This is a genomic window from Desulfovibrio sp. X2 (assembly GCF_000422205.1).
Taxonomy (GTDB): Bacteria; Desulfobacterota; Desulfovibrionia; order Desulfovibrionales; family Desulfovibrionaceae; genus Alkalidesulfovibrio.
The window spans coordinates 55,724-167,887 of record NZ_ATHV01000022.1 but is presented as its reverse complement, the minus strand read 5'-3'; the positions used below and the strand labels follow the sequence as shown (position 1 = coordinate 167,887).

Annotated in this window: 108 protein-coding genes, 3 tRNA genes and 1 other RNA gene (1 of these 112 running past the window's edge); 49 read left to right on the top strand and 63 right to left on the bottom strand. The window is 65.9% G+C overall.

The window, feature by feature from the left end:
* The first annotated feature begins 82 nt into the window (after positions 1–82).
* The 9 genes from mfd (at position 83) to DSX2_RS09210 (ending at position 11,754) form a co-directional block, all read left to right on the top strand.
* On the top strand, positions 83–3,538 hold the full coding sequence (gene mfd / locus DSX2_RS09250; RefSeq protein ID WP_020879912.1) for a transcription-repair coupling factor: 3,456 nt from the start codon (positions 83–85) through the stop codon (positions 3,536–3,538).
* Position 3,539: 1 nt separating this feature from the next.
* Complete coding sequence (locus tag DSX2_RS09245) at positions 3,540–4,880, top strand: SurA N-terminal domain-containing protein (protein WP_020879911.1); 1,341 nt, start codon at positions 3,540–3,542, stop codon at positions 4,878–4,880.
* 51 nt (positions 4,881–4,931) lie between these two features.
* Positions 4,932–5,900, top strand: a complete 969-nt coding sequence (locus DSX2_RS09240; RefSeq protein WP_236615096.1) for a SurA N-terminal domain-containing protein — start codon at positions 4,932–4,934, stop codon at positions 5,898–5,900.
* 14 nt (positions 5,901–5,914) lie between these two features.
* Positions 5,915–6,919, top strand: a complete 1,005-nt coding sequence (locus DSX2_RS09235) for a helix-turn-helix domain-containing protein (RefSeq protein ID WP_020879909.1) — start codon at positions 5,915–5,917, stop codon at positions 6,917–6,919.
* A gap of 40 nt (positions 6,920–6,959) precedes the next feature.
* On the top strand, positions 6,960–7,706 hold the full coding sequence (gene recO, locus DSX2_RS09230) for a DNA repair protein RecO (protein ID WP_020879908.1): 747 nt from the start codon (positions 6,960–6,962) through the stop codon (positions 7,704–7,706).
* Between the two features lie 31 nt (positions 7,707–7,737).
* The gene (gene glyQ / locus DSX2_RS09225; protein WP_020879907.1) at positions 7,738–8,613 is read left to right on the top strand and encodes a glycine--tRNA ligase subunit alpha; all 876 of its coding nucleotides are present in this window, start codon (positions 7,738–7,740) and stop codon (positions 8,611–8,613) included.
* 7 nt (positions 8,614–8,620) lie between these two features.
* A complete protein-coding gene (gene glyS / locus DSX2_RS09220; protein ID WP_020879906.1) occupies positions 8,621–10,711 on the top strand; it encodes a glycine--tRNA ligase subunit beta in 2,091 nt (696 codons plus the stop codon).
* A gap of 148 nt (positions 10,712–10,859) precedes the next feature.
* Positions 10,860–11,123 carry a 30S ribosomal protein S20 gene (gene rpsT / locus DSX2_RS09215; protein WP_020879905.1) on the top strand — a complete coding sequence of 88 codons (264 nt, stop codon included), beginning with the start codon at positions 10,860–10,862 and terminating at the stop codon, positions 11,121–11,123.
* Between the two features lie 301 nt (positions 11,124–11,424).
* A complete protein-coding gene (locus tag DSX2_RS09210; protein WP_020879904.1) occupies positions 11,425–11,754 on the top strand; it encodes a hypothetical protein in 330 nt (109 codons plus the stop codon).
* 111 nt (positions 11,755–11,865) lie between these two features.
* Here the strand turns inward: DSX2_RS09210 and DSX2_RS09205 are convergent, their stop codons facing one another.
* The 6 genes from DSX2_RS09205 to DSX2_RS09180 all read right to left on the bottom strand — a co-directional run bounded on the left by DSX2_RS09205 (position 11,866) and on the right by DSX2_RS09180 (position 16,953).
* Entirely contained in the window at positions 11,866–12,537 is a 672-nt protein-coding gene (locus DSX2_RS09205) for an adenylate kinase (RefSeq protein WP_020879903.1), read from the bottom strand.
* Positions 12,538–12,657: 120 nt separating this feature from the next.
* The gene (tilS, locus tag DSX2_RS09200; RefSeq protein ID WP_020879902.1) at positions 12,658–13,722 is read right to left on the bottom strand and encodes a tRNA lysidine(34) synthetase TilS; all 1,065 of its coding nucleotides are present in this window, start codon (positions 13,720–13,722) and stop codon (positions 12,658–12,660) included.
* 25 nt (positions 13,723–13,747) lie between these two features.
* Positions 13,748–14,083, bottom strand: a complete 336-nt coding sequence (locus DSX2_RS09195; protein ID WP_020879901.1) for a hypothetical protein — start codon at positions 14,081–14,083, stop codon at positions 13,748–13,750.
* Positions 14,084–14,092: 9 nt separating this feature from the next.
* Complete coding sequence (gene hemA, locus DSX2_RS09190; protein WP_020879900.1) at positions 14,093–15,451, bottom strand: glutamyl-tRNA reductase; 1,359 nt, start codon at positions 15,449–15,451, stop codon at positions 14,093–14,095.
* Between the two features lie 4 nt (positions 15,452–15,455).
* Positions 15,456–16,289: an inner membrane protein YpjD gene (locus DSX2_RS09185; protein WP_020879899.1), complete on the bottom strand. Its 834-nt coding sequence runs from the start codon at positions 16,287–16,289 to the stop codon at positions 15,456–15,458.
* Positions 16,276–16,953, bottom strand: a complete 678-nt coding sequence (locus DSX2_RS09180) for a bifunctional precorrin-2 dehydrogenase/sirohydrochlorin ferrochelatase (RefSeq protein WP_020879898.1) — start codon at positions 16,951–16,953, stop codon at positions 16,276–16,278. The genes DSX2_RS09185 and DSX2_RS09180 overlap by 14 nt, the downstream gene beginning before the upstream one ends.
* Before the next feature lie 108 nt (positions 16,954–17,061).
* Between DSX2_RS09180 and DSX2_RS09175 the strand changes: the two genes are divergently transcribed.
* Together DSX2_RS09175 and DSX2_RS09170 are read left to right on the top strand one after the other, a co-directional pair.
* Positions 17,062–18,327: a glycosyltransferase family 9 protein gene (locus DSX2_RS09175; RefSeq protein WP_020879897.1), complete on the top strand. Its 1,266-nt coding sequence runs from the start codon at positions 17,062–17,064 to the stop codon at positions 18,325–18,327.
* The gene (locus tag DSX2_RS09170; RefSeq protein WP_020879896.1) at positions 18,324–19,643 is read left to right on the top strand and encodes a glycosyltransferase; all 1,320 of its coding nucleotides are present in this window, start codon (positions 18,324–18,326) and stop codon (positions 19,641–19,643) included. The genes DSX2_RS09175 and DSX2_RS09170 overlap by 4 nt, the downstream gene beginning before the upstream one ends.
* 55 nt (positions 19,644–19,698) lie before the next feature.
* On the opposite strand, the gene DSX2_RS09165 is transcribed toward DSX2_RS09170, so the two are convergent.
* The 4 genes from DSX2_RS09165 to DSX2_RS09150 all read right to left on the bottom strand — a co-directional run bounded on the left by DSX2_RS09165 (position 19,699) and on the right by DSX2_RS09150 (position 24,650).
* A complete protein-coding gene (locus tag DSX2_RS09165; protein ID WP_020879895.1) occupies positions 19,699–20,940 on the bottom strand; it encodes a replication-associated recombination protein A in 1,242 nt (413 codons plus the stop codon).
* 45 nt (positions 20,941–20,985) lie between these two features.
* Entirely contained in the window at positions 20,986–21,723 is a 738-nt protein-coding gene (locus DSX2_RS09160; protein WP_020879894.1) for a 16S rRNA (uracil(1498)-N(3))-methyltransferase, read from the bottom strand.
* 9 nt (positions 21,724–21,732) lie between these two features.
* A complete protein-coding gene (gene gcvT / locus DSX2_RS09155; protein WP_020879893.1) occupies positions 21,733–22,818 on the bottom strand; it encodes a glycine cleavage system aminomethyltransferase GcvT in 1,086 nt (361 codons plus the stop codon).
* Between the two features lie 83 nt (positions 22,819–22,901).
* Complete coding sequence (locus DSX2_RS09150) at positions 22,902–24,650, bottom strand: hypothetical protein (RefSeq protein ID WP_020879892.1); 1,749 nt, start codon at positions 24,648–24,650, stop codon at positions 22,902–22,904.
* A gap of 216 nt (positions 24,651–24,866) precedes the next feature.
* Here DSX2_RS09150 and DSX2_RS18805 point away from each other — a divergent pair, with 216 nt between their 5' ends.
* From DSX2_RS18805 to DSX2_RS09135, 4 genes are all read left to right on the top strand, one after another.
* Positions 24,867–25,085, top strand: a complete 219-nt coding sequence (locus DSX2_RS18805; protein ID WP_084486532.1) for a DUF6485 family protein — start codon at positions 24,867–24,869, stop codon at positions 25,083–25,085.
* A 3-nt stretch (positions 25,086–25,088) separates the two neighbouring features.
* On the top strand, positions 25,089–26,057 hold the full coding sequence (locus DSX2_RS09145) for a GAF domain-containing protein (RefSeq protein ID WP_020879891.1): 969 nt from the start codon (positions 25,089–25,091) through the stop codon (positions 26,055–26,057).
* 70 nt (positions 26,058–26,127) lie between these two features.
* Positions 26,128–27,153 carry a rod shape-determining protein gene (locus DSX2_RS09140; RefSeq protein WP_020879890.1) on the top strand — a complete coding sequence of 342 codons (1,026 nt, stop codon included), beginning with the start codon at positions 26,128–26,130 and terminating at the stop codon, positions 27,151–27,153.
* 90 nt (positions 27,154–27,243) lie between these two features.
* On the top strand, positions 27,244–28,047 hold the full coding sequence (locus DSX2_RS09135; protein ID WP_020879889.1) for an inositol monophosphatase family protein: 804 nt from the start codon (positions 27,244–27,246) through the stop codon (positions 28,045–28,047).
* A gap of 8 nt (positions 28,048–28,055) precedes the next feature.
* Here the strand turns inward: DSX2_RS09135 and DSX2_RS09130 are convergent, their stop codons facing one another.
* The gene (locus DSX2_RS09130; RefSeq protein ID WP_020879888.1) at positions 28,056–28,643 is read right to left on the bottom strand and encodes an NUDIX domain-containing protein; all 588 of its coding nucleotides are present in this window, start codon (positions 28,641–28,643) and stop codon (positions 28,056–28,058) included.
* Positions 28,644–28,669: 26 nt separating this feature from the next.
* Here DSX2_RS09130 and rimI point away from each other — a divergent pair, with 26 nt between their 5' ends.
* The 7 genes from rimI to DSX2_RS09095 all read left to right on the top strand — a co-directional run bounded on the left by rimI (position 28,670) and on the right by DSX2_RS09095 (position 32,480).
* Positions 28,670–29,170: a ribosomal protein S18-alanine N-acetyltransferase gene (gene rimI / locus DSX2_RS09125; RefSeq protein WP_020879887.1), complete on the top strand. Its 501-nt coding sequence runs from the start codon at positions 28,670–28,672 to the stop codon at positions 29,168–29,170.
* On the top strand, positions 29,167–30,354 hold the full coding sequence (pgk, locus tag DSX2_RS09120) for a phosphoglycerate kinase (protein WP_020879886.1): 1,188 nt from the start codon (positions 29,167–29,169) through the stop codon (positions 30,352–30,354). The genes rimI and pgk overlap by 4 nt, the downstream gene beginning before the upstream one ends.
* The gene (gene tpiA, locus DSX2_RS09115; RefSeq protein ID WP_020879885.1) at positions 30,351–31,103 is read left to right on the top strand and encodes a triose-phosphate isomerase; all 753 of its coding nucleotides are present in this window, start codon (positions 30,351–30,353) and stop codon (positions 31,101–31,103) included. Before pgk ends, tpiA begins: the two co-directional genes overlap by 4 nt.
* A gap of 31 nt (positions 31,104–31,134) precedes the next feature.
* A complete protein-coding gene (gene secG, locus DSX2_RS09110; protein WP_020879884.1) occupies positions 31,135–31,551 on the top strand; it encodes a preprotein translocase subunit SecG in 417 nt (138 codons plus the stop codon).
* A gap of 11 nt (positions 31,552–31,562) precedes the next feature.
* A tRNA-Leu gene (locus DSX2_RS09105) sits at positions 31,563–31,648 on the top strand.
* A gap of 190 nt (positions 31,649–31,838) precedes the next feature.
* Positions 31,839–31,924, top strand: a tRNA-Leu gene (locus tag DSX2_RS09100).
* Between the two features lie 355 nt (positions 31,925–32,279).
* Positions 32,280–32,480 (top strand): flagellar biosynthesis anti-sigma factor FlgM, encoded by a 201-nt coding sequence (locus DSX2_RS09095; protein ID WP_020879883.1) that lies wholly within the window; start codon positions 32,280–32,282, stop codon positions 32,478–32,480.
* A 102-nt stretch (positions 32,481–32,582) separates the two neighbouring features.
* On the opposite strand, the gene lysA is transcribed toward DSX2_RS09095, so the two are convergent.
* The 9 genes from lysA to xerD all read right to left on the bottom strand — a co-directional run bounded on the left by lysA (position 32,583) and on the right by xerD (position 43,315).
* On the bottom strand, positions 32,583–33,827 hold the full coding sequence (lysA, locus tag DSX2_RS09090) for a diaminopimelate decarboxylase (RefSeq protein ID WP_020879882.1): 1,245 nt from the start codon (positions 33,825–33,827) through the stop codon (positions 32,583–32,585).
* Positions 33,824–34,330, bottom strand: coding sequence for a hypothetical protein (locus DSX2_RS09085; RefSeq protein ID WP_020879881.1), 507 nt, complete (start codon positions 34,328–34,330; stop codon positions 33,824–33,826). The genes lysA and DSX2_RS09085 overlap by 4 nt, the downstream gene beginning before the upstream one ends.
* On the bottom strand, positions 34,327–36,987 hold the full coding sequence (gene mutS, locus DSX2_RS09080; protein WP_020879880.1) for a DNA mismatch repair protein MutS: 2,661 nt from the start codon (positions 36,985–36,987) through the stop codon (positions 34,327–34,329). The genes DSX2_RS09085 and mutS overlap by 4 nt, the downstream gene beginning before the upstream one ends.
* Positions 36,988–37,000: 13 nt before the next feature.
* Positions 37,001–38,122 (bottom strand): tetratricopeptide repeat protein, encoded by a 1,122-nt coding sequence (locus DSX2_RS09075; protein WP_020879879.1) that lies wholly within the window; start codon positions 38,120–38,122, stop codon positions 37,001–37,003.
* A 24-nt stretch (positions 38,123–38,146) separates the two neighbouring features.
* Complete coding sequence (locus DSX2_RS09070; protein ID WP_020879878.1) at positions 38,147–38,548, bottom strand: lipopolysaccharide assembly LapA domain-containing protein; 402 nt, start codon at positions 38,546–38,548, stop codon at positions 38,147–38,149.
* 17 nt (positions 38,549–38,565) lie between these two features.
* Positions 38,566–39,051, bottom strand: a complete 486-nt coding sequence (locus DSX2_RS09065) for an HIT domain-containing protein (RefSeq protein ID WP_020879877.1) — start codon at positions 39,049–39,051, stop codon at positions 38,566–38,568.
* Between the two features lie 7 nt (positions 39,052–39,058).
* The gene (locus DSX2_RS09060) at positions 39,059–39,517 is read right to left on the bottom strand and encodes an LOG family protein (RefSeq protein ID WP_020879876.1); all 459 of its coding nucleotides are present in this window, start codon (positions 39,515–39,517) and stop codon (positions 39,059–39,061) included.
* A 60-nt stretch (positions 39,518–39,577) separates the two neighbouring features.
* Positions 39,578–42,310 (bottom strand): CBS domain-containing protein, encoded by a 2,733-nt coding sequence (locus tag DSX2_RS09055; RefSeq protein WP_020879875.1) that lies wholly within the window; start codon positions 42,308–42,310, stop codon positions 39,578–39,580.
* Between the two features lie 81 nt (positions 42,311–42,391).
* Positions 42,392–43,315, bottom strand: coding sequence for a site-specific tyrosine recombinase XerD (gene xerD, locus DSX2_RS09050; RefSeq protein WP_020879874.1), 924 nt, complete (start codon positions 43,313–43,315; stop codon positions 42,392–42,394).
* Between the two features lie 150 nt (positions 43,316–43,465).
* Here xerD and DSX2_RS09045 point away from each other — a divergent pair, with 150 nt between their 5' ends.
* The 5 genes from DSX2_RS09045 to DSX2_RS09025 all read left to right on the top strand — a co-directional run bounded on the left by DSX2_RS09045 (position 43,466) and on the right by DSX2_RS09025 (position 49,236).
* Positions 43,466–44,632: an LL-diaminopimelate aminotransferase gene (locus DSX2_RS09045; RefSeq protein ID WP_020879873.1), complete on the top strand. Its 1,167-nt coding sequence runs from the start codon at positions 43,466–43,468 to the stop codon at positions 44,630–44,632.
* On the top strand, positions 44,611–45,123 hold the full coding sequence (gene folK, locus DSX2_RS09040) for a 2-amino-4-hydroxy-6-hydroxymethyldihydropteridine diphosphokinase (protein WP_268870075.1): 513 nt from the start codon (positions 44,611–44,613) through the stop codon (positions 45,121–45,123). The genes DSX2_RS09045 and folK overlap by 22 nt, the downstream gene beginning before the upstream one ends.
* Before the next feature lie 54 nt (positions 45,124–45,177).
* Positions 45,178–45,468: a hypothetical protein gene (locus DSX2_RS09035; RefSeq protein WP_020879871.1), complete on the top strand. Its 291-nt coding sequence runs from the start codon at positions 45,178–45,180 to the stop codon at positions 45,466–45,468.
* A 9-nt stretch (positions 45,469–45,477) separates the two neighbouring features.
* Positions 45,478–46,125 (top strand): fructose-6-phosphate aldolase, encoded by a 648-nt coding sequence (gene fsa / locus DSX2_RS09030; RefSeq protein WP_020879870.1) that lies wholly within the window; start codon positions 45,478–45,480, stop codon positions 46,123–46,125.
* Between the two features lie 1,005 nt (positions 46,126–47,130).
* The gene (locus tag DSX2_RS09025) at positions 47,131–49,236 is read left to right on the top strand and encodes a tetratricopeptide repeat protein (RefSeq protein ID WP_020879869.1); all 2,106 of its coding nucleotides are present in this window, start codon (positions 47,131–47,133) and stop codon (positions 49,234–49,236) included.
* Positions 49,237–49,280: 44 nt separating this feature from the next.
* Here DSX2_RS09025 and DSX2_RS09020 read toward each other — a convergent pair whose 3' ends face one another.
* Genes DSX2_RS09020 through DSX2_RS09005 form a run of 4 tightly spaced genes read right to left on the bottom strand, consistent with a single transcriptional unit; the run spans position 49,281 to position 53,574 of the window.
* Positions 49,281–50,174, bottom strand: a complete 894-nt coding sequence (locus DSX2_RS09020; protein ID WP_020879868.1) for a lysophospholipid acyltransferase family protein — start codon at positions 50,172–50,174, stop codon at positions 49,281–49,283.
* An 18-nt stretch (positions 50,175–50,192) separates the two neighbouring features.
* The gene (locus tag DSX2_RS09015) at positions 50,193–51,134 is read right to left on the bottom strand and encodes a polysaccharide deacetylase family protein (RefSeq protein ID WP_020879867.1); all 942 of its coding nucleotides are present in this window, start codon (positions 51,132–51,134) and stop codon (positions 50,193–50,195) included.
* The gene (locus DSX2_RS09010; protein WP_020879866.1) at positions 51,118–51,756 is read right to left on the bottom strand and encodes a lysophospholipid acyltransferase family protein; all 639 of its coding nucleotides are present in this window, start codon (positions 51,754–51,756) and stop codon (positions 51,118–51,120) included. The genes DSX2_RS09015 and DSX2_RS09010 overlap by 17 nt, the downstream gene beginning before the upstream one ends.
* 15 nt (positions 51,757–51,771) lie before the next feature.
* Positions 51,772–53,574 (bottom strand): ABC transporter ATP-binding protein, encoded by a 1,803-nt coding sequence (locus DSX2_RS09005; RefSeq protein WP_020879865.1) that lies wholly within the window; start codon positions 53,572–53,574, stop codon positions 51,772–51,774.
* A gap of 231 nt (positions 53,575–53,805) precedes the next feature.
* On the opposite strand from DSX2_RS09005, the gene yedF reads away from it, so the two are divergent.
* Positions 53,806–54,420: a sulfurtransferase-like selenium metabolism protein YedF gene (yedF, locus tag DSX2_RS09000; RefSeq protein WP_020879864.1), complete on the top strand. Its 615-nt coding sequence runs from the start codon at positions 53,806–53,808 to the stop codon at positions 54,418–54,420.
* 150 nt (positions 54,421–54,570) lie between these two features.
* Complete coding sequence (locus DSX2_RS08995) at positions 54,571–55,305, top strand: pseudouridine synthase (RefSeq protein WP_035041553.1); 735 nt, start codon at positions 54,571–54,573, stop codon at positions 55,303–55,305.
* On the opposite strand, the gene lolA is transcribed toward DSX2_RS08995, so the two are convergent.
* Entirely contained in the window at positions 55,295–55,939 is a 645-nt protein-coding gene (gene lolA, locus DSX2_RS08990) for an outer membrane lipoprotein chaperone LolA (RefSeq protein ID WP_152512888.1), read from the bottom strand. The two genes, DSX2_RS08995 and lolA, sit on opposite strands and share 11 nt — an antisense overlap.
* Before the next feature lie 93 nt (positions 55,940–56,032).
* Between lolA and DSX2_RS08985 the strand changes: the two genes are divergently transcribed.
* Positions 56,033–56,506, top strand: a complete 474-nt coding sequence (locus DSX2_RS08985; RefSeq protein WP_020879861.1) for an L-2-amino-thiazoline-4-carboxylic acid hydrolase — start codon at positions 56,033–56,035, stop codon at positions 56,504–56,506.
* A 31-nt stretch (positions 56,507–56,537) separates the two neighbouring features.
* Here the strand turns inward: DSX2_RS08985 and DSX2_RS08980 are convergent, their stop codons facing one another.
* The 3 genes from DSX2_RS08980 to DSX2_RS08970 all read right to left on the bottom strand — a co-directional run bounded on the left by DSX2_RS08980 (position 56,538) and on the right by DSX2_RS08970 (position 60,329).
* Positions 56,538–59,075 carry a DNA translocase FtsK gene (locus tag DSX2_RS08980; RefSeq protein WP_035041508.1) on the bottom strand — a complete coding sequence of 846 codons (2,538 nt, stop codon included), beginning with the start codon at positions 59,073–59,075 and terminating at the stop codon, positions 56,538–56,540.
* A gap of 220 nt (positions 59,076–59,295) precedes the next feature.
* A complete protein-coding gene (gene efp / locus DSX2_RS08975) occupies positions 59,296–59,853 on the bottom strand; it encodes an elongation factor P (protein ID WP_020879859.1) in 558 nt (185 codons plus the stop codon).
* A 14-nt stretch (positions 59,854–59,867) separates the two neighbouring features.
* Positions 59,868–60,329: a type II 3-dehydroquinate dehydratase gene (locus tag DSX2_RS08970; RefSeq protein ID WP_020879858.1), complete on the bottom strand. Its 462-nt coding sequence runs from the start codon at positions 60,327–60,329 to the stop codon at positions 59,868–59,870.
* 105 nt (positions 60,330–60,434) lie between these two features.
* Here DSX2_RS08970 and yihA point away from each other — a divergent pair, with 105 nt between their 5' ends.
* Positions 60,435–61,067, top strand: coding sequence for a ribosome biogenesis GTP-binding protein YihA/YsxC (gene yihA / locus DSX2_RS08965; protein ID WP_020879857.1), 633 nt, complete (start codon positions 60,435–60,437; stop codon positions 61,065–61,067).
* 46 nt (positions 61,068–61,113) lie between these two features.
* On the opposite strand, the gene DSX2_RS08960 is transcribed toward yihA, so the two are convergent.
* Genes DSX2_RS08960 through DSX2_RS08950 form a run of 3 tightly spaced genes read right to left on the bottom strand, consistent with a single transcriptional unit; the run spans position 61,114 to position 63,574 of the window.
* Positions 61,114–62,190 carry an LptF/LptG family permease gene (locus DSX2_RS08960; protein WP_020879856.1) on the bottom strand — a complete coding sequence of 359 codons (1,077 nt, stop codon included), beginning with the start codon at positions 62,188–62,190 and terminating at the stop codon, positions 61,114–61,116.
* Positions 62,187–63,371: an LPS export ABC transporter permease LptF gene (gene lptF / locus DSX2_RS08955; RefSeq protein WP_020879855.1), complete on the bottom strand. Its 1,185-nt coding sequence runs from the start codon at positions 63,369–63,371 to the stop codon at positions 62,187–62,189. The genes DSX2_RS08960 and lptF overlap by 4 nt, the downstream gene beginning before the upstream one ends.
* 5 nt (positions 63,372–63,376) lie before the next feature.
* Complete coding sequence (locus DSX2_RS08950; RefSeq protein WP_020879854.1) at positions 63,377–63,574, bottom strand: hypothetical protein; 198 nt, start codon at positions 63,572–63,574, stop codon at positions 63,377–63,379.
* Between the two features lie 122 nt (positions 63,575–63,696).
* Here DSX2_RS08950 and DSX2_RS08945 point away from each other — a divergent pair, with 122 nt between their 5' ends.
* The 4 genes from DSX2_RS08945 to DSX2_RS08935 all read left to right on the top strand — a co-directional run bounded on the left by DSX2_RS08945 (position 63,697) and on the right by DSX2_RS08935 (position 67,149).
* Positions 63,697–64,494 carry an undecaprenyl-diphosphate phosphatase gene (locus DSX2_RS08945; protein ID WP_020879853.1) on the top strand — a complete coding sequence of 266 codons (798 nt, stop codon included), beginning with the start codon at positions 63,697–63,699 and terminating at the stop codon, positions 64,492–64,494.
* 105 nt (positions 64,495–64,599) lie between these two features.
* Positions 64,600–64,676 (top strand) — tRNA-Met (locus DSX2_RS08940).
* A gap of 143 nt (positions 64,677–64,819) precedes the next feature.
* Positions 64,820–65,176: a transfer-messenger RNA gene (gene ssrA / locus DSX2_RS18040) on the top strand.
* A 458-nt stretch (positions 65,177–65,634) separates the two neighbouring features.
* Complete coding sequence (locus DSX2_RS08935) at positions 65,635–67,149, top strand: L-lactate permease (RefSeq protein WP_020879852.1); 1,515 nt, start codon at positions 65,635–65,637, stop codon at positions 67,147–67,149.
* A 111-nt stretch (positions 67,150–67,260) separates the two neighbouring features.
* Here the strand turns inward: DSX2_RS08935 and DSX2_RS08930 are convergent, their stop codons facing one another.
* Together DSX2_RS08930 and DSX2_RS08925 are read right to left on the bottom strand one after the other, a co-directional pair.
* Entirely contained in the window at positions 67,261–67,785 is a 525-nt protein-coding gene (locus DSX2_RS08930) for a hypothetical protein (RefSeq protein ID WP_020879851.1), read from the bottom strand.
* A gap of 325 nt (positions 67,786–68,110) precedes the next feature.
* On the bottom strand, positions 68,111–68,389 hold the full coding sequence (locus DSX2_RS08925) for an RNA-binding protein (protein WP_020879850.1): 279 nt from the start codon (positions 68,387–68,389) through the stop codon (positions 68,111–68,113).
* Between the two features lie 380 nt (positions 68,390–68,769).
* Here DSX2_RS08925 and DSX2_RS08920 point away from each other — a divergent pair, with 380 nt between their 5' ends.
* The 3 genes from DSX2_RS08920 to DSX2_RS08910 all read left to right on the top strand — a co-directional run bounded on the left by DSX2_RS08920 (position 68,770) and on the right by DSX2_RS08910 (position 70,774).
* Positions 68,770–69,465, top strand: a complete 696-nt coding sequence (locus DSX2_RS08920) for an HD domain-containing protein (RefSeq protein WP_035041547.1) — start codon at positions 68,770–68,772, stop codon at positions 69,463–69,465.
* Between the two features lie 113 nt (positions 69,466–69,578).
* A complete protein-coding gene (locus tag DSX2_RS08915) occupies positions 69,579–70,349 on the top strand; it encodes a sulfite exporter TauE/SafE family protein (protein ID WP_020879848.1) in 771 nt (256 codons plus the stop codon).
* 8 nt (positions 70,350–70,357) lie between these two features.
* Positions 70,358–70,774 (top strand): MarR family winged helix-turn-helix transcriptional regulator, encoded by a 417-nt coding sequence (locus tag DSX2_RS08910; protein WP_035041545.1) that lies wholly within the window; start codon positions 70,358–70,360, stop codon positions 70,772–70,774.
* A gap of 114 nt (positions 70,775–70,888) precedes the next feature.
* On the opposite strand, the gene fliM is transcribed toward DSX2_RS08910, so the two are convergent.
* The gene (fliM, locus tag DSX2_RS08905; protein WP_020879846.1) at positions 70,889–71,866 is read right to left on the bottom strand and encodes a flagellar motor switch protein FliM; all 978 of its coding nucleotides are present in this window, start codon (positions 71,864–71,866) and stop codon (positions 70,889–70,891) included.
* Positions 71,867–72,245: 379 nt separating this feature from the next.
* Here fliM and ileS point away from each other — a divergent pair, with 379 nt between their 5' ends.
* From ileS to DSX2_RS08870, 7 genes are all read left to right on the top strand, one after another.
* A complete protein-coding gene (ileS, locus tag DSX2_RS08900; protein WP_020879845.1) occupies positions 72,246–75,053 on the top strand; it encodes an isoleucine--tRNA ligase in 2,808 nt (935 codons plus the stop codon).
* Positions 75,054–75,078: 25 nt separating this feature from the next.
* Positions 75,079–75,555, top strand: coding sequence for a signal peptidase II (gene lspA, locus DSX2_RS08895; RefSeq protein ID WP_020879844.1), 477 nt, complete (start codon positions 75,079–75,081; stop codon positions 75,553–75,555).
* Between the two features lie 228 nt (positions 75,556–75,783).
* Positions 75,784–76,011, top strand: a complete 228-nt coding sequence (locus tag DSX2_RS08890) for a PLDc N-terminal domain-containing protein (protein WP_020879843.1) — start codon at positions 75,784–75,786, stop codon at positions 76,009–76,011.
* Positions 76,008–76,880, top strand: a complete 873-nt coding sequence (ybgF, locus tag DSX2_RS08885; protein WP_020879842.1) for a tol-pal system protein YbgF — start codon at positions 76,008–76,010, stop codon at positions 76,878–76,880. The genes DSX2_RS08890 and ybgF overlap by 4 nt, the downstream gene beginning before the upstream one ends.
* A gap of 46 nt (positions 76,881–76,926) precedes the next feature.
* The gene (locus DSX2_RS08880; protein WP_020879841.1) at positions 76,927–77,361 is read left to right on the top strand and encodes an NIL domain-containing protein; all 435 of its coding nucleotides are present in this window, start codon (positions 76,927–76,929) and stop codon (positions 77,359–77,361) included.
* A 21-nt stretch (positions 77,362–77,382) separates the two neighbouring features.
* Positions 77,383–77,916 (top strand): PilZ domain-containing protein, encoded by a 534-nt coding sequence (locus DSX2_RS08875; RefSeq protein ID WP_020879840.1) that lies wholly within the window; start codon positions 77,383–77,385, stop codon positions 77,914–77,916.
* A 22-nt stretch (positions 77,917–77,938) separates the two neighbouring features.
* Entirely contained in the window at positions 77,939–78,688 is a 750-nt protein-coding gene (locus DSX2_RS08870; protein ID WP_020879839.1) for a protein phosphatase CheZ, read from the top strand.
* A gap of 105 nt (positions 78,689–78,793) precedes the next feature.
* Here the strand turns inward: DSX2_RS08870 and mgtE are convergent, their stop codons facing one another.
* Complete coding sequence (gene mgtE, locus DSX2_RS08865; protein ID WP_020879838.1) at positions 78,794–80,170, bottom strand: magnesium transporter; 1,377 nt, start codon at positions 80,168–80,170, stop codon at positions 78,794–78,796.
* 144 nt (positions 80,171–80,314) lie between these two features.
* Between mgtE and nadC the strand changes: the two genes are divergently transcribed.
* The 4 genes from nadC to DSX2_RS08845 are packed head-to-tail and all read left to right on the top strand — an operon-like array spanning position 80,315 to position 84,515.
* Positions 80,315–81,220 carry a carboxylating nicotinate-nucleotide diphosphorylase gene (nadC, locus tag DSX2_RS08860; RefSeq protein ID WP_020879837.1) on the top strand — a complete coding sequence of 302 codons (906 nt, stop codon included), beginning with the start codon at positions 80,315–80,317 and terminating at the stop codon, positions 81,218–81,220.
* Positions 81,217–82,272, top strand: coding sequence for a quinolinate synthase NadA (gene nadA, locus DSX2_RS08855; RefSeq protein WP_020879836.1), 1,056 nt, complete (start codon positions 81,217–81,219; stop codon positions 82,270–82,272). The genes nadC and nadA overlap by 4 nt, the downstream gene beginning before the upstream one ends.
* The gene (gene nadB, locus DSX2_RS08850; RefSeq protein WP_020879835.1) at positions 82,269–83,849 is read left to right on the top strand and encodes an L-aspartate oxidase; all 1,581 of its coding nucleotides are present in this window, start codon (positions 82,269–82,271) and stop codon (positions 83,847–83,849) included. Before nadA ends, nadB begins: the two co-directional genes overlap by 4 nt.
* 12 nt (positions 83,850–83,861) lie before the next feature.
* Positions 83,862–84,515 (top strand): hypothetical protein, encoded by a 654-nt coding sequence (locus DSX2_RS08845; RefSeq protein WP_020879834.1) that lies wholly within the window; start codon positions 83,862–83,864, stop codon positions 84,513–84,515.
* Between the two features lie 52 nt (positions 84,516–84,567).
* Here the strand turns inward: DSX2_RS08845 and DSX2_RS08840 are convergent, their stop codons facing one another.
* From DSX2_RS08840 to DSX2_RS08705, 28 genes are all read right to left on the bottom strand, one after another.
* Entirely contained in the window at positions 84,568–85,125 is a 558-nt protein-coding gene (locus DSX2_RS08840; RefSeq protein WP_020879833.1) for an NADPH-dependent FMN reductase, read from the bottom strand.
* A gap of 245 nt (positions 85,126–85,370) precedes the next feature.
* Positions 85,371–86,480 (bottom strand): protein translocase subunit SecF, encoded by a 1,110-nt coding sequence (gene secF / locus DSX2_RS08835; RefSeq protein ID WP_020879832.1) that lies wholly within the window; start codon positions 86,478–86,480, stop codon positions 85,371–85,373.
* A gap of 12 nt (positions 86,481–86,492) precedes the next feature.
* Complete coding sequence (gene secD / locus DSX2_RS08830) at positions 86,493–88,094, bottom strand: protein translocase subunit SecD (protein ID WP_020879831.1); 1,602 nt, start codon at positions 88,092–88,094, stop codon at positions 86,493–86,495.
* Between the two features lie 112 nt (positions 88,095–88,206).
* On the bottom strand, positions 88,207–88,548 hold the full coding sequence (yajC, locus tag DSX2_RS08825; protein WP_020879830.1) for a preprotein translocase subunit YajC: 342 nt from the start codon (positions 88,546–88,548) through the stop codon (positions 88,207–88,209).
* A 22-nt stretch (positions 88,549–88,570) separates the two neighbouring features.
* The gene (locus tag DSX2_RS08820) at positions 88,571–89,326 is read right to left on the bottom strand and encodes a glutamate synthase (protein WP_020879829.1); all 756 of its coding nucleotides are present in this window, start codon (positions 89,324–89,326) and stop codon (positions 88,571–88,573) included.
* A 1-nt stretch (position 89,327) separates the two neighbouring features.
* The gene (locus DSX2_RS08815; protein ID WP_020879828.1) at positions 89,328–90,446 is read right to left on the bottom strand and encodes a glutamine amidotransferase family protein; all 1,119 of its coding nucleotides are present in this window, start codon (positions 90,444–90,446) and stop codon (positions 89,328–89,330) included.
* A 40-nt stretch (positions 90,447–90,486) separates the two neighbouring features.
* Positions 90,487–90,930: a 4Fe-4S dicluster domain-containing protein gene (locus DSX2_RS08810; protein ID WP_020879827.1), complete on the bottom strand. Its 444-nt coding sequence runs from the start codon at positions 90,928–90,930 to the stop codon at positions 90,487–90,489.
* Between the two features lie 6 nt (positions 90,931–90,936).
* Positions 90,937–92,460: a glutamate synthase-related protein gene (locus DSX2_RS08805; protein WP_020879826.1), complete on the bottom strand. Its 1,524-nt coding sequence runs from the start codon at positions 92,458–92,460 to the stop codon at positions 90,937–90,939.
* 277 nt (positions 92,461–92,737) lie between these two features.
* Positions 92,738–93,313 (bottom strand): thermonuclease family protein, encoded by a 576-nt coding sequence (locus DSX2_RS08800; protein ID WP_236615095.1) that lies wholly within the window; start codon positions 93,311–93,313, stop codon positions 92,738–92,740.
* Between the two features lie 140 nt (positions 93,314–93,453).
* Positions 93,454–95,235, bottom strand: coding sequence for an RNA polymerase sigma factor RpoD (gene rpoD, locus DSX2_RS08795; protein WP_020879824.1), 1,782 nt, complete (start codon positions 95,233–95,235; stop codon positions 93,454–93,456).
* A complete protein-coding gene (dnaG, locus tag DSX2_RS08790; protein WP_020879823.1) occupies positions 95,222–96,976 on the bottom strand; it encodes a DNA primase in 1,755 nt (584 codons plus the stop codon). Before dnaG ends, rpoD begins: the two co-directional genes overlap by 14 nt.
* A 62-nt stretch (positions 96,977–97,038) precedes the next feature.
* Positions 97,039–99,339 carry an endonuclease MutS2 gene (locus DSX2_RS08785; protein WP_020879822.1) on the bottom strand — a complete coding sequence of 767 codons (2,301 nt, stop codon included), beginning with the start codon at positions 99,337–99,339 and terminating at the stop codon, positions 97,039–97,041.
* Between the two features lie 29 nt (positions 99,340–99,368).
* Positions 99,369–99,812 (bottom strand): GatB/YqeY domain-containing protein, encoded by a 444-nt coding sequence (locus DSX2_RS08780; protein WP_020879821.1) that lies wholly within the window; start codon positions 99,810–99,812, stop codon positions 99,369–99,371.
* A 4-nt stretch (positions 99,813–99,816) separates the two neighbouring features.
* Complete coding sequence (rpsU, locus tag DSX2_RS08775; protein ID WP_035041503.1) at positions 99,817–100,017, bottom strand: 30S ribosomal protein S21; 201 nt, start codon at positions 100,015–100,017, stop codon at positions 99,817–99,819.
* A gap of 156 nt (positions 100,018–100,173) precedes the next feature.
* Complete coding sequence (locus DSX2_RS08770) at positions 100,174–100,362, bottom strand: hypothetical protein (protein ID WP_020879819.1); 189 nt, start codon at positions 100,360–100,362, stop codon at positions 100,174–100,176.
* A gap of 28 nt (positions 100,363–100,390) precedes the next feature.
* Positions 100,391–100,663: an HU family DNA-binding protein gene (locus DSX2_RS08765; protein WP_020879818.1), complete on the bottom strand. Its 273-nt coding sequence runs from the start codon at positions 100,661–100,663 to the stop codon at positions 100,391–100,393.
* A gap of 249 nt (positions 100,664–100,912) precedes the next feature.
* On the bottom strand, positions 100,913–101,752 hold the full coding sequence (gene rsmA / locus DSX2_RS08760) for a 16S rRNA (adenine(1518)-N(6)/adenine(1519)-N(6))-dimethyltransferase RsmA (RefSeq protein ID WP_020879817.1): 840 nt from the start codon (positions 101,750–101,752) through the stop codon (positions 100,913–100,915).
* A 3-nt stretch (positions 101,753–101,755) separates the two neighbouring features.
* Complete coding sequence (locus DSX2_RS08755) at positions 101,756–103,237, bottom strand: trehalose-6-phosphate synthase (protein WP_035041535.1); 1,482 nt, start codon at positions 103,235–103,237, stop codon at positions 101,756–101,758.
* A 108-nt stretch (positions 103,238–103,345) separates the two neighbouring features.
* Entirely contained in the window at positions 103,346–103,876 is a 531-nt protein-coding gene (locus DSX2_RS08750) for a DUF2062 domain-containing protein (protein ID WP_020879815.1), read from the bottom strand.
* Between the two features lies 1 nt (position 103,877).
* Positions 103,878–105,917, bottom strand: coding sequence for an elongation factor G (gene fusA, locus DSX2_RS08745; protein WP_020879814.1), 2,040 nt, complete (start codon positions 105,915–105,917; stop codon positions 103,878–103,880).
* A 4-nt stretch (positions 105,918–105,921) separates the two neighbouring features.
* Positions 105,922–106,773 (bottom strand): histidinol dehydrogenase, encoded by an 852-nt coding sequence (locus DSX2_RS17555; protein ID WP_020879813.1) that lies wholly within the window; start codon positions 106,771–106,773, stop codon positions 105,922–105,924.
* Positions 106,774–106,830: 57 nt separating this feature from the next.
* The gene (locus DSX2_RS08735; RefSeq protein ID WP_020879812.1) at positions 106,831–107,565 is read right to left on the bottom strand and encodes an outer membrane protein assembly factor BamD; all 735 of its coding nucleotides are present in this window, start codon (positions 107,563–107,565) and stop codon (positions 106,831–106,833) included.
* Complete coding sequence (locus DSX2_RS08730; protein ID WP_020879811.1) at positions 107,555–108,490, bottom strand: NAD(P)/FAD-dependent oxidoreductase; 936 nt, start codon at positions 108,488–108,490, stop codon at positions 107,555–107,557. Before DSX2_RS08730 ends, DSX2_RS08735 begins: the two co-directional genes overlap by 11 nt.
* 3 nt (positions 108,491–108,493) lie before the next feature.
* The gene (trxA, locus tag DSX2_RS08725; protein ID WP_020879810.1) at positions 108,494–108,814 is read right to left on the bottom strand and encodes a thioredoxin; all 321 of its coding nucleotides are present in this window, start codon (positions 108,812–108,814) and stop codon (positions 108,494–108,496) included.
* A gap of 155 nt (positions 108,815–108,969) precedes the next feature.
* On the bottom strand, positions 108,970–110,061 hold the full coding sequence (gene tsaD / locus DSX2_RS08720) for a tRNA (adenosine(37)-N6)-threonylcarbamoyltransferase complex transferase subunit TsaD (protein WP_020879809.1): 1,092 nt from the start codon (positions 110,059–110,061) through the stop codon (positions 108,970–108,972).
* Positions 110,061–111,074 (bottom strand): class 1 fructose-bisphosphatase, encoded by a 1,014-nt coding sequence (gene fbp, locus DSX2_RS08715; RefSeq protein WP_020879808.1) that lies wholly within the window; start codon positions 111,072–111,074, stop codon positions 110,061–110,063. Before fbp ends, tsaD begins: the two co-directional genes overlap by 1 nt.
* 47 nt (positions 111,075–111,121) lie before the next feature.
* Positions 111,122–111,880: a hypothetical protein gene (locus DSX2_RS08710; protein WP_020879807.1), complete on the bottom strand. Its 759-nt coding sequence runs from the start codon at positions 111,878–111,880 to the stop codon at positions 111,122–111,124.
* 108 nt (positions 111,881–111,988) lie between these two features.
* Positions 111,989–112,164 carry the 3' end of a M48 family metallopeptidase gene (locus DSX2_RS08705; protein WP_020879806.1) on the bottom strand. 712 nt of this gene lie beyond the right edge of the window, so 176 of the gene's 888 nt are visible here — the last part of the coding sequence; the start codon falls outside the window, past its right edge; its stop codon occupies positions 111,989–111,991.

Sequence of the window (112,164 nt, the reverse complement as noted above, 5' to 3'; positions counted from 1 at the left end):
CCGGGCCGGCCAGCCCGTGGACGGCTGTTCGCGTTTGACTGATCGTCCGCCGCCCTTGCGCGTCTCGAAGGAGTCCAGTTCCTTGCAGTTTCCCGACAAGCTTCGCGATTTTCTGGCCGGACGCAGCGACAGCCTGCGCATCTTCAAGAGCGGCCACGCCACCCAGGCCCTGACCGCGGCCGCCCTGCTGCGCCAAGGTACGAGCGTGGTCTGGGTGCTGCCCGGCGAACGCGAGGCCCGGGCCGCGCGTGCCCTGCTGGGCCTGTTTCTGGGCGAAGGGGAGCGCGGCGCATCCAAGGTCGTCTTCCTTCCGGAATACCGGCCGGGCGTGCCCGAGCCCCGCGAATGGGCGGCACGCTGGGCCGCGCTCTCCCGGCTGACCTCGCGCAGCGGCGCCCTGGCCGCGGTCCTCTCCGCGGACAACCTCCTGCCCATGTGGCCGCCTCCGGAGCTTGCGGCCCAGGCCGAGCTGATCCTCACCCGCCACGAAGAGATCCTCTCCGAGCTTGTGCTCGAACAGCTCGTGCTCTGGGGCTACCGCCGCGTAGGCATGGTCACGGCGCCGGGCGAGATGTCCATGCGCGGCGACATCCTGGACGTCTTCGTACCCGGTTTCGAGCATCCCGCGCGCCTGGAATTCTTCGGCGACACCCTGGACGAGATCAGGCTCTTCAACGCCCAGACGCAGCGCTCCGTGACCGACCTGCCCGCACTGACCCTCGTCCCCGCGGCGCCTGCGCTGCTCGTGCCGGAGATCAAGGAGCAGGGCGAGGCCAAGCTCGGCAGGCTCAAGACCACGGGGCAGATCAACGCCGAGGCCCTGGACCGCTTCACCCGCTCGCTCGAGGAGGCCGACGGCTTCCTCTGGCCCGGACTCTATTACCAGAATCCGGCACGCCTCTCGGACTATCTCCCCCCCGACGCCGTGTACCTGCTCTCCGGCGGGGCCACGCTGCGCGAGAAGATGGAGGAGACGGTCTGGGGCTGGCAGGAGTTCTGCCAGAAGCAGCGCGAGGACAAGGGCATCCTCGTGCGCGACGATCTCCTGCTCTGGCCCGAGGAGGACGCGCGCAGAACCTGGACGAGCAAGCGGCACCTGGTCTTCGAGGAGCTTGTGCTCGGGGTGTCCAAGGAGGGGCTCGAGCTTCCCGAGCGCCAGATCGAGGCCTTCTCCGACCTCTTCTGGAAGCCGGACGACCAGAAGCGCCCCTGGACCGCCCTGGTGGCGAACCTCCGCGAGTGGGAATCCCAGGAAGGGCAGACGCTGCTCAGCTTCCAGAGTCCGCGTTCGCGCAGCCGCTTCCTCAAGCTGGCCGAGCAGGAAGGCATTTCCCCGCGCCAGGACTACGCGCCGGACAGGCGCGGCGTGTACGCCCTCGTCTCTCCGCTTTCCAAGGGCATGGAGCTTTCCTGGGCCGGAGTGCGCATCCTTTCCGAGGACGTGCTGCAGCCGGGCGAGGCCCCGACCCGCGTGGCGCGCAGCAAGGACTGGAAGGGGCTCGCCTCCTACGACGAAATATCCCAGGGCGACCTGCTGGTGCACCGCGACTACGGCCTCTCCCGCTTCGCCGGGCTGACCAGGCTTGCGCACGGCGAGGTGGCCAACGACTATATGCTTCTGCTCTTCGACGGCGAGGACAAGCTCTATCTGCCCGTGGACCGCATGGGCATGGTCCAGCGCTACAAGGGGCCGGAAGGTGCCGCGCCGTCGCTCGACTCCCTGCGCGGGGCACGCTGGCGCGCGGCCAAGGAGCGGGCCCGCAAGGCGGTGGAGAAGATCGCCCAGGAGCTCGTGGAGATGTACGCCTACCGGCGTATCGCCAAGGGCTACGCCTATTCTCCGACTTCCGAGCTCTACCGCGAGTTCGAGGCGGGCTTCAGCTTCGAGGAGACGCCCGACCAGGCCAGGGCCATCCAGGAGGTGCTGGCGGACATGGAGCGCTCCGAGCCCATGGACCGCCTGGTCTGCGGCGACGTGGGATTCGGCAAGACCGAGGTCGCGTTGCGCGCTGCCTTCCGCGCCGTGGCCGACGGCAAGCAGGTGGCGCTCCTGTGCCCGACCACGGTCCTGGCGGAGCAGCACTACCATACCTTCAAGACGCGCATGGCCAACTTCCCGGTCAGCGTGGCCATGCTCTCGCGCTTCGTGCCCAAGGCGGAGCAGAAGACGATCATCGCCGCGGCCGCGCGCGGGGCCGTGGACGTGCTCGTGGGCACCCACCGCATGCTTTCCCAGGACGTGCACCTGCCGCGCCTGGGCCTCCTGGTGCTCGACGAGGAGCAGCGATTCGGCGTGCGGCACAAGGAGCGGCTGAAGGAACTCAAGCGCACCATCGACTGCCTGACGCTCACGGCCACGCCCATCCCGCGCACGCTGCAGCTCTCGCTGTCCGGCATCCGCTCGCTCTCGGTCATCGAGACGCCGCCCGCGGACCGGAAACCCGTGGAGACGGCCCTGGTGGAGCGCGACGACGGCATGCTGCGCCGCATCCTCGAACGCGAGCTCGCGCGCGGCGGGCAGGTCTTCTGGGTGCACAACCGGGTGCGCACGCTCGACGGCGTGACGGCCTACGTGAGGAGCCTGGTGCCCGAGGCCAAGGTGGGCATGGCCCACGGCCAGATGACGGCCCAGGAGCTCGAGAACGCCATGCACGCCTTCTGGCACGGCGAGACGGACGTGCTGGTCTGCACGGCCATCGTCGAGTCGGGCCTCGATTTCCCCAACGCCAACACCCTGATCGTGGACCAGGCGCACATGTTCGGCCTGGGCCAGCTCTACCAGCTGCGGGGCAGGGTGGGGCGCTCGGAGCGCCAGGCCTACGCCTATTTCGTGGTCCCGAGCATGGAGGCCGTGCCCGAGGACGCGCGCAAGAGGCTGCGCGTGATCCTGGACATGGACTACCTGGGCGCGGGCTTCCGCGTGGCCATGGAGGACCTGAGGCTGCGCGGCGCGGGCAACATCCTGGGCGAGGCCCAGTCCGGGCAGATCGCCAAGGTGGGGCTGGACCTGTTCCTCGAGATGCTCGAGGAGGAGGTGCGCCGTCTGCGTGGCGAAGGCACGTCATCGCGCCCCGAGACCGAGATGAACTTCGTCATCGCGGCCCACATCCCGGAGAGCTACATCCCGGACGCTCAGGAGCGCCTCAACTGGTACAAGGCCTTTGCCGCGGCACGGAGCGAGACCGAAGCGCAGGACCTCGCGCTCGAGATCAAGGACCGCTTCGGCAAGTGGCCCGTGCCCCTGGCCAACTTCCTCTCGGCCCTGGAACTCAAGCGCGAGCTGGTCCGGCTGGGCGCGAGCCGCGCGGATCTCTATCCGGGCCGCGTGGTGGTGCAGTGGAAGGGCGAGGATGCGGCCCCGGAAACCGGGGATATCGTGGCCTGGTTGCAAAGCCGACGCGAATGGGCCAAACTTCTTCCTCCCGGAAAGCTCGAGGCGCGCCTGCCCGAGGATCGGGACACGGCCCAGGGTCTCGCCTGGCTCAGGGACGAACTCAAACTGCTTGCACCTTCCGGCGCGGAGCGTCCGGCCCCCTGATATGCGAAAAACGCGAACCAAGCTTCTCATTCTGCTGTCCTGCCTGATTTTCGGAGCGCTCCCCGGCTGCTCCCGCGACCTCGAGGAACCCGGCGTGGTGGCCCGCGTGAACGGCGCGCCCATCACCCTGTCCCAGCTCGAGTTCGTGACCGACCTGATGCACATCGACGAGCAGCCGGACGCCAACCCGACCCTCGAGCAACTCAAGAAGGAGCACGGCAAGGCCCTGGCGGACCTCATCGTGCAGCAGCTTATCTACCAGGATCTCGAAAAGCGGGGACTCGAGGTCACCAAGCAGGAGATGCAGAAGGCCGAGGACCAGGTCCGGGCCGACTACCCGGACGGCGCCTTCGAGGAGATGCTGGTCGAGGAGTACATCGACCTCGCCGCGTGGCGCGAGCAGCTTCATGCCCGCCTGGCAATGGAGAAGTTCAACGAGCAGGTGCTCAGGCCGAAGATCTCGATCGACTATCAGGAAGCCGAGCAATATTATAAAGATAACGTCAACGATTTCTATCTGCCGCCGCGCATCTCCATGGTCTTGATCGCGGGTCCCGGCCGCGAGCTCGTGGAGAAGGCCACCGAGGCCTACCAGCACGGTGAGGAGCCCGAGGCCATCGTCGCCCGGCTGAGCACCGTGACCGTGCGGCGCATCAAGTTGCGCGAGGACCGCATGCCGTCCGCCTGGCGCGAGGCCCTTAAGGGGCTCGGCAAGGACGGGGTCAGCCCCGCATGGACGGACAAGATGGGCGTCTCGCGCATCATCTTGCTGGAGCGGATTCCGAGCAAGCTTCTGGATGCCTCCCAGGCCTACCCGCTGGTGGAGAAGATCCTCGTGGAAAAGAAGATGAGCAAGGCCTTCGACCACTGGCTCTCCGAGCGCCTGGCCAAGGCCGACATCCGCGTCAATGCGCAGCTTCTGCGCGACGAGGAGGAGAAGGCCAACCAGGAGCAGCAGGACAAGGTGGCTGAAACCGAGAAGATCCTCCTGGAATCGCCGCAGGCCCCCGGGGCAGGCGCGGCAGAAGGAACGAGCGCAGGATCGGGTGACGAAGCGGCCGGGGAGCAGAACGTCCCCGGCGCCCAGGACTCGGCCGATCAGGCCAAGGCCGCGGCCCCGTCAAAGGGAGCCAGGCATGCCGCCAAGGATTCGGGGGCGGCCGCGGAACAGAAGCTGACGCCCGAACTCTCGCCCCAGGACATCGCGCCTCCGGAGGTCATGGAGCAGGAACGGCACAGGTCGGCCCCTTCGGGCGAGGAGGAAGTCCCGGCCCCGGCGCCCTCCAAGCGGAGCAAGCGGGGCAAGGCGAAACAGGGACATCCTGCGGATTCGGGGGAATGATTGCATATGTGTGGGAAAGCGACTACATACCGCTTCGTAACCATGCGGAACTTGGTACGGAACATCCCTCATCAACGGCGTTGCGGACGTCTTGCGGCCTGCCTGCTCTGCCTGCTGCTCGCCGGCCTCCTTCTCGCTTCCGCCGCGGCCGCCCAGGTCACGGACAGGATCGTCGCAGTGGTCAACGGGGAGATCATCACCCTCTACGACCTGAACAAGCGATTCGCTCCGCTCATGCGCCAGGACAAGGACAAGGCTCCCGACCTGACGGACACCGAGCGGTTGCAGACCATGAAGCGCCAGATGCTCGACCGCATGGTGGATGACATCCTTCTCTACCAGGAAGCCAAGCGGCTGCACGCCGAGGCCAGCGACGCCGACGTCGAGTCCAGGCTCAAGGCCATTCTGCAGAACAACAAGATGACCCCGGAGAAATTCCAGGAGGAGCTTGCCAAGCAGGGGCTGACGCGCACCGACTACGTCAAGCTGCTCAAGCAGGAAATCTCCATCAACAACCTCCTCGGCTACATGGTCCGGGACAAGGTCGTGGTCAGCGACGACGAGATCGAGGCCTACTACCGGGCGCACGCCCAGGATTACGGAAGCGACCGTCGCGTTGCGCTGCACCTGATCATTCTCCCGGCGAACATGGATCCCCAGAAGCTGCGCTCGAAGATCGAGGACAAGGACCTGACCTTCGAGGAGGCGGCCCAGAAGTATTCCCAGGGGCCCGGCGCGGACAGCGGAGGGGACATGGGGACGCTCGGCTGGGACCAGCTCGCCCCTGCGTGGCGCAAGGTGCTGGCGTCGCTCAAGCCCGGTGACGTCAGCCAGCCCTTCGAGATTTCCGGTCAGCAGGCCCTGCTCAAGCTGGTCGCCGACACGGCAGGCAGCAGCAAGCCGCTGCCCGAGGTGGCGAGCAAGATCAGGGAGTTCCTGGCCAAGCCCAAGTACGAGCAGATTTACAACGACTATGTTGCCAAGCTGAGAAGCAAGGCGCTCATCGAGATGAAGTATTAGCGGTGGGAGCGGGAATGGAACTACAGGAACTTGGCGAGATGTTGCGGCAGCGACGGGAGGCCCTCGGCCTTTCGCTCGACGAAGTCGTCGAACGGACCAAGATCAGTCGCCGCAATCTCCAATCCATCGAAGAAGGGCGGCAGGACGAAATGCCGCACCCTGTCTACAGCAAGGGATTCATCCGCAACTATGCGCGGGTGCTCGAGGTAGACCTGGACGAGGTCAACGCGGCCCTGATCGAGATCTTCCCCGAGGAAGAGGACGAGAACGAGGCCACGGCCCAGGAGGTGCAGCGCGACCTGCGCCTGCATTCCGGCGGCTCCGGCAAGGGCGGGGGGCTTCTCAAGGCCTTTCTGCTTCTCCTCCTGCTCGCGGCCGTGGCGGCTGCCGTGGTCTGGTTCCTGCCGGGCCGAAAGGCCAAGACCACGACGCCCGAGGCGCCCAAGCCCGGCGTGACCGCGCCCGCGCCTTCTTCGAGCTCTGCCCAGCCGCCCGTGCAGGCCGTACCTGCCCCGGCTGCGCCCGCGCAGAGCCCGGAGAACGCCCCGGAAGCAGCGCCCAAGGCCGAACCAGCTCCGGGAGGACAGGCCAAGCCCGAGGCGTCTGCACCGGCCGGTCAGACCTCGTCCGCGGCGCCTGCGGCAACGGCCGTCCCCTCTGCCGAAACCGCGCAGACCGTCCCAGTCAAGCAGGCTCCTGCGGTCGAGACGGCCGAGAAGCCGGAGCCCCAGAAGAAGGAGGTCGCGCAGGCCGCGACCTCCGAAAAGAAGCCCGAGGCCAAGGGCAAGCCCGGCACGGTCCAGGTCACGGCGCGCGAGGCCTGCTGGCTCGAGGCCGTGGCCGAGAACGGCGAGGCGCAGGAATTCTTCCTGCGCCCCGGCGAGAAGCTGACCGTCGACTACACCTCTTCGCTCATCCTGCGCATCGGCAACGCCGGCGGCATCTCGGTGACGAACAACGGCAAGCCCGTGCGTTTCGAAGCCAAGTCCGGCGAAGTCAAGACCCTCACCTTTCCCTAGACCACAATGAATTCCGGCTCCGAGCCGGAAGGAGCCCCGCATGGAGTTCACCGAAAAGGCCCTGGTGATGAAGACCGGGCGTTTTCGGGAGGCGGACCTGTGGGTCCGGCTGCTCGGGCCGAATCGCGGCCTTTTTCAGGCCTTCGCCTTCGGGGGGAGCCGCAGCAGGCGCCGTTTCGGGGGCTGTCTCGATGCCTTCAACCTGGTCCTCGTGCACGCGGGCACGGATCGCGCCGGACGCTACCTCCAGCTCAAAGAGGCCAGTCTCGTGCACGGCTATCCGCGACTGCGCACGGACCTCGCCCGCCTCGGGCTGGCCGCCAACTGCCTCAAGTTCGCCGAGGCCGTGCAGGACGGCGCGCAGAGCACCCCGGTGGTCTTCGAGACCCTTCAAGGTGTGCTTGAACTTCTGGAGGGGGAAGACCGCATTCCAGAGGCCCTGCCGCTCTTCTTCAGGGCGCGGGTGCTGTTCGCACTGGGCTTCTGGCCGGAACTCGCTTCTTGCCATGTCTGCGGCAAGAGATTAAACGACATTGCCTTGGCGCATTTCGGCGTCGAGAGCGGCCGCCTGGCCTGCGCGGAGTGCGGGCGTGACCTGCGGCAGCGTGTCGTGCTCGGCCGCGAAGCCGCGCAGACCTTGCAGCTTCTTTCCCGGAGCGATCCGGACGTCTGGCCCGCTTTCGACGTTTCGCCCGCCGTCAGGCGCGAATGCTCCGTCGCCGTTGACCGTTTCATCGAGTACCATCTCGGTCTGGTCTGGGATTCAGGCCGCTACCGGCGGATCTGAAGCCCGGCCGCACCGGGGACAAGGGGACAGCATGACCTTTCAGAACGTCATATTGACCTTGCAGCGCTTCTGGGCCGAGCAGGGCTGCCTCATCGGCCAGCCCTGCGACATCGAGGTCGGCGCGGGCACCTTCAACCCGCACACCTTCCTGCGCGTCATCGGCCCCGAGCCGTGGAGCGTGGCCTACGTCGAGCCTTCGCGTCGTCCCACCGACGGCCGCTACGGCGAGAACCCGAACCGGCTGCAGCACTACTACCAGTTCCAGGTCATCCTGAAGCCTTCGCCCGACAACGTCCAGGAGCTCTACCTGAAGAGCCTGGCCGCGCTGGGCGTGAAGGCCGAGGAGCACGACATACGCTTCGTCGAGGACGACTGGGAGTCGCCGACGCTGGGCGCCTGGGGACTCGGCTGGGAGGTGTGGCTGAACGGCATGGAGGTCACGCAGTTCACCTACTTCCAGCAGGTGGGCGGCATCGACCTCACTCCCGTGAGCGTGGAGCTGACCTACGGGCTCGAGCGCATCTGCATGTACCTGCAGGAGAAGGAGTCGGTCTACGACCTGGCCTGGAACGACCGCGTGACCTACGGCCAGGTCCACCACCAGAACGAGGTCGAGCAGTCCAAGTACAATTTCGAGCTTGCCGACACGGAACTGCTCTTCGCCAATTTCGCCGCCTTCGAGAAGGAGTGCCTGCGGCTTTCCGAGGAAGGCCTGCCCTGGCCCGCCTACGACTACTGCCTGAAGTGCTCGCACACCTTCAACCTGCTCGACGCGCGCGGCGCCATCTCCATCACCGAGCGCACCGGATACATCCACCGCGTGCGCAACCTGGCGGGCCGCGTGGCCCGGCTGTACGCAGCCCAGCGCAAGGACATGGACTATCCCCTTTTGAAGACCGCGAGGTAGGCAGACGATGCCCTCTTTTGTTCTCGAGATCGGCACAGAGGAAATGCCGGCCCGCTTCTTCCCCGGGCTGGCCGAGGAGCTGCAGCGGCTGGTGGCCGGCGAGCTGATCGCCGCCAAGATCGACTACGGCCGCATCTTCGCCTTCGGCACGCCGCGCCGCGTTGTCGTCGAGGCCCTGGACGTGGCCGAGGTGCAGCGCAGCGAGGAGGAGGTCGTCACCGGTCCTCCGGCCAAGGTGGCCTTCGACGCGGACGACAACCCCACCAAGGCCGGGCAGGGCTTTGCCCGCGGCCAGGGCGTGGAGCCGTCGGCGCTCTTCACCGTGACCACGGACAAGGGGGAGTACGTGGCCTGCCGCAAGACCACCGGCGGCGGCAAGAGCCTGGACATCCTGCCCGAGATCTGCCGCAAGGCGGTCCTCTCCCTGTCCTTCCCCAAGAAGATGCGCTGGGGCTCGCGCGAGATCGGCTTCGGCCGTCCGGTGCGCTGGCTCCTGGCGCTCCTGGGTAGCGAGGTCGTGCCCTTCGCCCTGGAGGACATCACCTCCGGCCGCCGGACCTTCGGCCATCGCGTCATGGGCCCCGGGCCTTTCGAGGTGCCGAACGCCGAGGCCTACGAGGGCATCGTGCGCGAGCAGTGCCGCGTGGTCCTCGACCCCAAGGAGCGCAAGGCCTTCATCCGTTCCGAGGGCGACCGCCTGGCCGCCGAGGCGGGCGGCAGCATCGTCTGGAACGAGTCGCTCCTGGACGAGGTCTCGGGGCTGGTCGAATGGCCGCGCCCCATCCTGGCGAGCTTCGCGCCGCTCTATCTGGAACTGCCGCGCGAGGTCCTGCTGACGAGCATGCAGAGCCATCAGAAGAGCTTCGGCGTGCAGGGGGCGGACGGCAAGCTGCTGAACCGCTTCCTGACCGTGCTGAACCTCGATCCCGTGGACGTGTCCCTGGTGCGCAAGGGCTGGGAGCGCGTGCTCAAGGCCAGGCTCGAGGATGCGCGCTTCTTCTGGGAGGCGGACACCTCGACCGATTTCGACGTCTGGCTGCGCAAGCTCGACAACGTGACCTTCCTGGCCCCGCTCGGCAGCATGGGCGACAAGTCCCGGCGCATCGAGGCGCTGTGCGGCCGCCTCGCCGAGCGCGTGCAGCCCGAGCTGCTGCTCGACCTTTCCCAGGCGGGCCGCCTGGCCAAGGCCGACCTCGTCTCCGAGATGGTCTACGAGTTCGACAGCCTGCAGGGCATCATGGGCGGCATCTACGCCCGCCGCAAGGGCATGTCCGAGGCCGTGGCGAGCGCGGTCTACGAGCAGTACCTGCCCGCGGGGCCCGACTCGCCGGTGCCCCCGAGCCTGTCCGGCGCGCTCCTGTCCGTGGCCGACAAGCTGGACACGCTCTGCGGCTGCTTCGGCCTGAACATGATCCCCACGGGCGGAGCCGACCAGTACGCCCTGCGCAGACAGGCGCTGGGCATCTGCCGCATCGTGCTCGACCACGCCCTGCGCCTGGATCTCGACGATCTGATCGGCCTCGGCTTCGCCGGGTACGAGAACGTGCAGTGGAAGCTGCCCCTGCCCGAGGCCAAGGCCAAGCTCAAGGACTTCTTCGGCCAGCGCCTGAAGGCCTGGTTCACGGGCAAGGGGCACGAGACCCTGGTGGTCGAGGCCGCGCTCGGCGCGGGCTTCGCGGACATCTGGAGCTTGGGCGCGCGGCTCGAGGCCCTGGCGGTCTTCAGCCGCTCCGAGGGCTTCTCCGAGGCCGTGCTGACCTTCAAGCGGGCGTCCAACATCATCCGCAAGCAGGGCTCCGAGGCAGGCCAGGAGCTGACCGGAGCGTACTCGGCCGACCTCTTCGAGGGCGACGCCGAGCGCGGTCTTGCCGCGGCCCTGGAAGCGGCCGCTCCGCGTTTCGAAGCCATGCGGCAGGCGGACGACTTCACCGCGCTCTTCGGCCTGCTCGGCGAGCTCAGGCCCGCTGTGGACGCATTCTTCGACAACGTCATGGTCATGTGCGATGATCAGGCGCTGCGGCTGAACCGGCTGAACCTGCTCCAGGCCCTGACCGTCATGCTCGGCAGGCTGGCCGACTTCGCCGCGCTCCAGGTGTAGGATGGGCGCACGGCAGGCCCGTTTTTATCGGGCACAGGAGAGGAGAGGAGTTGACAACGCCAGGAGCAGGGTGTAACGGCACCTTTTCCGCACGCAGTGCGCACCAAGGAAACGAACCACTTCAAGAGAACATAAGGGAGAAGCAAAGTTGGCCAATCACAAGTCCGCGCTCAAGAGGCACAAGCAGAGCCTGATCCGCAATGCCCGCAATCGGGCCATGAAGACCCGTGTGAAGAACGCCGTGAAGGCCGTGCGCGAGGCGCTGGCCGCCGGAGACAAGGAGAAGGCCCAGGCCGCTCTGGTCGACGCCACCTCCGTCCTGGACAAGGCCGCGGGCAAGAAGGTCCTGCATTGGCGTGCCGCGGGCCGCAAGGTTTCCCGCCTGAGCGTCGCGGTCAACAAGCTGGCCTAAGCCTCACTCCCGAGTGATATATCCATGGCCGGCCGCGCACTGCGCGGCCGGCTTTTCGTTTTTGCCGTGCGATGGTTCTCCGGAAGCCGCGCCAGCCGAGACAATGCTTTCCCGTCTTCGGGGAGTGATTTTCTCCAACCATCCGCAATATTTTGATTGCAGGGACTTGTGAAGTTCATCCCCTGCTGATATCGCTTGGGCGAAACGTTCGGACTTGCCGCAATCGAGCCGCCGATGCCGGCGCGACACGAACCGGGAAGGGCAACGGCAGAGGCAGGCGGACTCGGGAGGAGGGGACGCTATGAGCTTTCTGGACAAGGAACAGGAATACGACGGAATCCTGTACCGTCGCATGCTGGTCTCCAGGATCCGCTTCTGCTGCCATCTTCTGGTCTGGGGCATCATCTGGGGCACTTTCTCCCTCTGGAAGGTCTGGCACATCAGCCAGGGCAGCTCCCGCATGCACGTCTTTCCCCAGGTGGACTGGCTGCTGAACGGCGGCTGGAAGTCCTTCATCATCTTCAACGCCCTGGGCGTCCTCTACCTCTACGTCACCATCTTCGAGCTCAAGCCCATCGAACGCCGCATCGCCAGCCGCAAGCCGGGAAGGCGCGGCGTCCGGAAGGCCTGACGGCGAGCAGCGACATCGGGTCCACATCGGGCTCGGGCCGCACAATGAAAAAGGGGCGCACCGTCACGGTGCGCCCCTTTTTCATTGCTGCCCTGGCAGGCTGCGCGGGCTCTAGTCGAGCTGCGCGATCAGGGTTTCCTTGATGGAGTCGATGGAGCCCTCGCCGTTGAGCTCGATGTACTTGAAGCCAGCCTTGGGAGCCAGGTCCTTGTAGAAGTAGCTGGCGGCCAGGGTGCCGGTCTTGGTGTCGTAGTAGATGTCGTGACGCTTGTCGATGGCGCCCTCGTCCTGGTCGTCGGAGCGGGCGGTGAGCTCGCCGCCGCAGACGCGGCACTTGTCGCCGTCGGGCTTGATGGCGTCGATGAAGATGTTGTTCGGATGGTTGGGGTCGTTCTTGCAAAGGCGACGGCCCATGATGCGGTTCTTGGCCACCTGGCGGGGCAGCAGGATCTCGATGACGTAGTCGAGCTTCACGCCGTCCTTCTGCAGGGCCTCCCAGAGCTTCTGGGCCTGGACGATGGAACGCGGGAAGCCGTCGAGCAGCCAGCCGTTGGCGCTGGACTTCTTGAGCACGTCGAGGACCATGGGAATGGTGATGTCGTCGGGAACCAGCTCGCCGCGGTCGATGTATTCCTTCGCCTTCTTGCCGAGCTCGGTGCCGCCGCCGATGTGCTGGCGGAAGATGGCACCGGATTCGATGTGGTCGAGGTTGTACTTCTTCTTGACCAGGGAGCCCTGCGTGCCCTTGCCGCTACCGTTGGGGCCGAAGATCAGGATATTCATCGCGTCCTCCTGTGGAAATTTTCACAAAGTGGTCTTGTCTACTCTTTCACAACTGCGCTGTCAACGCACCTGCGCTGGCCGGGGCCTCCGGAAGCTCTGTGGGATGAAGAGAATCGAGCGTCAGGAAACGAACCGGCGCACGCGGCCGAAGACGATGCCTTCCGGAGCCACACGCGCCTCCTTGTCCCCGGGAAAGCGGACAGCCGCGCCGATGCGCCGCGCGGTCCAGGCATGCTCGAGGTCCATGAGCCCGTCCATGAGCGGCTGCCCCGGACCGAGCCGCGTGAGCGCCTGCTTGCACAGCCGCAGGCGCACGGCCGGATGGGCCGCGTCGAGCACTTCCGCACGCAGGACGAGGGTGTCCGGCTCCTCGCCGAGCCCAAGCCCAGGCTCCGGTTCGGAGAGGCTTGCCGCCGCAAGCTCGCGGTCCAGGCGCGCCAGGTTCCAGAGCCGGGCGGCGGCCGTGAGGTAGTTCGGGTTCTCGCGCACGAACAGGGGCAGCACGTCGTGGCGCACTCGGTTGCGCAGGAATGCCGGGTCCTGGTTGCTGGCGTCTTCGCGCCAGGGGACTCCCGCGGCCTGCAGGAATTCCCGCAGACGGGCGCGCGGCGTGAGCAGGAAGGGCCGCAGCAGGCTGCGGTCCACGTCCACTCCGGCCATGCCGCCGAGTTCTGGCCAGCCCGTGCCGCGCATGAGGCGCATGAGCTGGTCTTCGGCCAGGTCGTTCAGGTGATGGCCGAACAGCACCCAGTCCGCTCCGGTCTCGAGAATGACCCTCTGCAGGAAATCGCGGCGGGCGATGCGCCCGGCCTCTTCGAGCCCCATGCCCTTGCGCCGCGAAAGCTCGGCCACGTCCTCGCGCTCCCCGAAGTACGGGATGCCGAGCGCGGCGCAGAAGGCGCGGCAGTGCGCGGCGTCATCCGCCGACTCGGGCCTGAGCCCGTGGTCCAGGTGCGCGGCCGCGATGCGCGCGGAGAGGCGCGGAGCGAGGTAGTGGAAGGCCAGGAGCAGGGCGGTGGAGTCGGCGCCGCCCGAGAAGGCCACGAGCAGACTGCGCCCGGCGAGTTCGACGCCGAGCTCCCGGGAGACGAAGCGCTGCACGTCCAGGCAGAGGTGGGCCTGGGCCGGGGGCAGGTCCTGCAGGGTGTGGGGCAGGGTATCGGGCAGGATACGGGGCGATGCCATGCGTTCTCCCGCGGCCGGACGGGGGCTAGACCGGGATGTCCAACTCCCGGATGAAGGCGTCCAGGAAGTCGATGGCCCAGGAGCGCGCCTCGGGGCTCGCGTAGTGCACGCAGGAGCAGCGCATCCTGCCCCGGGCGCGCACGAGAAGCTCGAGACGCAGGAATTCGTCCTCGGTCTCGAGCGCCATGACGTGCGGGCCGCATTCGGCCGCGTGCGCCCGCTGCTCCTCGGACAGAAGCTCCTCGGGCACGGTCAGGTAGTAGAGGCCTTCGATGGGGCTTTGCAGACCGCGCGTCTCCAGGGCCTCGACGATGCGTTTGACGTCCGCGGCAGCGAGCTCGTCTACGACGTACCAGCGCATGGGACTCCTTTATTCGGTGCCGTCCGGCTCGTCGAGCCCGCAGTCGCAGGCGTCGTCGTCCGTCAGGGAGGGTTTGCGGTCGGCGTGGGCGTCCGGGGGGATGCTCTCGCGGTCCAGGTTGAACATGCGGCGGGAGAGGTCGATGAAGCGCTCGGCTCCGCCTTCCTCCTGGGCGCGCCGCTTCAGGAAGCAGACGGGCTCGTGGTAGAGCTTCTGGGCGATGGACAGGACCAGGGTCTCCAGGCTCTCCCGGGTCCTGTCGTCCACGTCCGGCCCGAGGCGGCGCAGGGTCTTGGCCAGCTCGCGCCGCGCCAGGTCCTCGCCGTGGGCCATGAGGTCGCGGATGGTCGGGTGCAGGCTCAGCGAACTCAGCCACTTGGCGAAGGATTCGGTCTCCGCGGCCACGATGGTCGCCGCGCGCTCGGCCTCGCCGCGCCGCTGCGCCAGGTTCTCCTCCACGACCTCGCGCAGGTCGTCGATGTCGTAGAGATAGACGTTGTCCAGCAGGTTCACATCGGGGTCGATGTCGCGGGGCACGGCGATGTCGATGAAGAACATGGGCCGGTTGCGGCGCCTGCGCAGCACGTCGCGCACGTGCTGGGCGCGGATCACGGCCGTGGGCGAGCCCGTGGAGCTGATGACGATGTCCGTCTCGTGCAGGTGCTCGTACATGTCCTCGATGGCGATGGGCGTGCCGCGGAAGCGCGCGGCCAGCTCCTCGGCCCGGGACAGGGTGCGGTTGGCGACCACGATGTGCTCGATGCCGCCGGAAAGCAGGTTCTGGGCGGCCAGCTCGGCCATCTCGCCCGCGCCCACGAGCATGGCCCGCTTGCCCGCGAGCTCGCCGAAGATCTTCTTGGCCAGTTCCACGGCCGCGTAGCTGATGCTCACGGCGCTCGAGGCCACCTCGGTCTCCGTGCGCACCCGCTTGGCCACGAAGAAGGCCTTGTGCAGCAGCCGGTTGACGATGACCCTGGCCGTCCCCAGATCGACCGCCGCGCGGTAGGCGTCTTTCAGCTGCCCCAGGATCTGCGGCTCGCCCACGACCATGGAGTCCAGGCTCGAAGCCACGCTGAAGACGTGGCGCACGGCGTCCAGCTCGCGGTGCACGTAGGCCGCCTCCTCGAGCAGACGGGGCGGCTGCCCGCAGGCCCCGGCCCAGACCTGGGCCACATGGCCGATCACGTCGCCCGAGCCCACCGCCAGCACTTCCACGCGGTTGCAGGTGGACAGGGCCATGGCCTCGCGCACCGGGCCGGAGACGAGACGGCGGGCCGTATCTGGCTTGTCCGAGAGGGCGAACCGCTCGCGGACCTCGACGTCTGCGGTCTTGTGGTTCAGACCGATGAGAAAGATATCGTTTTTCACTGGGTTACGAGGGCTGTTGAAGGACGACGCTGTGGTGCATGGGGGACAGCAGGTTCACTGCCAGCATGGCGCAGACGAGAAAGATGAAGAGCCATATGGCCAGCCGCGCGGGCTTGCGGCCCTGCCAGCCCATGGCCAGCCTCTGATGGAAGAGGAAGGCGTAGATGAGCCAGCCGATGATGGACAGGATCTCGCGCGGATGGCCCGTGTAGGCCATCTTGCGCATGAGGCCGGACCAGACGAAGCCCGAGCCGATGCCCAGGGTGAAGAGCGGGAAGCCCACCAGGGCGGCCAGGCGGTTGACCTTGTCGAAGGCCTGCAGCGACGGCATCTCGCGCTGAAAGCCCGAGAGCTTTGCCTTGGTCTTGATCTTGCGTTCCATGTACATGAAGGCCATGCCCGCGCCGAAGGCCATGGCGAGCAGGCCCATGGAGACGTAGATGGAGCCGATGTGCACGACCCAGAAGAGTGCGGCGTATTCCTGGGGAACGACCACGCGAAGTCCCGAGAAGGCGAAGGAGACCGTGTACATGAGAAAGGCGAGCGGGGCCGCGGCCATGCCCAGGAAGGCGAGGTCGCGCGTGCGCCAGAGGATGACGAAGACGACCAGCAGGACCCAGGAGAGGAGGCTTATGTAGGACTCCTCCGGGCCGTGGGAGAGCCCGCCGACGAGCCACAGGACGAGGTCGGCGGTGTGCGCGGCGAAGCCGAGCCCGGTGATCCACGCGCCCAGCCGCAAGAGTCCCTTGCGGCTGGTGACGAGGCCGAGGAAGACGCCTGTGGCGCCCGCGAAGTAGCAGCCGAAGACTATCCAGCGCAGCAGATCAGAAAAGGCCATCCAGCACCTCGTCGATGCGCCCGGAAATCTCGGCGGGCAGGTGCGCGGCAAGGATCTCCCGCGCGCGGCCCGCGTCGTTCCTCTCGAAGGCGCTCAGAAGGTCCGAGGCCACGAGATCGCGGAACAGGACGGTGTTGTGCTCCGTGCCGCGCTCGAGGCCCAGGACGTGCGGCCTGAGCCTGGCCATGAGGATCAGGAAGTCGCCGTAGTTGGAGCCGAAATACTCCTCGAGGTCGCGGCGGATCTTCTTGGCGAGGGCAGGGCTCGCCCCGCCCGTGGACACGGCCAGCGTCAGGTCGCCCTTGCTGACCACGGCCGGGACGATGAAGCTGCACTTCTCCGGCTGGTCCACGATGTTGCACAGGATGCCGCGATCCTTGCAGAGGTTGGATATGCGCCAGTTGAGCTCCTCGTTGTCCGTGGAGGCGATGACGATGAACTTCCCGTCCACGTCCTCGTCCCGGAAGGTCCGCGTCTCGTAGCAGAGGCGGGGATTGTCCAGCAGGGCGGCCATGTCGTCGGCCGGAGGCCGCGTGTCCACCACCAGCACGGAGCGCGGCCCGCGGTCCAGCAGGGCGCCGATCTTGCGGCGGCCCACGGCCCCGGCGCCGACCACGAGGCAGTCCTTGTCCGTCAGATTCACGAAGATGGGATAGTAGCGCATAAGGGTCGTTACCCTAGCAGAAGCCCGACCGCGAGTAAATCGGGCGGCTTTCTTGCCCCGCCCCTGCGAATGGGGTAGATCGGCCGGAAAAGGCCTGAAAGACCGACCGTGAACGAACGCTTTCTCGTTATCCAGCTCGCCCGTTTCGGCGACCTCGTGCAGACCAAGCGTCTCATCCTCACCCTGGCCCGGCGGGGCGAGGTGCACCTCTGCCTGGACCGCTCCCTGACCAGTCTCGCGGGCCTGCTCTTTCCCCACGCCGTGCTCCACCCCCTGCGCGCGCATGCCGCAGGGCTCGCTCCCGGGCAGGGGCTTTCCGCGATTGCCGCGGACAACCTGCCGGTCTTCGCGGAGCTCGCCGCCTGCGATTTCTCAGAGGTCTACAACCTCAACTTTTCCGGCCTCAACTTCTCCCTGGCCCGGCTCTTCGACCCCGACCGCGTGCGCGGCTACGTGAACCGCGACGGCCAGGAGACGCGCGACACCTGGGCAGACATGGCCTTCCGCTGGACCCGGCAGCGCGGTCCCTACGGCCTGAACCTCGTGGATTTCTGGGCCTTCCACGCCGCGGCTCCCCTGGCCCCGGGCGAGGTCAATCCTGCCGCCGTGCCGAAGGGCGGCGGCGTGGGCGTGGTGCTTGCGGGACGCAACCAGCGCCGTTCGCTGCCGCCGGAAGTGCTCGGCCCGGCCGCCTCGGCGCTGTGGAGCCGCAAGGGGCAGGGGCCGCTCTATCTTCTCGGCGCGGCCGGGGAGCGCGAGGCCGGGGAGGCCGTGGCCGCGCACCTGCCCAGGGCAGCACGCGGCGCGGTGAAGAACCTTGCCGGACGCACGGACTGGGAGGGGCTCTTCGATGTCGTCGCCTCGCTCGATGCGCTGCTGACTCCGGACACCGGGACCATGCACCTGGCCGCGCACCTCGGCACGCCCGTGCACGCCGTGTTCCTCTCCTCGGCTTGGTGCTTCGAGACCGGGCCCTACGGCGAGGGGCACACGGTCTGGCAGGCCACGGCCGAATGCGCGCCCTGCGTGGAGTCGCGCCCCTGCGATTTCGGAGTCAGATGCCTCGAACCGTTCGCGGGCAAGGATTTCCTGCGCCTGCTCACGGGACGGGGAGGGGAGGCCCCGCACGGCATGGCCTGCCTCGCGTCCCGCCTCGACGCCTTGGGCGTGGACTATGCGCCGGAGAGGGGCAGCGCGCCCTTCGCAGCCGAGCGCGCGGCCTTCCGCGCCTTTCTCGCGCGCCATCTCGGGCTCGCGGATGCCGTTTCGGCAGGCGCGAACGCCCTGACTGACGAATTTCTCCTGGAACGGGACTGGCTCGGCGGGCCGGACCCGAGGCGGTTGCAACAGACAGCAAACGGATGCCTCCCATGACCCCTTCCGCACCCTCTTCGGCCGACGGCTTCGCGCGTCCGCTGCGCATCCTCCTGGTCCTGCCGCTCTACGGCGGCTCGCTGCCCGTGGGCCGCTTCGCGGCCGCGGCACTCACGCGGCTCGGCCACGTGGTGGAGGTCGTTGAATCGCCAGATTTCCACCCCACCTACCTGGCCCTGCGCGCGCTGAAAGTCGCGGCGGACAAGCTCGAGCACCTGCAGAACTCGTATCTGCAGGTCGTCTCCCAGGCCGTGGTGGCCAAGGCCGAGACGTTCGCCCCGGACCTGGTACTGGCCATGGCACAGGCCCCGCTCTCCCGCCAGGCGCTGAAGCGGCTGAGAAGCCTCCAAATCCCCACTGCCATGTGGTTCGTGGAGGACTTCCGCCTCTTCACCTACTGGCAGGCCTTCGCCCCGCTCTACGACGTCTTCGCCGTGATCCAGAAGGAGCCGTTCTTCGCGGAGCTTTCCGCCATCGGCCAGGAGAACGCGCTCTATCTCCCGCTGGCCGCGGATCCGGACTTCCATCGACCGCTCGAGCTTTCGCCCGCGGAGCGGCACCGTTTCGGCTCGGACCTGTCCTTCATGGGCGCGGGCTACGCCAACCGCCGCGTGGCCTTCCGCCAGCTCCTCGGCTTCGACTTCAAGATCTGGGGCAGCGACTGGGACGGCGATCCGGTGCTCGAGCCCTACGTGCAGGAGGGCGGCCGCCGCGTCTCCTCCGAGGAGTGCGTGAAGATCTTCAACGCCTCGCGCGTGAACCTGAATCTGCATTCGAGCGTCGATCCCGCGCGACTCGTTACAAACGGCGATTTCGTGAACCCGCGCACCTTCGAGTTGGCCGCCTGCGGGGCGTTCCAGCTCGTGGACAGGCGTTCGCTCCTCGACGAATGCTTCGCCGCAAACGAAGTGGTCCGCTTCTCCTCGCTGGACGAGTTGAAGGAGATGGTGGGGCACTACCTCTCGCGCGGCGAGGAGCGCCGCGCCGTGGCGGAGAAGGCGCGGGCGCGCGTCCTGACGGAGCACACCTACGAGCACCGCATGGGGCGTCTGCTGGAATTCTGCGCCGAACGTCTGCCGCGGCGCCTGCCCGAATGGCCCCGCGCCGCGGCGTCGGCCGCCTCGCTCGAGGACGGCCTGCCCGAGGAACTGCGTGCGAAGCTCGCGGCCTTGCGCGAGCGGCTCGGGCTTTCCGGGGACGTCAGCTTCGACGACCTGGTCTGGGCAGTGCGCAGCCAGAAGGGCAAGCTCGACCCCCTGGACACGGCAGTTCTCTTCCTGGACGAATGGCGCAAGCAGTACGGCGGAAACGCCTGATCCGGCGCCTTCGCCCCTGGCTTCCTCATCCGCCCCGAAACGAGGAGTGCTGGGGCTAGCCCTTGCGGCGCCCGCCCTTCATCTTCTGGATCTTCTGGTACCAAAGGGTGAGCTTGGCCTCGAGGCCGTGCTCCTTGGGCTGGTAGAACCGCCTTCCCACGATCTCTTGGGGCAGGTAGTCCTGGTCGGCCCATCCCTCGGGATAGGCGTGGGGATACTTGTAGCCCCGACCGTAGCCCCAGTCCTTCTGCAGCTTGGTGGCGGCGTTTCGCAGATGCAGCGGCACGGGGCGAGGGCCCTCGCGCCGGATCTCCTGCTGGGCCATGAGGTAGGCGGCGTAGGTGGAATTGCTCTTGGGCGCGAGCGCCAGGTAGACGGCGCATTCGGCCAGCGGGATGAAACCCTCGGGCATGCCCACGAATTCCACGGCGTGCTGCGCGCTGACGGCCATGGCCAGGGCGTACGGATCGGCCAGCCCCACGTCCTCGGAGGCCGAGAGGACCAGGCGGCGGCAGATGAAACGGGGGTCCTCGCCGCCTTCCAGCATGCAGGCCAGGTAGTAGAGGGCTGCGTCCGGGTCCGAGCCGCGGATGGACTTGATCATTGCCGAGGCCAGCTCGTAGTGCGTGTCGCCGCCCCTGTCCCCGCGGATCATCATCTCGGGCAGGGTCTTGGCCAGCTCGGCCGGGGCCAGCTTCTCCGGCGGCAGCTTGGCCGCGTACTCCATGAGGTTCAGCAGCGTGCGCGCGTCGCCCGCGGACATGGAGGCCAGCAGGGCCAGGCTTTCGTCCTCCAGGGCCATGCCCAGGGCCTCGGCTCCCCGCCGGGCCACCTCCTGCAGCTCCTCGGGGTCCAGGGGGCGCAGCTTCAGCACGTGCAGCCTGGAGAGGAGCTGGCGCGTGACCGAAAAGGAGGGGTTCTCCGTGGTCGTGGCCAGAAGCGTCAGCTCGCCGGACTCGAGGATGGGCAGGAAGAAGTCCTGCTGCGCCTTGGAGTAGCGGTGCAGTTCGTCCAGGATGAGGATCTTGAAGCCCTGGATCTCCTTGCGCAGGGCGGCGAGGCCGGTCTCGGGCGCGGAGAGGCGGCGGAAGGGCTGGCCGGTGGCCTTGGCCAGGAGGAGGGCGATGGTGGACTTGCCGCAGCCCGGGGGGCCGAAGAGCAGCATGCTCGGCAGGCGTCCGCCCGCGGCCATGGTCGTGAGCTTGCCGCGCAGGTGGCGCTGGCCGATGAATTCATCGATGCTCTTGGGCCTCAGGCGTTCGGCCAGTGGAGTATTGAGCGCCAGATCTATCTTCATGGACTGTGGTCGTTCCTTGCCGGTGCGCGGGGCTGCGGACGGAATCTATTCCCGGCCGCGCTGCAACTCCAGCGTGCGGTGATGGTAGGCGAGGCCCAGCGTGAGCAGCGCGGCCGTCTCCAGGCGCAGGACCGAATGCCCGAGATGACGCGCGGCAAAGCCCGCCGCGCACAGTGCCTCGGCCTCAGCGTCGGTCAGGCCCCCCTCCGGGCCGACGACGGCCAGGCAGGAGCCTTTGAGTTCCGCGGGGTCGAAGGCCGCGCGTGTCTCATTTTCCCAGAGCAGCACGCGATCGTCAAAGGATTTGCCGAGTTCGGAAAGCTCCCTGACGCCTCCGGGCAGCACGGAGAGCGTGGGCAGCCAGGCAGAGCCGCACTGCTTGGCGGCCGAGACGAGCTTGTCGCGCCAGCTGTCCTTGGGCGCGTCCGGCACGCGGCCCTGGCTGTGCTGGGCCTGCCAGAAGACGAGACCCGCAGCGCCGAGCTCCACTGCCTTTTCCAGGAGCCAGTCGCGGCGGGCGGACTTGGAGAAGCCCACGGCGAGCGTCAGGCCGTCCCCGGGGGGCGGCACGTCGCGCAGCTCTTCGGGCTCCAGGCGGGCACGGTCCTTCTTTGCCTCCACGAGGCGGAAGACACCCTCGTGTCCCTGGCCGTCGAAGAGGCGCACACGCGTGCCGGGCGCGGCCCGCAGCACCAGCAGCAGGTGGCGCGCCTCTCCGCCCGTGAGGATGAAAGGCGCGCCCCACTGCTCAGGGGGGAGGTAGAAGCCGTCCAGTCGGCCCAAGACTGCCCCTTAGGCGGTCTTCATGCGCGCCGTGCCTTCCTTGAAGAAAGGCAGTTCGCTGCGCTTGGCAGGGAGATCGACGCGCTGACCCTTGATGGTGAACGTGGCGCGCTCGGCCTGGGCCGCGTCCACGTAGGCCAGGGCCAGGCAGTGGCCGAGGGTGGGCGAGAAGGCGCCGCTGGTGACCACGCCGCAGGGCTTGCCGCCGGGCCCGAGGACCGCGTCGCCGTGGCGCGCGCTGCGGCGCCCCTCGATCTCCAGGGGCACGAGCTTTCCGCGCACCTCGCCGAGCGCCTCCTTGCCGACGAAGGGACCTTCCTTGCCCATGAGGAAGCCGTATCCGGCCTCCACGGGCGTGTGCTCGGTGTCCAGATCCTGGCCGTAGAGGGGGTAGCCCATCTCCAGCCGCAGGGTGTCGCGTGCGCCCAGGCCCGCGGGCTTCACGTAGTCCACGCCGAGCAGCAGCTCCCACATGGCCAGGGCCTTGTTCCAGGGCAGGTAGAGCTCGTAGCCGAGCTCGCCCGTGTAGCCGGTGCGGGAGACGATGAGCGGGGCGCCGTCGAAGGTGCTGCGCTCGAAGTTGAAATACTTGAGGTGGCCCCACGAGGAGCCGAGGGCCTTTTCCAGGGCGTCCAGAGAGCGCGGTCCTTGCAGGTCGATCTTGGCCGTCTCGGCCGAGACGTTGGTGAAGGTCAGGCCGTGGGGCAGGTGACCGGCGCACCAGGAGAAGTCGGACTCCTCGCAGGCGCCGTTGACCACGAGCATGTAGTCGTCCTCGCCCAGGCAGTAGACGATGAGGTCGTCCAGCACGCCGCCGCGCTCGTTGAGCATGAAGCCGTAGCGGCACTTGCCCGCGCCCAGGGTAAGCAGGTTGTGGGTCACGATGCGGTCCAGCGCGTCGCGCGCGCCCGGGCCCTTGAGCAGGAACTCGCCCATGTGGCAGATATCGAAGACCGCCGCAGCAGTGCGCGTCTGCTCGTGCTCCTTGATGATGCCCTCGTACTGCACGGGCATCTTCCATCCGGCGAAATCGACCATTTTCGCGCCGTGCTCGGCATGCCAGCCGGACAGCGGAGTTTCCTTCAGCGCAGACATTCCATCCTCCAGGGTTCTTCGACCTGCTCGGCGAGCAGTGGGGGATTATTATGCGGGAAAACGGGCGGAAGAGCAACGAGACATCAGAGCACGGCCTGCATGACGAACGTCTCGCTGCGATCCTGGCGTGCCTTGCGAATGGCCGAGAACTCGTCGATCTGCGAGACCAGTCGGCGGTACTGGCGGCGGATGTCCTTGCCGTATTTGCTGAGCGAGTCCTCGGGCACCTCTACGTAGGTGCGCTGCAGGTAGCGGTCGTTCAGCACGCGCTCGCCGATGGCCAGCACGCCCTGCACCAGTTCGTCGAAATAGTTGACGATCTCGAACTTGAGATCGGCCAGGATGTCGTTGATGGAGGTCAGCTGCTCCAGATAGTTCAGGGACTGTCCGCCCTTGGAGCGGCGGTCGGCCAGATCCTCCAGTATCTTCACCTTGCGCGCCTGCTGGATGTAGCTGAACCGGCTCCAGACCTCCTGGTAGAGGTCGTGCATGGTGTTGAAGGTCTCGAAGTTGTCCGGGGTCAGGAGGTAGCTGTCCAGGACCTTGATGACCTTGGTGTAGAACTCCTCCGAGTAGCCGATGATGCGGCGCTGGTGCTTGGTCAGCCAGGTGGAGAGGAACTTGAGGCGCTTCTCGTGCGTCTCGGTGTTGAAGACCACCTCCTGGCGCTTGTAGGTCACGGCGCCCACGTACTCGCCGCGCACGATGTCGTTCAGCCTCAAGATCATGTTGTAGCTGTCCTTGAGGATGTTGATATCGGTGCGGATCTCGCCGGTCAGGGGATGGATGACCTCCTGTCGGGTGATGGACAGGGCGCGGTCCTGGCGCACGTTCTTCGGGTTGAATCTGTGCTGGCGGTAGACCGCGCGCAGGATCACGGCGCGGCGCTTGCGGTCCACGAAGAAGCCGCCCTTCTCGAGCTCGGCGATGGCCTCCTTCTGGTCTTCCTCGATGCGTACCAGGGCGACCTTCTCCACGCGCGGATAGCTCTTGGCCTGCGGGTGCGAGTAGAGCGTCGTGATCGTGCGGTCCGACTGGCCCTGCACGCGCACCATGAAGCGCTCGCCCATGCGGAAGAGGCGGCGCGAGAAGAGGGCCGCGGCCGTGCGCCGCTCGGAGACGATGGAGAAACCGTAAAGTTCCATCAGGAACTGGTAGACGAAAAGCCGGTTGCGCTCGTAGCGCTCGTTGTCGCCGGTGGCGAACTTGCCGATGCGTAGGCCGAAGCGCTTGATCTCCGTATCCAGGTCGGCGGGCAGGGAGCCGTAGACGCCCGAGAGATGGTATTCGCCGTAGGGGTCGCGCGAGATGACATGGGCGCGGTCCATCTCCAGCAGGAACTCGAGCAGGGGAGGGTAGTTCTCCAGGTAGCAGATGTCCTTGCCGGAGAAGCGCGAAAGAAAGCCCTCCTGCACCTTCTTGGGCAGGCGGGAGCGAAGGATCTGGAGATTCTGGTCGATGACCGTGTTCTCGAGGGGGCAGGACTCGCTCGTCTCGGCGCCCGGCGCCATGATGTTGTACAGCCGGTCGTACTGGAATATCTCGTCGAAGGGGTTCAGCTGGCGGTCGAAGGCCACCATGAGGTAGCCCGGCAGCTCCTTGTACTCGAACAGTTCCGGTTCAAAGGAGGGAAGCAGGCTGCGGGGATCCACGAGGGGATAGTCCTCGACCTCGAAAAAAGGCTTGAGCAGGCAGAGCTTGATATGCACCCAGTCGAGATAGTCCTTGAGCTTCTCGAGCGAGTCGATGCGCCTCAGTCCCTCGACCTCGGTGGGGGAGGTCCAGCGCAGGTGAGGGAGCTTGCTGAATGCGTTCTGCCAAGTAAACGACATGTGGTTGTGCCTGCGCGGAGTTTTCCTTTTTGTCCGTTCTAGGGCATGCCGGACACCGTTGTCAAAGGTCTTCGCATTATTAAAGACGGGGCGATATCTCCGGCATATCCGCAAGGTCTCTTCACGTTGACACTCCCCGCCGGGATTACCTAATGAAAGTCGATCGAGTGACGACTACCGCCGCCGCGACCGACGACAACCCGGAGATTACCGAGCATGCCCTCTGCTTCGAGACTCGCCCAGTGCCCCCGCTCCAAGGCCAACACGGCCCAGTGCACCTGCACTTACACCTCCTGCCCGCGGCATGGACTGTGTTGCGAATGCCTGCACCACCATCGCGTGAGGGGCGAACTTCCGGGCTGCTATTTTTCCGAGACGGATGAGAAGACATATAACCGCAGCGTTGATTTCTTCGTCCAACGCTTTAATAAATAGCGCATGTCCTGCAAGGCCATCAACCAACAGCTCCTCGGCATCATCTGCAGCGTCTTCGACGCGCACTCCGCCGTGCTCTTCCTGCCCGAGGAGGCCGGCTCCTATTCCATGGCCGCTAGCTTCAGCCTGAGCGACAAGATCAAGAAGGGTGCCGTCATCGCCCCTGGACAGGGGCTCGCGGGCTGGATCATCCGCAACCGCGAGCCGCTCCTGATCAACAATTTCGACCAGAAGCGCGGCGTGCTCGGCTACTACGAGGGCGGAGAGGAGTCGCGCGTGCGGGCCTTCATGGGCTGCCCGCTGGATCGCGACATGGGCGTGCTTTGCCTGGACAGCATGCGCACCTACTCCTTCAGCGCCAAGGACCAGAAGATACTGCACCAGTTCGCCCAGTTCATCGTCGGCCTGGCCGAGGACCGCGACCAGCGCGCCGCGGACGGCTCCCTGTCCGGCTACTACCGGGCGCTGCAGGCCATCTCCATGCTGCGCACCAAGACGCCGCGCTGGACCACCTTCATCGACGGATTTCTGCAGATCGTTGCCGAGGCCGCGGGCATGTCCACGGTCTTCCTCACCGTGCGCGACGAGAACGGCCGCCACTATTTCGTGGAGGGAGCCACCCGCCTGCCCGTGCGCGGAGCCTCGCCGGACCAGGCCTACCCCATCGGCAACGGGATCATCGGCTGGGTCTACAAGAACGGCGCCCCCGTCTTTTCGGGCGACCGCGAATCCGCTTCGTCCATGCCGCTCTTCGGCAAGGACGTGGTCACCGCGCCGTACGCGACCCTGGCCTGCCTGCCGCTGCTCGTGCACAGGCGCACCCGAGGGGTGCTCGTGGCAGCGGACGAGCGGGGCGTCCCCCTCAGCGACGACCTCAAGGCATTCCTGGCGATGGCTACGGGCAACCTGGCGTTATTTCTCGAGAATCTCTATCTGAAAAATCGTTTGACCTCAGCTGCGGGAAAGGAATAATACGGCATCCGGTTATGGACTCCATAGCACACTCCTTCCGTTCCCCCGAAGTGGCATAAGAGAGCACCCTATGTTCTTCAGCAAACTGTTCGGCTTCCTTGGCACAAACCTGGCCATGGACCTCGGCACGGCCAACTCGCTTCTCTATACGGCCAAGGACGGCATCGTGCTCAACGAGCCTTCCGTGGTGGCCATCGACAACCGCGAGGGCCGGATCATCGCCGTGGGCAAGGAGGCCAAGGAATACATGGGCCGCACCCCGGAGAAGATCCGGGCGATCCGGCCGCTGAAGGACGGCGTCATCGCCGACTTCGAGGTCACGCGGGAGATGATCGCCTTTTTCGTGCGCAAGGTCATAAGCGGCATGCGCATCGTCAAGCCCAAGATCGTCATCTGCGTGCCCACCGGCATCACCCAGGTTGAAAAGCGCGCGGTCATCGAGTCCGCGCAGCAGGCCGGAGCGCGCGAAGTCAGGCTGGTCGAGGAGCCGATGGCCGCGGCCATCGGCGCGGGCCTGCCCATCGACCAGCCCGTGGGCAACATGGTCGTGGACATCGGCGGCGGCACCACCGAGGTCGCGGTCATCTCGCTCTCGGCCGTGGCCTACGCCGAATCCGTGCGCGTGGCGGGCGACGAGCTGAACGAGGCCATCCAGCGCTATTTCCAGGACCAGTTCCAGATGCTCATAGGCGAGAACATGGCCGAGCGCATCAAGATCGCCATCGGTTCGGCCTACCCGCTGCCCGAGCAGATGACCATGGACGTCTCGGGCAAGAACCTGATCACCGGCACCCCGTCCTCGGTCACGGTCACGGACGGCCACATCCGCGAGGCCATCCAGGAGCCCGTGAGCGTCATCGTGCGCGCCACGCGCACCGCCCTCGAGAAGACCCCGCCCGAACTGGTCGGCGACATAGCCCGCAACGGCCTGCTGCTCGCGGGCGGCGGCGCGCTGCTCAAGGGGCTGGACAGGCTCATCTCCCGCGAGACGCAGCTGCACGTGATCATCGACGAGGATCCCCTGACCACGGTGGTGCGCGGCACCGGCAAGACCATGGCCAACGAGGAGACCTTCAAGTCCGTCTTCATCAACTAGCCTGGGACGGTCCCGGTTTTCGCCAGGCGTCGGCCAGGCTTTTGAAAGAGGCGGTCCCCGGACCGCCTCTTTCGTTTTTGGGAGGTACGCATGGAATACGAGGGACTGCTGGACGGTCTGCTGGCCGTCTCGAGGAGCGCGGGCGAGGTCGTCCGCCAGGACTGGAGCGGCGCGCGGGAGATCACCAAGAAGGGACGCATCGATCTCGTGACGCAGACGGACATGCGCGTGGAGGAACTGCTGCGGGAAAAGCTCGGCGCCCTCCTGCCGGAGGCGGCCTTCTACGGCGAGGAATCGTCCGACGGCAAGGGACCGGGCGAGCTGGCCTGGATCGTGGATCCGGTGGACGGAACCACGAACTTCGCCCACTCCATCCCCTTCGTGGCCGTGTCCGTGGCGCTCTGGGCCGACGGGCGCCCCGTGCTCGCCGCGGTCAACGCGCCCATGCTCGACGAACTCTACCACGCAGCGCGGGGCAGGGGAGCCTTCTGCAACGGCGCTCCCATGCGCGTTTCGGACTGCGCGAAGCTCGTGGACGGCATCGTGGCCACGGGCTTCCCCTATGCCATCGAGCGCTATGTGGACCGCATCCTGGCGCACATGCGGCGCATGCTCCTTGCCACCCAGGGCGTGCGCAGGCCCGGCGCGGCGGCCATCGACATGGCCTTCGTGGCCGCGGGGCGCTACGACGGTTTCTACGAATACGGCCTCAAGCCCTGGGACACGGCAGCCGGCTGGCTGCTCGTGGAAGAGGCGGGCGGCCGCGTGAGTTCCATGGATGCGGCAAAGCCCTACCTGCTCGGCGCGGAGAACATCCTGGCGAGCAACGGCCTGCTTCATGAGGCGCTTTCGGAAATTCTGCGCAAGGATCTGGAGCCGGGCCGGCCCGGCTGAGCCGTGGCTCAGGAATCGGCCGGGGGAAGGGCAGGGGAGGCTGAAGGAAAGATCAGGCCGTGCTCCCAGAAATGGACCAGGGCCGGGGTCAGGAGCTCGCGGAACTGGGCCACGAGGCAGTCGAGCTCCGCGCGGTCCACGAAGTAGCCGCCGTCCACCTCCTCGGGGTTGGGCACCGGTTCTTCGCGGAACGTCCCGGCCGTGAAGATGGAGACGAACTCCCAGCCCGTGGAGGCGCTGGCCGAGACCTCGGCAAGCAGGTGCATGCGCGTGGCCGAAAGCCCGAGCTCCTCGTGCAGCTCGCGGATGGCGCCGTCCTCCATGGCCTCGCCCGCCTTGACGTGGCCGGTGGCCGAGAGGTCCCATCGCCCGGGGAAGCGGCTCTTGGACATGCTGCGCTTTTGCAGGTAGACCCTGCCGTCGTCGTCGTAGACCAGCACGACCACGGCGCGGTGCATGAGCGCCTGGGCGTGCACGTCGTCGATGGGCATGACCGCTATGGGGCGATTGCCTTCGTCCACGACCTCGATATATTCGACCTCCGGGGTCGCCGACTGGCGCGGCTGGAGGCGCGGCTTTCTGAATCTGCGCGGCATGGCGGCTCCTTTACACGAGCGTTGCGATGGAAACAACACCGAAGCCCCCCATTTCCTGGGCCATTCCGCCCGTCGTCCGGCTCGTGCCGAATGACGCGGCAGAGCTGGCCTCGCTCGAGCGCGCCTGCTTCAGCCATCCCTGGAGCGAGGAGCAGCTGGCCTACGGCCTGCGCGAGAAGGCCCTGCACATCCTCGGCATGCGCGCGGAGGACGGAACGCTCGGCGCCTACTGCTCCTTCTATTGCGTGGCCGACGAGGGGGAGATCGTGAACATCGCCGTGGCCGAGGGGAACCGACGCCGAGGCTGGGGCCGGGTCCTGCTCGGGGCCGTGTTGCAAAGCGCCGCCGAAATGGGCATACATCGAATGTTTCTGGAGGTGCGCCAGTCCAATGCCGCTGCCATCGGCCTCTATGCCGCGCACGGCTTCGTGAGGACCGGCGTGAGAAAACGGTACTACCCCGACACCAACGAAGACGCGCTGGTCATGACCCTGACCATGGCCGAGGCGCGCCAGGAGCCGTCATGAAATACCTCGACTCGGTCGATCTCAAGGGCAAGCGGGTGCTCATCCGCGTGGACTTCAACGTCCCGCTCAAGAACGGCGTGATCCAGGACGACAACCGTATCGTCCAGAGCCTGCCCACCATCCGCCTGGCCCTGGAAAAGGGCGCGGCCGTGGTCCTCTGCTCGCACCTGGGCAAGCCCAAGGGCAAGGTCGTCCCCGAGCTGAGCCTGGCCCCGGTCGCCGCGCACCTCTCCGACCTCTTGAACCGCGACGTGACCATGGCTCCGGACTGCGTGGGCGACGAGGCGGCGAAATTCGTTGCCGATCTCGCGCCCGGCCACGTGCTGATGCTCGAGAACCTGCGTTTCCACGCCGGCGAGGAGGCCAACGACGAGGCCTTCGCCAAGGCCCTGGCCGCGGGCGTGGACGTCTACGTGGACGACGCCTTCGGCACGGCGCACCGCGCCCACGCCTCCAACGTCGGCGTGACCGAGTTCGTGCCCGAGTGCTGCTGCGGCCTGCTCCTGAAGAAGGAGTGGGAGTTCCTGGGCGAGGCCCTGGCCGAGCCTGTCCGTCCCTACGTGGCCATCTCCGGGGGTGCCAAGGTCTCCACCAAGCTGGCCGTGCTGCGCCGCCTCCTGGACAAGGTGGACGTGCTCATCATCGGCGGGGCCATGGCCAACACCTTCCTCCTGGCCCAGGGCCACGAGGTCGGCAGCTCCCTGGTCGAGCGCGACCTGACGGACGAGGCGTTGAATATCGTCAAGGAGGCCGGGGCCAAGGGCGTCACGCTGCTGCTGCCCGTGGACGTGGTCGTTGGCGGCTCGCTCGACGACGCCGTGACCGGCGGCATCTTCGACGCTGCCGCCATCCCGGCGGGCAAGATGGTCCTCGACGTCGGCCCGAAGACGGTCGACCTGTACACCTCGGCCCTGGCCACGGCCAAGACCGTGATGTGGAACGGCCCCATGGGCGCCTTCGAGAACCAGGCTTTCGCCCAGGGATCCCTGGCCATTGCCCGCTGCCTGGCCAAGCTCGCCGGGGTCACGACCATCGTCGGCGGCGGCGACACGGACGCCGTGGTGCACAAGGCCAAGCTGGCCGACAAGTTCACCTTCATCTCCACCGGCGGCGGCTCGTTCATGGAATTCATGGAAGGCAAGGAACTGCCTGCCTTCAAGGCTCTGGAGGGATGCGGCAAGTGAAGAAGCTGATGGCCGCGAACTGGAAGATGTACAAGACGCGGGCCGAGGCAGAGGCCACGGCGCGCGAGATGGTCCGTCTCATCGCCCCGGGCCTGCCCGAGGACCGGGAGCTGCTGGTCTTTCCGCCGTTCACGGCCCTGGCCGCCGTGGCCGGAGCCTTTGCGGGGCAGAAATCCTTCGCCGTGGGCGGGCAGAACTTCTGGCCGCACGGCGAAGGCGCCTTCACCGGCGAGATCGCGCCCGGCATGCTGCTCGACGCGGGCTGCACGTGGGCTCTGGCAGGCCATTCCGAGCGCCGCTGGGTCCTGGGCGAAAACGACGACCTGGTGGGCGAGAAGGTGGCCTACGGCCTCCAGAAGGGGCTCTCCATGGTCCTGTGCATCGGCGAGAAGCTCGAGGAGCGCCGCGCGAAAAAGGTGGAGGAGGTCCTCGACCGCCAGCTCGAGCGCGGACTCGTGCCCGCTGCGCGTGAATTCGCGAACAGGCTGGCCGTGGCCTACGAGCCGGTCTGGGCCATCGGCACGGGCGAGGTCGCGGGCCGGGAGGAGATCCGCCAGGCCCACGCCCACACACGTGATCGTCTGGTGCAGATGATGGGTGAAAAGGCCCTGGAAATCCCCCTGCTGTACGGCGGCAGTGTCAAGCCGGACAACGCTTCCGAAATTTTGGCGCTTGACAATGTGGACGGTGTATTGGTAGGTGGCGCAAGCCTGACGGCTGAAAGCTTTTCGCGCATTGCGCTGGCTTGATGGCGCAGGTTTTTTTACCGGAGAAAGTACGTTGAGCGGAATTGTTCTCACATTGCACATCATCGCCTGTCTGGTGCTCATCGTCCTCGTCTTGCTGCAGTCCGGCAAGGAGGGCATGGGCGTCATCTTCGGCGGCGGCAGCTCGTCCGTGTTCGGCAGCTCCGGCGCCGGCGGCCTGCTGGTCAAGGCCACGGCGGTTCTCGCCGTGATCTTCCTGCTGACCTCCCTGACCTACAACAGGCTCACCGGGGTCAAGGCCGTTGCCACTGACTCGATCATGATGACCGCGCCCGAGCCGAAGGCCGAAGCGGCCAAGCCCAAGCCCGAAGTGACCTTCGAGGAGCCCGCCAAGCCGCAGGCCCCCACTGCCGCTCAGGACCAGGCCGCGAGCCCGGCGCCCGAGCAGAAGGCTCCCCAGGCCCCGGCGGAGGGACAGAAAGCCCAGTAATTCGACGGTTCGCGGAAGTGGTGGAACTGGTAGACACGCTATCTTGAGGGGGTAGTGGCCAAAAGCCGTGGGGGTTCGAGTCCCCCCTTCCGCACCATATATCTCGGCCCGGGGTTGCCCCGGGCTTTTTTGCCCCCGGGCGCCATAATGCCACCGCACGACGCCGGGAACATGAACGACAGATGAAATGACGGTGGCGATGCAGAGACGGCGGCGTGCTTCCGGAAAGGGAAGGCGCCCTGGCCGCAGACAAAGGATGACCTGGCAGAAGACAACGACGACGGTCCGCGGAAGTGGTGGAACTGGTAGACACGCTATCTTGAGGGGGTAGTGGCCAAAAGCCGTGGGGGTTCGAGTCCCCCCTTCCGCACCATATATCTCGGCCCGGGGCAACCCGGGCCTTTTTTTGTTTTTCCGATGGCCCGCAGCGAACGAAAGGGTTTGTGGATTCACCATGGCGCAGACGCGCCGACCTGTTACGAGGCTGGACAGGGACTTCCCGGAAAACGCCTCTTTCCGGGACAGGAGAGGTCCGTTGCGCAGGTCCTTGCTGGTCACACTCCAAAGCCGAGCGTTCCGGTCATTTCCGCAGTCTCATGCCGCTTTTTCGGGCGAGATTTTTTCGTCTATGATCTTCAATGATTGTAAATAAGTGGTCAACTTTCTTCCCCGCTTGTCTAAAGATGCCCCACACTTTTGGCCGATAAGGCGAGAGAGGAGAGGCAACCATGGAAGGCGGCTCGCTCGACGAACGGCCCGAGGAGCAGGAAGGGCTCCCTCGTGGCCGCGAGCATCCACATCAACGCGCGCAGCGGATCGCGGAGATCAAGCGCCAGATCCGGGAAGGCACCTACCGCCCCCCGCTTCTGGCCGTGGCCGACGAACTGCTGAACGGCGGACATCTGAGCTTCGATCACGACGACGAGTGAGATCGAGGCCCAGGCCCTTGTCGTGCGGCCGCCTGACGACGAAAAAGGCCCCGGGGAACATTCCCCCGGGGCCTTTCGTCTTCTTGAAGGAACAGGCCGGAGCTAGAGGTCGAGCTCGGCCTCGATGAGATCCTCGTAGGTCTCGCGACGCCGGATCAGCTTCTCTTCCCGGCCGTCCACCAGCACCTCGGCCGCGCGGCGGCGGGAGTTGTACTGCGAGGACATGGTCATTCCGTAGGCACCGGCCGAGAAGGCCGCGAGGCACTCGCCGGGTTCCACGGCAGGCATTTCGCGGTCGCGGGCCAGGAAGTCCGTGGACTCGCAGATGCCGCCGACCACGTCCACCGTCTCGACGGGACGGCTCTTCTTGTCCACCTCCTCGATGCGGTGGTACGAGCCGTAGAGCGAGGGGCGCACCAGGTCGTTCATGGCCGCGTCCACGATGACGAACTTCTTCACCGGCGTCTGCTTGGTGTAGACGGTGTTGAAGACCAGGATGCCCGCGTTGCCGCAGATCACGCGGCCGGGCTCCAGGACCAGGGTCAGGGGCAGGTCCTTCAGCCGCTCCGTGAGGGCCGCGCCGAAGGCCGAGGGCTGCGGGGGCTCCTCCTCGTCGTAGGTGATGCCGAGGCCGCCGCCCAGGTCGAGGTAGTTCACGTAGATGCCCAGGTCCTTCAGCTTGCCGTAGAAGCCGAGAACCTTGTCCAGGGCCTCGAGGAACGGCTCGAGCGTGGTGAGCTGCGAGCCGATGTGGCAGTCGATGCCAACGGGATCGAGGTTCTTCATGTCCCGGGCCATGATGTAGCCCTGAAGGGCCGTGTCCATGTCCAGGCCGAACTTGTTCTTCTTCATCCCCGTGGAGATGTAAGGGTGGGTCTTGGGGTCCACGTCGGGGTTGATGCGCAGCGAGATGCGCGCCCTGACCCCGAGGCGGCCTGCCGCGGCGTCGATGGCCGCGATCTCGCCCAGGGACTCGGCGTTGAACATCAGGATGCCCGCGCGCAGGGCGTCCTCGATCTCTTCGTCGGTCTTGGCGACCCCGGAGTAGACGATCTTCTCGCCCGGAATTCCGGCCTTGAGCGCGCGGAAGAGCTCGCCGCCCGAGACGATGTCCACGCCCGCGCCCATCTCGCCGAGGAGCTTCAGGATGTGGATGTTGGAGTTGGCCTTGACCGAGTAGCAGACCAGATGGGGCAGGCCGGCAAAGGCCGAATCGAAGGCCTGGAAGTGGCGGCGGAACGTGGCCGCACTGTAGACATAGGTCGGTGTGCCGTGGTGGCGGACGATGTCGGCCACTGGCACCTCTTCGGCAAAGAGGTGGCCATCACGGTACTCGAAATGGTTCATTGCTGCTGCTCCTGCTGGGTGCGGGGGTTGTTGGGCTGTGGGAGAACCGGGCACATCACCGGAGGCATGGCCAGAATACGGTTGTGGCCCACGAGGCGGAAGCGATAGGCCTTTCCTCCGGAAATATCACAATAATTGACCTGGACCTTGTCGCCCGTGATGCGCACGCGCGGGTCGTCCAGTCGGTAGTCCACGCGGAACTGCGGATTGAAGGGACAGGTGTCGCATTCCACGGTCATGTCCTCGATCTCGAGGCTGAGCGAGCCGAGCATGTCCGCGTTGCCGCGTATGATCGCGCTGGCCACGATGCAGTTGCCCAAGACGCCTCCGTCCGCATTCGTGAGGGAGAAGGAGTCCTCTCCGAACTGCGGCTTTGGGGGGCCCTTCTTGCCGCAGCCGCAGAGCGCCAGGGCGAACACGACCGCGAGGCAGAACGCCCGAAGGAGGGCCCGGGAGGAGAGAATGCGGGCGGGCAGGGGGGGACGGTGTCGGGCGATTCTCACTCTTCCTTCTCCAGCGTGGCTTTCCAGTCGTAGATCATCTGCAGCGCCTGCATGGGCGAAAGCGCGTCGGGTCTTATGGCCCTCAGGGCATCCAGCACGGGATGCGGCAAGGGTTCCGCAGGTCCTTGCGGCTCGGCCGGGGCCTGAGGCCGGGGCAGGCCGGGCAGAAGGCTCTGTCCGATGATCGCGCGGTGCTGCTCGCCCACGCCTTCGCGCTTGCGCTCCAGTTCGGACAGGAGTTCCCTGGCGCGCTGCACGACGTTTTGCGGCACTCCGGCAAGTTTTGCAACCTCGACACCGTAGCTTTTGTCCGAGGGACCGGGGACCAGGCGCCGCAGAAAGACGATCTCGCCCTTGTACTCCCGCACCGCGATGGTGAAGTTGCGCAGGCCCTCCACGCGGCCTTCGAGGCTCGTCAGCTCGTGGTAGTGCGTGGCGAAGAGGGTGCGGATGCCGCCCGAGGCGCGTCGCGCCAGTTCCTCGACCACGGCCCAGGCCAGGGCCATGCCGTCGAAGGTACCGGTGCCGCGGCCGATCTCGTCCAGGATGACGAGGCTTCGCCGCGTGGCCTGACGCAGGATGCGCGCGGTTTCCATCATCTCGACCATGAACGTGCTCTGGCCCTGGGCCAGGTTGTCCGAGGCGCCCACGCGCGAGAAGACCCGGTCCACGAGTCCGATCTCGGCCTCGGCCGCGGGCACGAAGGAGCCGATCTGGGCCAGGATGGCGATGATGGCCGCCTGCCTGAGCACCGTGGACTTGCCCGCCATGTTCGGGCCGGTGATGAGCAGCAGGCGCGACTCCTCGTCCATGGACAGGTCGTTGGGCACGAACCCGGCGCTACCCTGCACGGCCTCGACCACCGGGTGGCGGCCGGAGCGGATGCGCAGCCTGAGATCCCTGTGCAGGCTCGGCTGGCGCCATTCGCAGAGCACGGCCGTCTCGGCCAGGGACTGCCAGTAGTCGATGCGCGCGAGGCGTCTGGCCATGTCCATGAAGCGCGGCCGGGCCTGGGCCATGGCCTCGCGCAGCTCGAGAAAGAGCCGGTACTCCAGTTCGCGGCGCTTGCCCGCGGCCTGCAGGATCCTGTCTTCCAGCTCGCCGAGCTCCTGGGTGACGAAACGCTCGGCGTTGGCCAGGGTCTGTCGGCGCACGAAATGGGCGGGCGGCTCCTGGCCCGAGGCGCGCGAAAGCTCGAAATAGTAGCCGAAGACCTTGTTGAAGCCGAGCTTGAGCTTGGGCAGCCCCGAGGACTGCCGCTCCTGCTCCAGCATCTCCTGCAGTTTGGCCTCGCCGTGCTCTGCGAGTTCCAGGAGCTCGTCCAGTTCGGCGTGCCACCCGGACTTGAACAGCCCTCCCTCGGTGATGGTCGGGGGAGGGGAGTCGGCCAGGGTGGTCCTGAGCCGCTCGCACAGGTCCTCCATGGCGTCCCAGTCTTCGGCCGCATGGGCCAGGGCCTCCGGCGGCGTATCGGTCGAGGCGATGAGCTCGTTCAGGACCGTGCCGATCCCGGGCAGCATGGCCAGGGAATTGCGCAGCGCGGCGAAATCCTTCGGCGTGGCCCGGCCGAGCACGATGCGCGTGGAGAGTCGCTCGAGGTCGTAGACCTTGTCCAGCGCGCCGCGCAGGCCCTCGCGCAGTTCCTGGCGCTGCGCGAGCAGGGCCACGGCTGCCTGCGTGCGCTCGATGGGCTTTTGCTCGCGCCAGGGCTGGCGCAGCCGGACCTCCAGGTAGCGGCCGCCCATGGGGGTCATGGTCCGATCGACCACGGAGCGTAGGGTGCCCCGGCCCGTGCGGCCGTCCAGGGTGCGGAAGATCTCGAGGTTGCGCTCGGTGATCTCGTCCAGGATCAGGTAACGGCCCAGGTTCAGGGGCTGGAACTGCCCCAGGTGGCCCATCTCCTGGCGCTGGGTCTGGGCCAGGTAGGCCAGGAGCGCCCCGCAGGCGCGGACCAGATCGGGCTTGTCGCCGAGGTCGAGCGTAGCGAGGTCCACCACGCCCTGGGCCTTGAGCAGCCTGTCGCCCGCGGCGCGCACGTCGAAGAAGAGCTCGGGCACGTAGGTCACCCTCTCGCGCAGTTCGCCGTACTGGTGCGGGACCTTGAAGCCCGGGGGCAGAAGGAGCTCGCGCGGGCCGAGCTTCAGGAGCCACTGCCAGAGCCCCGGCTCGCTCCTGGCCGAAAAGCCGCTCCATTCGCCGGTGGAGACGTCGATGAAGGCCAGGGCCCCCTCGCCGCGCGAGGCGTCGAAGACCAGGGCGGCGAGGTAGTTGTGGATCTTTGCGGAAAGTCCGTTGTCCTCGACCAGGGTGCCGGGCGTGAGCACCCGCGTGACCTCGCGCTTGACCAGTCCCTTGGCCTGCTTGGGATCCTCGACCTGGTCGCAGATGGCCACCTTGTAGCCCTTGTCCAGAAGCAGCGGCAGGTAGTTGTCCACCGCGTGGTGCGGCACGCCGCACATGGGCACGGGGTTCTCCTGGCTCGGGTTGCGGCAGGTGAGCGCGATCTGCAGCTCCCGCGCCGCCACCTCGGCGTCGTCGAAGAACAGCTCGTAGAAGTCGCCCATGCGGAAGAAGAGCAGGGCGCCGGGATGTTCCTCCTTGATGCGGAGGTACTGTTCGAACATGGGCGTGATGCGGCCCGGAGCGGATGCGGCCATTCTTCCGGTCACCTCACTCCGTAAGCCGCATGCGGTAGCCGATGGAATGCCAGCTCTGGCAGCGGGGGCACAGGTAGAAGACGCGCTCGCGCTTGAGCCCGCAGGCGCGGCACATGAACCGCTTCACCTCGCGGGCGCGGGCGACGAAATATTGCAGCTGCTCGGAGAGCATGGGTGAAACCGGCTCCTCGGCCAGGGCGCGCGCCAGCATCTCCAGGCGGGCAGGCCAGAAGTCGGGATTGAGCAGAAGGCTTCGTTCGAACCATATCGCGGCGCCCTCGTGGTCGCCCAGGGCCTGGCGCAAAAGTCCGCCGTAGAATTGCAGGAGCACGTCCGGCGCGTGGGCCTCGAGCGGGGAGAGCAGGCGCCCGGCGAGCGTCGCCCGGGCCTCGGGCGACTCGTGTCCCGGCGTGCCCCGGGAAAGGTAGCCGAGCATCAGTTCCAGGACCAGGAAGCGCAGCTCCGGAGCGACCTCGTGCAGCGCCCGGGCGATGTGCTGCTCCGAGCCTTCCGGAAAGCCCGCCTGCAGGTCCAGGATGACGGTCTCCACCCAGGCCTCGGGCGAGCCAGGATGGACCTCGAGAGCCCTGTCGATGAGGCGCAGCCCCTCCGTCGCCTGCTCCTTGCCGAGCAGCTCGACCGCCTGGCGCACGAGATAGTGAGCCTGGGCAGGGGCGTGGCCGATCTTGCCGTAGAGGTCGGCCGCGGCCTCGAACTCCCCGGCCTCGGCCGCGAGCCGGGCAAGCTCCACCAGGATGGGCGGCTCGTTGCCCGCCAGTTCACGCGCCTTTTCCAGGGCGTTCAGGGCACGGTCGAGAAAACCGGCCCGCTTGTAGTCGCGGCCGAGCTCGTAGAGCACCTTGGCGGTGATGTCGCGCGGGATGTCGTGGCGCTCGATGAGATTGGTGCGGATCTGCACCGCGCGCTCGAGCTCGCCCTGGGCCCGGTAGAGGTTGCCCAGGGCGAGGTAGAGCTCGATGGCGTCGGGATTGTTCTTGACCGCCCGGCTCAGTTCGCCGATGGCCGCCAGGGTGTCGCGGGAGGGCGGGGCGTATCCTTCCATGTCGGAAGGCAGGCCCGCACCCTCGTCATTCGTCTCGCCGAAGAGTTCCTTCAGCCATGACCAGGAGGTCATTCAGCTCCCGTACGCGCGTCCTGTCTAGGAGGCGGAGTCCTCGTCCGTCGTCGTGCCGTAGGTCGAGGAGACCGAATCGGACGAGGCGGAGGAGGTGTTGGAATAGGACGAATAGGAGGGCGTCTCCTGCGCCGCGCGCAGGGAGGCGACCTCGTCCTCGAGCTTCTTGACCTTGGCCGTGGCGGAGCGGAGCATGCCGCTCAGGCGGACCTTCTCGATGAAGAAGTAGAGGATGGCCAGCACCGCGCCCAGCAGGAAGGAGAGCAGCACCACGAGGTAGATGGGCATGGCCACGGAGGTCCAGCGGTAGCCGAGAATCTCGAGCTGCAGCTGGATGGTCTCGGAGAAGATCGGCGTGTTCTGGATGAAGAAGATCATCGAGGCGACGAAGATAAGCGCCAGGATGAGCACCTTGAGGTAGCGCATGGTGACTCCTTTGCCGTTCAGCCGACGAAGAGCGGCCTCAGCCGGGTGTAGGTTGAGCGGAGATGTTCGGGAATGACGCTCGTCTCTCCGAACACGGCCATGAATGAGTTGTCCCCGTTCCAGCGGGGGACGATCTGAAAATGGAGGTGGGCGGCGATGCCCGCCCCGGCTGCCTCGCCGAGGTTGAAACCGGCGTTGATGCCGTGCGGATTGAAGGCCTTCCTGAGGACGCCCACGCAGCGCCGTACGAGCGACATGACCTCGAAGCTTTCGTCCTCGGTCAGGTCCGTGAGGCAGCTCACATGGCGGTAGGGCGCGACCATGAGGTGTCCGTTGTTGTAGGGAAACTTGTTCATGATCACGTAGGCGGATTCTCCGCGATGAAGTACCAGGCGTTCCTCGTCCTCCTCCGTGGTCTCGGGGAGGCAGAAGACGCATGTATCCGGTTTGGGGCCCAGGATGTAATCCAGGCGCCAGGGAGCCCACAGGACCTGCCTGCTCACGTCGTCCTCACTTGAAGTATCTCTTGGCAAGGTCGACCGCCTCGTCCGGGGACGCCGCGGGCACCACTCCCTCGAGGGTGCTGTAGCGGCCGAGCGCGATGACCGTCTTGCCCGTTTTTCTGGCCAGGGCCAACTCCGAAAGCGTTCCCCATCCGCCGTCCACGGCGATGACGACGTCGGCGTTGGCCACCACGAGGAAGTTGCGCATCTGACCGAGCCCCGTGACCAGGGGAAATTCAACGAATTCATTGGCCTGGTCCCGCACGAGACCGGGCAGCAGCCCGAGGGTATGGCCACCGGCCGAACGCGCGCCTTCGCAGGCCGCACGCATGGTCCCTCCGAGCCCGCCGGTGACGAGGCAGAAGCCCTCGATCGCCAGGAGCCTTCCGATCTCCCTGGCGGCAGTCTCGGCCTGCGAAGTCGCCTCGCCGGCCCCGATGACTGCCACGTACCGCTTTCTGGTCATGTTTCCTCCCATCGGCGGCGAGCTTCTTTCATTACACGGCGCAGGCCGCCAGGGCAAGCCTCAGCCCCCTTCGCGTGGTGCAGGCAGCGCATCCGCGGGCCTGTTCGCGGTCAGGATCTCCTCCACCATGCGGCGGGCAAGGGCAAGCTGCTCCTCGCGGCGTTCCGCGCGGCCGTCTATCCTGGCCGCGCGCACGAGGCGCAGGATCCGGCCGTACTCAGGCCCCGGCGGCAGGCCGAGGCGCTGCAGGTCCGCACCGCCGATCTCGATGGACACGTCGCGAAGCCGCGCGAGATAGGCCGAGATGCCCTTGCGCACTTCGTCGCGCGTGCTGCGGGCCATGAGGTAGAGCACTCCCTCGAGCGGCAGGGGCTCCAGGGCGAAGCAGAGCTCGGAGACCGGACCGGAATGCGCGACCCAGAGAGAGATGGCGTGGAAGGCCTGGGCCACCGAGGTGCGCAGGGAAAGGAACTCCCGCTGCTCCCGTTTGGAGAAGCCGAGGCGCTCCGTGAGCGCGTGCGCGGCCCCATCCTCCATCTCCGCGCACAGGCAGAGCAGGTAGATCATCCACGGCTCGGGCGAGGCATCCTCGCGGTAGAGCAGCCGATACCAGTCGAGGACTTCCTCGATCTTCTCGAGCAGGGCGGACTTTTTCGGCGTGAGCTCGAGCCCGGGCTGGAGCTGGCCCAGGAGCTTGAACTCCTCCATGCGCGCAAGGCAGAGCCGGGCGTTCTTCTCGTCGCACAGCAGCTTGAATTCATGGAAGATGCGGCTCCCCGTGAGCTTCTGGAAGAACTGCATCTGGATGGCGCTTCTGATCAACCGCTCCGTCTGGCCGCCGATGCGGAAGCCGAAGCGCTGCTCGAAGCGGATGGCGCGCAGGATGCGCGTCGGGTCCTCGACAAAGGACAGGGAGTGCAGGACGCGCAGGACCTTGTCCTTCAGATCCCGTTGCGCGTCGAAGAAGTCCACGAGGCGGCCGAAGGATTCGGGGTTGAGGCGCACGGCCAAGGCGTTGACAGTGAAGTCGCGGCGGTAGAGGTCCATCTTGATGGACGAGAGCTGCACCGTGGGCAGGGCGGCGGGGTATTCGTAATATTCGAGACGGGCCGTGGCCACGTCGATGCGGCGGCCGTCCTCGAGGATGACCACCGCGGTCTGGAACTTGTCGTGCTGCTTGACCCGGCCGCCGTATTCCTCGGCCAGCCGCCCGGCAAAGGCGATGCCGTCGCCCTCCACCACGAAGTCCACGTCCAGGTTGGGCCGCGTCAGGAGGAGGTCGCGCACGAAGCCGCCGACCACATACACGTCGAAGCCCATTTCTTCCGCGATTTCACCGGCCCTGTGCAGAATCTCAAGTACTTCTTTAGGAAGTCGCTCGTTGAGCAGCGTCTTCACGCTGCGCTCACGCTTGCGGTCCGGCTGCAGGCTCTCGGGAATGCGCGCGGGCTCCTCGATGAGGATGTGGATGAGGTCCGTGCGCGTGAGCACGCCGACGACCTGCGTGCCCTCGACCACGGGCACGAGGCGCTGCCGCTGGCCGAGAATGATCTCCATGGCCCGGTAGAGGTCTGTCTCCGGCGTCACGGAGGCGATCTCGCGGCCCATGTATTCCTTGACCTGCACCTTGCCAAGGCCGTGGCTCACGGCCTTGTCCGCCAGCTCGTGCTCGATGAGGCCGACCAGGGCGCCGGTCTCGTCCACCACGGGCACGGCCTTCAGCCCATAGCGCGCCATGACGTCCGCGGCCTTGGCGAGCAGGGTGTCGCGGCGCACGACCACGGGCGGCTTGGACATGAACTTGCTGACCCGAAGCTCGGGGTTGATCTCGGAATAGAGCAGGGCGAAGAGCTCGTCGCGCACCTGGGTCATGGTGCGGTCCTTGATGGAGGCCGAGGCGGCATAGGCATGCCCCCCGCCGCCCAGAGACTCGCAGATGCGGCCCACGTCCACCTCGGCGGTGCGCGAACGCGCCACCAAGGTGATGCGGTCGTGCATCCTGCCCAGGGCGAAGAGCACGCGGATGCTCTCCATCTCCATCATCTTGTGCACGAGCACGGCGAAATCGCCGACGTACTGCTCCATGGAGGCCTGGGTGATGACCACCTTGATGCCGTTGATGTCCAGGATCTCGGCCGAGCTGAGGAGCATGTTCAGCACGGCCACCTGGTCGGCCGTGAGGTCGCGCGAGAGCAAATCCGAGACGACGTTCAGCTCGAGTCCCTGCTCGAGGAGCCAGGCCACGGCGCGCATGTCGTGGGGCGTGGTCGAGGGGAAGGTGAAGTTGCCCGTGTCCTCGTAAGTGCCGAGCGCGATGACCGTGGCCTCCTCGGGGCCGAGCGCGATGCCGCGCTCCATGATCTCGTGCGTCAGGATGGCCGCGCACGAGCCCCATTCCTTGTAGACCTCGAGCGACGCGGCGAGATCGTCAGGCGCGTCCGGATGGTGGTCGTAGAGGTGTACCTCGAGGCCCGGCAGATCCAGGAACTGGGCCACATGCGGCAGGCGCGAGCGCTGGCGCGTGTCCACGACCACCAGGCGCCTGACGGCGGACGGGTCCAGATCCTTGGCGGCCACGAAATTGAAGAGGTACATGGCGCTCTGGATGTAGAAATTGCGCAGGTTCTTCTCCTGCGAGCCGGGAAAGACCAGGGCGGCGCCGGGATAGAGCTTGGCCGCGGCGATCATCGACGCCAGGCAGTCGAAATCAGCGCCGGTGTGGCCCGTGATGATGGTCTCGGCCTGGATGCGGGAGGAGCGGGGCGCAGGGGAGGGGTGTCTCGTGTCGGCCATGATCCGAAGTCTAGGGGATTTTTCCGGCCTTTTCAAAAGGATTCGCGGATTCAGGGGCAAGGCCGCGTCCTTCCGCCGGGGTCATCCCCGGGGGTGGAAGCGCTCGTGCACGGCCCTGAGCCTGCCGGACTGGATGTGAGTGTAGATCTCCGTGGCGCTAATGTCCGCGTGGCCCAGGAGCATCTGCACGGTGCGCAGGTCCGCGCCGCCCTCCAGGAGGTGCGTGGCGAAGCTGTGGCGCAGGGTGTGAGGCGAAATCTCGCGCCGGATTCCGGCCTCGGCCGCGTAGCGCTTGATGATCTTCCAGACGCCCTGGCGGGTGAGCTTCTTTCCGGAGCGGTTGAGGAAGACCTCGGCGTCCTTGGGGCCGAAGAGGCCGCGCCAGGAGGCGATGTAGCCGCCCAGGAACTCCTGGGCCGTGGCGTGGATGGGGACCAGACGCTCCTTGCCGCCCTTGCCCCAGATGCGCAGGAGGCCGGTCTGGGCGTCGTAGTCCAGGGGCTTGAGCCCGATAAGCTCCGAGACGCGGAGCCCGGCGGCGTAGAGAAGTTCCAGCATGGTTCTGTCGCGAAAACCGAGCTTGTCCGTCAACGAGGGCAGGGCGAGCATGCGCTCCACCTCCTCGCGCGTCAGGAACTCGGGAAGCTGGCGGGGAAGCTTGGGGTTCTCCAGGAGCTCGGCGGGGTTTTCGGGCAGGAGCCCGTCGTCCGTGGCCCAGGCGAAGAAGCCGCGCAGGGCCGAAAGATGCCGGGAGATGGTGCGGCTCTTGAGGTCGCGCGCCCGAAGGGACACGAGATAGAGGAAAAGGGTCTCGCGCGTGACCTTGTCCAGGTCCACGCCGCCTGCGGCGAGGAAGACCAGGAAGTCCGTCATGTCGGCCGAATAGGCGGAGAGGCTGTTCTCGGCCAGACCCTTTTCCACGGTCAGGCGCTGCAGATAGGCATCGACCCATGGGTGATGGGGCAGGGCGGAAGGGGCGTGTCCGTTTCGTCTTTCGTCGTTCATGCCGGGCGCTCAGCGGGGACCTTTAGCGCCGAGCTTCCCGGCGCGCAAGCAAAATGCTTCCCGCGCGCGCAAATCCGGTGTTTGACAGAGCGCGGCTCGGCAATTTACATCGGCCATTCCATCACGCGCACGCTAAAGGAGATTTTTTCTATGTCCGACTTCCCGTTCGCCGACAGGCTTTCCACCCTGCCGCCCTACCTTTTCGCCGCCATCGACAAGGCCAAGGCCGCGGTCAAGGCGCGGGGCGTGGATATCATCAGCCTGGGCATCGGCGACCCTGACCTGCCCACCCCGGACTTCATCATCGAGGCGCTGCACGAAGCCGCCAAGAAGCCGGTCAACCACCAGTATCCGTCCTACATCGGCATGCTCGAGTTCCGCCAGGCCGTTGCCGACTGGTACAAGGAACGTTTCACGGTGGGCCTCGACCCCGAGAGCGAGATCGTGACGCTCATCGGCTCCAAGGAAGGCATCGCGCACTTCCCCCTGGCCTTCATCAACCCGGGCGACATGGCCCTGGTCTGCACGCCGAACTACCCGGTCTACAACGTGGCCACCAACTTCGCCGGCGGCGAGGTCGAGTACGTTCCGCTCGTGGACGGGAACGACTTCCTGCCCGACCTGGACGCCATCTCCGAGGAATCTTGGAAACGGGCCAAGATGATCTTCATCAACTATCCCAACAACCCGACCGCGGCCACGGCGGGCCCCGAGTTCTACGCGAAGCTCATCGCCAAGGCCCGCGAGTCCGACACCATCGTCCTGCACGACGCGGCCTACACCGAGATCTACTACGACGCGGCTGACAAGCCCGCCTCGATCCTCGAGTTCGAGGGCGGCAAGGACGTGGCCATCGAGTTCCACTCTCTGTCCAAGACCTACAACATGACCGGATGGCGCATCGGCATGGCCGTGGGCAACCCCTCGCTGGTCAAGGGGCTGGGCAAGATCAAGGAGAACTGCGACTCCGGCGCCTTCCAGGCCGTGCAGGAGGCGGGCGTGGCCGCGCTGAAGAAGGGCGAGCCCTTCGCCGAGCAGTTCCGCGCCATCTACAAGGACCGCCGCGACACGGTCATCGCCGCCCTGCAGAAGATCGGCATCGAGTGCCGCGTGCCCAAGGCCTCCTTCTACATCTGGGCCAAGGTGCCGCACGGATTCAGCTCCACGGACTTCTGCACCAACGTGCTGGAGAAGACCGGCGTGGTCATCACGCCGGGCAACGGTTTCGGAAAGCCGGGCGAGGGCTATTTCCGCATCTCGCTGACCGTGCCCAGCGATCGGCTCGAGGAGGCGGTATCGCGCATCTCCAAGCTGTAGACGTCTTCCTAGGCCTGGGCTCCAACCTGGGCGGCAGCGAGGCCGTGCTCAAGCGCGCGATCGGCAGGATCGGAGAGATCCCCGGCGTGCGCGCGAGCGCGGTTTCGCACATCTACCTGACCGAGCCGCAGGACCTGAAAGAGCAGCCCTGGTTCGCCAACTGCGTCATGCGGCTCGCCTGCAGGGCCGAGGTCTCGCCGTACGGCCTGCTGGACGAGCTCGAGTCCATCGAGACGGAGTTCGGGCGCACCCGCGAGGTCCGCTTCGGGCCGCGCAGCCTGGACATCGACATCCTTCTCTTCGGTGACAGGACAAGCGGGGAGGGGAGGCTTATCCTTCCGCATCCCCGCATGCGAGAGAGGGCCTTCGTCCTCCTGCCGCTGGCGGAACTGGCGCCCGCCTTGCGCCTGCCCTGGGGCGAAACGCCCGCAGAGGCCCTCTCCCGGCTCGACTATCGTTGTGAAGGGTTGCGCATCTGGCAAACAGACTAATTGTCTTTCTCCTCGGATATCTGTAATGATGGAAAAGTAAGCGGAGGTATCACGGTGATCAAGCTTCTTCTCTTCGTTGCGTGCGGCTATGTCCTCTACCGCCTGTTCATGGGGGACAAGAAAAAGAAGGAAATGACGCAGAAGAAGAACGTCGAGAAAATGGTTGCCACCGGCCAGATGGTCAAGGACCCGGTCTGTGGCACCTACGTTCCTCAGGATAGCGACATCCGCGTGCGTGACGGCGAGAAAATCCATAATTTCTGCAGCTATGAATGTCGTGATACCTTCCTCAAGCAGCTGGAGGCATCCCGCCCCAAGGAGAACCAGAAAAACATCGAGGAGTAGGGAGGCGACATGAAATTTTTCATCGACACCGCCAACCTGGACGAGATTCGCCAGGCCAAGGACTTCGGCCTGATCGACGGCGTGACCACCAACCCCACGCTGCTCTCGCGCGAGCAGAAGGACTGGCGCAAGCAGATGCAGCTGGTCTGCCAGGAGGTGGACGGCCCGGTTTCGCTCGAGGTCATCGGCACCACGGCCGACGAAATGCTCAAGGAGGCCAAGGAGCTCGTCAAGTACGGGCCCAACGTGGTGGTCAAGATCCCCATGCTCATGGAAGGCATGAAGGCCGTGCGCAAGCTTTCCGAGATGGGCATCAAGACCAACGTCACGGTCTGCTTCTCCCCGGTCCAGGCCCTGCTGGCGGCCAAGGCGGGAGCGGCCTACATCAGCCCCTTCATCGGCCGTCTGGACCACCTCGCGCAGCGCGGCATGGATCTGGTCGAGGAGATCGTGACCATCTACCGCAACTACGATTTCCAGACCGAAGTCCTCGTCGCCTCCATCCGCCATCCGCTGCACGTGGCCGAGGCGGCCCTGATCGGTGCGGACGTGGCCACCATTCCCTACAAGGTGCTCTTCGAGCTCGCCAAGCACCCCATGACCGACCTCGGGATCGAAAGCTTCCTGAGCGACTGGAAGAAAAGCTTCGGCGAATAGTCTTCTTCGCCTCACAGGACAGCCCGGAGACGGGCGCCGAAAAAAGCCGGGATTTCCCCGGCTTTTTTTGTGCCTGCAAACAGGCTGCTGAAGTCCCAGGGAAGAAATCGTCGATGAGGGGACGAGGGGACCTCCGGATCATGTCGAGCCAGGCTTGAGAGTCTTTGGAGATGATCAGGGCGGATAGGAAGAGGGATTTCCTCAATCCCGGGCACGTTCGACGCTGAGAAGCGTTGAAGGGACCTGTGGGAGGCTTGTGGACCCAGGAGGCGGGGCCGGGCTTCCAAGCTGCGTCGGGGCATGCATTTCCGGGCAGCTTCGACATGAAGACCGAAGTCTGTTTCCGTGCCACGTGAACGAAATCGCGCCTTGATTTTCCCAGTGCCGTCCGGCTGACGTTCGGCTGCTGACCTTCGGCTTCGGATCAAAACCAGGTTCCCGATCCGAGGCAGCAGTCGAGGCTTCAATATGACATCATAGCATCATCATTTCGTATTACATGACATGTCTTTTCCGTTCTTCTAATGTTTACGTCCGTCATTTCGGTATCCTGTACGATGCCCCTTTATTGTCCCATAATGTAAATTATGTTAACTTTATAAAATATGGGGCTCACCCACCCAGGAAAACCTTCACCGAAATCTTTCGAGAAACTCCATGCCGGCCGATCCAAACCATGGGACGAGGCACCAGAAACGAGCCTCACGAATGCCCTCCGGTCATGGTCCTTGGATGAGACAATGAAGTCTTTCCCGGCGCGCGGATCGGAACCGGTCTCGCTGGTCCCGGAAGTCGGTCCGCACGAGACATGGCCCATACCCATTCCACTTCCGAACTCATCCCAACTCGGCCAGCGAGATTCTCTCTCAAGCGTCACCCGGTGGATTCCCCATGAAGGCCCCCAGGAAAAGGGCGCAACAGGCAGCTTCACGCGTCTTGCCACAAAGGGGGCTCACTGCTAGAAAATCGCAGTTTTCCCGTCATCACCCAGGGAGTTCCGCATCCATGGCCAATCTGTCGCGTCGAATAGTCCCTCTCGTCCTTGCCGCCGCTCTCGCATGTCCCTCGCTCTCGTCCGCAGCCACGCCAACTGCCAAGGGCGGGGATTTCGCCACCTGGCTCGAGCAGCACGGCGCCTATGACGCCCTCGACATCGAGCTCTCCGAGAAGCCCCAGACGCCTGAGGTCATTCTCGAGCGCGCCCGGCTGCTGCTCAAGCTTTCCCGCTCGGAAGCGGCGCTCGGCCTTCTCAAGGGCGCAGCAGGCTTCTCCTCTCCGTCTCTCGAGCACGAGCGCCTCTGGCTTCTCGGCCAGGCCGCCCGCCAGTCCGGCAGACTCCCGGAAGCCCTTGCGGCATGGCTCACGGCCATCGGTCCGGCCCCCACCCGGGACGACACCGCCCGCCTGCGCGAACAGCCCGGGTTTCCCGAGGCGTACGAGGACGTCTGCCGCATCTGGCTGTGGGAAAAGGAGCAGACGGCCGATCCCGACATCGCCGCGGCATCGTCCGCGCGGATCAAGGCTGCCCTCGATGTCGGACGAGCCACCTGGCCCGCAGATCTCTTCTGGCTCGAGGCGGACCAGGTCACGCGGCTGAAGTCCGGGAGCGCCCTGACGGATGCCCAGGCAAGCCACGGCCTGCGGGTCACCGACCAGGACCGCGAAACCCTCGTGCGCACACTGGCCCACGCAGCTCTTGGCGACTGGCGCGGCGCGCGGCTCGAACTTGACGGACTCTCCCAATCGTTATTCAAGGATTACTGGAACATTTTCCTCGGCAGCCTGCAGTCCGGCGTCGGAGTTCCCGACCTCTCGGCCTTCCGCAGCGCCGGGATGCTCAAGGCGGCTGCATTCTGGGACGGCATCGCCACGGCATCAGGATCTCTCGACGCAGCTTTCTGGAAGATTCACGCCCCAAGCCTGCGCGACTGGAACAGTGTGCGTACGCGCCTCGACCTGGCGACCCCGGCGCAGGCGAAGGAGATTCTGGACAAGGAGCTCGGCTCGAGCCAGGTGGACCCGCTCACTGCCGAACGGCTGCAGCAGTTCGGCCTCGCCTTCGCCCTGCTCGGCCAGGAGACCGCGCGTGTCTCCGCGCTCGCCAAGGAGCTCGCCCCTTCGCGCCTGCCCCTGTCCCTCAAGCTTGCCTTGAGCATTTCCCGGCGCGAATCTCCGCGCGGCTTTTTCAAGGACGACGACACGGCGGGCTTCGGACTGCTGCGCCATCTGACGGAAGCGGCCGGTTTCGCGGCCTATGGCGACACGGGCATCCCCTTCTGGACCGAACTGACGCCCGCCGGATGTCTGGACGCCTCGGCGCGGCATCCATTCGACCAATGCCTGCTTCTGGCCGCGCTCACGGACTCCTGGGACGGCTCCCCCTCCCCTGCCCTGGCCCGCCGCCTCGGACTGCTCTTTCCCGGCAGCCGGGCAGGAGCCGCCGCCCTGGTGAGCCTGGCCGCGGACGCGGGCAAGGCCGGGGAGATATCAACCTCGGCCGCCTACCTCGGCCGCGTGAACCCGGCCCTTCTCTCGGGCAAGGCCCGCGTGGACTGGCTGCAGGCCAAGGGAGCGCTCGAGATAGAGCTCGGCCGGGACGATCAGGCCCTGGCGACCTACACGGAGCTCTACACCACGGACCGCTCGCGCCTGAGCGCGCCGCAGCGCATCAAGCTCGCCCTGCTGGCCGAAGCCAGAAACAAGCTCGATTTCTCGCGCGTCGTGCTCGAGGATCTGTGGAAGGACAAGAATTCGCTGACCACCGCGGAGCAGGCCGAGACGCTCTTCTGGCTTGCCGAGGTCGCGGATGGTCAGGGCCGCACGGACGAGGCCCTGCACGACTATCTGCAGGTCGCCTGGAGCTATCCGCAGGAGAACATCTGGGAGCTGACCGCGCTCTACCGGGCGGCCCAGATCTACGAACGCACGGATCGCCTGGACTTGGCCAGGGAGCTGCTCGGGATGGTGATCAAGAACTCCGACCGCAAGAGCCAGCGCGACCAGGCCGAACAGCTCCTGCAGCAGATAGACGCCAGGAGCAAGGCGGAGAAGGCACGGCCCGCGCCCGGGAGCACGGGAGCCGCGGGAACCGGCTGGACCTATCCTTTCTAGGGAATACGTCACCTCGCCGCGCGCAGGCGGCGGGCAAGGCGCGCTTAGGCCCGGGGCTGGCCGTCCTCTTCCGGGGGGCGGGTCTTCCAGCGCTTGTGCATCCAGAACCACTGCTCGGGATAACGGCGCACGTAGGTCTCCACGGCGCGGGTGTAGAACTCGGCCGTGGCCTGGACCTTCTCGTCGCGCTCGCCCTCGAGTGACGCCGTGTCCAGCGGCTCGTCGAAATGCTGGACGTAGCGCCCGTCTTCCGCCCTGACCAGGAAGCCCGGCACCACCAGGGCCCGGGCGCGCACGGCCAGGAGCGCCGGCCCGAGGTTCACGGCGGCCGTCTGCCCGAGGAACGGCAGGAAGACGGCCTCGTCTCGGGTGCAGTTGTGGTCCACGAGGAAGGCGGCCATGCCGCCCTTGCGCAGAATGCGCAGGACGGGCATCACGGCCTGGCGGTGCGGCACCACGTCCACCATGGGCCTGGTGCGCAGGCGCATCATGACCTCGTGCAGGGCCTGATCCTTGGGCCGCCTGACCACGACGATCTTGCGCTTGCCCTCGAAGGCGCCGAGCGAGCCGGTCTGCAGTTCCCAGGCGCCGAGGTGTCCGGTGGCGAAGATGACCGGGCGCTTCGTCTCGGCCAGGAAACGTACCCGCTCCGGATCGGCGAAGGTCACCCCCTCGGCCAGGAACCGCGGGTCCATGCGCTGCGTGACCATGATCTCCACGAAGGACCGGGCATTGTGCCGGAAGCTCTCCTTGGCGAGCCGCCCGGCTTCGGGTTTCGAGATGCCCAAATGGCGGACCATGGCTTCCACGGCCAGCTTGCGCCTGCCCGGCAGCGCCTGCCAGAGCAGCCCACCGAGCGCGTTGCCGAGCCGTGCGGTCTGTTCAAAGTTCATCCTCCGTCCGGCGGAGGTCAGGATTTCGTAGAGCAGTTCGCGCATGGAGAAAGATGTCCTCGCCTAGAAGCGGGTGGCCGAATAGAGACGCGCGAGCACGGCGCGACTGTAGATGTGGACCCGTGAGGCGAACCAGCCGAGCCCCTTGCGCCTGCGGACCTCGAGGCGCGGCAGGCGCGATGCGTCCGTGCCGGAACAAAGCGGCCCGCGCTCCAGGGTGAAGAGCAGGTCGAAACCAGCTGCCCGGGCCGCATCCACGCCGTCGGCCGACCATCTGCCCCAGGGCCAGGCAAGGGAGGCCACCTCTCTATCAAGCTTCGATTCCAGGATTCGTTTGCTTGTTGCGAGATTTTCTTCAAGTCTCGCTTTAAATTCTTCCGCGGTCTCGGCCCTGCCCTGCTCCGCGAGCCAGAGCGGACCGGCAGTGTCCGGAGCGAGCCGAGGAGCTTCTGCCTTGCCTCTCCAGGGGGCGTAGGCCCAGTGGTCGGGCACCGGCCCTGGACTGGGCGCGGAAACGGGAAACATCAGATGGTGCAGGGAGTGGGACCCCGCCTCCAGCACCCCTTCGTCCACAAGCCCGCGCAGTTCGCTCCAGGAGAGCCAGGCGCGGCGCTCCCCGCGCTGCACAAAGGCCTCGTGCGCCCTGTCCGCGATGATGGGGGCGTCCTCGCCCTCCTCGTCCTCCGGCCGCACCCTGTCGGGCACCACGAAGGAGACCGCGCTGAAGCCGTGGCGGCGCAGCACCGGGGCGATGCGGGTCAAGAGATCCCTGAAGCCGTCGTCGAAGGTCAGCAGCACGCGGGGACCGTCGAGCGCCGTCGCGCCTTTCCCACCATCCACAACCGACCGCAACTCCTCGAGGCGCAGAGTCCTGACCCCGCGATCGGCCAGCCAGGCCATCTGGGCCGCGAACATCTCTTCGGAGACGCCGTTGCCGCCGATGTTGTGGTAGCAGAGGACAGGCACCGAGGAGCGGCCGGGTGCGGGCCTAGCCGAGGGACTCAATGCTCTGCTCCACGCGCGCGAGTTCCGCGGGCATGTTCTGCGGCTTGAGCGGCTCCGGCCCGAGGGAGAAAGCGGGGCCGAACACCAGGCGCACGCGGCTGAAGGGCAAGGGCAGTTGGAAACGGTCCCAGGCCTTGGCGAAGACGTGGGGACGGGCGTAGTGCGCGCGGATGGGCAGGAGCAGGGCGTTCTCCTTGGCCGCGAGGTAGATGGCGCCCTCCTTGGCCTTGTGGCGGGGTCCCTTGGGGCCGTCCACGGTGACCACGATGTCCCTGCCCTCCTCGCGCATGAAGCGGCGCGCCTCGCGCAGGGCCTGGAGCCCGCCGCGGCGGCTCGAGCCGCGCGCCGTGCAGATGGACAGGCCGTTCAGGATCTGGGCCAGAAACTCCCCGTCCTTGCTCTGGCTGACCACGGTGGTCAGGTGCAGCTTCTTGCCGTAACCGTAATAGGGCACGGCGAAGAGTTCATCGTGCCAGAGCACAAAAACGACGCGCCGCCCCTGGTCGAGCTGGGCGCGCACGCCGTCATAGCCCTCGACGGTGTAGCGAAGGGTCCAGCACCAGAGCTTGTAGACCGCCGTAAGGATACGGCCGATCTTGACGGGATCCAGGCGCAGCGCCACCGTGACGGTCCCTGCCTATCCCAGCGCGGCCTGTTCGGCCGTGCCGCAGGCCTGCTCGCTGTTGCCGCTGCCCAGGGGCTCCATGAACTGCATCTGGTAGAGGCGTGCATAGAGCGCGCAGCTTTCCAGAAGCTCGGCATGCCTCCCTTCGGCGATGACCTTGCCCTTCTCCATGACCATGATGCGGTCGGCGTTCAGCACCGTGGACAGCCTGTGCGCAATGACGATGCTCGTGCGGTTGCGCATGAGGTTCTCCAGGGCGTGCTGGACGATGCGCTCGGACTCCGTGTCGAGCGCGCTGGTGGCCTCGTCCAGGATGAGCAGCGGCGGGTTCTTCAGCAGCGCCCGGGCGATGGTCAGCCGCTGCTTCTGGCCGCCCGAGAGCTTGACCCCGCGCTCGCCGATGACCGTGTCGTAACCCCTGGGCAGGCCCAGGATGAAGTCGTGGGCGAACGCGGCCCGGGCCGCCTCCTCCACCGACTCCTGCGTGTAGCTGGCCCTGCCGTAGGCGATGTTCTCGCTCACGGAGCAGTTGAACAGGAAGGTGTCCTGCGAGACCATGCCCACGCCCAGGCGCAGCGAATCCAGGGTGTAGTCCGCCACGTCGTGGCCGTTGAGCACGATACGGCCGGACTGCGGAAGGTAGAAGCGGGGAATGAGGTTGACCAGGGTGGTCTTGCCGGACCCGGACGGGCCGACCACGGCCACGGTCTCCCCTGCCCTCACGGCGAAGGAGACCCCGCTCAGCGCGGGGGAGCACCCGGGATAGCTGAAGGTCACGTCCTCGAAGCGCAGTTCCTCGAGCGGCGGCGTGAACTCCGCACTCCCCTCCTCCTCGACGACGACCTCTTCGGAATCCAGGATCTCGAAGACGCGCTCGGCACCAGCCAGGGCGCGCTGGATGTCCTTGTTGGAGTCGTTCATCTTCTTGATGGGATCATAGAGCATGAGGAGCCCGGCGCAGAATGAGAAGAAGGTGCCCGGCGTGGACTCGCCGTGGATGACCTGCATGCCGCCGTAGAAGATGACCAGCCCCGTGCCGATGGCGCCCACGAGCTCCATGACCGGCGAGGAGAGTTCGTTGTAGACGAGTTCGCGCTTGAAGATGCGGATGAGGCGGTTGTTCTCCTCCTCGAAGCGGCCCTTCTCCTTCTCCTCGTTGGCGAAGGCCTTGACCACGCGGATGCCGCTGAAGGACTCCTGGAGGAAGACCGAGATGTCGGCCAGCTTGACCTGGTTCTTGCGGCCGAGCTTGCGCAGCTTGCGGCCGAAGTAGGCGAAGGGAAACAGGGCCAGGGGCAGCACGAGCACGGCCCAGAAGGCCAGGTAGGCGTTCTGGTAGAAGACCACGCCGATCAGGAAGAGGACGGTCAGCACCTGGCGGATGACCATGACCACGGCGGGCAGGCTGCTGCGGATGGACATGACGTCGTAGATGATGCGCGACATGAGCATGCCGACCTGGTTGTCCTCGAAGAAGCGCAGCGGGAGTCGGACCATCTTGGCGAAGAGGTCGCGCCTGATCTGTTCCAGAACCTGCAGGCCGCAGGCCTGCATGATGTAGTTCTGCAGGAAGCGGCCTATTCCCTTGAGCGCGATGACCAGGACGAACAGGGGCGGCAGGAAATAGAGCGAGCGGACATCCTTGTTGATGAAGATGTCGTCCAGGGCGGGCTTGACCAGATAGGCCGACGCGCCCGTGGCTGCGGCCACCACGGCCATGCTCAGGAAGGAGAAGATGATGCGGCCCGTGTAGGGGCGGAAGTAGCCGAGGCAGCGCTTGAGGAGCGGCAGGCTACGAACTTTCTTTTCTTCCACGTCGAAGCGAATCCTTATGGGTGAACGTGAAGGCGGTGAATCCTGGATCGGGCGATCGGCGGCCCGGACAGGGGCGGAAATACAGTGCTTCCACTCCCATGGCAAGTCCGGGAGTTCCGGCCGGAACCGATGGAAGCTTGGCAACCCGATCGATTTTATCTATTTGACCCCTCGCTGGGGCCTGTGCTTTCCCTGCAAGGATACACTTTCCCCAGACCCAGGAGGACCACTATGCCTGATTTCGAACTGGACTGCCAGGGGCTTCCCTGCCCGCAGCCCGTTCTGCGCTGCAAGCGCCTGATCGACGAAAACGCGCCCGCGCTGCTCAAGGTGACCGTGGACAACGAGCCGGCCAAGGAAAACGTGAGCCGTTTCCTGTCCACGCAGGGATACGCGGTGGACGTCGCGGCCTCCGGTGCGGCCTGGGTGCTCACCGGCACGCGCGGCGAGGGCGCCGGAGCGCCCTGCGGATGCGAGGTCATGAGCGATGCCGAACTCAAGGCCGTGGGCAGGAAGACCGTCTGCTTCATCACCTCGGCCACCGTGGGATCGGGCGACGACACCCTGGGCGGCAAGCTCATGGTCAACTTCCTGGCCACCCTGCCCGAGCTCGGCGAGGACCTGTGGCGCATCGTGTTGGTCAACGGCGGCGTCAAGCTCGCCTGCCACGGATCGCCCTGCCTCGAGAAGCTCCAGGCCCTGGCCGGACAGGGCGTCTCCATCCTGGTCTGCGGCACCTGCCTGGACTTCTTCGGCCTCCTGGACAAGAAGGCCGTGGGCGACACGACCAACATGCTCGACGTGGTCACCAGCCTGCAGGCCGCCGACAAGGTCATCAAGATCTAACGCACCGACGCCAGTGAAAGAGACATGGTGAAAAGGCCTTCCAAACCTTCCTCGCGCGACACGACCCCGGCATCCGCTCACGCGTCTGGCCACGCGTCTGGCCATACATCCGGCCATGCATCTGGACAGCCCTCGGCTCCGGCATCGGGCCTGCGTCTGAACAAGGCGCTGGCCCAGGCCGGAGTCTGCTCCCGCCGTGCGGCGGACGAACTCATCTTCGCGGGTCGGGTGAGCGTGAACGGCGAGACCGTTCTCGAGCCCGGCCGCCGCGTGGAGCCCGGCCGCGACGCCATCGCGTTCGACGGCCGCCTGGTGGACGCGGCGCCCGAGGCCCACGCCTACCTCCTGCTGCACAAGCCCGTGGGCACCGTCACCACCGTCTCCGATCCCGAAGGCCGCCCCACGGTCATGGAGCTCGTGCCCGACGCCCTTCGCGGCCGCCGCCTGGTGCCCGTGGGCAGGCTGGACGTGATGTCCGAGGGTCTTCTGCTGCTCACGGACGACGGCGAGCTGGTCAACCGCATGACTCACCCACGCCACCACGTGGCCAAGACCTATGTCGTGAAGGTGCGCGGCGCGGTCGAGGACAAGGCGCTGGACGTCATGCGGCGCGGCATGCGCCTGGCCGAGGGCGAGAAGCTCGCGCCGGTCGGGGCGCGCGTCCTGCGGAGCGAGGCCGGGGGAACGGAGATCGAGCTTGTCCTGCACCAGGGCGTGAACCGCCAGATCCGGCGCATGTGCCGGGATCTCGGGCTCACCGTGCAGTGGCTTCGCCGCACGTCGGTCGGGCCGCTCGCCCTGGGAAGACTCGCCAAGGGAGCGGCCCGGGAACTGACCGCGCGTGAGGTTGCCGCCCTTCGCAGGGCCGCCGGTTTTACTGACTGACCGTGTTGTCCTGGACAGTCACGCCCTTGGGCGGCGTGAACTCGAACAGGCTGTCCGAAAGCCCCGGATTGATGCGGATGTTGTCCAGGCCGAGCTTGTTGGCGTTGCCGTAGAAGTCCACTATCAGCACGCTGCGCAGCATGTGCGACTGCGGATCGACCCACAGGAAGGCCTGCACGAGGTTCGGCTCGGGCTTCTTGGGGGTCAGCGCGAGCTTGATGAGCCCCGCCTCGGTGCCCTGCTCCTCAACCACGAAATCCTCGTCAAGATTGGCCTGCCCGGAGATGAAGCGGATCATGGTCTTCGAGCTGAAGACCGCATTGAGAGGGCTCTTCGAGGCGGTTTTCTCGGAAGGAACGTAGTTCCAGACCACTTTCTTGCCCACGAGCAGCAGCTCCTTCTCGGGCGTGTCGGTCTCCCAGCGCACAAGATTCGGCTTCTTGTAGGAGATGGTGCCCTCGCGCTCCTCCACCTGTCCGGTGGCCGCGCTCTTGAGCATCTGCTTGAAGTCCGCGGTGAAGCCCTTGAGGGATTCGTACTGCTTCTGGATGTCGGCGGTTATGGCCGACGCCGAAGCCGCCCCGGCCGGAGCCGCCATGGCCAGCAAAAGGCAGCACGCGAGTGCGAAGCGCATTATTTTCATTACCTTTCTCTCTTTTTTGGTGGACAAGAACTTGCGGAAGAGTTCATGCTATCGTTCACCGAAAAAAAAGCAAGAGGGAGCGCGATGGAGAAGACGGCCCTGACCAACCTGGAACGCCGGACCATCGAAGCGAACATCATTTCCACCGTCTTCGAGGAATTGTGCGGCCGCATGGAGCGGACCGAAGCGCTGTCAGTGATCTGCGACGCGACGCGGCGCGCGGCCTGGGACTTCGGCGCGGCCTTCGCCCGGGAGGCGCAGAACGGGCCTTCCCTGCCCCACTTCGCGACCGTTCTCGATTTCTGGCAGGCAGGCGACGCGCTGCGCATCTCGAACGTCAGGCTCGATCCCTCCGCCCTCACCTTCACGGTCACGCATTGCGCCTACGTGGAACGCTACCGCGAGATGGGGCTGGCCGACGACCTCATCTACTGCATCTCCTGCGCGCGGGACAGCGCATTCGCCCAGGCCTACTCGCCGCGGCTCTCGCTGCAGCGCCCCCAGGTCATAAGCCAGGGGGCTCCGTCCTGCCTCTTCACCTTCTCCTGGCGGGCCTAGGGACCGAACGACTCGTCGGCGCCATCCGCAACTATTCCCTGCCGCGGATGACCTGACGGGGCTTCGCGCCTTCCTGGGGGCCGAGCATGCCGTCGAGTTCCATCTGCTCGATGAAGCGGGCCGCGCGGTTGAAACCGATGCGGAAGCGGCGCTGCAGGAGCGAGATGGAGGCCTTGCCCTGCGTGGTCACGAACTCCACGGCCTCGCGGTACATGGGATCGCTGTCCATGGCTCCGGGCTCGCCCTCGGCGGCCTCGCCGGACTGCTCCTGCTGCCACTGCTCGAAATCCACGGCGAATTCCTGCGGGCACTGGGCCTTCCAGTGATCCACCACGTGGCCGATCTCGTCCTCGTCCACGAAGGCGCCGTGCACGCGCATGACCTTGCCGCCGCTCGGCTTGTAGAGGCTGTCGCCGCGGCCCAGCAGCTTCTCGGAGCCGACCATGTCGAGGATGGTGCGCGAATCGTGCTTGCTCGAAACCTGAAACGAGAGGCGTGAGGGGAAGTTGGCCTTGATGAGGCCGGTGACCACGTCGACGCTCGGGCGCTGCGTGGCCAGGATGAGGTGGATGCCCGCGGCGCGGGCGAGCTGGGCGAGGCGGACGATGCTCATCTCCGCCTCCTTGCCCGCGGTCATCATCAGGTCGGCCAGCTCGTCGATGATGATGACCATGTAGGGCATGGGCGTAAGCTCGGCCAGGGCGGGCTTGGCCGCCACGTCGGCCTGGGGGAGCTTCTGGTTGTAGCCCTCGATGTTGCGCACGCCGAGCAGCGCCATGGCCTGATAGCGGCGGTCCATCTCGGCCACGGCCCATTCCAGGGCGCTCTTGGCCATGGGCATCTCCGTGACCACGGGATGCACCAGATGCGGCAGGTCGGAGTAGACCGAAAGCTCGATGCGCTTGGGGTCCACCAGCAGGAGCTTCACCTCGTCGGGGCGCGCCTTGTAGAGGATGGAGAGCAGGATGGTGTTCAGGCACACGGACTTGCCCGCGCCGGTGGCGCCTGCAACCAGGAGGTGGGGCATGCGCGCCAGGTCCGTGGCGAAGGGGCGGCCCTGGATGTCCTTGCCGAGCGCGAGCGTCAGCTTGGACTTGGCCTTGGCGAAGCCCTCGGCCTCGAAAATTTCGCGCAGGTAGACGGTCTCGCGCGTCTCGTTGGGGATCTCCACGCCCACGGCGTCCGAGCCCGGAATGGCGTCGATGCGCACGGCCAGGGCCTTCATGGCCAGGGCGAGGTCGTCCGCAAGTCCCGCGATGCGGCTTATCTTGGTGCCGGGCGCAGGCTTGACCTCGAACATGGTGACCACGGGCCCGGGCTTGATGGCCACCACGTCGCCCTTGACCCCGAAGTCTCCCAGACAGGAGACGAGGTTCACGGCCATGGCCTTCAGCTTGGCCGCGTCGTAGCCACCGGTGTTCTGGGGAACGGGCGTCAGGAGGTCGAGCTTGGGCAGGGCCGGGGTCTTGCAGCGCTTGGCCTTGGGCCGGGCGGCAGCCTTCGGCGCCGCGGGAGGAGCCTCCTCCTCGAAGGAGAACTCATCCTCGGCTCCGGCGGACTCGGCGGGTTCGGGGGGCGCATCCTCGCCGTCGTCGAAGGCGAACTCCGGCTCCGGGATCGACACGGGCTCGGGCAGGGAGACCGGCCCGGGAATGGCGTCCATGTCGTAGGCGCCCTCCGCCTCCTTCGCCGCCTCTTCGTCCGTCGCCTCATCGGCTTCGTCATCAGAGGACGCGGAAAAAGCGAAGTCATCTTCCTCGCACGGCAGGACGGAGGACTCGTCGTCCGGCTCATCGGGCTCGACAGGCGGCTCGGGCCGTCTGCGGGTCACGAGCTCGTCCAGGGCTGCGGCGGGAGCGGGGACGACCACGGGGATGCCCGCTTCCGGCGCGGACGGCATGCCGCGCCCGTGAAAGGCGCGTACCGAGGGCAGGTTCTCCAGTCCCTCGTCGTCCAGCTTGCGCCTGCCCGCGGGCGCCGCCTCGATGGCCTCCTGCTCGACGACCTCCACGCTGCGGCGCTCGCGCCGCTCCGCGCGCTCCTTGCGCTTGCTGGCCATGTCCATGGCCTGGCCGCGCAGATGCTTGAGCACCGAGGCCCAGGAGATTCCCGTGGCCATCTGCAGGCCCGCCACGAAGAGGAAGAACCAGAGGAGCCCCGCACCCACGGGACGCAGGAAGGCCTCGGACAGGTGGTAGAGCTGGCTGCCGAAGAAGCCGCCGCCCGCCACGTCTCCCGTGCGCAGGATGGATCCGAAGGTTTGCGACTCGGCCCAGGTCATGACCGCGCAGCAGACCACGGCGATGCCGATCCAGCGCCACCAGACGAGGGCGAAGCGGTCCGTGAGGCAGAGCGTCGCGAGGTACAGGCTCAGCAGGGGCCAGCACCAGGCGGCCACGCCGAACATGTCCACCATCAGCCCCGAGGTGTACGCCCCCACGAGGCCGGCCAGGTTGTGAAGCTGATGGCCTTGGCTGACGACCCGGTTGAAGCTCGGGTCCAGGTGCGAGTAGCCCACGAGGCTGACGGCCAGAAAGGCCGCCCAGAAGAAGAAGGCCAGCGCCAGAATTTCGCCCAGGAGCGTGCGTTCCCGCGTAGCCCTACCCTCCCAGTGGGACGTCCGCGCGCGGCATGACGCCGCCCTGCGCGGAAGACCGCTGCGCCGCCGAGGACACGTGGTCCACGGCCGGCCTGATCCGTTGGAAGCGACGGAGCCGGACCTGCGTCCGGCTCACGTGTCGCGTCGAGTCCTTTGCCTGCATGATGCCGCGCATCCTACCGGACGCCGCCTAGGCCCGGCTGATGTATGCGCCGGTGCGCGTGTCCACCTTGATCTGCTCGCCCTCGTTGACGAACAGGGGCACCTGAACGGTCAGACCCGTGTTCAGGGTGGCGGGCTTGGTGGCGTTGCCCACGCGGTCGCCCTGCACGCCCGGCTCGGTGGCGACCACCTCGTAGACGAGGCTCGCGGGCAGGTTCAGGTCGATGATCTGACCGTTGTAGAGCAGGGCCTGGATCTCCATGCCGTCCAGCAGGTAGCCGCCCTTCTCGGCCAGGGTGTCTCCGGGCACGTGGACCTGCTCGTAGGAGCTCATGTCCATGAACACGAGGTCCGTGCCCTCATGGTAGAGGAACTGCATGTCCTGGGCCACGAGGTCGGGCTTGTCCACCTTCTCGCCGGAGCGGAAGGTGCGCTCCACGACGCGGCCGTTGAGCACGTTCTTCAGCTTGGTGCGGACGATGGCGCCGCCCTTGCCGGGCTTGTAATGCTGGAACTCGACGATCTCGTAGGGAACGCCCTCCAGCTCGATCTTCAAACCGCGACGGAAATCGGTGGTCGAAAGCATGTATCCTCCAGAACCTATTGTTTTTCGATATGTTGCAGCAGAGCCTGGACACCCAGGGCATAGCTCGTCATGCCGAACCCGGCAATGACGCCGATGCAGTGCCTGCCGATGAAGCTCTTCTTCCTGAGCGGCTCGTCCGCCCGGGCCAGGACGTTGGAGAGATGGACTTCCACGCAGGGCAGCCCGATCCAGGCTAGGCAGTCGGCCAGGGCCAGGCTCGTGTGCGTGTAGGCCCCGGCGTTCAGCACCACGCCGTGCGTGCCGTCGGTCCTGGCCTGCTCGAGGCGGTCGATGAGCGCGCCTTCGCCGTTGGCCTGGAAGTGGTCCAGGCGCACGTCCTGGGCGCGGGGGCCGAGAAGCCGCTCCACCAGCGCGGGGAGCGCCTCCATGCCGCGGCTGCCGTAGATCTCGGGCTGCCGCTCGCCCAGGTGCCCCAGATTCGGGCCGTTCATGATCAGAAATTTGTAGTTCGCCACGGAAGCTGCCTCTCCATCGGCTTGACTGGCCTGCGGAAAAACGGGACAAGGTTGGCCCGGCCACACGCCACAGGCCATGTATCAACCCTTACCCGAATATTCAAGATGCCGCCAAGCCTGACTCTCGTCTCCACCGTCTACACCCCTGCCCAGCTGCGCGACGCGCCGCTCGACGCGCCCCAGGTGGCCCTTGCCGGCCGCAGCAACGTGGGCAAGTCCTCGCTCATCAACCGCCTCGCCGGGGCCAAGAAGCTCGCCAAGATCAGCGCCACCCCGGGCAAGACGCGCAGCATCAACTTCTACCGCGTGGAGCCGGACGGCTACTATCTCGTGGACCTGCCCGGCTACGGCTACGCCCGCACCTCCAAGGTCGAGCGCGCCAAGTGGGCGGAGCTGATCGAGAAATATCTCGCGGACGCGCCCGGACTCAAGGCCGTGGCCGTGCTCCTTGACAGCCGCCTGGATCCCCAGGCCCTGGACATGGAGATGGTCTCCTGGCTGCGGCAGAGCGGCGTGCCCGCCCTGGCCGTGCTGACCAAGGCCGACAAGTGCTCGCAACGCGACCTCGCGCGGCGTCAGAGTCAGTGGCGCGACCTCATGCGCTCCACCGTCTCCCCCCTCCTCTTCTCCGCCGTGAGCGGCAAGGGCACCGAGTCGCTGTGGAAGCGTCTGCGAGAAGCCTGCGACATGCCGGCAGCGGACGACGCGGCGGTCGAAACAGACGGCGGCACGCCCTGATCGGTTCCCGAACAGGCGACAGGTTCCCGCCGGGCCGTCGCCGCTCCTAGCGTTTCGAGGTCACCCAGACCAGACGGGACACGGAAGCCAGCATCATAGCCAGGTTGCCCGCCCAGGCTCCGACCAGGGGCGGGACGAGGCCTTTTGCGCCCATGGTGTTGCCCATGACCATGAGGCCGTAGAAGGCGAAGGTGATGACCAGCGAAACCGTGATGTTGACGTAGATGTTTCGTCGGTAGCTGCTCACGGCCAGGGCCAGCAGCGCCATGGTCAGGATGGAGAAGGCGTAGGCCCATTTCCCGTAATAGGCGGTCTTCAATTCCTCCACGTTCGAGCCTGATCGCTGCAGGTCGCGGATGGCGCTCCGTAGCTGCCAAACGGGCAGCTCGGCAGGATTCGTGCCCTGGGTGGTCACGGTGAAGGCCTTCAGGTCCTGCTCGACGTTCACGGACATGGCCGGAACGAGCCTTGTCTGGAAGTTGGAGAGCTCGACGGTCTTCGCGCGATACAGGGTCCAGCCGCCAGCGGTCACGGAGAACTGGGGCGCCTGGGCCATCCAGATGAGGGACTGGTGATCCTTGGAGATCTGCCAGATGGTGATGTCGCGCCCTTCTCCCCTGCCCGCGTTGGCTTCGCCGAAGTGGATGATGTAATTGTTGTCCCTGAACCAGACGTTGTCGACGTGGTTGGTGTCTATCTGCCGTTCACGCACCTTCTCGGCCCAGATCCGGCTGGATATCTGCTCACCTATCACGCCGAAATACTGCGAAAAACCGAGTTGGAAGAACGACCAGAGAATGGCGTAGACGACGAAGAAGGCGGCCAGCCGTCCGTAGGAGATGCCGCCGGTCTGCAGCGCAAGCAGCTCTCGGCTGCGCTCCATGAGGGAGAGCTGCACCACCAGGGCGATGAGAAAGACCGCAGGCATGATCTGCGAGAGGATGAGCGGAATCTTGGCCCCGAAATAGGTGATGATGACCATCAGGCCGAGGCCTGCGTTGATGAAGTCGTCCAGCCGGTCGAAGATGTCCGAGAGCAGGTAGACGACCACTCCCACCCCCATGCACACGAGGATCAGGAAGAGGTTGTTGCGCAGGAGATAGCGCCCGAGCGTCCTGATCATGCGGCCGCCGCCTTCCTTCCGAACCGCTGGCGCAGATGGGCCAGCCAGTCGAAGAGGTGTGGATAGCGTTCCTTGCCCGCCATGCGGATGCCGATTCCCGCCACGACCAGGAAGACGGCATTGGGGACCCACAGCCCCACGCGCGGGTCGAGGCTCGCCGTCTCACCCAGGGAAAGGCCGACCGAGAGCATTGTATAATAGACGAGGAAGCAGCCGAGCGCCAAGAGCAGGCCGAGATGCTGCTTGAGTCCCTGGAACGAGAAGGCCACGGGCAGGGCGAAGAGCCCGAGCACGAAACAGGCCGCGGGCAGGGCGAAGCGCTTCTGGATCTCCACCCTCACCTTGTTGAGGTAAACGCCGTCGTCCTTCTTCTTGATGGAAGGGTCGTGCTGCAGGGCCAGGAGGTGGGTGAGCGACATCTCCTTGGGCTTGTCCCTGTCGAGGCGGAAGCCGCCGAGGAGCTTCGAGAGGTCCAGGCGCACGGCGTAGACGTTGAAGCCCAACACGTCGAACTTGTCGCCGGTCTGCCGATAGATGTGGCCGTCGTGCAGAAGGAAGATGATCTGGCCGAGCGCCGTGTCCGTGGCTACCTGCCCCTCGGGGGCGACAATGGTGGCGCGCACGTTCGCCCTGGTCTCGTCGCGCACGAAGACCTGGTGCAGCCCCTTGCCGCCCGGGTCCACCTGCTGCGCGAACAGCGTCAGCCCGGGAAATTCGCGGTTGAAGACGCCCGGCTGGAGCACGAGCTGCGTGCGCGAGCGGGCGTGCTCGAGGACCGTGCTCTTGAAGTTGTCCATGCCCCACGACAGTCCCCAGAAGGAGACCCCGAAATCCACCGCCGTGCACAGCACGCAGAAGACGAGCGGCGCGGCCAGGAGCTGGTAGAGGCTGACGCCTCCGGCCTTGAGGGCGAGCAGCTCGTTGTCCGTGCTCATGCGCAGGAAGGTCAGGAAGACCCCGAGCATGCAGGCGATGGGCAGGAGCAGGAGCAGGAAGAACGGCGTGAGGTAGCCGAAGAGCTCGAGGATCTCCAGGAAGCCCAGATTCTGGGAAAGAAAGAGGTCCTTGAGCTGGAGCATGCGGCCGATGAGGATGAGACCGAGCAGCGCGCCGAGGCTCAGCGCGAAGGAAGTGGCCAGCTCCTTGAGGATCTGCCAATGGATCTTGCGGAATGCGAACACGCGGATCAGCTACGGGTGCCTTTCAGCTTGAGAAGGTCGTCCTTGTACAGGCGTTCCAGCGCCTCCACGTCGAGAGGGCTCATGTTGAAACGCATGCCCGCCTCGGCGATGAGCGCGCGCAGGTCCTTGCCTTCCTGCAGGCCTCGGGATATCCATTCCACCGCTTTGCGGTGCAGTTCGGACTGCGGTACTATGGTGGCCATAGCGAAACCTCCCTGCGGGACCGCCTCTCGCGGGTCCGGCCGGGGCAAGAGGTACACCACCTTGCCCTCCTCTGCAACTCGCACGCATCCGCACAACCGCGCACTCGCGCCAAGGAGTCCCGATGTCCACGATTCTCTCCGCCTCCATCCTGGGCGTGGTCGAAGGGCTGACCGAGTTCCTGCCGGTCTCCAGCACCGGCCACCTCATCCTGACGAGTTCCCTGCTGGGACTTTCGGGCGCCAAGATCGACGCATTCGAGGTCATCATCCAACTCGGCGCCATCCTGGCCGTGGTGGTCATCTACTGGCAGCGCTTCCGGGGCCTCGTCCTGCCAGAGCGCGGACAGGCGTTCTCCGGCGTCCGCGGCCTCTGGCTGCTCTTCCTGACCTCGCTTCCGGCCTCGGTCATCGGCCTCCTGACCCACAAATTCATCGAGACGAAGCTCTTCAATCCGCACTCCGTGGCCATCTCCCTGGCTGTGGGCGCGGTGCTCATCCTCCTCGTCGAGGGGCGGAAGCACAAGCCGCGGCTCTTCCGGATAGACAACATGACCTCGGGCTTCGCCCTGGCCGTGGGCATGTTCCAGTGCCTGGCCCTGTGGCCCGGCTTCTCGCGCTCGGCCGCCACGATCATGGGCGGCATGATCTGCGGCGCCGACCGCATGGTGGCCGCCGAATACTCCTTCGTCGCCGCCGTGCCGATCATGATCGCGGCCACGGGCTACAAGCTCTACAAGACCTGGGCGCTCTACACCTCGTCCGACCTCGTCTTCCTGGCCGTCGGCTTCGTGGTCGCCTTCTTCGCCGCCTGGGCCGCGGTGAAATGCTTCATCGGGCTCCTGCAGCGCTGGACGCTTCGCCCCTTCGCCGTCTACCGCCTGATCCTGGCTCCGCTGGTGATCCTTTTCTGGCCTTCCTAGGAAATATGAAGCTTTTTCGAGAGGAACTTCGCCTTTTCGCGAAAATCTTGGCACCTGCCTCTTGCCAAGCATTTTGAATCCAGCTATGAAGCCTCTCCCGCGTGTGGCTAGGTAGCTCAGTTGGTTAGAGCATGCGGTTCATACCCGCAGTGTCGGGGGTTCAAGTCCCTCCCTAGCTACCACATGACGATACTCGGCGGACCGGCGACGGTCCGCCGTTTTCGTTCCCGCGGCGGGCAATTCGGCGGGACATGCTCCTTGCCATCCGGCCGCGCGGCATTATAGTAGATGGACAGCGCTCTTTGAACGCCTTGAGCGTCCTTGTGGGGGCGCACCGGTTTCGACGGGGACAGTCGAGGCCGGAGTTGCAGGCCGAGGCGCCGCTGGCCTCGTTAAAAGCGGCACCTGAAATAGTCGCCAACGACTACGATTACGCCCTGGCTGCTTAGTTGCGGTCACGTTGAAACGGTGGACGCCAGATAACCCGTTTCGGCGCAAAAAAACATCTGACTAGCTCAACGAGTCGGTCCGTTGCCCGGAGAGCGAAACAACAGACGGTCTAGGTTTCCTGGTTGCCGTGAGTGGGGGCGTTCCAGGGAATGACGACAAAACCCAATCTAAGCCTGTAGATGCTCCGTCCAAGCGTTCTCGGACGCGGGTTCAATTCCCGCCGCCTCCACCATTTCAACTTCCGCATGGATTTCGGCACCCTCGCGAAGGGAGCCAATACAAGAAGCCCACGGGTTTAAACCCGTGGGCTTCTTGTATTGTTTGGGGCTCTGGGGAGCCCGGAGCACACGAAGAACGAGCTCGATACTTGCGCAGCAGCCGATCAGCGGCATGTCCAGTGGCTCCCCTCCCCTCTTCTCCTTGCCGATCCATGCCCTGGTTCCGCCGGAGAGGCCCCTCATCAAACTGCCGCATTTTGTCGATGCCCTTGCGCTGCTCGGCATGAAATGAACGCATTCTTGACTGTAGAGGGAGCCAATGGTACCTCCCCCAACCGAATGATTGATGAAGCAATCAGTATTAATTGATTGATTAATCAATTAAAACGAGCGCACGGGACGACATGTGTCTACGCCCTCCGGCGGGTGCGGCAATGCGCAAACTGAACAAAGGAAGGACCGGATCTCGCACATGGAACACCTGAAACTCGTCGCGGCGCTCGCGCCCATCGTCTGGCTCATCTTTTCCCTCGTCGTCTTGAAGCTCCCCGCCTACCGCACCTGCGCGGCCACCCTGCTGGGCACCCTGGTCCTGGCCGTGTTCGGCTGGTGGCACATGCCCATGGCCGATGCCGGACTCGCCGCCGTCGAGGGCGGCGCGCTGGCCCTGTGGCCGATCATGATCGTCATCGTGGCCGCGGTCTTCACCTATGACCTGGCCAAGCATACCGGGAGCATGGACATCATCACCCGCATGCTCTCGAACATCACCACGGACAAACGCCTGTTGGTGCTCATCGTGGCCTGGGGCTTCGGCGGCTTCCTCGAGGGCGTGGCCGGCTACGGCACGGCCGTGGCCATCCCGGCCAGCATCCTGGCGGCCATGGGCTTCGACCCGATCTTCGCCGCCGTGATCTGCCTCGTGGCCAACACGGTGCCCACGGCCTTCGGCGCCATCGGCATTCCCATCGTCACCATGGCCAACGTGACCGGCCTGCCCGTTGCCCTGCTCAGCTACTACACCGCCGTGCAGCTCTTCGGCTTCATCATCCTCATCACCTTCCTTCTCGTCATCCTCACTGCGGGCTTCAAGGGCCTGAAGGGCGTGTTCGGCGCCACGCTGGTCTCCGGCCTGGCCTTCGCCCTGCCCCAGCTCTACACCGCCAAGTACATGGGCGCCGAGCTGCCCTGCCTCATCGGCAGCGTGTGCAGCATGCTGGCCACCATCGTCTGGGCCCGCCTCTTCCACCGCGAGTCCGCGGCCGAAGAGACCGATCCCCTGCCCGCGCACGTGAAGTTCAAGGCCTGGCTGCCCTACATCCTGGTCTTCGCCTTCATCATCCTGTGCAGCAACCTCTTCCCGGTCGTCCAGCACGCCCTGGGCGCGGTCAAGACCTCCGTGGTCATCTACGGGGACAAGCCCTACACCTTCAAGTGGCTGGCCACTCCCGGCGCTCTCATTCTCATCGCCACCTACCTGGGCGGCATGATCCAGGGCGTCTCCTTCGGCGAGATCAGCGGCGTCCTCTGGAAGACCATGCGCAAGCTCACCTACTCCACGGTGACCGTGGTCTCCATCGTGGCCCTGGCCAAGGTCATGGCCACCAGCGGCATGATCAACACCATCGCCGTGGCCGTGGCCGACGCCACCAAGGGCTACTTCCCGCTCATCTCCCCCCTGCTCGGCGCGCTCGGCACCTTCGTGACCGGCAGCGACACCTCCTCCAACGTCCTCTTCGGACAGCTCCAGATGGAGGTCGCGCAGCGCATCAGCATGAACCAGTCCTGGATCGTGGCCGCCTCCGCCGCCGGAGCCACCGCGGGCAAGATGATCTCTCCGCAGTCCATCGCCGTGGCCACTGCGGCCACGGGACTCACGGGCTCCGAGGGCAAGATCATGAACCGCACCATCGCGGTCTGCGTCTGCTACGTGCTGGTGCTGGGCACCCTGGTCTACGCGGCCATGCCGTACCTGAACCTGCTCTAGCAGCGGACGAAGCCATACCTGCCCGAAACGAAGGGGAGCGGCCGCGCGGCCGCTCCCCTTTTTTCATGCGTTCAGCCTTCAGAAGAGGCGGAAAGACTGGAAGGAAAAGGCTCAGGCCCGTTGCTCGGCCACCTGGCGCAGGCTGGCGCGCACCACGAAGAGGCCGCCCAGGAGCATGGCCGAAAGGACCGGGGATTCGCGCAGGGCGAAGGCCAGGACGAAGGCCGCGAAGGTCGCGAAGAGCATGTACCGGTCCCAAGGCTCGCTCGCGCCGCGCTTTACGCTTTCCATGTCCAGCAGCGCTGCCGGGCGCATGAGGTAGGTCACGCCCGCGGTCATGAGGATGATCACGAAAAAGCCCGCGCCGCGGATGTCTGCCATGAGATGCGGCAGACCGGGCGTGCCGCCGAACAGTCCGAGCGCCCCCAGAACGATGGAGAGGTTCATGCCGAGCAGGATCCGGTCGAGCAGCACCTTGCGCCAGAGAAGAACCGTGATGCAGGCCAAGGCGCACAAAGCGCCCAGGCTGTAGGGAAGTATCCAGCCGTCCGGCTCGAGGGTTTCCGGAAGGCGCCAGGTCAGGGCGAAGACGGCCAGGGGAAGCAGTTCGAGCAGGGTCCTGAGCCAGTGGTACACGGGGAACGCTCCTCTTATCGTATCGCTCGACGGCCTTCGGGCCCGGGCGGGGTTCCGCCAACGTCCCCTCGGTCCGGCAAGGGAGGCACCGGGTTCCTCCGATGTCCGCCTTTTTTCGAGGTAGCACAGGGGCAGTCAGGGCACAATGCGCCCGGCAGGCCAGCCGTCCGGCGGGAGCTCCTCCGCCGAGGAGGCGAAAAAAAGGCCGGGGGTTGTGCAACCTCCGGCCTTCACAGGCGAACGCTTTATCGGGATAGTGGGACCGCACGAGTGCGTTGCGGCCAGGCCGCTCGTCCCACGGGCCTCCCGGCGCGGGCAGGAATTCCTACCAGCGGTTGGGACGGCCGCCGCCGGTACGCGGCTTCTCCTCGGCCTGGTTGACCTTCAGGGTCCGGCCGCCGAGGTTGGCGCCGTTCAGGGCCTGCATGGCAGCCTGGGCACCGGCCTCGTCCATCTCCACGAAACCGAAGCCACGGGGGCGGCCGGTCTCGCGGTCGTTGATGAGGTTCACGCTGATGACTTCGCCGTGGGCGGCGAAGAGATCGCGAATTTCATCGTTGGTGGCGGAGAAAGGCAGGTTACCGACGTAAAGTTTCTTCGACATGTACTTGAACTCCAATCTTTGGCATGTTCCGTTCTCATCACATTGGAGCCAAGCACCCGCTACGGTCCAGGATCAAACAAGAGTCATGCTCGTTCTAGGTTACCAGCAGCATATAAGCTATTTTTCAAAGAAGGCAAGCATATAAGGGAAAAAATTTCTAACGAGAAAACAAGCAGATAGGCTTCAAACCAAAAAAATCAAGCGCCACAAGTCAGCCTTTTCGGTGTTTTGGGGCCTTTTCCTCCCTTTTTTCACCCCTGTTTTGTCTTTTCCCCCACATCTGCTACACGGCTCCTCACTGCACAAACCGCGCGAAGGAGAGACCCTTCTGCCTTTAGCAGCACTGTCCGCACGCCCCGCACTGACGAACAATGGAGAACATGATGCACGACAGGGTCAGCCCCCCGAGCCAGGCTCCGAACATGTCCCCGACCATGTCACCGGAGGCGGCCGCGGCCTGGGAGAAGCGCTTCACCGCGGCCCTGGCCGAAGCCGCAGCCGCGGACCCCGCCCACGACATCCTGCACGTGCGCCGCGTCGTGCACACGGCCAAAGCGCTCTGCGCCGTCGAGTGCGGGCGTCTCGATGTCGTGCTCCCCGCGGCATGGCTGCATGACCTCGTCGCCGTGCCCAAGGACGATCCCCGCCGCTCGTCCGCGTCGCGCCTGTCAGCCGAGGCGGCGACGGGCTTCCTGCGCCAGGCCGGGTATCCGGCAGAGCTTCTTCCGGACATCGCCCACGCCATCGAGGCCCACAGCTTCAGCGCCCGCGTCACCGCGCGCACGCTCGAGGCCCGCATCGTCCAGGACGCCGACCGTCTGGACGGCCTGGGCGCCATAGGCATCGCGCGCTGCTTCGCCACCACCGGAGTCCTCGGCCGTCCGTTCTACAGCGAGGACGACCCCTTCTGCGAGACGCGCCCCCCGGACGACGGGCTCTACGCCGTCGACCACTTCTACACCAAGCTCTTCCGCACCGCCGAGACGCTCACGACCGAGGCCGGGCGGGCCGAAGGACGCCTGCGCGCCGAGGAGATGCGCCGCTATCTGTCCGCGCTGGCGCGCGAGCTGGGCTGAGGGAGCCGAGGGACTTGGTTACTCAAGGCAGAATACTCTTTATCCAAAATTCTTGACAATCAAACTGTCAAGAGTAGAAGGAATCCAGCACCGACTTCCGGAGAGAAAAACACATGCACCTGGATTCCCTGTTTCTCGTGGCCCTGCAAAGCTCCCTGGCCCTCGGCCTGGTGCACGGCGTGAACCCGTGCGGCCATTCCTGGGTGGTTCTGGCGCCCTTCGTGGCCTGCGAGCGCAGCGGCAGGCGCGTGGCCTGGCTCACGGCCGCCTTCTCCGGCGGCACTGCCGTGGCCTGCCTGCTCATCGGCCTGACGCTCGGCGCAGTGGCGGGCGGCCTGCCGCCCCATTTCCGGCAAATCATGGACCTCGCGACAGCGGTCATCCTGGTGGCCATCGGCGCCGTCCTGCTCGTGCGGCCCACGCTGCTCCATTCGCACGACCACTGCGAGCCGCACGCCTGCGCCACGGACGACCACGACCACGAGGACCATCACGACCATGATCACGATCATGAACATCATCACGGACACCATCACCACCACGAGCACGGCCTGGACGCCTTCAAGCAGCGCCTGGCGCGCTTCGGCGCGCTCGGGCTGTTCACCGTGGGGCTCGTGAACATGATCGTGCCCTGCCCCACCGTGGCCATCATGTATTCCTACGCCCTGAAGTCCGGCGACCCGCTGCGCGCCACCCTTGTCTTCGCGGCCTACGCCCTGGGCACCGCGCTCGCGCTGGCCGGGGTCATCTGGGCCCTGCACAGCATGGCCCGCTTCGCCCGCAACCTGGACAGGCCCTGGATCGAGCCGCTGATCATGCGCGTCGTGGGCCTGGTCACCGTGGCCTTCGGCATCTATTCCTATCTGGGAGAATATACAGTATGAGCGCCGCCATGAACGACGCCGACCGGCTCACCCATCTCATCGTGGAGTTCTACGAGAAGCTGTCCTCCTGGGAGCACTGCGTGGTGCGCGGCAAGGGGCTGACCCTGCCCCAGATGCACACCATCGAGATCCTGGGCGCGCACGGCCCCATGCGCATGAAGGAGCTGGCCGAGAAGATGGGCGTGACCACCGGCACCCTGACCATGCAGGTGGACCGCCTGGAGTCGCGGGGACTTGCGCGGCGCATGCCGCACGAGCGCGACCGCCGCTCCTGGCTCGTGGAGCTGAGCGAGAAGGGACGCAGCTATTTCGAGGAGCACGACAAGCTCCACCAGCGCCTGACACTGGAACTCACCGAGGCGTTGTCGAACGAGGAGCGCGCCGCCGTGCTCTCTGCCCTGGAGAAGATGAACAAGCGCTTCTGACGGTAAGGCTCGGCTGGGGGATCGCCCCACGCGAAAGGGCCCGGCCCGTCCATGAAATCGCATGGCCGGGCCGGGCCCTTTCGTTCGCGGCGGCCCCGCGCTGCTGGAAGGGAGCTAGAACTTCGGCTCTTCCTCGCGCACGATCTGGATGGCCGCGTTGCTCTTCACCTTGCCCGGGCTGACGTGGAACTTGCGCACGCCCTCCACCTCGGCTTCGAGCAGGTCGTCGTCGTCCGTGTCCAGGAGCAGGATGTCGCCCTCCTCCAGGTTCAGGAGCTGGCGCCCGGTGATGCTGGTGCGGCCGAGGCGCACGATCATCTCCACGAAGATCTGCAGCATCTGCTCGCGGAAGCGGTTGTGCCAGGCGTGGTCCACTTCCAGGCGCTCGGACTGGAAGGAGGCGTGCAGCTTGGAGCGGATGGGCTCGAGCATGGCGTAGGGCAGGCAGCAGATGAGGGAGCCGATGGCGTTCTCGAGCTCCACCTCGTAGGTGATGACCATGACCACGTCCGAGGGCGGCACGATGGCCGCGAACTGCGGGTTGACCTCGGAGCGGACGAGCTCGATGTGCACCTCGTGCACGGGGTTCCAGGCCTCTTCCATGTTCGAGAGGCAGATCTTGACCACGCGGTCGATGAGCCCCTGCTCGATGGCCGTGAAGTCGCGGCCCTCCACCTTGGGCTGGCCGCCGGAACCGCCCAGGAAGTTTTCCACCAGGGAGAAGACCAGACGCGAGTCCACGATGAGCAGGCCGTTGCCGCGCAGCGGATCCATCTTGAATATGTTGATGCTCGTGGGCACGGGCAGCGAACGCATGAAGTCGCCGAACTTGGACATGTCGAGCGAGATGGGGTTCACGTCCACCCGCTTGCGCATGGCCGTGACCATGGAGTTGGTGAAAAGCCGCGCGAAGCGGTCGTTGACGATCTCCATGACCGGCATGCGGCCACGGATGATGCGGTCCTGGTTGGACAGGTCGAAGCTGACGACCCCGGAATCCTCTTCCGGTACGTCCGTCTCCGTCTCGACCTCGCCGCCCGTCAACCCCCTGAGCAGCGCGTCGACTTCGTCCTGCTGAAGAATCTTGCCCATGTATTCGGCTCCAGGCGGCTTTGGCGACCGCCGATTCGGTCGAGTAGCACGATTCGCAAGCGGCGAAAAGGCCACACGTCCACCAATCCACGGACGGCCTATCAAGAATCGTTCCAGGCAGAAATGACCGCCCCGGCGCGAAAAATGCGGACATGAGGCGACCGGGGCACGCCGCGAGCGACGGGAAACCGACGCCCACGGGGGGACGGCGAAGGCCCGGTGACGCGCTGAATAAGGAAGGCGCCGGTGGGAGGAACGCAGGCGCGCGGGCCTTGCGCCTTGACTTCCCCTTCTGCTTCCTCCAATAGTTGCGTTTTCCGTTCGTCACGGGGTCGGATTTTTCCGGCCATCCTTATCATATGGAGGCGTTTCGCATCCCATGAGCGACTACAAGACCACCTTGTGCCTGCCCAAGACCGATTTCCCGATGAAGGCCAACCTCAAGCAGAAGGAGCCGGAGACCCTGGCCTTCTGGGAGAAGGAAGACGTGTACGCACGCATGGTCGCGGCCAACGAGGGCCGCGAGCGCTACGTGCTGCACGACGGCCCCCCTTACGCCAACGGGCACATTCACATGGGCACGGCCATGAACAAGGTGCTCAAGGACATCATCGTCAAGTCGCGCAACATGATGGGGCTGAAGGCAGAGTACGTGCCCGGCTGGGACTGCCACGGCCTGCCCATCGAGCACAAGGTGGCCCAGGAGCTGAAGGAAAAGGGCAAGACCGACGTCCCGCCCCTGACGGTGCGTCGCATCTGCCGCGACTACGCGCGCAAGTGGCTGGACACGCAGCGCAAGGAGTTCAAGCGGCTCGGCGTCTTCGGCGTCTGGGACAAGCCCTACATGACCATGGACCCGCTCTACGAGTCCACCACGGCCCGTGAACTCGGCAACTTCGCCAAGACCGGCTCCCTCGTGCGGGGCAAGAAGCCCATTTACTGGTGCCTGGACTGCGAGACCGCCCTGGCCGAGGCCGAGGTGGAGTACGGCGACCACACCTCGCCCTCCATCTTCGTGCGCTTCCCCATGCCCGATCCTCGCCTGGCCGAGGTCTTCCCCGGCGCCGATCCGAAGAACGCCTACGTGGTCATCTGGACCACCACGCCCTGGACCCTGCCCGGCAACATGGCCGTGGCCGCCCATCCCGAATTCGACTACGTGCTGGTCGAGGCCGCGGGCGGCCAGTACGTGCTGGCCAAGGCGCTGCTCGAGAGCTGCGCCGCCATCTTCGGCTGGAAGGACTACCGCGTCCTCGGCGAGACGACCGGCAAGGCCCTGGAGGGGCTGAAGGCCCGCCATCCCTTCATCGACCGCGAGTCGGCCCTGGTCCTGGCCGACTACGTGACCCTGGAGCAGGGCTCGGGCCTCGTGCACACCGCGCCGGGCCACGGCCGCGAGGACTACGAGACCGGCGTGCGCTACGGCCTGGAGGTGCTCTCGCCCCTGGACGACAAGGGCCGCTTCCTGCCCGTGGTCGAGCATTTCGCCGGGATGACCGTGTTCGAGGCCAACCCCAAGGTCATCGAGCTGCTGAAGTCCCTCGGCCACCTGCTGGCGCAGAAGAGCATCGCCCATTCTTACCCGCACTGCTGGCGCTGCAAGCAGCCGGTCATCTTCCGCGCCACCACGCAGTGGTTCATCTCCATGGAGAAGAATGACCTGCGCAAGAAGGCGCTGACAGAGATCATGAACTCCGTGCGCTGGATCCCTTCCTGGGGCCGCGAGCGCATCTACTCCATGATCGAGAACCGCCCTGACTGGTGCATCTCGCGCCAGCGCAACTGGGGCGTGCCCATCGTGGCGCTCATCTGCAAGGACTGCGACACGGCCTACACCGATCCGGAGTGGATCTACTCCGTGGTGGACCGCTTCGCCACGCACGAGCGCGGCTGCGACTACTGGTTCGAGGCCCCGCTCGAGGAGGTGGTGCCCGCCGGACTCACCTGCCCGCACTGCGGCGGCGCGCATTGGGAGAAGGAGGACGACATCCTGGACGTCTGGTTCGACTCCGGCACCTCGTTCGCCGCCGTGGTCGAAAAGCGCGAGGAATGCCGCTATCCGGCAGACCTCTACCTGGAAGGCACCGACCAGCACCGCGGCTGGTTCCACAGTTCGCTGCTGGCCAGCGTGGGCACGCGCGGCCAGGCGCCCTACAAGTCAGTCCTGACCCACGGCTACGTGGTGGACGGCGACGGCCGCAAGATGTCCAAGTCGCTGGGCAACGTAATCGCGCCACAGGAGATCATCGACAAGAACGGCGCGGAGATCCTGCGCATGTGGGTCTCGGCGGTGAACTACCAGGACGACGTGCGCATCTCCGACGACATCCTCTCGCGCCTGGTGGACGGCTACCGCCGCGTGCGCAACACCTGCCGCTTCCTGCTCGGCAACCTGGCGGACTTCGCCCCGGACGCGGCCGTGCCCTTCAAGGACATGCTGCCCCTCGACCGCTACGCCATGGACATGGTGGCCCGGGCCCACGACCGCATCCGCGAGGCCTACGAGAGCTTCCAGTTCCACAAGGTCTTCCATACCCTGCTGGACCTCTGCGTCTCGGACCTCTCGGCCTTCTACCTCGACATCACCAAGGACCGCCTCTACACCGCGGGCAAGGACAGCCTCGCCCGCCGTTCGGCCCAGACCGTGCTCTGGCGCACGCTCTCCATGCTCATGTGCGACATGGCCCCGATCCTCTCCTTCACGGCCGAGGAGGTCTTCCGCCATCTGCCCGAGGCGCTGAAGCCGGGCGGGATCACGGTCTTCGAGCAGCGCTTCGAGATGGACGCCGCCGAACGCATGGACGCGGACGAGCGCGCCCGCTTCGAGTCCTTCATCGCCCTGCGCGAGGAGGTCAACCGGGCCATCGAGCCCCTGCGCAAGGCGGGCGACATCGGCCACTCCCTGGACACCGCGGTGACGCTCCACGTGCCCTCGGCCACGGCCGAGGCCCTTGCCGCGAGCGGCCTGGACCTGCGCGAGTTCCTGATCGTCTCCGAGGCCGCGGTGAGCGACGCTCCGGCTCCGGAGGGCACCTTCAGGAGCCCCGAGGCCCCGGAAGGCGTTTCCGTGACCGTGGCCAAGGCGTCCGGCGAGAAGTGCGAGCGCTGCTGGACCTACAGCACGGAGCTCGGCACGAATCCCGAACATCCGCACATCTGCCCGCGCTGCACCGGCGTGCTCCGCTAGGCGGGACGGCCGGGAAACGCCGCGCATGCAGCGACGCTACGCCTTCGTCCTCGGCCTCGCCGCCGTCGTTCTTGCCGCCGACCAGGCGAGCAAGGCGGCCGTGCGCGCCCACATCGGCGCCTTCGAGCGGATCCCGGTGATTCCGGGATTCCTTGACCTCGTCAACGTGGGCAACCGCGGCGCGGCCTTCGGCTTCCTGAACCGCGCCGACTGGTCGTGGCCGAGCCTCGTCTTCGCCGGCGTGAGCCTCGTGGCGCTCGGCGTCATCCTCTGGCTGGTCAAGAGCGCCCGCGACCGGGTGAGCCTCGCGGCCCTGGCCCTGATCATGGGCGGGGCCGTGGGCAACCTCGTGGACCGGCTGCGCTTCGGCTTCGTCGTGGACTTCATCGACGCCTACGTCGGGGAGCTTCACTGGCCCGCCTTCAACGTCGCGGACTCGGCCATCTGCGTGGGCGCGGTCCTGCTCGCCTGGCGGATGCTCGGGCACGGGGCGCGGGACTGAACATGCGGCCTGTCACGTTGTGGTTGTTTGCGGATCGAGGCGCCCTTGCCTCTTGCCCTTGGGGCGAAAAGGCATTACCCCACTCGTCAGGCCCGTTACAGGGCCTTGCGGCAGGCGAGAGCCCCCTTCGGCCGACACCGCGAACGCTGCGCGACGCGGTCCCGGGCTCCCGGTGATGCGGCCGGACGGATCACGCCTGTACGAGCGCACAGCAGGAACGGACAACTGATGACCATACTCGGCCTTACCTTCTCGACCAATGTCTGGGGCGTCGTGCTCGGCGTCCTGGCCCTCTTCGTGCTCATGACCTGGTGGGCCATTCGCGATGCATTCGCGCGCGACTTCGACTCCACCAACGAAAAGATGTTCTGGGTCCAGATCTGCACGATCATCCCCTTCCTGGGGGTGCTCGCCTACGTCGGCATCGGCCGGAAACGCGGGAGGAAAGCGTCATGAGGGCACTTTCTCAGACGACTCTGAAGACGACCAAGAAGGCGGCCGTGGCCGCTCTCGCCATAGGACTTCTGGCCGCCTCCGGCTGCGCCAGCAAATCGCAGGTGGACTCGCTGCAGGCCCAGGTCGCCACGCAGAACCAGCGCATCGACGACCTGCGCGACAAGGTCCAGGAGATGGAGAGCCAGGTCAACGCGGTCAACGATATCCGCAACACCCAGGCCAACATGTACGCCGAGGTCGAGCAGATCAAGTCCCGGCTGGCATCGGTGCAGGGCGACGTGAAGACCATCGGCGTGCAGGGCAGCCCCAAGGACATGCAGGCCAGCCTAGACCAGCTGAAGCAGCAGGTCGAGTCGATCCGCAGCGCCCTGACCAGCCAGCTCGCCCTGGACATCGAGGATGACGGCACCGTGACCGCGGCGCCCGCTGCCGGAGCCGCCACGGGCGGCGCGGCGGCCCAGGCCGAGGCCAAGCCCGTGCCCACCACGCCCGAGGCCCAGGCCAAGGCGCTCTACGAAAAGGGGCTCGACCTCTTCAAGCAGCGCGACTACCCCAAGGCGCAGTCCATGTGGGCCGAGTTCGTGGACACCTATCCCAAGAACTCCCTGGTGCCCAACGCGCTGTTCTGGCAGGGCGAGTCCTTCTTCCAGATGCAGGACTACTCGCGCGCCGTCCTGGCCTACCAGGAAGTCATCACCAAGTACCCCAAGAGCCCCAAGTACCCCGCCTCCCTGCTCAAGCAGGGGCTGTCCTTCTACAAGCTGGGCAACAAGAAGGCCGGCACCCTGGTGCTCCAGGACCTCATCAAGCAGTTCCCCAAGTCCGCGGAAGCCAAGCGGGCCCAGGGACTCATCGACGAGAACAAGTAGCGGAGGCGGACCGGCCGACCGGCCGACGCCCCGCATCGGATCAGCCATGGACAAGACATACCGCAAGATCATCTATCTGGCCTTCCCTCCCGGACGCTCCAGCCAACCCCTGGTCTGCAACCTGGCGCGCAACTACGACCTGACCTTCAACATCCTGAAGGCCCAGATCAATCCCCGCCAGGAGGGCTTCATGACCCTCGAGATTTCGGGCAGCGAGGAAAGCTTCCGCCAGGGCACGGACTACCTGAAGGAGCAGGGAGTGCGCGTCACTCCCGTGGCCCAGAAGATATCCCGCGACGAGGATTCCTGCATGCACTGCGGGCTGTGCACTTCCCTGTGCACCACTGGCGCGCTGTGCGTGGACAAGGGGAGCCGCCGCGTGCTCTTCGACGCCGAGAGATGCTCCGCCTGCGGCATGTGCGTGAAGGTCTGTCCGGTCAAGGCCATGGACGTGGATCTCGAAAACGGCATCCTGCAATAGCACGAGCCAGGGAGGCGCGGCATGGCGGACGAAAAGAGGACGTTCTCACGCATAGAGACGGCGCTCAAGGTCTACATGCGCCGCGTCGGACCGGACGCCGGCTTCCCTGTCGGCTTCGACTGCCCCGGCTGCGAGATCAAGAGCGACCTCGACGAGGTCAAGCATTCCGGCCTCCCCCCGGCTCTCAGCGACTTCCTCATCGAACTCGACCGCAAGCTCGACATCCTCATCAGCCTCAGCTCCCGGAAGATGATCCAGGAAGACTATCCCCTGCAGGGGCAGGTGGTGGAGATCAGCGGCGCGGGCGTTCTCTGCCGCATCGCCGAGCCCTTCCGTTCCGACGACCATCTCGAGATGATCCTGGTCCTCTCCTCCTTCCCCCTGGCCCTGGCCGGCGTCGTGGGCCGAGTGGTCCGCAAGGAGACCGAGGACGCGGCCGGAATCCCGGTCTGGGCCGTGGAGTTCGTCAAGGTGCGCGACGCCGATCTCGAGCAGATAGTGCAGTTCGTGTTCAAGGAGCAGCGGGCCCGCATCCGCGAGCAGAAATGGAGCTGAACCCCGAACCACTGGCAGGATCATGAACGAGAACGAGAAATTCATCGCCTCCCTCCTGGACAAGGTCTCCGACCGCATCGCCAGCGACCTGCGGCAGTCCGTGGCCGTCTCCGTCGAAAAAGAGATGCAGAAGAACATCAGCCGCATGCTGGTGGAGGGCGAGTTCTTCCGCCACCTTTCCGGCGAACTGCAGGACGGGCTCAGGCTGATCTACCGCGAGATCAACACCGCCACCAAGAACGACGGCGGAGAGGAGGCCGAGCCGCCCCTCTCGCGCGAGCGCACGGGCCAGCTGCTGCTCGAGACCTCGGACCAGCTCGATCAGATCCTGCAGACCACGGAACAGGCCGCGGTGCAGATAATGGACATCGTGGAGAAGCACATGGACCGCCAGGCCGAGGTGGCCGAGAAGCTGCGCCGCCTGCAGGACGGCGGGGCCGCGGGCGAAAGCGGCGACCTCTCCGATCTGCTGGTCATGAACGAGGAGCTGGGCACGGACCTGATGACCATCATGACCGCCCTCTCCTTCCAGGATCTCACGGGCCAGCGCATCAAGCGGGTCATCGGCGCGGTCAAGCAGATCGAGCGCATCACCTTCGAGCTGTTCATGGGCGCGGGCCTCAAGATCAAGGCCAAGGAACAGTTCCCGGAAAAGGATCTCGACACCATCGAGGCCGAAGCCAGGCAGCGCGTCTCCGAGCTCAAGGGCCCCCAGAAGGAGGCCAGCCAGGGCGACGTGGACGACCTGCTCTCCCAGCTCGGCATGGACTAGCAGCCGTTTTCCGCGCCACGCGAAAGGCCCGGGAGCAGAACGCTCCCGGGCCTTTCGCTTTTTCGCCCGGTCGTGTGGACAGGTCGCATCAAACGAACGCGGGCTTCAGCGCCGCAAAAGAAAGAGCTGCGCGAGGCCCAGAAAGAAGAAGAAGCCGAGGGAGTCGGTCAGCATGGTCAGGAAGATGGTCGAGGCCTGGGCCGGGTCGCGCCCCAGCTGCTTGAGCAGGAGCGGGATGCCCGATCCGGCCAGGGAGCCCACGAGCATGTCCAGGAGCATGGCTCCGGCCATGACCGAGGCGAGCACGCCCTTGGACGTGATCAGGTAGACGGCCAGGAGCACGAAGCAGGAGACGAGGAGGCCGTTGGCCAAGCCGATCTTGAGTTCGCGCATCATGGCGTACCAGCGCTTCTTGGGGTCGATCTTCTCCACGGCCATCTGGCGGATCATGACCGCCAGGGCCTGCTGCCCGGTGTTGCCCGCCTGGTTGGCGACCATGGGCATGAGCACGGCCAGGATGGCCATCTGGGCTATGGAGCCCTCGAAGAGATGGACCACGTAGGCCGAGACGGCGGAGTTCAGCATGTTGACCATGAGCCAGGGCAGCCGTTTGGCGATGGAATACGTCCAGGGGCTGTCCACGGATTCGTCGGCCGCGGCGCCGACCATGCGCTGCATGTCCTCGGTGGCCTCCTCGTGGATGATGTCGATGACGTCGTCGTGCGTCACCGCGCCGAGGAGCCTGTCGTCGTAATCGACCACCGGGATGGCGAGAAAGTTGTAGTGCGAGATGAGCCGCGCGACCTCCTCGCGGTCAACGTCGAAGGTCACGGAGACGAGCACCTGCCCCCTGGCGAGGTCCATGAGCATCTCGCCCGGAGGGGCCAGAAGCAGGTCGCGCATGGACAGGACGCCCGTCAGCAGTTCCTCGCCGTCCACGAGGTAGGCGTAGTACGGGACCTCCTTGTCCTTGATCTCGCTGCGGATGACCTGGATGGCCTGGTCCGCGGTCAACCGTTCGTCCAGAATGACGATCTCGGTGTTCATGGCCCCGCCCGCGGTATCCGGGGCGTAGACCATGAGCCTGCGGATCTCGGCCGCATCGGCCGTGTCCACGCGGGCGAGGAGCTCCTGCGCCTCGTCCTTGCCGAGCTCCTCGAGCACGTCCGCGGCGTCGTCCGGGGCCATCTCTCCGAGCAGGGAGGCGGCCTGGGCGGGCTCGAGGCGGCGCATGAGCTCGCTGCGCTCGAAGCGCTCCATCTCGGCCACGGAGTCCGCGGCGTCCTCGGGCGGCAGGGAGCCGATCAGGCGGAGCTGGTCCTCGAACTCGAGACTCTCCAGGCGCGAGGCCACGTCGGCCGGGTGCTCCTCGTCGAAGCGCGAGGCGTTCTGGGAGAGCTCGGGCGAGGTCTCGGGCTCGCCCGGTCCCTCCGGTGAGCCGGAAGTCGGGCTGCGCTGCTCGAGGCGGTCATTTTCTGGCATGGCGTTGCAGGTATCTCAATTATGGGGCGGCGTCAAAACGCCCGCCACACGTCGATTTTCCGGGCCTCGCCGGAACTTCGCGGCAGGCTGAGTGTGTCGAACTGCTCTTTGTCTGGCGAGGAAAATCTGCTACATATCCTTCCCATGTCACAAACTCTTTTCGATTCCTTCTTTCAGGGGAAGCCCCGGGACTTTCTGCTGCGCGCCGTGTCCACGGCCTTGGAGGAAGACGGCCCGGATCTGACGAGCCTGGCGCTCTTCGCGCAGGGCGAGCGGCTGGTCGCGGAGGGCGTGGCCAAGGAGCGCCTCGTGATCGCCGGGCTGCCTGTCATCCCCCTCGTCCTGGCCGCGCTTGCCGACGCCGCACCCGAGGACTTCGATCTGCGCATGGCCGTGCACGACGGCGACGAGGTCGAGCCCGGCACGCGGCTCTTTCTGCTCGAAGGCCCTGCCGCGCCGCTCCTCAAGGCCGAGCGAATCATCCTGAACTTCCTCTGCCACTTGAGCGGCATCGCCACGCTGACGAAACACTATGCCGCACAGCTCAAAGGTTCACGCACGCGGCTCCTGGACACGCGAAAGACCCTGCCCGGGCTTCGCCATGCCGAGAAGTACGCCGTGCGCGTGGGCGGCGGCCTGAACCACCGCATGGACCTGGCCGAAATGCTCATGCTCAAGGACACCCATCTCGACCGCGCCGGAAGCATCACCGGGGCCGTGGCGATGCTGCGCGCCGCCTATTCCCCCTGCCCGCCCATCGAGGTGGAATGCCGGACCCTTGACGAGGTGCGCGAGGCAGTCGCCTGCGAGGCGCAACGCATCATGCTGGACAACATGGACATGCCGACAATGGCCGAGGCGCTCGGTCTCGTGCCTTCGGGAATCGAGACCGAGATCAGCGGCGGCGTGTCCTTCGATCGCCTGGGCGAACTGGCGACGCTCGGCGCCGACTTCGTGTCGGTGGGCCGTCTCACCCACTCCGCCCCCACCGCCGACATCAGCCTGCGCGTCGTGCGCGGCAAAGCGAAACACGAGGATCCCGCATCATGAACACCGATTCCACCGCTTCCACGGAGCCGACGGCCGCGGAGGCCATCGCCACCATCAAGGACGTGCTGGGCCGCCGCCTGGTGATCATGGCCCACCACTACCAGCGCGACGAGATCGTCGCGCACGCGGACGTCGTGGGCGACTCCCTGGAACTGGCCAGGCGCATCCCCGAGCTCAAGGCGGAGTACATCGTCTTCTGCGGCGTCTACTTCATGGCCGAGACAGCAGCCATCCTGGCGCGCGACTTCCAGAAGGTGCGCCTGCCCGACCTCGACGCGGACTGCATCATGGCCGCCATGGCGCCTGCGGGCCGGGTCGAGTCCGTGCTCAAGCGCCTCGCCTCCACCGGCCGCACCATCGTCCCCCTGGCCTACGTGAACTCCTCCGCCGCCGTGAAGGCCGTGGTCGGGGCCATGGGAGGCGCGGTCTGCACCTCGGCCAACGCGGGCACCATGATGCGCTGGGCGCTCGAGCGCGGCGACGCGGTCTGCTTCCTGCCGGACAAGAACCTGGCCTGGAACACGGCTGACGCCCTGGGAATGCCCGAGGCCGAGCGCCTGATCCTCGACGTGCGCGGCGACGGCGGCAAGGTGGACATGGCCGCGGCCGACAAGGCCAAGCTCCTGATCTGGCCCGGCATGTGCGCCATCCACCACCGCATGAAGCCCGAACACATGGAGGCCGCGCGCGCGGCCACGCCCGGCGCGCTGATCGTGGTCCACCCCGAATGCCGTCCCGAGGTCGTGCGCATGGCCGACGCCAGCGGCTCCACGCGGAGCATCATCGATTTCTGCGAGAAGGCGCCCGAGGGTGCGACCGTCTATGTAGGCACGGAGATCAATCTCGTGCGCCGCCTGGCCGTGAAGTACGCGGGCAGGAAGAACATCGTGCCGCTCATCGAAAGCGCCTGCGAGAACATGGGCAAGATCACCGAGGACAAGCTCAGGCACTGTCTGGAGAAGGTCATCTCCGAATGCCGCGTGTCCGTGCCGCCCGAGCTGGCCGCTCCGGCCAAGCTCTCGGTCGAACGCATGCTGGAGGCCTGCAAGTGAGCGCCGCCCTGACCACCCCGGTCCTGATCATCGGCTCCGGCATCGCCGGGGCCACGTGCGCGCTGCAGCTCGCGGACCAGGGCTTCGAGGTCACCCTGCTCACGGCCGCGGACAGCATCTCCATGAACAACACCGCCCTGGCGCAGGGCGGCATCATCTACAAGGGCGGCGACGACGACGCCAAGGACCTCGTACGCGACGTGCTCGTGGCCGGCTGGCGGCACAACTACGTCCGCGCCGTGCAGCACCTGGCCCGCAAGGGGCCGGAGGCCGTGGAAAAGGTGCTCATGGACCGGGTCGACGTGCCCTTCGACCGCACTCCGGGCGGCGAGCTCTCCCTGACGCGCGAGGGCGGCCACTCGCGGCCGCGCATCGCCCACTGCGCCGACTTCACGGGCAAGGCCATCATGGACAGCCTGGCCGCCGCGGTGCTCGCCTCGCCCAACATCAGGATCCTCACCAACCGCACGGCCATCGACCTTCTGACCACGCACCACCACAGCTGCCATCTGGACTACCGCTACTCGCTCGAGAACCAGTGCGTGGGCGCCTACGTCTACAACGGAGACAACGGCCACGTGGAGACGCTGCTGGCCGACGTCACGGTGCTGGCCACGGGCGGAGTCGGCCAGATCTACCTGCACACCACCAACACCAAGGACTCCATCGGCTCGGGCCTGGCCATGGCCTACCGCGCGGGCGCCTGGACCATGAACAGCGAGTTCGTGCAGTTCCACCCCACGGCGCTCTACCAGAAGTCCAAGCAGCGCTTCCTGGTCTCCGAGGCGGTGCGCGGCGAGGGAGCGAAGCTGCTGAACGCCGAGGGAGAGGCCTTCATGCCGCGCTACGACGCCCGGGCGGACCTCGCGCCGCGCGACATCGTCACCCGGGCGATCATGTCCGAGATGCTGCGCTCGGGCGAGCCCTGCGTCTTCCTGGACGTGGCCAACCACGTTTCCCTGGACCTGCCCAAGCGCTTCCCCACCATCCACAAGCGCTGCATGGAGGCGGGCATCGACATGACGCGCCAGCCCATCCCGGTGGTGCCGGCAGCGCACTACTTCTGCGGCGGCGTGCTGACCGACGACCGCGGACGCACCACGCTCAAGCGCCTCTACGCCGTGGGCGAATGCGCCTGCACGGGCATCCACGGCGCCAACCGCCTGGCCAGCACTTCCCTGCTCGAAGGCCTGCTCTGGGGCTACGAGGCGGGACACGAGATCGCCCGCGCCCTGCACAAGAAGACCTTTCTGCAGCCCAAGCTCCTGGCCTCCATACCCGACTGGGAGACCCCGGGCACGACGCACGACGAGGACCCGGCGCTGATCATGCAGGACTGGGCCGCACTGCGCCACACCATGTGGAACTACGTGGGCATCTCCCGCTCCACGGCGCGCCTGAAGCGGGCCATGTCAGACATCAACAACCAGTACCACCAGGTCCAGAAGTTCTACCGCGAGACGCCCATCACCAAGGAGCTCGTGGACCTCTTTCACGGCTGCCAGACGGCCTACATCATCACCAGCTCGGCCCTGCGCAACACGCGCACCTCCGGCTGCCACCACAGGGTGGACTAGAAAGGACGCAGGATGCTCCTGACCGCAGTCAGCCTGACCAAGATCGTGGCGAGCCTCGACTTCCGCCTGGAGATACTCTTCTCCCTGGCCGGGGAACTCCTGCGGCGCGGCCACGAGGCCGCTGGCAGGGAAGTCCTGGACAGCGCGCAGCGCCTGCTCCTCTTTGCCGAGAGCCAGCGCTCGCGCATCGTCGATTCCCTGGGCGGCTGGGCGCTCAAGAAGCCCACGGGCCAGATCAGCGCGGGCTGGGTGAACCTCGACCTCTCCGAAGAACTGGCCCGCATGCGCGACAGCAAGCGGTTCGCGGAATTCCACGCACGATACTGCGGTGCCTCGCCAGGGCGCACCCTGCAGACGCCCTCGTCCGGCTCCCCGTTCGACGGCGCGGCGCTGTCCGCGGAACTCGAGCAGGCGCTGCACGCGCGCGGAGCGACGGGCCTGCGCCTGGGCCGGGCCGCCGAGGTTGCGAGCTCGTGCGCCCTGTCCGCATGCGCGCACGGGGATTTCGCGCTCTGCCTGCGCGCCCTCGTGGCCCTTCTCGGGGTCTTCGACGAGATGACCTGGGAGCGTGAGGACGACCCGCACCTCTCGGAGAGCGTCGGCCTGTGCCTGGCCGAATACGTGATCGCGGCCTCGGTGGCGGAAGGCACGCCCCCCGCCCCGTAAACCGCCCCCCCCCGTCGCCGTTCTCTCCCCTTCTCTCGTCAACGGACAAGCATCAGCTCTTCAGGCGCCGCGTCCAGGCCACGAGCGCTTGGAGCAGCTCCGCGATCTTCTGCCGCGTCTTTTCGTCGATCACCACGCCGTTCGCGTCGATCTTCTCCTGGGCGAAAGGCACCATGACCTCCGGGCGATTCAGGGGATGCATGTTCAGGAAGACGCAGCTCTGGCGCAGGTGATACTGGGCTCGGGCCGTGCCGAGCATGCCTGACGAAGCTCCCATGATCGCCAGAGGCTTGTCGTCCAGGGCATTGTCGCCGTAGGGACGCGAGGCGGCGTCCAGGGCGTTCTTGAGGACGCCGGGCATGGAGTAGTTGTACTCCGGGGTCACGATCAACAGGGCGTCCGCGGCACGGACGGCCGCCTTGAACTCCGTGACCTTGGGGACCGGATCGTTCTCCTTGTCCGCGTTGAAGGGCGGGATGCCCTCGAGATCGAAAGTCGTCAGGTCCGCCTCGGACGGAAGCAGCTCGTGCGCCGCCCGCAAGAGCGCACGGTTGAACGATTCCCGGCGCAGGCTGCCGGCAAAGCCGAGGATGGATATCTGCTGCGACATGTTCCTTCTCCTTGGGGACCGTTTCCGGCCGCCATGTCTGTTTCCCCGCCGGATCCGTCGCGGACGAAGGGTCCGTGCGCCCGACGGAGGGGATAAATCCATGTTGCTGCTTAGCCGAGCTCACAGCACTCCGCAAGTGTGATGCACGCCGGAGAACCCGAGGCAAGAGGCGGACGAAAAGACGAAAGGCCGGAGGATGCTCGATCCTCCGGCCTTTCGCCGCATATATCCGGATTCCCGGTCGACTACACGTCGCCGTCGGGATTGGGCTTCTTGCGCTCCGTCTTCTTCTGCGCGATCTCCGCCTCGCGCTCGAAGGAGCGGGGGTCGAAGGCCAGCAGCACGGGGCTGGCGACGTAGATCGAGGAGTAGGTGCCGAAGAAGACGCCGATGAGCATGGCCAGCGAGAAGTCGTGGATCACACCGCCGCCGAAGAAGAACAGGCAGATGATGACGAGCATCGTGGTGCCCGAGGTCAGCAGCGTGCGCGACAGGGTCTGGTTGACGCTGACGTTCAGCGTCTCTGCGAAGGTCGGCGCGCTCTTGGCCAGGATGTTCTCGCGGATGCGGTCGTAAACGATGATCGTGTCGTTCAGCGAGTAGCCGATGATCGTCAGGACGGCGGCCACGACCGTGAGGTCGAACTCCTTGTCCAGGATCGAGAATATGCCCACGACCATGATCACGTCGTGCATCAGCGAGATGACCGCGCCAAGCGCGTAGTTCAGCCGAAGCTTCCAGCACAGGAGCATGGTGATGATCAGGGCGGCGATGATCAGGCCGGCCGTGGGCACGCCCACGAGCTTCAGCACGTAGATGCCGCCGGCCAAACAGGCGGCCATGATGGCCGCGGCCATCCAGCGCTGCTCGAAACGTCCCGAGATGTAGATGGCGATGAGCAGCGTGGCGTAGAACATGGCCTCCAGGGCCTTGGAGCGGAGGTCGGAGCCCACCTTGGGGCCGACGCTCTCCAGGCGCTGGATCTCGTAGGGGTTGCCGGCGAGATTGGCCTCGAGGCCCTTCTCGAGATCGGCGCGGACCTGTTCGGTGGGCGTGTCCGAATTTGAAAGACGGACCAGATACTCATGCTCGCTCTGCTGGCCGAAACGCTGCGCCATGGCCCCTTCGAGGCCGGAGGTGGACAGGGCCTTGTTCAGGGCGCCGAGGTCGACGTCCTTTTCGAACTTGACCTGGACGATGATGCCGCCCGCGAAGTCGATGCCGTAGCGCGGCCCGCCCTTGATGGCCAGGGAGAGAAACGACAGCAGGATCAGCGTGCCGGAGAGAATGAAGGCCCAACGGCGCTTGCCGATGAAGTCGAAGTGCGTGTCGGGCTTGACGATGTGCAGTCCCATGAGCGGCCTCCCTTAGATGCTCAGCTTGGCGGGCGCGGGGCTGCGCTCGGTCATGAGGTCGAAGAGTACGTGGGAGACGAAGATGGCCGTGAACATGGACGCGACGATGCCGAGGATGAGCGTCACGGCGAAGCCACGGATGGGGCCGGTACCGAACTGGTACAGCACGATGCCGGCGAAGACCGTGGTCAGGTTGGCGTCCATGATGGTGATCGTGGCGCGGTTGTATCCCTCGGCGATGGCTGCGCGGGGCGTGAGCCCTTTTCGCAGGTCCTCTCGTATACGCTCGTAGATGAGCACGTTGGCGTCCACGGCCATGCCTATGGTCAGAATGATGCCCGCTATGCCGGGCAGGGTCAGGGTCGCTCCGAAGAGCGCCAAGCCCGCCAGGATGAGGACGATATTCAGAATGAGCACGGCATCGGCGATGATGCCGGAGAGCCCGTAGTAGACGGCCATGAAGAGGACCACCGCGGCGAAGCCGATGATGGCCGCGTTCACGCCCGCGTCGATGGACTCCTGGCCGAGGGAGGGACCGACGGTGCGCTGCTCGAGCACCTTGACCGGAGCAGGCAGGGCGCCGGCGCGCAGCACCAGGGCCAGGTCATGCGCCTGGTCTACGCTGAAGGAGCCGGTGATCTGGGCGCGGCCGCCGCTGATGCGGTCCTGGATCACGGGAGCGGAGTAGACCTTGCCGTCAAGCACGATGGCCAGACGCTTGCCCACGTTCTCGCCGGTCACCCGCTCGAAGAGCTTGGCGCCGCGCGCGTCGAAGGTCATGGTCACGTAGGGCTGGTTCCAGGTGTCGAAGGCCGTGCCCGCGTCCACGATGGACTGGCCCGTGAGCGCCGCCTCGGAGTGGACCACGATGGGCCGCTCCATGTAGGTGCCGTCCGGATTCTTGGTGCGCATCATCATCACTTCGCGGCCCGGGGGCAAAATGCCCTTCTCGGCCTTCTGGATGTCGACGGAATCGTCGACCAGACGGAACTCCAGGTGGGCTGTCTGGCGGATGATGGCGATGGCGCGCTCGGGGTCGTTCAGGCCCGGGAGCTGCACCTGGATGCGGTTGCCTTCCTGCTTGCGGATGTCCGGTTCGGCCACGCCGAACTGGTCGATGCGGTTGCGGATGGTCTTCACCGCCTGATCCACGGTCATGCCCGCGAGATATTTGACATAGGAGGGCTTGAAGTTGGCGACGTAGTCGATGCGGCCGTCAGGTCCCGGCTTGCGGTCGGTGACCACGAGGTTGGGGAACTTCTTGCTCAGAAGCTCGTCCAGATCCGTGCGCTGGTCGGCACGCAGCAGGCTGAAGGTCAGCTTGTGGCCGGGCAGGACCTCGGGACGGAGCACGGCGATCTTGTCGTCGCGCGACTCGTCGCGGACCTCGCTGCCCATCTGGGCCAGCTGGTTGTCGAGCGCGGTGTCCACGTCCGCTTCCAGCGTGAGGTGGATGCCGCCCTTGAGGTCCAGACCGAGATTGATCTGGTCGCTCGGCAGGATCTTGCCGAGGGGCGAGTTGCGCACCGCGGGGAAGGACGGCAGCATATATGCCAGTCCGAGCAGCGTGACGACGGCGATCAGGCCGATGCGCAGGCCTAGACTCAATTTCATGACCGCTCCTTTGTTCCGAAAGTGGAAGCCCTGTAGCAGTCCACAAAAACAAAGGCAAGCGCCGGGGGCTTCCGCGGCGCTTGCCCTGCAAGGATTTTGGACTTTCCGGGGGCTACTTCTTGCCCTTGGCCTCGGAGGCCTCGGCCGGACCGGAGACGAAGTTGCGGTTGACCTTGATGGACAGGTTGTCCGCGATCTCCACGGTCAGGGTGTCGCCCTCGGTCTCGGTGATGCGGCCGTAGATGCCGCCGCCGGTGAGAACGTAGTCGCCTTTCTTCAGGCCCGCGAGGAATTCCTTGTGCTGCTTGGCCTTCTTCTGCTGGGGACGGATGAGCAGAAAGTAGAAGATGGCGAACATGAGGATAAGGGGGAGAAGAGACATGATAGGATTGCCTCCTCCCTGTCCGCCCTGCGGAGCGGCGCCCATGGCGTACGCAGCGCTTTCGAAGAACATCGTTGCTTTCTCCTCGTTCGGGTTAGCTGGGACAGTACATGTTGCCGTAAGGCCTGTGCGAGAACGGGCTAACCTTGTAGAAACGTTCCGACAGGATCAGTTCCGGCGTCTCGTCGAACTCACGGGCGAAGGCCGCGACATTGCAGGTGATCACCTCCATGTCGGCGTCCTCGCACGGAACACACTTGAGCTTGGGCCCAAGCTGCTCGGGAGGGACCTCCCCGCGCACGTATATCAGGCCGCCGTGCATGCCCGTGCCGAGCGATCGGCCACAGATGGGGGCATACGTCTTGTCGGAGAACATGCCAAGCAAAATGATGGCGCCGCCGGCCATGTATTCGCCCAGAAAGTCGCCGGCCTTGCCGCCGATGACGATGACCGGGCTCTTTTCCAGGTAGGCCTTCATGTGGATGCCCACGCGGTAGCCGACGTCGTTGCGCACGAAGATGTGGCCGCCGCGCATGCCGTAGCCGAGCACGTCGCCGGCCAGGCCGTTGATGACGATGCGGCCCTCGTCCATGGTGTTGCCCACGCCGTCCTGGGCGTTGCCCTCCACGCGGAGGCGCGGGCCGCGCATGAACGCGCCCATGTCCTGGCCCGGAGTGCCGTGGACCACGAAGGAAAGATCGCCGGTGAGACCGGTGGCGATGTAGCGCTGGCCCTTGACTCCGGTGAGCACGAACTCGGTGACACCGTCGGCCACGGCCTGGCGGATCTGCTCGTTCAGTTCGCGGTAGTAGATGCCGGTCGTGTCGATCTTCAGGGATTTGCCAGCCACCTTAGGCCTCCAGTTCCACGATCACGGGTTCTCCCGCCTTGGGCGCCCAGACGGTCTTGAGAGTCGAACAGACTTCGCGGATGGCGCTCTCCTCGCTCGACATGAAGACGCGGTCGCCCTCTTCCGCCACGACCAGCGGGCGCAGCTTGACGCGGTCGTTGAGGCCGAAGAGGCCGCTCTTGTTGCCCACGAGAATGGCGAAGGGACCGTTGAGGCAGGCGGAGCCGTAGATCATGCGCAGGGTGGAGAAGAGCTTCTTTTCGCGCTCTCCCATGCGCTCGATCTCGTCCCAGAACGGCGGCGCGAAGACCCAGGAGGCCATGCGCTTGTCCAGGCCGTGCTTGCGGATGAGAAGGTCGATGAGGTAGGCCACGACCTCCGTGTCGGTCATCAGGGTGCACACGTAGCCGCGCTCCTCGAGGTAGCGCTTGTTGATGCCGTACGACGAGATCTCGCCGTTGTGCACGATGGACCAGTCGAGCAGCGTGAAGGGATGCGCGCCGCCCCACCAGCCCGGGGTGTTGGTCGGGAAGCGGTTGTGGCCGGTCCAGATGTACCCCTTGTACTCGTCCAGGCGGTAGAAGTCGGCGATGTCCTCGGGGAAGCCGACGCCCTTGAAGGCGCCCATGTTCTTCCCGCTGGAGAAGATGAAGGCCTTCTCCTCGACGTCGGCCGCGGCGCCGAGCGTGGTGTTGACGTACATCACCACCTTGACGACGTAGTCCTCCTCGTCCAACTCGCGCCACTGGGGGCGGTCCTCCCTGGGCTCCAGGAAGTAGCGCCAGACCTTGGGCGGCATGGAGACCTTGGCCTTCAGGTTGGTCGGGATGGGCTCGGCGGCCTTGATGTTGAAGTGGGACTTGAGGATCGCCTCCACCTCCTGCAGCCGCTCGTCGCGGTAGCCCATGACGTGGAAGCAATAGTAGTCGGCCATCTCCGGATAGATGCCGTAGGCCGCGAAGCCTCCGCCCAGGCCGTTGCCGCGGTCGTGCATGGACGCCATGGCGTCGATGGCCACGGAGCCGGGAATGAGGCCCTTCTTCTTGTCGATGACGCCGAAGACGCCGCAACCGGAGATGTCTTTCTCGTAGTCGAAACTGTGCCGAGGAGCGATGCTCAAGGTCGTATCCTCCAAAGGGAAAAGACGGCTGTCGGCCGCCCTACTCGTCGTCGCTTACCAGGATCAGGGCTTCGTTGGGGCAGACCTCGACACAGGCCGGGGCGCCCCGCTCCTGGCAGAGGTCGCACTTGTATATCTTGCCCTCGCCTTCCCTGCGGCCGATGGAGCCGAAGGGGCAGGCCATGACGCAGGACCAGCAGCCCACGCACTGTTCCTCGAGGTACTCGACCCTGCCGGTCTCCGGGTTCTTGCGCAGGGCGCCGGCGATGCAGGCGCGCACGCACTTGGGCTCCGCGCAGTGCTGGCAGGACAGGGCCACGGCATCGGGGCCGCGGTGCAGAACGGTCTTGCAGGCCGTCAACCCCTCGGCGCGCTCATTGCGCCATGCGATGATCACGTCCTTGGACCGGCTGTGCGCGGTCAGGCAGGCAATCTCGCACAGATGGCATCCGATGCAGTTGTCCTTGATGGGTTTGACGCGCATGGTCCCTTACCTCCCCGCGTGCTTGACGCCCAGGATGTCGCACTCGAGCTGGTTGAGGCCCACCACGCGCAGCTTGTCGCGGTTGCCGCGCAGGCTCTCGATGGAGTTGAGCCCCATGGCTCCGAGCATCTCCTGGATCTCGTGGCCCCAGGCCTTGACCAGATTGGTCAGCTTGCGGGCGGCCATGTCCGGGTTCTGGCGCTTGGCCAGCTTGGGATCGTTGGTGGCGATGCCCCAGGGGCACTTGCCCGTGAAGCAGCGGCCGCACATGGTGCATCCCACGGCGATGAGCGCGGCCGAGCCGACGTACACGGCGTCCGCGCCGAGCGCGATGGCCTTGACCACGTCGGCGGAGCAGCGGATGCCGCCCGAGGCCACGATGGAAGCGCGGTTGCGGATGCCCTCCTCACGGAGGCGCTGGTCCACGGAGGCCAGGGCCAGCTCGATGGGGATGCCCACGTAGTCGCGGAACATGACCGGGGCCGCGCCCGTGCCGCCGCGCATGCCGTCGATGACCACGATGTCCGCACCGGCGCGCACGATGCCCGAGGCGATGGCCGCGGCGTGGTGCACGGCGGCGATCTTCACGGCCACGGGCTTGGTGTAGGCCGTGGCCTCCTTGATGGCGTAGATGAGCTGCAGCAGGTCCTCGATGGAGTAGATGTCATGGTGCGGCGCGGGCGAGATGGCGTCCGAGCCGATCGGGACCATGCGCGTCTGGGAGACGCGCTCGTCGATCTTCTCGCCCGGCAGGTGCCCGCCGATTCCCGGCTTGGCGCCCTGGCCGATCTTGATCTCCACGCCGCAGCCCGCGTTCAGATAGTCGCGGTGCACGCCGAAGCGGCCCGAGGCGACCTGGACGATGGTGTTGGCGCCGTACTGGTAGAGGTCCTTGTGCAGGCCGCCCTCACCCGTGTTCCAGGTGATGCCGAGCTCGGTGGCCGCGCGGGCCAGGCCCACGTGCAAATTGAAGTTGATGGCCCCGAGGCTCATGGCGCCGAACATGATCGGGTAGCTGAGCTCGATCTGGGGCGCGAGCTTCGTCTTCAGCGCCGGCCCGTCGGGCGTGGCCTCGATCTCGAGCCTCTCCGGCTTGGCGCCGAGGAAGGTCTTGAGCTCCATGGGCTCGCGCAGCGGGTCGATGGGCGGGTTCGTGACCTGGCTCGCGTCCAGGAGCATGTTGTCGAAGTAGATCGGAATGTCCGTGACGCAGCCCATGCCGCCGAGCAGCACGCCGCCGGTCTCGGCCTGCTTGTAGATGTACTTCAGGAAATGCGGTTTCCAGAGGTTGTGTTCGCGGAACTGGGAGGGCTTTCGACGGATGGTCAGGCACTGGGTCGGGCAGAGCGCGGCGCAGCGATGGCAGCCGACGCACTTCGTACTGTCGTGCACGACTTGTTGTCGATTTTCGTCCCAGGAGTGGACCCCGTACGAGCACTGCCGTACGCAGACCTGACAGTCGATGCAGGCCTCACGATCGCGCTCCACCTGAAAGTCGTGATATGTCTTGGTGATGGGAGTGAAAGCCAAGAGAACCACCTCGTCTGAATCGTTTCGCTCATCCCGCGTTCGGAGGCTGCATCCGGAAGAATGTTCGCCAGGTTTTCCCGAGCGGAGGGGGATGAAGAGTCTAAGATTTCCCCATTAAACGTCAAGGAAAAGTCCGACGTATCAATCACACTCGGGGCGCGCTGTCAAGATTTGATAAACAGAGGAATATCAAGGACTCAGAGGCATTTTTGAGGTTTTGCGAATGACAAAAATGTCAAAAAGAACAATTTTGTAAACACAAAGCCCCTAATATTATTCAATTTTGCAGGTTAAACGGCGAACGGCATTCGCGGTAGGGTGCATATCCCTCCCAAAACGCCTCCCGCAAGCTTTTGAAAGCGATTCGCCTCTTTTTCGCGGTCTGACGCACGAACGGACAGTCCGGCGGGCCAAATCTCCGGCTCTCCCGATTCCCGCCCCATCTGCCGCCGTTCGCGGGCGCGTCGAGCACGCTCGGCCAGAGCCCCCTGCCCTCCCGAATGGCCTCGCGCTGCAGCCGAAGCAGGCGGAAAACGGAGGCCGGATCGTTGTCGGGGTGTGGATAAACCACGGCCAGCCCCTCGCGCACGAGAAGTTCCTGCGCGAGTTGTCCGTCAGGCAGCCGGACCAGCGCCAGAAGCCGTCCGTGACGGTCGCGGCCGTCTCCGGCAAGGGTGATTTCCACAGCCCTGCCGAGGACCAGCCCCCGCAATCGTTCGGCAGCCGCCTCGGCAAAGGCCTGGGAAGGCGCGCCGTGCTTGCCCGTCTCCGGGGCGTCGATGCCCGCCAGCCGGACCACGCGCCCGTCCGCGGCCACGAAGGTGTCTCCATCGGCCACGAAGCGGACGCGCACCGTCTCGGCACACGCCTGCACGCCCCACAGGGCCGCACAGAGGCACAGGCAGAGCCCCAAAGCGAAAAGGCGGCCCAGGGCCGCCTTTCGCTTGTCTCGATGGTCTCCGTGCCCGGGGCGCGGCGCACGCATCCGAGGCATCAGCTTTCGTAGTAGGACTTGAGGATGGCGCTGCGCACCGGATGACGCAGCTTGCGCAGGGCCTTGGCCTCGATCTGCCGGATGCGCTCGCGCGTGACGTTGAAGAGCTTACCCACCTCTTCCAGGGTGTGATCGGACTTCTCGCCGATTCCGAAGCGCTTGCGCAGGACCTGCTCCTCGCGCGGAGTGAGGTCGGCCAGGACCTTGGCGATCTGCTCGCCGAGCTTGGTGTTGACAACCTCCTCGGCGGGCGCCACGGCCTTCTTGTCCTCGATGAAATCGCCGAGCGACGAGTCCTCCTCGTCACCGATGGGCGTCTCCAGCGAGATGGGCTCCTTGGCGATCTTCAGCACCTTCTTGACCTTCTCGAGCGGGTAGTCCATGCGCTCGGCGATCTCCTCGGGCGTGGGGTCGCGGCCGAGCTCCTGCACCAGATAGCGCGAGGTGCGGATGAGCTTGTTGATGGTCTCGATCATGTGCACCGGGATGCGGATGGTGCGGGCCTGGTCCGCGATGGCGCGGGTGATGGCCTGCCGGATCCACCAGGTGGCGTAGGTCGAGAACTTGTAGCCGCGCTGGTACTCGAACTTGTCCACGGCCTTCATCAGGCCGATGTTGCCTTCCTGGATCAGGTCCAGGAACTGCAGGCCGCGGTTGGTGTACTTCTTGGCGATGGAGACCACCAGGCGCAGGTTGGCGCGGATGAGCTCCTGCTTGGCGCGCATGGCGGCGTCGTTGCCGCGCTTGATGCGCCAGAGGACCTCCTCGAGGTCGAGCACGTTGTGGCAGCACTTGTCCTGCAGGCGCACCAGGATCTCCATCTTGCCCGCGAGCATCTCCTTGTAGGAGAAGAACTCCTCCACGGTGAGACCGAGCGCGTCCGCGGCCTTGACCGGGTTCATGTCGCGCGCGTCCACGGCGCGGAAGATCTCCTGGATCTCGGCCTGGGTCTTGCCCGTGGACATGATGTAGGCGGCCAGGTCGCGCTGGCAGTTGTGCATCTGGCGCACGTAGTCCTCGACCGTCTCGATGATGCGGTCGATGAGCGTCTTTTCGAGCTTGATGTCGCGCAAGCGGATGACGATCTCGTCCTTGAAGCCCATGATCTCGTGCTGCACGGCGGTCATGCGGCGGCCGAGCGTGGCGCAGGAGTCGAGCTTCTGGTAGATCTTGCGCTTCTTCTTGAAGACGGACTTGATCTCCTCGAGGAGGTGGATGACCCGCTGGCGCTGGTTCATCTCGTCCTCGGAGGGGTCGTCCTCCTCGATGGTCTTGACCACGTCCTTCAGCTTGATGCGGCCGTTCTTCAGGTCCTGGCCCACCTGGACCAGCTCCTCCACGGCGATGGGCACCTCGACCAGGGCGAAGAGCACGTCCATCTCGCCGGACTCGATCTTCTTGGCGATGACCACCTCGCCCTCGCGGTCGAGCAGCGGCACGGCGCCCATCTCGCGCAGGTACATGCGCACGGGATCGGTGCTGCGGGCGGCATAGTCGGCCGCGTCCTCGCTCTCCTCGATGTCGATGATCGAGGCCGCGTCGCAGATCTCCTCTTCGCCGAGGTCGACCGGGGCCATGGGGTCCTTCTTGGTCGCCTCCTTCTCGGAGTCCACGATGGCGATGTCCAGCTGATCGAAGATGGAGATGATCTCCTCGATCTGCTCGGGGGTGTTGACCTCCGAAGGCAGGGCGTTCCCGAGCTCCTCGAAGGTCAGGAACCCCTTCTTCTTGCCCTGGGCGATCAATCCCTGAATCTGCTGGATCTCTTTAAGATTGTTCATTGAGCCTCCCGCACATGTCATTCACGGCGTCGTTGAGCGCCTGGGTCAGACGCAACTCCTCGGCACCGTCGCCGCGCCGCCTCGCCTCGCGCAGGGCTTCCTGCAGGCTCAGACGACGCTTGTGGCAGATGGTGTTGCGCACTCCCCGGCTGATCTCGCGCCAGGCCATTTCAAAATCCTCGCCCTCGTACCGGGGCTGGTCGCTGTTCTGGGCGACGAAAAGCTTCTCGTCCTCATCGAGGAGGTGGAACACGGCGCCGAGGCCTGTTTCCCCACACGAGCCGATCTTCTCCCAGAAACAGCGGCCCCACTCCGATTCGAGCGCCAGGCCGTAGTCGTTCTCCTCGAACTCCCCCCAGCATTGCGGGTGGAGCAGGAGAAAGGACAAAAGACGTTTGTCCGCGGCGCTGTCGTCCAGCGCCCGGGCCGTTTTCGGTGCCGCCGGGGCCTGGGACCTGCCCTCCCCCTTGACCACCGTCCATGTGCCGCGCCGCAGCACGGCCTCGTCCAGACCGAGGCCGTCGGCCACACGCGGCAGATACCAGGCCAGCCAGTCGCGTTCGCGAAGGCCTTCCAGAAATCCCTTGGCCCACTCCATGACCTCGCGCGCGGAGCCCGTGGTCCTGATCTCGTCCAGGCAGAAGTCCAGCCCGGCCTTGGCCGCGGCCAGGCATTCCTCGAACCCCGTCCTGCCTCTGGCCTTCAGGAGCTCGTCCACGTCCAGGCCGTCGGGCAGCAGGACGACGCCGCAGGCCAGCCCCTGGGAGAGGATCATCTCGGCGCTGCGGAGCGCCGCCTTGCGGCCCGCGTTGTCGCCGTCGAAGACCAGATCGACGCGTTTGCAGAACCCCGCGAGCCTCTTCACCTGCTCGGGCGTGAGCGCCGTGCCGAGCACGCCCACGGCGTCCTGGAAGCCGAACTGGTGCAGGCTCAGCACGTCCATGTAACCCTCGGTGAGCAGCGCGCGACGCGAGCGGGCCATGAACGGCCGGGCCTGGAACAGGCCGTACAGGTGCTCGCCCTTCTTGTAGATGGGCGAGTCCGAGCTGTTCAGGTACTTGGGCTCGCCGTCGCCCACGACGCGTCCGCCGAAGGCGATGACCTTGCCCGAGAGGTCCTGGATGGGAAAGATCAGACGGCCGCGAAAGCGGTCGTACATGCGGCCGGAGTCGTTCTTGGACAGCAGCCCGGCGGCCACGCCCTGCTCGGCCGAATAGCCCTTGGCCGCGAGGTGCCTCTTCAGTCCCTCCCAGTCGTCCGTGGCCGCGCCGAGGCCGAAGCCGTCCACCATCTCGGGCGCGGCCTCGCGGCGCGCCAGATAGTCGCGCACTCCCTTGCCCACCGCCCGGTTGATCACGGAGCGATAATACTCCTGGGCCTGGCGGTGCATGTCCAGGCAGGCGGACTTCAGCTTCTTGCGCGCGTCGGCCTGCGGATCGGGCGCCAGGCCGCGCAGCTCTATGCCGGCCTCGGCCGCCAGCGCCTCGATCGCGTCGCGGAACTCCAGGCCGTTGATGCGGCCGTAGAAGTCGATGACGTCGCCCGTGGCCTGACAGCCGAAACAATAGTAGAAACCGAGGTCCTGGTTCACGGAAAAGGACCCCTTGGTCTCCTGGTGGAACGGACACGGTCCCATGAACCTGCCGCCCGACGACGGCCTGAGCTCGACGTAGCGCCGCACGATCTCCACCAGATCGAGACGGGACTTGAGTTCCTGGATGACTCCGGAGTCGTAGCCCATTGTATCCTGCCGTTCTCCCGCGCGGGGAGATACTTAATGCCTGTCAGGCCGTTGGCAAGGCCTCATGCGAACTCGACGATGGTCTTGCCGTCGCCGCCCTCCTCTTCGGAAGCCAGGAAAAAATGCGTCACGGGCGGAAAGTCCTTGAGAAAGGCGTGCACCTCGCGCCGGAGCGCGCCGCTGCCCTTGCCGTGGATGATTTCAGCCCGGGAAAGCCCCTTGAGGAGGGCCTGGTCGAGAAAACGCGCCAGTTCGGACAGCGCGGCGTCCGCGCGGAAGCCGCGGATGTCGAGGGAAAAGTGGTCGCCCGCGCCAGCCTGGACGGTGACGCGTGGCTTCGGGGATGCCGTCTGCAAGGGAGCGGATCTGCCGAGATCGTGAGCCTCCACCCAGAGGGAGACGCCGCCGATGTCGACCTTGGCCTGGCGGCGTTTGAGGTCCTTGTCCTGCACCGTGCCCAGCTTATCCCAGGGCAGATAACGCACCCTCTCTCCGATGGCAAGGCTGTCCAGGGTCAGGGCGGTCTCCGGCTCCGGAGCGGGCCGCATCTCGGCGGCCAGGGCGTCGCGCTTGGCGGCCAGGTCGGCCAGGGCCTTCTTGCGCTCGATCTTGCCCTCGCGCCAGGCGCGGACGATCTCCTGCGAGGCGGCAGTGAGCCGCTCCATGGCCTTGGTCTGCTCCTGTTCGTAGCGTTCCTGCAGGCGGACGCGCTTCTCCTTGAGCTTCCTCTGCTCCACGCGGAGTTCCGAAAGCTCCTTTTCCCGGTCAACGGCCAGCTCGTTCAGCCGGTTCAGGATGCGGGCGTTGTCACCGCCCTCGAGCAGCAGGTTCTGCTCGGCGCGGCGCAGGATCTCCTCGGGCAGGCCGTGCTCGCGGGCCACGTCCAAGGCGATGGAGGCGCCCACCTGATCGTAGGCCAGCTTGAAGAGCGGCCGCTTGGTGGCCGGATCGAAGAGCACGGAGGCGGAGCGGACCCGGGGGTTGCTCAGGCCGTAGGCCTTGAGGCCGGGGAAATGCGTGGCGCAGACGCACATGGCGCCGTGCTCCATGAGGCTGTCCACCACGGCCTGGGCCAGGGCGGCGCCCTGCGCGGGGTCGGTGCCCGCGCCGAACTCGTCGAGGATGACCAGGGTCTCCGCGTCCATCTGGTCCCAGACACGCGTGAGCGACCGGATCTGGGCCGAGAAAGTGGAAAGGTGCTCCTCGAGGCTCTGCTCGTCTCCGAGGAAGGCGAATATCTTGGCGTAGCGCGGCAGGCTCGATCCCTCGGCCGCGGGCACGGGCAGGCCGGAATGGGCCATGAGCGCGATGAGTCCGAGCGTCTTCAGGCAGACGGTCTTGCCGCCCGCGTTGCCGCCGCTGACGATGAGCGCGAGCTGCTCGTCCTGCAGGGCGATGTCCTGGGCCTGGACGTCCTTTCCGGCGGACAGGGCCAGGAGCGGATGGCGCGCGTCGAGCAGGCGCAGGATCGAACCGTGGGCAGGAAGCAGCGGATGGGCGTCGAGCGCCGAGGCCAGGGCCGCCTTGGCCAGGAGGCAGTCGACCTCCGCGAGGAGCTCGACCGTGGCCCGGAGCTGCGCGAGCTCCTGGCGCACGTAGCCAGTCAGCAGGGCCAGGACCTTGCGTTCCTCTTCTCGCTCCTCGTAGCGCAGCTCCTGCAGGCGGTTGTTCACGTCCACCAGGAACATGGGCTCGAAATAGCAGGTCTCCCCGGTCTGGGAATAGTCGTGGATGATGCCCGGGAAGCGGTTCTTGAAGCTGGTCTTGAGCGGCACCACGAAGCGGTCGGAGGAGATGGTGATGTAGTCCTCCTGCAGGTAGGGGGCGAGCCCCTCCTTCTGGAGGAAATCCTTCACCTTCTTGGTGCAGGTCTGGTTGATGGAGCGGATCTCCGAGCGCACGGAGAAGAGTTCGGGAGAGCTCTCGTCCTTGAGCCTGCCGTCCGGATCCAGGCAGCGCTTGAGCCCGGCGGCCAGGGTCTCGGGGTAGGCAGCGCCGTGCACGAGATCGAAGAGCGCGTCCCAGCCGCGCGAGACGAAACCGGAGAGCGCCTGGCGCAGGGACATGGCGGCGGAGAGAACGTCGCGCACGGCGACCAGGGCGTCCTGGTCGAGCACGGCATGGGGCCCGGCGACGAAGCCGAAGAGCCCCGAGAGGCTCGGCCAGCCGGGCAGTGCATAGCCGCTCTCGGCCTGCCAGGCCTGGACTTCGGCCGTGCGCGCAGTGACCAGCGCGAGCTCGCCGTCGTCCTCGATGGGTACGGTTGCGAGACAACGCTCCCGTCCGTCGTCGGACACGGCATGGCTCGCCAGCGCGGCAAGCACTTTGGGGAATTCGAGCAGGTGAAAAGTACGGCGTTCCATGGAACGGCGATGCGGCGGCCGGGCCGCTATCAGGAGAGCTTGGAGCGGACGGCGGCGCTGGCCTTGGCGCCGTCGAACTGGCCCTTATGGGCAGCCATGAGCGCCTTCATGACGGCACCCATGTCCTTCATGCCGGAGGCACCAACTTCGGCGACGGCGGCATCGACGGCCGCGGCGAGCTCCTCGTCGGAGAGCTGCCGGGGCAGATAGGCTTCGAGAAATTCGAGTTCGGCGCGCTCCCGGTCAGCAAGGTCCTTGCGGCCTGCGGCGTCGAACTGCTCGATGGACTCCTTGCGCTGCTTGGCCTGCTTGGCGATGACGTCGAGGACGTCCGCGTCGCCCAGCTCGCGCAAAAGCTCCACCTGACGGTTCTTGAGGGCCGTCTTGAGCATCCTCAAGACGGCCACCCTGATTTCCTGCCTGGCCTTGTAGGCCGTGATGAAGTCGGATTCTATGGTCTGCTGCAGACTCATGGCTTTACTGCATGTTCATCTTGCGCATCTTCTTGAGCAGACGCTTGCGGGCAGCGGCCTTCTTCTTCTTGCGCTGCACGCTGGGCTTTTCGTAGTGCTGACGCTTCTTGAGCTCGGACAGCACGCCCGCCTTTTCGATCTGCTTCTTGAAGCGGCGAAGAGCGATGTCGAAGTTGTCGCTATCGTCGAGAATGACTCCGGGCAAAGGGATCACCCCCTCCTCGTATTCTATCTCCCCTGACGGGGAAAGACGAACTAACTAACCCGCATGCCGCTTCATGGCAAGGGCTTTTTTGCGCACAGGGAACAAAAAAAAGGCGACCCGCGTTGCCGCGGGTCGCCTGGAAATACAAAAAAACAACTACGAGTGGTGGCCGCCGTTGTCGTGCGGGTGCATGGTGTCCCACAGACTTTTCAGGACGACCAGCCCCAGCCCCGTACCGACGATGGCCAGAACCGCATAGAGGACCCCGAAGAAGACGAAATGGTCGGGGCTCCACCACGGAAGGTCCCAAGGGAGGGGGCTGTGGATAGTTTCGCCGGGAATCATGTAAGCCTCCGAAATGCGTTGACGACTACTACTTCACGGCGTCCTTCAGGAGCTTGCCCGGGCGGAACTTCACGACCTTGGTCGCGGGGATGGTGATGGCCTTGCCGGTGCGGGGGTTGCGGCCGGTGCGGGCCTTGCGCTCCTCAACGACAAACGTGCCGAAACCGGTCAGGGTCAGCTTGCCCTCTTTGACCAGCGTGGCCTCGACGGCCTCCAGAAAAGAGTTCAGGGCGCGCTCGGCATTCGCCTTGGTGGTGGAAGCCTTGTCCGCGATCTTGGCAACCAGTTCAGCCTTCGTCATCTCTCCTCTCCTTTTTTTGCCTAAAAGTGTCTCACACCCACGTCCCGTTCGGGACCGAAATTTAAGCAGCCGACCCAGTATATGGATTCGGCCATATTCCCTTCGTCCCCCCCGAAGGGATGGCTTGGAACGCCCGTCGTTCCTTGCCGTTGCCTGGGCACGTTAGCCAAAAGGCGATTGCGTGTCCATAGCGGATGGGCCGGAAAATCACTTTTCATGCGGCTTCCGACACCATTTGCCGCTGCTAGACTAAATTTTTTCGACCAAGTCAAGGAGGAAATGCGAGAAAATGCGCTCACCTAGCCAGACAAACTGGTGTGTCGCAAGCTCTTCGGGGCGCGCTTGAGGGGATATCCCCCGGGCCTCGAAGTCGCTCGCCAGGGCATCGTCGAAGTATTTTTTAAGTATTGATTTCAACTGCTTACGTCGTTTCTGGAAGCACAACGAAAGGATGTTCGCGAGACTTTTCGGAGATGCGGGCCACTCTTCCGGCGGCCGCGGCACGAACTCGAGTACCGCAGAATCTATTTTCGGCTGCGGCCGAAAAACATGCGGCGGGACCTTGAAAAGAAGCCTCGGCGTGGAGAAGGCCTGCAGCCAGACGGACAGGGCGCCGTATTCCCCGCAGCCCGGTCGGGCCACGATGCGCCTGCCGACCTCGTACTGGACCATGAAGACCGCCCTGCTCCACCCCCTGGCCCGGGAGACGATCTCCCAGAGCATGGGCGAGGCCACGTTGTAGGGCAGATTGCCGATGAGACGCAGGCCCGGCAGGCCGGAGAGCCCTTCCCAGCCGAAGGTGAGGCCGTCTCCCATGATCACGCCGACCCGGGGCAGGCGCGCCTTGAGCGCTCGGGCGAGCTCGCGGTCCTTCTCGAGTACCATGACCCGCTCCGCCCCGGCCTCGAGGAGAAGCCCGGTGAGCGCGCCGTGGCCGGGGCCTATCTCGAGCACCGCAGGTGCGTCGGCCCCGTCGAACGGACCGGCGGACGCGACGATGCGCCGGGCCATGTTCGTGTCCACGAGGAAGTTCTGGCCCAGGCTGCGCTTGGCCCGCGCGTATTCGGGCCGGGAGGGGGAGTCGGTCATGAATCACTCATAGGTGCTGGTCCGAAAGTCCACCGTATCCTGCGGGAAGTCGTCGAGCTGCCGGGCGAAGGCGGCCTGCAGGAAGGAGTCGACCCACCAGAAGATGTTGTTGCGTCTAATCGAGTCCCTGAGCTTGGCCATGCGCGAGTGGCGCTCCCGCGTGTCCAGGTAGAATCCCCGCTGGATCGCCCGGGCCACGCCCTCGACGTCGTGGGGATTGACGAGGGTGGCGCCGACTTTCTGCAGCTGGGCGGCGGCCCCGGCGAACTCGGAGAGAAAGAGCATGCCGCTCTGGGTGACGTTGGCGGCACAGTATTCCTTGGCCACGAGGTTCATGCCGTCGCGCAGCGGCGTGACCAGGGCCATGTCCGCGGCCCGGTAGTAGGCCACCAGCTCGCGGCGCGGCAGGCTGCGGTACTGGTAGTGGATGGGAATCCATCCGGGCCGGGTGAACTGGCCGTTGATCTCGCCCACGAGCTGCTCGATCTCCGTCTTCAGGGCCAGATATTCCGGGATGACCTCCCTGCTCGGTACGGCGATCTGCACGAAGGTCAGCTTCTCGCACAGGTCGGGGTAGGAAAGGAAGAGCTGACGGATGGACTCCAGGCGCTCCGGTATGCCCTTGGTGTAATCCAGGCGGTCCACGCCCAGGATGATCTTCCTGTGCCGCAGGGCCTCACGGATCTCCTCCGCGGACTTGACCACGTCCTTGGCCGCGGCCATGGAGGCGAAGCTGTTGAAGTCGATGCTGATGGGAAACGAGCCCGCCCGGATGGTGCGGTTCTTCCAGGAAATGGAGACGATGTTGCCCCGGCCGCTGTGGCGCGCGTCGGGAACGAGCGCCTCCATGCACTCCACGAAGTTGCGGCGGTCACGGTGCGTCTGGAAGCCGACGAGATCGTACTCCAGAAGCGCCCGGATGATCTTGTCCCTCCAGGGAAGCTTGAGGAAGATGTCCGGGGAGGGAAAAGGAATGTGCAGGAAGAAGCCGCAGTTGCGCTCCACGCCCATGTTGCGCAGCATGAAGGCCAGGTGCATGAGGTGGTAGTCGTGCACCCAGATGTAGTCCGAGTCGCGGCTGTGGCGCGCCGTGACCTCGGCGAAACGCAGGTTCACGTCGAGATAGCTGCGCCAGTAGGCGGGCTTGAAGTTGCAGCGCGCCTGAAAATCGTGGAACAGGGGCCAGATGATCTCGTTCGAGAAGCCGTGGTAGTAGTCGCCGATCTCCTCCTGGCTCAGGAACACGGGGTGCAGGTCGTATCCGGCGTCCTGGGAGAAGTCGCCGAGGAGCTTCTTCAGGTCGGCGTCCGCCGCTGCCCCGGCCCAGCCTATCCAAAGCCCGCCACGGTTCATGAGCACCGGAGCCAGTGCCGTGACCAACCCCCCTGCCCCGGCCTTCACCGTCCAGCCCTTGTCATCCCGCGCCAGGGACACGGGCAGGCGGTTCGACACCACCACCAGCCGGACCGAGAAAGAATTCTGCATCGCCACCTCCCTTTTGCGGCCGTCGATCACCTGGGTAATTCCATTACCCATAGTAGACGTCTCCGCGCGTCAGGGCAAGGCGAGACGGAAAAAGAGGCCGGACTCCGCTCACACGCTGGTCTTCTTGCGCAGGATGCGCAGGGTCCTGCGCTTGCGGTAGCCGCGGATCAGCGGCAGGGCGACGAAGTAGGAGAGGATGGCGCAGGGCACGCCGATCATGGTCCCGCCGATGCCCATCACGACCAGCCCCTTCCAGCTCACGTCGGCGAGCTGCACGGCCGCCGCATGGAGGTCGTCGAAGCGGACGTTCAGGTCCAGTTCCCCGAAGGGCGAGAAGAGGCTGCCGACCTTGAAGTCGATGAGGTAGAAGACGACCCAGTTGAGGGGGTTGGATATCCAGGTGGCGGCGAAGGCCGCTATCTTGCTGCCGCGCACGAGGAAGGAGAGGACCAGCGCGGTGACGATCTGCAGAGGAAAAAGGGGAATCGCCGGCAGCCAACCGGCGAAGATGCCGCAGGCCACCCCCCTCGCCACGACCTCGGGCTCGGCCCTGACGCGCAGGACCTGAAGCCGGAGGAGCCTGGCCCTGCGCTGCAGGCGTTGCCACCAGGCGCGCTCGCGCACGCGGTTCCCGTTCATCTCACCCCAGCACGTCGAAACGCTCGAAGCTCATGACCATGCCCGCCCTACCCTGCGTGGCCGAGCGCAGGGCCGTGGAAAAGCCGAAAAGACCCGAAAGCGGCGCCAAGGCCTGGACCACCTTCTGGCCGGCATGGTCGTACATGTTCTCGATCTTGGCGCCCTTGCTGCCGAAAAGCCCGATGACGTCGCCCACGAACTCGCCGGGCACGGCCACCTCGACCTTCATGATCGGCTCGAGCGCCACGGGACCGGCCTTGGCCAGCGCCTCCCTGAGGGCCATGGACGCGGCCAGGCGGAAGCCCACGGCGCTCTCCCGCTTGTCCTTGCCGCGCATCTCGCGCACGCGCACGCGCACGTCGCAGACAGGGTTGCCCTGGGTGCCGCTCTGCAGCCCGTCCGAGAGCCCTTCGGCCACTGCCGTCGTGAAGGCCTCGGGCCACAGCGTCTGGTCGAACTCGAAAACGATGTCCTGTCCCTTGCCCCGGCTCCGCGGCTCGACCGAGAGCACGACGAATCCGTAATGGGCGGCGTCGCCGAGCATCTTGTCGAACTCGGATTCCGCCCCGGCCGTCCTGGAGACGGTCTCCTGGCGCACCACCTGGGGCCTGCCCGCGCGAGGCTTGAGTCCGTATTCGCGGCCCAAACGTTCAAGCATCACTTCAAGGTGCAGCTCGCCCATGCCGGAAAGGACGAGTTGTCCCGTCTCCTCGTCGTGGGCAACGTGCAGGGTCGGGTCTTCGAGCAGGAAATGGTTCAGGGCCTCGAGCAGCTTGTCGCCTTCTTCGGAGTTGCGCGGCTCGAGCGCCAGCGAAATGACCGGGGTGTAGGTGGAGATGCGTTCGAGGACCAGGGGAGCGCCGCGCAGGCAGATGGTGTCGCCTGTGCGGGCGAAACGCAGTCCGGCCACGGCCACGATGTCGCCCGCCACGGCCTCGTCGAGCTTCTCCTTGCGATCCGCGTGCATGCGGAAGAGACGCGCGGCGCGCTCGTCCTTGTCCTGGGTGGCGTTGTAGACCTCCTGTCCGGCCTCGAGCCGCCCGGAGTAGAGCCTCAGATAGACGTGCTTGCGCCCGCTCTCCATGCTGACCTTGAAGGCCAGGGCGGCAAGGGGGCCGGAGGCGTCCGTGGACAGGCCGACCTTCTCGCGGGCGAGGGGATCCAGGGCCTGTACGGGGGGCACGTCCAGCGGACTCGGCAGGTAGTCGCGCACGGCGTCGAGAACCGGCTGCACTCCGGAGTTGCGCAAAGCGGATCCGCACAGGACAGGCGTCAGCTTGAGGGACAGGGTGGCCCGGCGTACGGCCGCCCGCACCGCCTCGGCGGAAACGTCCTCGCCGGACAGATAGAGTTCCAGGAACTCCTCGTCCTCCTCGGCCAGGGTCTCGAGCATGCGCTCGCGCCATGGGGCCAGAAAGGCCTCTTCCTCCTCGCTCGGCGCGCGGCGCTCCACGGTGGCTCCCTGGTCGTCCGCGCCGAAGGAGAGGTGCTGCCGGTCCACCAGGTCGAAGACACCGCTGAAGTCCTGCCCTTCCCCGTGCGGCACGGAAAGCGGCAGGGGCTTGGCGCCCAGCTTCTCCCGCATGGCCTCGAGCACGGCGGCGAAGTCCGCGCCCAGCCGGTCCATCTTGTTCACGAAGGCGAGTTTGGGCACGTGGTATTTCTGCGACTGGCGCCAGACGGTCTCGCTCTGGGGCTCCACGCCGGACACGGCACAGAACACGCCCACGGCGCCGTCGAGCACGCGCAGGGCGCGCTCGACTTCGATGGTGAAATCGACGTGGCCCGGGGTGTCGATGATGTTGATGCGCGTGTCGCCCCACTGGCAGTAGGTGCAGGCCGAGGTGATGGTGATGCCCCGCTCCTGCTCCTCGGGCATGTAGTCCATGGTGGCCGTGCCTTCGTGGACCTCGCCCATGCGGTGGATGCGCCCGCTGTAGAAAAGAATGCGCTCGGTAAGGGTCGTCTTGCCCGCGTCGATGTGGGCGATGATGCCGATATTGCGCAGCTTGCGCACCAAGTCCAGCGGGGCCTTGGCCATGGTGCTACCCGTCCTTCAGTCCCAGGCGGGAGTGCGTGAAAGTTGCGGCCGTCAGGCCCGGCCAGAGCCAGTGGGCTTCCCCTCCCGTGCCGAAGGCCAGGGAGAAGCGCGAGAGCGCCTCTTCCAGCAGTTCGGCGGGCACGTAGGCGGCGTCGAAGTCCCGACCCACGAAATCCTCCCAGGAGCCCGCGCGGCATGTGACGCCCTTGGTCCTTTTCGGAGTGCCGAAGGCGGTGATGGTCGAATCGGGATGCAGGCGAGCCAAGGACGCGAGGTCGAAGGCTTCCTTGTTCTCGCAGAACACCCCCAGGGATCGGCTGGCCGGGGCCAGCCAGAGTCGGCCTCCGGAAGGCGGCTCGAGCCCCTCCCCTGCATCGTTCCCGGTCCCGAGAAGCATGGACAGGCCCGCCCCGCCAGCCTTGCCGAGAGTCGCACACTGCCGCTTCCAGACAGCAGGAGAGGCCGCAAAGACGTCCTCCTGCCCCGCCAGTTCCAGAGCCGCCAGGACTCCGTCTTCCCATACCGCATGCTCGGGCCTGACCACGGCAACCGCCCGTGCCCCGCTCGTGCGGGCCGGAAGCAACGCGGCCAGGAGCTTGAGCGGAGAGACCGGGGTCGCGGGCAGTAGGATGCAGACCCAGTCCAGGGGCCAGGCGGCCCTGAAGGTCGCAAATCCCGCTCGTCGCTCGACGACCTCGAAACGGGCGGATTCCGCCGGGGGGAAAAGGGCGTACTGGGCGGCGATGCAGCGTTTGAACGCCGCCTTGTCGGCCTCGTCGACCACGTCGTAGGCGGCGGCGAAGACCCCGTCCGGGAGCGCGCAACGCTCAAGTGGAGTGAGTATCTCGTAGTTCATGGGCAAAAAAGCGGCGGCCCCCAGGAAGGAACCGCCGTCGTCAGATCGTGTGAAGGATCACAGCCAGTCGAACCACTGCTTCCAGCTCCCGTGCTCCTTGGCCCGCTCGTTTTCGGAGCGGTTCTTCTGATACTCGAAATAGGCGAGCTGGGACATCTTCTGGGCGTACTGCACGATGTCCGGAAGATCCTTGAAGTTCTGCGAGACGAATTCGTAGCGGTTCCAGGCCGGGCCATACTGTTCGTTCTTCCAGTAGAAATCCGCGACGTACAGCTCGTGGTCCGCCAGGAAGCGGCGGCACTTGTCGATGTAATAGTCGGATTCCTTGGCGTACTTGGTGTCCGGGTGCTCTTCCTTGAGGCGGTAGAAGTATTCCAAGGCCTCGTTGATGTTCGTCTGAGGCCTGTCGATGGAGGCGAACTGCTTGTAGTCGCTCACCCCGACCTGGAAGAGCACGTAGGGAATATGCTCGCTGCGCGGATGCAGCGACTCGTATTCCTTGTACGCGGCTGAGGCTTCTCCGTACTTTTCGGCCAGGAACCACGCGTCGCCGAGGGAAAGCTCGGCCTGCAGGGTATAGGGGCTGAAAGGATAGCGGTCCTTGAGCTTCTGGAAGTAGTCGGCCGCATCCTCGTACTTCTTGTTCTGCATGGCCTCGTTGCCGTTTTCGTACAGCTCCTGCGCCGTATCCGCAGGCGCCTCCATGAAGTACCTGTCTATCAAGGCGCAGCCCGAAAGCAGAAGGACCAGGCAGAGAAGCGCTGCGGCGCGGATAGTATGCTTATTTACCATGGTGTTCCAGATAGGACATCATATTGTGCGCAGCCACTGCTCCGTCGCCCACGGCGGACGCGACCTGGCGGCAGGTCTTGGAGCGGATGTCGCCGGCGGCGTAGATGCCGGGAATGTTGGTGCGCATTTCCTGGTCGGTGATGAGGAAGCCGTGGCCGTCCTTCTGCAGACTCTCCGGGAAGAAGGCGCTCCCCTGCGGCTCGAAGCCGACGAAGATGAACACGCCGTCCAGGGGGATGTCGCGGATCTCGCCGTTCTTGAGGTCCTGGAGGGTTATTCCCGTGACCTCGGTCTCGCCGAGGATGCGCAGCACGACCGAACTGCGCAGTATCTGCATCTTGGGGTTCACGAAGCACTTGTTCTGGTAGCACTTCGTGGCCCGGAAGTCGTCGCGGCGATGGATGAGGTGCAGCTTCTTGACCAGACGGGCAAGGTACAGCGCCTCCTCCAGGGCGGAATTGCCGCCGCCGATGACGGCGACTTCCTTGTCCCTGAAGAAGTTTCCGTCGCACAAGGCGCAGTACGACACGCCGCGGCCGGTCAGTTCCTTCTCGCCGGGCAGCCCGAGGCGCCGGTACTGGGCTCCGGAACAGATGAGCACGACCCTGCCCGCTATCCATTCGTCGCCCACGAGCACCTTGTGCAGTTCCTCGCCGGGTTCGATGGCCTTGACCTCGTCATTGAAGCGGGCGGATTCCTCGTGTTCCCAGCTCTTGACCTGAGCGGCCATGCGGTCGGCAAGCTCCCAGGCCTCGATTCCTTCGGGGAACCCGGGGTAGTTGTCGATGCGCTCGGTCATGAGCATCTGCCCGCCGGTCGAGAGCTTCTCGACCAGGGCGACATTGAGGTGGGAACGCAGCAAATAGAGGGCGGCCGTCATGCCGGCCGGACCGCCCCCGATAACCACGGCGTCGAAGGTCTTCATGGATTACAGCGCTTTCTGGCTGATCATTTCCTTGATGCTGGACTTGGAGACGGCACCGGTGACCTGGTCCAGGACCTCGCCGCCCTTGAACAGGATCAGGGTGGGAATGGCGCGGATGCCGTACTTGCTCGGGGTGTTCGGGTTCTCGTCCACGTTCATCTTCACGATCTTGACCTGACCGGTGTACTCGCCGGCCAGCTCCTCGATGACGGGGCCAAGGGCACGACACGGGCCGCACCAGGGTGCCCAGAAATCCACCAGAACGGGAAGGTCGCACTGCAGCACTTCAGCCTCGAAGTTGCTGTCGGTCACCTGAATAGCCATGCTCTACTCTCCTTTTTGCTTTCTGGTGCGATCGCCCCGGCGACCGCGCGCCGCGCCGCATGGCGGGCTGCGCGCCGGGAGCGCAATGGTCGTAAACTATAAGCCCCGGATGCCCATTGTCAACCTGGCGAGAATCGCGGTTCCGCCCGCGTCCGTCAAGGATTTTCGGGTACGCGGCGGTAGTCGTCCGGAACCGGACGACCGCGCGCGATAGCGTCCAGCATCAGGTCGTGGCGGAGACCGGCCGCAAACAGCCGTTCGCCAGCATACGCGATCATGGAGGCATTGTCAGTACACAGCTCCCTGCCCGGAACCAGGAAGTCGATGCCCCGGCGCTCGGCCATGTCCGCCATGGTCTTGCGCAGCATGCCGTTGGCAGCCACTCCGCCGGCCATGACCAGGCAGGAGGCGTCGGGCATGCGGTCCAGCGCCCGCTCGGTCTTGATGCGCAGCGTCTCGGCGATGCTGTGCGAGAGCGAGGCCAGCACCGCGCCGAGCTCGTCGCGTATCGCCGAGGGCACGCCGAGTCCGCCCTCCTCCGCCACTCCGGCCGCAAGGCGCGGCAGCCGCAGATGCGGGCGCTTCTCGATGAGCTGGGCGAAGGCCGTCTTGAGCCCGCTGAAGCTGAAATCGAGGTTGTCGTTATCGACGTAGGGCTTCGGGAAGAGCCCCGGCACAGGCTTCGCGTCCCGCGAGAGCTCGTCCACGTACTTCCCCCCTGGATACGGCAGGTTGGCCGCCTTGGCCGCCTTGTCGAAGGCCTCGCCCGCCGCGTCGTCCAGCGTGCGGCCGAGCAGCCTGAAGCGGGTGGGGGATTCCATGCGGTACAGGTGCGTGTGCCCGCCCGAGACGAGGAGACCGAGGCCGGGAAAGGAGATGGGCCGCTCTATGCCGGCGGCGAGCAGGTGGGCGTGCAGATGGTTGACGCCGACCAGCGGCAGGTCCAGGGCGAGGGCCAGTCCCTTGGCGAAGCCGAGCCCCACGAGCAGGCTGCCGAGCAGCCCCGGACCGCGCGCCACGGCGATGCCCGAGAGGTCGGACGCGCGGAGTCCCGCATCGGCCATGAGCGCCTCGTACAGGGGCTCGATGACGCGCATGTGCTCGCGCGAGGCGAGCTCCGGCACGACGCCGCCGAACAGGGAGTGCATGTCGGCCTGGGAAGCCAGGCGTTCGGCACGCACCCTGCCCTGTTCGACGAGCGCCAGTCCGGTCTCGTCGCAGGAAGTCTCGATTCCCAGGACCGGCATCAATACCCGTGCTTGCGATAGATCTCGCGCACCTTCTCGACCTCGAGGGGCGAGCCGATGATCAGCGGCACCCGCTGGTGCAGCGCGGTGGGCTGGATGTCCAGTATGCGGTGCACGCCGTCCGTGGCCAGGCCCCAGGCCTGCTCGGCGACGAAGGAAAGCGGATTGGCCTCGGACATCAGGCGCAGCTTGCCCTTGGGCTTCTTGGGATCGCGCATGTCCGCGGGGTAGAGGAAGACGCCGCCGTAGAGCAGCGTGCGGTGGAAGTCGGCCACCAGGGAGCCGATGTAGCGCGAGCTGTAGGGGCTCTTGCGCTCGTTGTCGATCTCCTTGAAGTAGTCCACAACCTCGCGCGTGGCCGCATCCCAGTAGCGCGTGTATCCCTCGTTGATGCTGTAGATGGAGCCGCGCTCCGGAATCTTGATGTCCGGGTGCGAAAGCAGAAACTCGCCCACGCTCGGGTCCAGGGTGAAACCGTGCACGCCGCTGCCCGTGGTCATGACCATCATGGTCGAGGAGCCGTACAGGCAGTAGCCGGCGGCCACCTGGTTCACGCCCTGCTGCAGGAGGTCTTCCAGGGTGGCGGGCTGCTCCGAGGGCGTCTTGCGGCGGTAGACCGAGAAGATCGTCCCGATGTTGATGTTGGCCTCGATGTTGGAGGAGCCGTCCAGCGGGTCGAAGATCAGCACGTAGTCGCCCGTGGGGAAACCGGCCGGAATCTCAATGATCCCCTCGTTCTCCTCCGAGGACATGGCGCAGATGACGCCCGCGCGGGACATGCGGTGGATGAGCACGTTGTTCGAGTACTCGTCCAGCTTCTTGACCTCCTCGCCCTGCACGTTGATCTCGCCGGTGAACCCGAGCACGTCGACGAGGCCGGCCTTGGTCACCTCGCGCGAGATGATCTTAAAGGAGAGGATGAGCTGATTGAGCAGGTGCGTGAACTGACCACGCGCCATGGGCGATTTTTTCTGATTGAGCAGCAGGTGTTCGGTAACATTGACTTCAGGCATGGCGTCCTCCTCAGGATGGATCGCAGCGCATATTCAGTGATGAAGGCCTAACTCTGGGGCACGTCCCGGACGAGATAGACGATGGGCTCATCGCCCACATAGCGGGCCAACCACGTATACGTCGCCCGCGCGTCTTTCAATTCGACCTGCCCTTCCACGTCGCTCGCGAGCATCTTCGCCCACGGGAAATCCAGCAGCTGCTTGGCCGTGTCCTCGTCCCCGCCGGGCCAGAGGATGGCCTTCGGCGAGAGGACGATGAGCTTGTCCGGCGCAGGGCAGAACTGCATGAGATTGCGGAAATCGAAATGGACGACCGTGAGGCCGATCCAGGAGCGGTTCTTGGTGTAGGCGTTGGCCAGATAGATCTCGGGGCCGAGGTCCGTGGGCTGGACGAGCGAGCGCATGCGGCCGTCGTTCCAGGCCTCCCCGACGTCGAGCAGGGGTTTGAGGTCGATCGGCTTCAGGCTGTAGCCAGGCTGCTGGTCGATGATCTCACCCGTGCTCTCGACGACGATCACGCCGGAAACCCAAGGGTAGCGCGTGAAGACGATCTGGAACCAGGCCTTCTCCGGATAGGCGTCCTGCGACTCGACGACGCGGATCAGCTCCTGGAGCTTGGCGTCCACGGGCAGGAACAGCTTGGCCAGGAGCTCCTGGCTCGCATCGGAGAACTCACCGGGCTTGAGCTCGATCTGCGGGTTGGGGTCTATACCGTTCTTGACCCATTTGTAGGTCTTTTTGACCTTGGTGCAGCCGAGCAGGGCAAAGGCTACCAGAACGAAAACGAGCAGGTGCTTTCGGGTCATGTTCTCAGGCGTGAGTAAAGGTTTATCCGGCAGTTTCGACATATAGCCGAAGTGGGCCGGCAAGACAATGCGCCATGGGAGGACGGCCGGGTCCGTCGGCAGTCCCCGTCAGGCTCCCGCGCGGGCCTCGAGACGCTCAGCCAGCAGGGAGAGGGAGCGGACGAGCTTGTTCTTGGCCCGCTGCATGGGCGCCCCGGAGATGAAATCCGCCTCGTCGAGAAGCTTCTCGGCAGGCTCTTCCGCCGGGGCGCTGGCCCGAAGCTCCTTGACCTCCTCGATACGCT

What these genes read in the sequence shown, in the direction of transcription:
- DSX2_RS09025 (WP_020879869.1), top strand. Translation starts at nt 47,131, where the DNA reads ATGGCCAATCTGTCGCGTCGAATAGTCCCTCTCGTCCTTGCCGCCGCT.
- tilS (WP_020879902.1), bottom strand. Translation starts at nt 13,722, where the DNA reads ATGGCATCGCCCCGTATCCTGCCCGATACCCTGCCCCACACCCTGCAG.
- mgtE (WP_020879838.1), bottom strand. Translation starts at nt 80,170, where the DNA reads ATGCCAGAAAATGACCGCCTCGAGCAGCGCAGCCCGACTTCCGGCTCA.
- DSX2_RS08810 (WP_020879827.1), bottom strand. Translation starts at nt 90,930, where the DNA reads ATGCGCGTCAAACCCATCAAGGACAACTGCATCGGATGCCATCTGTGC.
- DSX2_RS09130 (WP_020879888.1), bottom strand. Translation starts at nt 28,643, where the DNA reads ATGCCGCGCAGATTCAGAAAGCCGCGCCTCCAGCCGCGCCAGTCGGCG.
- rpoD (WP_020879824.1), bottom strand. Translation starts at nt 95,235, where the DNA reads ATGAACAATCTTAAAGAGATCCAGCAGATTCAGGGATTGATCGCCCAG.
- trxA (WP_020879810.1), bottom strand. Translation starts at nt 108,814, where the DNA reads ATGGCTATTCAGGTGACCGACAGCAACTTCGAGGCTGAAGTGCTGCAG.
- DSX2_RS09150 (WP_020879892.1), bottom strand. Translation starts at nt 24,650, where the DNA reads ATGTCGTTTACTTGGCAGAACGCATTCAGCAAGCTCCCTCACCTGCGC.
- DSX2_RS09170 (WP_020879896.1), top strand. Translation starts at nt 18,324, where the DNA reads ATGACCCCTTCCGCACCCTCTTCGGCCGACGGCTTCGCGCGTCCGCTG.
- DSX2_RS09070 (WP_020879878.1), bottom strand. Translation starts at nt 38,548, where the DNA reads ATGCGCTACCTCAAGGTGCTCATCCTGGCGCTTATCTTCGTCGCCTCG.
- nadC (WP_020879837.1), top strand. Translation starts at nt 80,315, where the DNA reads ATGTCACAAACTCTTTTCGATTCCTTCTTTCAGGGGAAGCCCCGGGAC.
- fbp (WP_020879808.1), bottom strand. Translation starts at nt 111,074, where the DNA reads ATGCCTGAAGTCAATGTTACCGAACACCTGCTGCTCAATCAGAAAAAA.
- DSX2_RS08730 (WP_020879811.1), bottom strand. Translation starts at nt 108,490, where the DNA reads ATGAAGACCTTCGACGCCGTGGTTATCGGGGGCGGTCCGGCCGGCATG.
- DSX2_RS08945 (WP_020879853.1), top strand. Translation starts at nt 63,697, where the DNA reads ATGTCCACGATTCTCTCCGCCTCCATCCTGGGCGTGGTCGAAGGGCTG.
- recO (WP_020879908.1), top strand. Translation starts at nt 6,960, where the DNA reads ATGGAGTTCACCGAAAAGGCCCTGGTGATGAAGACCGGGCGTTTTCGG.
- DSX2_RS18805 (WP_084486532.1), top strand. Translation starts at nt 24,867, where the DNA reads ATGCCCTCTGCTTCGAGACTCGCCCAGTGCCCCCGCTCCAAGGCCAAC.
- fsa (WP_020879870.1), top strand. Translation starts at nt 45,478, where the DNA reads ATGAAATTTTTCATCGACACCGCCAACCTGGACGAGATTCGCCAGGCC.
- rimI (WP_020879887.1), top strand. Translation starts at nt 28,670, where the DNA reads ATGGAAACAACACCGAAGCCCCCCATTTCCTGGGCCATTCCGCCCGTC.
- DSX2_RS09205 (WP_020879903.1), bottom strand. Translation starts at nt 12,537, where the DNA reads ATGAATATCCTGATCTTCGGCCCCAACGGTAGCGGCAAGGGCACGCAG.
- DSX2_RS08845 (WP_020879834.1), top strand. Translation starts at nt 83,862, where the DNA reads ATGCTCCTGACCGCAGTCAGCCTGACCAAGATCGTGGCGAGCCTCGAC.
- DSX2_RS09195 (WP_020879901.1), bottom strand. Translation starts at nt 14,083, where the DNA reads ATGCGCTGGTACGTCGTAGACGAGCTCGCTGCCGCGGACGTCAAACGC.
- DSX2_RS08750 (WP_020879815.1), bottom strand. Translation starts at nt 103,876, where the DNA reads ATGAACGGGAACCGCGTGCGCGAGCGCGCCTGGTGGCAACGCCTGCAG.
- lspA (WP_020879844.1), top strand. Translation starts at nt 75,079, where the DNA reads ATGCAGCGACGCTACGCCTTCGTCCTCGGCCTCGCCGCCGTCGTTCTT.
- DSX2_RS09180 (WP_020879898.1), bottom strand. Translation starts at nt 16,953, where the DNA reads ATGCGCTACTATCCCATCTTCGTGAATCTGACGGACAAGGACTGCCTC.
- DSX2_RS08735 (WP_020879812.1), bottom strand. Translation starts at nt 107,565, where the DNA reads ATGGTAAATAAGCATACTATCCGCGCCGCAGCGCTTCTCTGCCTGGTC.
- DSX2_RS08950 (WP_020879854.1), bottom strand. Translation starts at nt 63,574, where the DNA reads ATGGCCACCATAGTACCGCAGTCCGAACTGCACCGCAAAGCGGTGGAA.
- DSX2_RS08890 (WP_020879843.1), top strand. Translation starts at nt 75,784, where the DNA reads ATGACCATACTCGGCCTTACCTTCTCGACCAATGTCTGGGGCGTCGTG.
- fliM (WP_020879846.1), bottom strand. Translation starts at nt 71,866, where the DNA reads ATGGGCAAGATTCTTCAGCAGGACGAAGTCGACGCGCTGCTCAGGGGG.
- DSX2_RS09020 (WP_020879868.1), bottom strand. Translation starts at nt 50,174, where the DNA reads ATGCGCGAACTGCTCTACGAAATCCTGACCTCCGCCGGACGGAGGATG.
- ybgF (WP_020879842.1), top strand. Translation starts at nt 76,008, where the DNA reads ATGAGGGCACTTTCTCAGACGACTCTGAAGACGACCAAGAAGGCGGCC.
- DSX2_RS08985 (WP_020879861.1), top strand. Translation starts at nt 56,033, where the DNA reads ATGGAGAAGACGGCCCTGACCAACCTGGAACGCCGGACCATCGAAGCG.
- DSX2_RS08875 (WP_020879840.1), top strand. Translation starts at nt 77,383, where the DNA reads ATGGCGGACGAAAAGAGGACGTTCTCACGCATAGAGACGGCGCTCAAG.
- DSX2_RS08780 (WP_020879821.1), bottom strand. Translation starts at nt 99,812, where the DNA reads ATGAGTCTGCAGCAGACCATAGAATCCGACTTCATCACGGCCTACAAG.
- DSX2_RS09095 (WP_020879883.1), top strand. Translation starts at nt 32,280, where the DNA reads ATGGAAGGCGGCTCGCTCGACGAACGGCCCGAGGAGCAGGAAGGGCTC.
- DSX2_RS08920 (WP_035041547.1), top strand. Translation starts at nt 68,770, where the DNA reads ATGATGCACGACAGGGTCAGCCCCCCGAGCCAGGCTCCGAACATGTCC.
- DSX2_RS08840 (WP_020879833.1), bottom strand. Translation starts at nt 85,125, where the DNA reads ATGTCGCAGCAGATATCCATCCTCGGCTTTGCCGGCAGCCTGCGCCGG.
- DSX2_RS09055 (WP_020879875.1), bottom strand. Translation starts at nt 42,310, where the DNA reads ATGGCCGACACGAGACACCCCTCCCCTGCGCCCCGCTCCTCCCGCATC.
- DSX2_RS08960 (WP_020879856.1), bottom strand. Translation starts at nt 62,190, where the DNA reads ATGATCAGGACGCTCGGGCGCTATCTCCTGCGCAACAACCTCTTCCTG.
- DSX2_RS09045 (WP_020879873.1), top strand. Translation starts at nt 43,466, where the DNA reads ATGTCCGACTTCCCGTTCGCCGACAGGCTTTCCACCCTGCCGCCCTAC.
- glyQ (WP_020879907.1), top strand. Translation starts at nt 7,738, where the DNA reads ATGACCTTTCAGAACGTCATATTGACCTTGCAGCGCTTCTGGGCCGAG.
- xerD (WP_020879874.1), bottom strand. Translation starts at nt 43,315, where the DNA reads ATGAACGACGAAAGACGAAACGGACACGCCCCTTCCGCCCTGCCCCAT.
- DSX2_RS08915 (WP_020879848.1), top strand. Translation starts at nt 69,579, where the DNA reads ATGCACCTGGATTCCCTGTTTCTCGTGGCCCTGCAAAGCTCCCTGGCC.
- mutS (WP_020879880.1), bottom strand. Translation starts at nt 36,987, where the DNA reads ATGGCCGCATCCGCTCCGGGCCGCATCACGCCCATGTTCGAACAGTAC.
- DSX2_RS17555 (WP_020879813.1), bottom strand. Translation starts at nt 106,773, where the DNA reads ATGAACTACGAGATACTCACTCCACTTGAGCGTTGCGCGCTCCCGGAC.
- DSX2_RS08770 (WP_020879819.1), bottom strand. Translation starts at nt 100,362, where the DNA reads ATGATTCCCGGCGAAACTATCCACAGCCCCCTCCCTTGGGACCTTCCG.
- DSX2_RS08765 (WP_020879818.1), bottom strand. Translation starts at nt 100,663, where the DNA reads ATGACGAAGGCTGAACTGGTTGCCAAGATCGCGGACAAGGCTTCCACC.
- tsaD (WP_020879809.1), bottom strand. Translation starts at nt 110,061, where the DNA reads ATGCCGGTCCTGGGAATCGAGACTTCCTGCGACGAGACCGGACTGGCG.
- DSX2_RS09145 (WP_020879891.1), top strand. Translation starts at nt 25,089, where the DNA reads ATGTCCTGCAAGGCCATCAACCAACAGCTCCTCGGCATCATCTGCAGC.
- gcvT (WP_020879893.1), bottom strand. Translation starts at nt 22,818, where the DNA reads ATGTCTGCGCTGAAGGAAACTCCGCTGTCCGGCTGGCATGCCGAGCAC.
- fusA (WP_020879814.1), bottom strand. Translation starts at nt 105,917, where the DNA reads ATGGCCAAGGCCCCGCTGGACTTGGTGCGCAAGCTGCGCAATATCGGC.
- DSX2_RS08785 (WP_020879822.1), bottom strand. Translation starts at nt 99,339, where the DNA reads ATGGAACGCCGTACTTTTCACCTGCTCGAATTCCCCAAAGTGCTTGCC.
- nadA (WP_020879836.1), top strand. Translation starts at nt 81,217, where the DNA reads ATGAACACCGATTCCACCGCTTCCACGGAGCCGACGGCCGCGGAGGCC.
- efp (WP_020879859.1), bottom strand. Translation starts at nt 59,853, where the DNA reads ATGCTTTCGACCACCGATTTCCGTCGCGGTTTGAAGATCGAGCTGGAG.
- DSX2_RS09245 (WP_020879911.1), top strand. Translation starts at nt 3,540, where the DNA reads ATGCGAAAAACGCGAACCAAGCTTCTCATTCTGCTGTCCTGCCTGATT.
- yedF (WP_020879864.1), top strand. Translation starts at nt 53,806, where the DNA reads ATGCCTGATTTCGAACTGGACTGCCAGGGGCTTCCCTGCCCGCAGCCC.
- secD (WP_020879831.1), bottom strand. Translation starts at nt 88,094, where the DNA reads ATGAAATTGAGTCTAGGCCTGCGCATCGGCCTGATCGCCGTCGTCACG.
- ileS (WP_020879845.1), top strand. Translation starts at nt 72,246, where the DNA reads ATGAGCGACTACAAGACCACCTTGTGCCTGCCCAAGACCGATTTCCCG.
- secF (WP_020879832.1), bottom strand. Translation starts at nt 86,480, where the DNA reads ATGGGACTGCACATCGTCAAGCCCGACACGCACTTCGACTTCATCGGC.
- DSX2_RS08880 (WP_020879841.1), top strand. Translation starts at nt 76,927, where the DNA reads ATGGACAAGACATACCGCAAGATCATCTATCTGGCCTTCCCTCCCGGA.
- DSX2_RS08935 (WP_020879852.1), top strand. Translation starts at nt 65,635, where the DNA reads ATGGAACACCTGAAACTCGTCGCGGCGCTCGCGCCCATCGTCTGGCTC.
- glyS (WP_020879906.1), top strand. Translation starts at nt 8,621, where the DNA reads ATGCCCTCTTTTGTTCTCGAGATCGGCACAGAGGAAATGCCGGCCCGC.
- DSX2_RS08755 (WP_035041535.1), bottom strand. Translation starts at nt 103,237, where the DNA reads ATGCAGAATTCTTTCTCGGTCCGGCTGGTGGTGGTGTCGAACCGCCTG.
- DSX2_RS09060 (WP_020879876.1), bottom strand. Translation starts at nt 39,517, where the DNA reads ATGACCAGAAAGCGGTACGTGGCAGTCATCGGGGCCGGCGAGGCGACT.
- rsmA (WP_020879817.1), bottom strand. Translation starts at nt 101,752, where the DNA reads ATGACCGACTCCCCCTCCCGGCCCGAATACGCGCGGGCCAAGCGCAGC.
- DSX2_RS08925 (WP_020879850.1), bottom strand. Translation starts at nt 68,389, where the DNA reads ATGTCGAAGAAACTTTACGTCGGTAACCTGCCTTTCTCCGCCACCAAC.
- DSX2_RS08710 (WP_020879807.1), bottom strand. Translation starts at nt 111,880, where the DNA reads ATGACCCGAAAGCACCTGCTCGTTTTCGTTCTGGTAGCCTTTGCCCTG.
- DSX2_RS08910 (WP_035041545.1), top strand. Translation starts at nt 70,358, where the DNA reads ATGAACGACGCCGACCGGCTCACCCATCTCATCGTGGAGTTCTACGAG.
- lysA (WP_020879882.1), bottom strand. Translation starts at nt 33,827, where the DNA reads ATGAACCATTTCGAGTACCGTGATGGCCACCTCTTTGCCGAAGAGGTG.
- yihA (WP_020879857.1), top strand. Translation starts at nt 60,435, where the DNA reads ATGCCGCCAAGCCTGACTCTCGTCTCCACCGTCTACACCCCTGCCCAG.
- DSX2_RS09235 (WP_020879909.1), top strand. Translation starts at nt 5,915, where the DNA reads ATGGAACTACAGGAACTTGGCGAGATGTTGCGGCAGCGACGGGAGGCC.
- DSX2_RS09075 (WP_020879879.1), bottom strand. Translation starts at nt 38,122, where the DNA reads ATGACCTCCTGGTCATGGCTGAAGGAACTCTTCGGCGAGACGAATGAC.
- DSX2_RS09165 (WP_020879895.1), bottom strand. Translation starts at nt 20,940, where the DNA reads ATGAAGATAGATCTGGCGCTCAATACTCCACTGGCCGAACGCCTGAGG.
- DSX2_RS09210 (WP_020879904.1), top strand. Translation starts at nt 11,425, where the DNA reads ATGAGCTTTCTGGACAAGGAACAGGAATACGACGGAATCCTGTACCGT.
- lolA (WP_152512888.1), bottom strand. Translation starts at nt 55,939, where the DNA reads ATGCGCTTCGCACTCGCGTGCTGCCTTTTGCTGGCCATGGCGGCTCCG.
- DSX2_RS09185 (WP_020879899.1), bottom strand. Translation starts at nt 16,289, where the DNA reads ATGGCCTTTTCTGATCTGCTGCGCTGGATAGTCTTCGGCTGCTACTTC.
- dnaG (WP_020879823.1), bottom strand. Translation starts at nt 96,976, where the DNA reads ATGGGCTACGACTCCGGAGTCATCCAGGAACTCAAGTCCCGTCTCGAT.
- DSX2_RS09140 (WP_020879890.1), top strand. Translation starts at nt 26,128, where the DNA reads ATGTTCTTCAGCAAACTGTTCGGCTTCCTTGGCACAAACCTGGCCATG.
- yajC (WP_020879830.1), bottom strand. Translation starts at nt 88,548, where the DNA reads ATGTTCTTCGAAAGCGCTGCGTACGCCATGGGCGCCGCTCCGCAGGGC.
- DSX2_RS09135 (WP_020879889.1), top strand. Translation starts at nt 27,244, where the DNA reads ATGGAATACGAGGGACTGCTGGACGGTCTGCTGGCCGTCTCGAGGAGC.
- DSX2_RS08870 (WP_020879839.1), top strand. Translation starts at nt 77,939, where the DNA reads ATGAACGAGAACGAGAAATTCATCGCCTCCCTCCTGGACAAGGTCTCC.
- pgk (WP_020879886.1), top strand. Translation starts at nt 29,167, where the DNA reads ATGAAATACCTCGACTCGGTCGATCTCAAGGGCAAGCGGGTGCTCATC.